Below are 114,764 nucleotides of genomic sequence, written 5' to 3'. Positions count from 1 at the left end.
CTGCGAGAGGTCGATGATCTGGCGGTTCGTCTCCCCACCGGTGGCAACCATCTGGGTGCCGTCTTTCCAGTAGTAGACGTTGTTCTGCGCCGTCGCCGTCTCGTCGACCTTCGGTACGGCCACCATGGCGTACCCGACGCCCGCCACGGCCACCAGGCTGCCGAAGAAGGCGACGCACAGCCCGGCGACGAGCTTCCAGGAGGGCATCCAGCGGCGCCAACCGTCCTTGTCGGCGCGCGGATAGTCGATCAGGCGCTTCTTGCCGGGCACGGGACGCCCACGACCCCGGCCGGTGGGTTCGGCTCCTCTGCGTCGGCCACCCGTGCTTCTCTGTGCCGCGCGTCGGGCCTCGGCACGGCCGCCGTACGACCGCTCCTCGCCTCCCGACCCGTAGAGACCCGACTCGTGCGAGTCGGAAGGAGACCCGGTGGCGCCTCGAGGTGCCGCACGGCGGCCGGAGGACGGGCCGGACTGGCCGCGTCGGGCCGCGGCACGTCCGCCTCCCTGCGGCTGCGGCGGTTTGCGACGGTGCTCGCTCATCGAACGATTACTCCTCGGGCAGGCGCACCCGTGCGCGCCTGGAAACGGCGGCTGGTTTCCTGTCCCCCCGATGTACGGATGCGGTTGGTTGCTCACTCACCCGTACGGCACCGGAGACCTCGACGCCCCCCGGCGTCACGCGAGTCCCGGTGGTCTGCATGGCGCACAGACTACGCACCGTCAAAACCTGCCTAGCCCCGAAGTTCACCACAAATCAGGCAACTTGCCTGTGACGAATCGGTGATGTGATCCCGTTCACCATGCCCCCTCTTGTCGCAACCAGAAGGCCGTTCTATCGTCGTGATGTATCGAGTCGATACATCAGCGCGACATAAGACCGTCAGGAACCCGTCATCACGGGTCGCGGCAGAGGGGAGGCGACGTATGAGCCGGCGTTCCGGCATCCTCGAGTTCGCCGTACTCGGCCTGCTCCGCGAATCTCCGATGCACGGCTATGAGCTGCGCAAACGACTCAACACGTCACTGGGTGTGTTCCGTGCCTTCAGCTACGGGACGCTCTACCCCTGCCTCAAGACGCTGGTCGCGAACGGCTGGTTGATCGAGGAGCCGGGGGACAACCCGGAGGACACCCTCACCGCTCCCCTCACGGGCCGCCGAGCCAAGATCGTCTACCGGTTGACGGCGGAAGGTAAGGAGCACTTCGAGGAACTGCTCTCGCAGACCGGGCCCGACGCGTACGAGGACGAGCACTTCGCGGCTCGCTTCGCATTCTTCGGGCAGACCTCCCGCGATGTGCGCATGCGCGTCCTGGAGGGCCGCCGCAGCCGGCTGGAGGAGCGCCTGGAGAAGATGCGCGCCTCCCTGGCGCGCACGCGCGAGCGCCTCGACGACTACACGCTTGAGCTCCAGCGCCACGGGATGGAGTCCGTGGAGCGCGAAGTGCGCTGGCTGAACGAGCTCATCGAGAGCGAGCGGGCCGGACGGGACCTGAGAGGTTCCGCCTCCGGAGGATCCGCTCAGCAGGACACCACATCTGGAGCGACGGGCGGCCTGCCCCGTCCCGGGAACACCCCCGGGACGGATACGCCCGACGACACCGCCACGTGAGCGCCCACTCAGGGCCTCACTCGTACACACAGGGAGCAACCGGAATGGGTTCGGTTCGCGTAGCCATCGTCGGCGTGGGCAACTGCGCCGCGTCGCTGGTGCAGGGCGTGGAGTACTACAAGGACGCCGACCCGGCGTCCAAGGTCCCGGGCCTGATGCACGTGCAGTTCGGCGACTACCACGTGCGTGACGTCGAGTTCGTCGCCGCGTTCGACGTGGACGCGAAGAAGGTCGGCCTCGACCTCGCGGACGCCATCGGCGCGTCCGAGAACAACACCATCAAGATCTGCGACGTGCCCACCACCGGTGTCACGGTCCAGCGCGGCCACACCCTCGACGGCCTCGGCAAGTACTACCGCGAGACCATCGAGGAGTCCGCCGAGGAGCCGGTCGACGTCGTCCAGGTCCTCAAGGACAAGCAGGTCGACGTCCTCGTCTGCTACCTGCCCGTCGGCTCCGAGGACGCGGCGAAGTTCTACGCCCAGTGCGCCATCGACGCCAAGGTCGCCTTCGTCAACGCGCTCCCGGTCTTCATCGCCGGCACCAAGGAGTGGGCGGACAAGTTCACCGAGGCGGGCGTCCCGATCGTCGGCGACGACATCAAGTCGCAGGTCGGCGCCACCATCACGCACCGCGTCATGGCGAAGCTGTTCGAGGACCGGGGTGTCATCCTGGACCGCACCATGCAGCTGAACGTCGGCGGCAACATGGACTTCAAGAACATGCTCGAGCGCGAGCGCCTGGAATCCAAGAAGATCTCCAAGACGCAGGCCGTCACCTCCCAGATCCCCGACCGGGACCTCGGCGAGAAGAACGTCCACATCGGCCCGTCGGACTACGTGGCGTGGCTCGACGACCGCAAGTGGGCCTACGTCCGCCTCGAGGGCCGCGCCTTCGGTGACGTCCCGCTGAACCTGGAGTACAAGCTCGAGGTCTGGGACTCCCCGAACTCCGCCGGTGTCATCATCGACGCCCTGCGCGCGGCGAAGATCGCCAAGGACCGCGGCATCGGCGGCCCGATCCTGTCGGCCTCCAGCTACTTCATGAAGTCCCCGCCGGTCCAGTACTTCGACGACGAGGCCCGCGAGAACGTCGAGAAGTTCATCAAGGGCGAGGTCGAGCGCTAAAGCCCACCAAGTCGCTCCTGCCAGGGCCGCAGAAGGCTCCCGGGTCACACGCCCCGGGAGCCTTCTCCGTATGTGAGGCTGTGCCCCATGGCCGTCGTCCGTGATCTGCGCGTCCTGCTGCGCTTCGGCAACTTCCGGCGCCTGCTCGCCGTGCGGCTGCTCTCGCAGTGCGCCGACGGCGTCTACCAGGTCGCGCTCGCCACGTACGTCGTCTTCTCACCGGAGAAACAGACCTCGGCCGCGGCGATCGCCTCCGCGATGGCGGTCCTGCTGCTTCCCTACTCCCTGGTCGGTCCCTTCGCAGGCGTCCTGCTGGACCGCTGGCGCCGCCGCCAGGTCCTCGTGCACGGCAACCTGCTGCGCGCGCTGCTGGCATCCGCGACGGCCCTGCTGATGATCAGCGAGGTCCCGGACTGGCTCTTCTACGTCTCCGCGCTGTGTGTCACCGCGGTCAACCGCTTCGTCCTCGCCGGTCTGTCCGCCGCTCTGCCGCGCGTGGTCGACGCCGAGCGCCTGGTGATGGCCAACTCCCTCTCCCCGACCGCCGGAACGCTGGCCGCGACGGCGGGCGGCGGCCTCGCCTTCGTCGTACGGCTCGTGGTGGCGGACTCCGACGCGGCCGTCGTCCTGCTGGGCGCCGCGCTGTACCTGTGCGGGGCGCTCGCATCGCTGCGCATGGCACGCGACCTGCTGGGGCCGGACCCCGCGTTGGTGCAGCCCCGGTTCACGGCAGCGCTCGCCGGGACCGCACGGGACCTGGTGGCGGGCGTACGGCACCTCGCCGAGCCGTCGCGCCGGGGGGCCGCCTGGGCGCTCGGCGCCATGACGCTGATGCGGTTCTGCTACGGCGCCCTGCTGGTCATGCTGCTCATGCTGTGCCGGTACGCCCTGACCTCCGACACCGACGACGGACTCGCCCTGCTGGGGGCGGCGTTGGGCATCTCCGGCGCCGGCTTCTTCGCCGCGGCCGTCGTCACGCCGGGGGCGGTGGGGCGGCTGGGGCCGTTCCGCTGGATCGTCGTGTGCGCGGGAACCGCCGCCGTCCTGGAGCCCGCCCTCGGCCTCCCGTTCGCCACGGCTCCCCTGCTGGTCGCCACGTTCGTCCTGGGTCTGACCACTCAGGGCGCGAAGATCGCCACGGACACGATCGTGCAGTCCTCGGTCGACGACGGCTTCCGCGGCCGGATCTTCTCCGTCTACGACGTGCTCTTCAACGTCGCCTTCGTGGGCGCGGCAGCGGTAGCCGCCCTGATGCTGCCACCGGACGGCCGCTCGGCGGCTCTGGTGGTCACAGTGGCCGTTGTCTACGGTCTGGTTGCTGTGGTTATGGCCCGCTTCGATCTTCAGTAAGTGTCACATAAACGCCACAGAGTGCTCTCGGGAAAGCAAAGTGGCCTGTGGGGGCCGATAGCTTACATGCGTCTTATGTAGCGCCAAGCGCATCCATGTTCTAGGGGGACCCCTCAGTGACTACTCCGCCGCCCGCGGGCCAGAACCCGTACGCCCAGCCGCCCGTGCCCCAGGGGCAGCAGCCGTACGCTCCGTTCCCGAACCAGGGCGCGCCGGTTCCGCCGTCGGCACCGGCCGGGCGTGGCGGCAAGAAGGTGCTGCGCATCCTCGGCATCATCGTCGTCGGCCTCCTCGTGCTTGGCGTGAAGTTCGGCATCGGCTGGTGGGCCGACCGGACCGACGCAGAAACCACCTCGGTGGGCTCGTGCATGCACAACGAGGGCACGGACATCAATCCGGACCTCCAGGAGGTCGACTGCTCGGCGAGCGAGGCCGAGTTCCAGGTCGTCGAGAAGTTCGACGACACGAGCGACGACACCAAGTGTGAGGCCGTCAAGGAGGCGACGATCTCCTACTACCAGGTCGGCGGCGGCCACAACGTCGTCCTCTGCCTGAAGGAAACAAAGTAGCGGTACGGCAGCACCTACACCTGAGGGGCGATGTTTCACGTGAAACATCGCCCCTCGGCGTATCTCCGGGGGGTCGTGTTTCACGTGAAACACGACCCCGTTCCATGGCCTCAGCTCTGCTCGGCCCACCAGTCCTTGAGCGCCGCCACCGCCACGTCGTGCTCCATCGGTCCGTTTTCCAGCCGAAGCTCGAGCAGGTGCTTGTACGCCTTGCCGATGACAGGGCCAGGGCCGACTCCCAGGATCTCCATGATCTGGTTGCCGTCGAGGTCGGGGCGGATCGCGTCCAGCTCCTCCTGCTCCTTCAGCTGGGCGATGCGATCCTCCAGCCCGTCGTACGCACGCGACAGCGCGGCTGCCTTGCGCTTGTTCCGCGTGGTGCAGTCCGAGCGAGTCAGCTTGTGAAGACGGTCGAGCAGCGGTCCCGCGTCCCGCACATAGCGACGGACGGCGGAGTCGGTCCACTCACCGGTGCCGTACCCGTGGAAACGAAGGTGGAGTTCGACCAGGCGAGAGACGTCCTTCACCAGTTCGTTGGAGTACTTCAACGCCGTCATGCGCTTCTTGGTCATCTTCGCGCCGACCACCTCGTGGTGGTGGAACGAGACCCGGCCGTCCTTCTCGAAGCGACGGGTGCGCGGCTTGCCGATGTCGTGCAGCAGCGCGGCCAGACGCAGCGTGAGGTCGGGGCCGTTCTCCTCCAGCGCGATCGCCTGCTCCAGAACGATCAGCGTGTGGTCGTAGACATCCTTGTGCCGGTGGTGCTCATCGCTCTCCAGGCGCAGGGCGGGAAGCTCCGGCAGCACGTACTTGGCGAGCCCTGTGTCCACCAGCAGCGCCAGCCCCTTGCGCGGGTGCGCGGACAGGATCAGCTTGTTCAGCTCGTCCCGGATGCGCTCGGCGGAAACGATCTCCAGGCGGCCGGCCATCTCCGTCATCGCCGTGACGACCTCGGGGGCGACCTCGAAGTCGAGCTGGGCGGCGAAGCGGGCGGCACGCATCATGCGCAGCGGGTCGTCGGAGAAGGACTCCTCGGGCGTGCCCGGGGTGCGCAGCACTCGGGCCGCGAGATCGTCGAGGCCGCCGTGCGGGTCGACGAACTCCTTCTCCGGCAGCGCGACGGCCATCGCGTTCACGGTGAAGTCACGCCGGACGAGGTCCTGCTCGATGGAGTCGCCGTAAGACACCTCGGGCTTGCGGGAGGTCCGGTCGTAGGCCTCGGACCGGTAGGTGGTGACCTCGATCTGGTAGCCGTCCTTCTGCGCGCCGACGGTGCCGAAGGCGATCCCGACCTCCCAGACGGCGTCCGCCCAGGGCCGGACGATCTTCAGGACCTCCTCGGGGTGAGCGTCCGTCGTGAAGTCGAGGTCGTTGCCGAGCCGGCCGAGGAGCGCGTCCCGGACCGAGCCGCCGACCAGGGCGAGCGAGAACCCGGCCTCCTGGAAACGGCGGGCGAGGTCGTCGGCGACAGGTGCGACCCGCAGCAGTTCGCTCACCGCGCGGTGCTGCACCTGGCTCAGGGCACTGAGGTTCTCTTCGTTGGCGTTCGGCACAACAGAAGAGGGTACGTGGCCCGACGGACCGCGGGCGCCTGGATTAGGGCGGGGGACACCTGCCCCGATAGCAGCCCAAGATCAGCGGTCGTGACGTACGCAGGCGCTCCTCTGTATACGTGCACATAGGGGTCGGCCCGGCGGTATCCGCCGATCTTGTGGAGTAGTCCGCGGCACTTACCCTCAGCGCACATCGTTACCATGCGTGGACGCACTTTCCGACGACCACTGACGACGACGAGGGACGGACGAACGCGTGGCCGAGGCGGCAGACTTCCCGGGGATGACTCCCTCACCTGCCCGCCGGTGGCTGCGGCGCACCGGAGCACTGCTCGCGGGGGCGCCTCTGCTGGCCGGTCTGCTCCAGCTGCCCGCCTCCCCGGCGCACGCCGAGGACCAGGCGTCCGCGAAGGAGGCCTCCGGCGCCGGCACGGTGGCCGTCGCCGTGGACTCGCTCACACCGAGCGCCCCCACCGACGGCGACACGCTGACCGTGTCCGGCACGGTGACCAACAACGGCAAGCAAGCGGTCACCGACGCCCACGTCGACCTGCGTGTGGGGGCCGCCCTCACTACCCGCTCGGCGATCGAGACGACCGCCAAGAGGGCCGATGATCTCTCGGGCACCGCCGGGTCCAAGGTGGGCGGCAAGTACGTCGCCAAGTTCGCCGAGCTCACACCGGGCGTCGCCCAGCCCTTCAGCATCTCCGTGCCCGTCGACGAGCTGAATCTCAAGGACGACGGCGTCTACCCCTTGGGCGTCTCACTCTCCGGCGAGACCGCGGCCAAGCCGTGGGAGCGGATGCTGGGCATCCAGCGGACGTTCCTGCCCTGGCACCCCGAAGAGGCGGACACCGCGACGAAGACGACCGTGCTGTGGCCGCTGGTGTCCACCGTCCACATGACGGCGGAGACCGGTTCCAACGAGCAGCAGACGCCGATCTTCCTCAATGACGACCTGGCCGAGGAGATCGGGCCGGGCGGCCGCCTCGACCAGCTCGTGAGCCTGGGCAAGGACCTCGACGTGACCTGGGTCGTCGACCCCGACCTGCTGGCGTCCGTCGACGCCATGGCCGGCCGCTACGACGTCCGCGGCCAAGGCACGAACACCGAGGCCGGCGAGCACCAGGCGGTCGCGAAGCAGTGGCTCGCCGCGCTGCAGTCCGCGGTCGAGGGCAAGGAAGTCGTCGCCCTGCCCTTCGCCGACCCGGACCTCGCCTCCCTCGCCCACAACGGCACCGGTGTCACCGGCTCGCTCAGTCAGCTCGAGGCGGCCACCGACGTCGCCGCCACCACGGTGGAGACGGTGCTCCACGTCACCCCCAGCACCGACTTCGCCTGGCCGGTGGACGGCGCCGTCGACCCGTCGATCGTCAAGGTCGCCACCTCCGCGGGCGCCGACAAGGTGATCGCACGCAGCGACAGCCTGCGGGAGACGGGCAGCCTGTCGTACACGCCGTCCGCCGCTCGCCCCATCGGCGGCGGCACCACGGCGCTGGTCGCTGACGCGAGGCTGTCCACGGCGTTCCAGGGCGATCTGACGAGGGCCTCCACGTCAACGCTCGCCGTGCAGGAGTTCCTGGCGCAGAGCCTGGCGCTGAACCTCCAGACGAGCAAACAGCGCAGCATCGTGGTCGCCCCGCAGCGGATGCCGACCGCCCGCCAGGCCCAGGTGATGGCGGAGGCGGTCACCGCCCTCCAGGGCGGCACCTGGTCGCAGTTCCAGCAGCTCACCGCGACCGCCGCGGCCAAGCCCGACCCCGGCGCCACCACGAAGGTGCCGTCACGGTCGAAGTACCCCTCCTCACTGCGCAAGAAGGAGCTCCCCCGGTCGGCCTTCGAGAACATCGTGGCCACCCAGAGCAAACTCGACAACTTCAAGGTCATCCTCACCGACGAGTCCCGGGTGGTGACCCCCTTCGGGCGGGCCGTCAACCGCGAGATGTCCACCTCGTGGCGGGGCCGGGCCACCCCGGCGAGCGCCTTCCGCCAGGGAGTGCAGGACTACCTCGACACCCTCGCCGATCGGGTCAAGCTGATCCAGAAGTCGGAGACCAAGCTCTCCGGGCGCAGCGCCACGATCCCCGTCACCGTGCAGAACAACCTGGTCCAGGGCGTCGAACACCTGGTCCTGCGGCTCACGTCGACCAATCCGACCCGGCTCGAGATCGGCGGCGAGGCCTACTACGAGCAGCCGATCGCGGTTTCCGGCGGACACAGCACGACCGTGAAGTTCACCACGTCCGCCAACGTCAACGGCCAGACGGCGGTGGTCGCTCAGCTCTACACCGAGGACGGCCGGGAGTACGGTGCACCGGTCACCTTCGACGTGAAGGTCACCGAGATCACGGCCACGGTGATGCTGGTCATCGGCGGCGGTGTCCTGCTGCTGGTGCTGGCCGGCTTCCGCATGTACACCCAGCGCAAGCGCGCCGCGGCCCGCGACGCCGAGGAGGACGCCTCCGAGGAGGCGGGCGAGGCCGACGACACCGCCGCGCCCAGGCAGGACGCGGAGGACCGGCCGACCTCGGAATCCGGTGAACGGTCCCGGGCAGACGACCCGATGCAGCCGAGTGACGGGCCCCCGGACACCGCAGCGGAAAGCACCGACCCTTCCGGGACGGGTGAGAGAGTTGACCGTTGAGGATGTCTGGCCGGTGGGCCCGGGACGATGAGGTGGGGTAACCATGAACGCGCCGTACGACGGTGACGGCGGCCAGGCCGCGGGCAACTCGGGCCACCCAGAGGGCCCGCCGCCCGAGCCCGGCCAGGTGCCGCCGCAGCACCCCGCGGACATGTACCTCCAGGACGCCTACGACCAGGACCCCTACCGGGCGCAGGACCTCACAGCCCAGGACCCGGTCGCCGAGGCGCTGTACGACCGTGCCGCGCACCCCCCGCCGCCCCCGGGCGCCTACCAGCCGCAGCAGCACCTGTACGCCCAGCCGCAGCAGTCCCCGTACGCCCCCGACCCGCGTGTGTGGGCCCAGACGCCGGCGCCCGAGCCGGACGGCCCGAACCAGTACCTGCCGTACGGCGACGACCCCCGCACGACCCAGTTCGTCGGCGTGGACGACCTGGTCACGCACTCCGGCGAGGAGCGGCACGAACCCGACGCCTTCGCCCACCTCTTCCGGGACCAGCAGCAGAGCGGCACACGGCCGGTGGATTCCCCGGCGGTGCCGGGCCCCGCCTCCGCCCCGGGCGACCAGGGACCGGCGCCGCAGTACCAGGCGCCGATGCGCGCGAGCGACCAGACCATGGATCTCGGCGCCGTCCCGGCGGCGAAACCGGCACCGGCCGCGGCCCCCGCCAAGAAGGGCGGGCGGGCCGCAGGACTGCTGAAGTCCAGCGCGGTGATGGCGGCCGGCACGATGGTCTCGCGCCTCACCGGCTTCATCCGCTCCGCGCTGATCGTCTCGGCGCTGGGCGTCGGCCTGCTGGGCGACACCTTCCAGGTCGCCTACCAGCTGCCGACGATGATCTACATCCTCACCGTCGGTGGCGGCCTCAACTCCGTGTTCGTGCCCCAGCTCGTCCGTGCCATGAAGGAGGACGAGGACGGCGGCGAGGCGTACGCCAACCGGCTGCTGACGTTGGTCATGGTGGCGCTCGGCGTGCTCACGGTCGCCGCGATCGCCGCGGCCCCCGTGCTGATCCGCCTCCTGTCCGACTCGGTGGCCAGCGACCCGGCGGCCAACGAGGTCGGCATCACCTTCGTCCGCTACTTCCTGCCCTCCATCTTCTTCATGGGCGTCCACGTCGTGATGGGGCAGATCCTCAACGCGCGCGGCAAGTTCGGCGCGATGATGTGGACGCCGGTCCTGAACAACATCGTCATCATCGTGACGCTGGGCATGTTCATGTGGGTCTACGGCACCGCCGCCGACTCCGGCATGAAGGTCACAACCATCCCGCCGGAGGGCCAGCGGCTCCTCGGCATCGGCGTCCTGCTCGGCCTGGTCGTACAGGCCCTGGCGATGATCCCCTACCTGCGCGAGACGGGCTTCCGGCTGCGGCTGCGCTTCGACTGGAAGGGCCACGGCCTCGGCAAGGCCGTCACGCTCGCCAAGTGGACCTTCCTGTTCGTCCTCGCCAACCAGGCCGGCGCGATCGTCGTCTCCCAGCTGTCCACCGCCGCGGGCAAGGACTCGCCCGTCGACGGCACCGGCTTCGCCGCCTACGCCAACGCCCAGCTGATCTGGGGCCTGCCGCAGGCCATCATCACCGTCTCACTCATGGCGGCCCTGCTGCCCCGCCTCTCCCGCTCGGCGGCCGAGGGGGACGGCGGCGCGGTCCGCGACGACATCTCCCAGGGCCTGCGCACCACGGCCGTCGCCATCGTGCCCATCGCCTTCGGGTTCCTCGCGCTCGGCATCCCGATGTGCACCCTGATCTTCGGCTCCTCCGGCACCAGTGAGGCCACCAACATGGGCTTCATGCTGATGGCCTTCGGCCTCGGCCTGGTCCCCTACTCCGTCCAGTACGTCGTGCTGCGCGCCTTCTACGCCTACGAGGACACCCGCACCCCCTTCTACAACACGGTCATCGTGGCCGCGGTCAACGCCGGAGCCTCGGCGGTCTGCTACTTCGTGCTCGACCCGCGCTGGGCGGTCGTCGGCATGGCCGCCTCCTACGGCCTGGCCTACGCGATCGGCGTGGGCGTCGCCTGGAACCGGCTGCGCAAGCGGCTCGGCGGTGACCTCGACGGCTCCCGCGTCCTGCGGACCTACGCGCGGCTGTGCATCGCCTCCGTGCCGGCCGCCGCCCTCAGCGGAGCGGCCTGCTACGGCATCGGCCACACGCTGGGTCAGGGGGTCCTCGGTTCTCTCGCCGCGCTGCTGGCCGGCGGGGCGGTTCTGCTCGGCATCTTCTACATCGCCGCCCGCCGTATGCGCATCGAGGAACTCAACTCCCTCGTCGGCATGGTCCGCGGACGCCTGGGTCGTTAAGGATCTGTTCGGCGGATCAGGCCGGAGGAAAGGAGCAGCACCTGATGAACGAGGGTGAGCGGGGGTGCGTGCGGGCAGCCGCACCGCGGAGGAGGGCGTCGATGCGGAGCATCGGCACCCCCCACGGCACTGCCGCGGACAGAGGTGCGTGCCGAAAAGCCGCGGCTCCGGCATGATCCGCTGGACAGGCCCTGGCGCGAGGTAGGCGCACAACCATCGTCCGCCGCCGCGTGTCGTGCATAGCGGCGGACTGTGGGCACAATTGGTTTCGGCGTCGGACGGCGCGCTTGAGGTCGGACGGCGCGCAACGGATGGGGAGGCAGGAACGACGGTGGCGGAACGGAGTACGGCTGCCGTCGACGTGGCAGACAACAGCGGTGACGAGCCGCTGACCGCACAGGCGGACCAGTCCACGGCCGACGGGGTGGCCAAGAACCGGGAGCGGGGCACGGACATCGACGAGGCACAGGGGAGTGGCGGGACGGAGCGTCCCGAGAAGGCCTCGGCGCCGGAGCTGCACAGCGGTCACAAGCTCGCCAGACGCTACCGCCTCGAGGACTGTGTCACCCGTCTGGACGGTTTCAGCAGCTGGCGTGCGGTCGACGAGAAACTCCGTCGCGCCGTCGGAGTCCACGTCCTGCCCGCGGATCACGCCCGGGCCCGTTCCGTGCTGGCAGCGGCCCGTTCCTCCGCGCTGCTCGGCGATCCCCGCTTCGTGCAGGTGCTGGACGCCGTCGAGGAGAACGACCTCGTCTACGTCGTCCACGAATGGCTGCCGGACGCCACCGAGCTGACCACGCTCCTGGCCGCCGGGCCGCTGGAGCCGCACGACGCCTACCAGATGGTCAGCCAGATCGCCTCCGCGATGGCTGCCGCCCACCGTGAGGGCCTGGCGCACCTGCGCCTGAACCCCAACGCCGTGCTGCGCACCTCGACGGGCCAGTGGCGCATCCGCGGCCTCGCCGTGAACGCCGCGCTGCGCGGCATCGCCTCCGACACCCCTCAGCGCACCGACACCGAAGCGATCGGCGCCCTGTTGTACGCGGCGCTCACCCAGCGCTGGCCGTACGAGAGCGACGCGTACGGACTGTCCGGGCTGCCCAAGGACGTCGGGCTGATCGCCCCCGACCAGGTGCGTGCCGGCGTCCACCGTGGTCTGTCGGAGCTGGCGATGCGCGCCCTCGCCAACGACGGCGCGACCGCCTCCCGGCACGAGGCCGCCTGCACCACGCCGGAGGAGCTGGTGAAGGCGATCGGTGAAATGCCCCGCATTCGCCCGCCGGAGCCCTCGTTCGCGGCACCGCCGGAGTACCAGCGCACGACCTACCAGCAGGGCACCTACGGCCGCCCCGCCCCGCACCCCGGTGTCACCCAGCCCGTGCCGGCCCCGCCGCCACCGCTGCAGAGCCGTACCGGCAAGGCCCTGAAGTGGGCGGTCTCCGCCCTGCTCATCGCCGCCCTTGGCCTCGGTAGCTGGCAGCTCGCGGACGCCCTGATGGACCAGGGCAAGTCCGATGAGACGCACCAGACACAGACGACGGAGGACAACGAGAAGAGCCCGTCGAAGCCCGCCAGCCTGCCGATCGCCATCGACAGCGCCCGGGACTTCGACCCGTTCGGGGACGGCTCGGAGAAGCCCTCCGACATAGGGATGGCCTACGACAGCAGCACCTCCACGTACTGGGAGACGAACTTCTACCAGGGCGCCAAATTCGGAAACCTGAAGTCGGGTCTGGGCATCATCCTCGACCTCGGCAAGGTCCAGCAGGTCGGCAAGGTGACCGTCACCTTCGTGGGGCAGACGTCCGTCGAACTCCGCGCCGCTTCCAGCGACGCCGGATCGGACCCCACGTCCTTCGACGCCTTCACGAAGGTCGCCGCGGGCTCGGGCACCAGCGTGACGCTCCAGCCGACCCAGTCGGTCAAGACCCGCTACCTCCTGGTATGGCTGACCAAGCTGCCGCTGACCGATGAAGGCACCTACCGTGGCCGGGTGGCAGACATCAAAGTGGTCAGCTGACGAGCAAGGGGGAGGGGGCCGATGGCAGAAGGCACCGCTTACGGCGACGCAAGCGATCAGGACCTCCTCGCCCGCCATGTGAAGGGCGACCCCGAGGCCTTCGGTGAGCTCGTGCGGCGCCACAGGGACCGGCTGTGGGCGGTGGCCCTGCGGGCGCTCGGAGACCGTGAGGAGGCCGCTGACGCGGTCCAGGACGCCCTGGTCTCCGCCTACCGGGCCGCCCACACCTTCCGCGGCCAGTCCGCCGTCACCACGTGGCTGCACCGCATCACCGTGAACGCCTGCCTGGACCGTGCGCGCAAGGCGGCCTCCCGCAAGACCTCTCCGGTCGACGACACCGAGCGCCTGGAACAGCTGCTGGAACCGCACGAGTCGGCCTCGGCCCCCGCGGAGCGCAACGATCTGCACCGCCAGCTCCTGGAGGCACTGGGCACGCTCCCGCCCGACCAACGCGCCGCCCTCGTCCTCGTCGACATGCAGGGCTACCCGGTCGCCGAGGCCGCCCGCATGCTCGACGTTCCGACCGGGACGGTCAAGAGCCGCTGTGCCCGAGGCAGAGCCAAGCTGTTGCCACTGCTCACCCATCTCCAACCGGAAAACGCCAGCGCAGGAGAAGAGGGCGGGCAGGGACGGAACCGGGCGCAGGGGACATCCGTCCCACCCGCAGCGGTACCTCAGGACGAGGGACCGGACGGCGCCGGGACGGGCGATTCAGCTGCTGTGAAGGGCGGAGGTGGGCGAACGTGACCTCGAAGACGGACACGAACGGGCACCCGGACGTCGCGGAGATCTCCGACCTCGCCGAGGGCCTGCTGTCGCCCTCCCGTAGCGCCGATCTCCGACGGCATCTGGACGCGTGCCCGCTCTGTGCGGACGTTCACGCGTCACTGGAGGAGATCCGGGGTCTTCTGGGCGCGCTGCCGGCACCCCCACGCATGCCGGACGACGTCGCCCATCGCATCGACGCCGCCCTTGCCGCAGAGGCCTTCCTGGACTCCGCAGCACCGGAGCCCGCGAGCACGGCGATGGAGGACGCCACAGACTCCCCGCCCGTGGTAGACGTCGATCGTGCGGCGCATGTTTCACGTGAAACATCGGCAGGGACCACCCGACCAGCGGGGCACGCGCGTGCCTCCAGCACCGGTCCGGGCCGAAAGGAGCGCAAGGAACGTAAGCAGGGTGCCCGCCGTACTGTGGTCGCCCTCGGTGCTGCCTTCGCCATCGCCGTTCTGGGGCTCGGCTCGGTACTGGTGTCCTCGCTGATCGATGACGAGGGATCCGGTCCCTCGGCCCACCGGCCGACGACCACAGCCGGCGACACCTTCGCCGCGAGCACCCTCGAGCAGCAGGTCACCGGGCTCCTCACCGAGGCCCAGGGCTCCAAGAGCCCGGACGGCATGGGAGTGCAGAGCGAGCCGGGGAGCAAGGGCCCCATGGTCTTCCAGCAGCCTTCGGTCCCTTCGTGCGTCCAGAAGGGCATCGCCCGGAGCGACGCGGCCCTCGCCACCAGGACGGGCACCTATCAGGGCAAGGACGCTCTCCTCGTCGTCCTGCCCGACACCTCCGACAGCGCCAAGGTCACCGCGTACCTCATGGACGCGACGTGCGTGGAACAGCCATCGGTCGGCACGGCGAAGGTCCTTTTGAAGGACACCTACACGCGCCCCTGACACAGCAGGCTTCGTCTCCGCCCTGCGTGGTATCCCGTACCGTGTCGGCCCTTCCGTGTGCCCGGACACAGCGGGAATGCGCGCCCCTTAGGATCCGTTGGGTGGGGTGAGAGTTCAGAGAGGCTCCCACCGGTCGAACGACGCAGACCAGAGACGAGGAACAAAGCCGTGAGCGACGTCCGTAACGTGATCATCATCGGCTCCGGCCCCGCCGGCTACACGGCGGCGCTGTACACCGCGCGCGCGTCGCTGAAGCCGCTGGTGTTCGAAGGTGCAGTCACCGCGGGCGGTGCGCTGATGAACACCACCGAGGTGGAGAACTTCCCCGGCTTCCAGGACGGCATCATGGGCCCCGAGCTCATGGACAACATGCGCGCCCAGGCCGAGCGGTTCGGTGCCGAGCTCGTTCCCGACGACATCGTCTCCGTCGACCTCTCCGGTGAGATCAAGACCGTCACGGACACCGCCGGTACCGTCCACCAGGCCAAGGCCGTCATCGTCGCCACCGGCTCGCAGCACCGCAAGCTCGGTCTGCCGAACGAGGACGCCCTGTCCGGTCGCGGTGTCTCCTGGTGTGCCACCTGCGACGGCTTCTTCTTCAAGGACCAGGACATCGCCGTGATCGGCGGCGGCGACACCGCGATGGAGGAGGCCACCTTCCTCTCGCGCTTCGCCAAGTCCGTGACGATCGTCCACCGCCGGGACACCCTGCGCGCCTCCAAGGCGATGCAGGAGCGGGCCTTCGCCGACCCGAAGATCAAGTTCATCTGGGACAGCGAGGTCGCCGAGATCCAGGGTGAACAGAAGCTTTCCGGGCTGAAGCTGCGGAACCTCAAGACCGGTGAGCTCTCCGATCTGGCGGTGACCGGTCTGTTCATCGCGATCGGCCACGACCCGCGCACCGAGCTCTTCAAGGGCCAGCTCGACCTGGACGAGGAGGGCTACCTGAAGGTGGCCGCGCCCTCCACCCGGACGAACGTCACCGGTGTCTTCGCCGCCGGCGATGTGGTCGACCACACCTACCGCCAGGCGATCACCGCGGCCGGTACCGGCTGCTCCAGTGCTCTCGACGCCGAGCGTTTCCTCGCCGCCCTCGCGGACGAGGCGCAGGCCGAGCCCGAGAAGACCGCCGTCTGACCCCCTCCCGCCCTTCTGCACACCAGTTAAAGGAGCCCGCCGTGGCCGACCTGAAGAACGTGACCGACGACTCCTTCGAGCAGGACGTCCTCAAGAGCGACAAGCCCGTCCTGGTGGACTTCTGGGCCGCCTGGTGCGGTCCGTGCCGCCAGATCGCGCCGTCCCTCGAGGCGATCGCCAACGAGTACGGCGACAAGATCGAGGTCGTCAAGCTCAACATCGACGAGAACCCGGGTACGGCCGCCAAGTACGGCGTCATGTCGATCCCGACCCTGAACGTCTACCAGAACGGCGAGGTCGCCAAGACCATCGTCGGCGCGAAGCCGAAGGCCGCGATCGTCCGCGACCTCGAGGACTTCATCGCCGAGTGACGTGCCTCTGAGCCATCGCGCCGAAGGCCGATGTTTCACGTGAAACACGAATGGGCCAGCCCGGAAGGGCTGGCCCATTCGTTTGTCTCCGAGCCGTTCACAGCGGTCGCAGCGCCGGCTCCTTCTGCACCGCTCCCAGCAACCGGTCGAGTGCCATCTCCACGTCTTCCTTCCAGGAGAGCGTGGTGCGCAGCTCCAGCCTCAGTCGAGGGTGAGCCGGGTGAGGACGGACGGTCTTGAAGCCCACCGCCAGCAGATGGTCGGCCGGAAGCAGACAAGCAGGCTCCTTCCATCGGGCGTCGCCGAACGCCTCGATCGCCTTGAACCCCCTGCGCAGCAGATCCTTGGCGACTGTCTGCACCATCACCCGACCGAGCCCCTGCCCCTGGTACCCCGGCATGATGAACGCCGTCATCAGCTGCACCGCGTCGGGGGACACGGGGCTCGTCGGAAAGGCCGTCGAGCGAGGCGCATAGGCAGGCGGGGCGTACAGCACGAAGCCGACGGGGACGTCGTCGACGTACACGACCCGGCCGCAGGAACCCCAGTCCAGCAGTACGGCGGAGATCCAGGCTTCTTTCTCGAGGGCGGCTGTGCCTGCCTTTACCGCTGCCTCGCCGCTGACGGGATCGAGTTCCCAGAAGACGCACGAGCGGCAGCGCTGGGGAAGGTCCTTAAGGTTGTCCAGCGTGAGCGGTACGAGCCGACGCCCCATGAAGGCTGATCCTCGCTTCCTTCGCCCGCGGTGTCGCGAGCGGCTGTCAGAGCACTCCGTTCCCTGAGCAGGCTGCCGACGAAGCCTCCGACCGCGCCCAGTCCCAGTCCCGCGCTCACCAATCCGGTCCGGCTCATCGTTCGCATGGCCCCCGCCTCCCCCTCAGAGGTGCTGCCCGGTGGATGCGCCATAACCAACGCATCGTATCCACGATGCGATTCCATCAATACTGCATGAAAGCAAAGAGCGAGCCGTGTCCCGGTACAGACCGGGCACGGCTCGCTCTTGTGGTCGGCGGGACGGGAAGCCCACCCGTTGGACGGGCTCAGTCTTCCGTTCCGTCGGTCTCGCCTTCGACGAGACCCTTCTGAAGAACAGGTCCCTCTCCGGGAGCGAGCGTGTCGAGGATGCGCTCCAGGTCCTCCATGGAGGCGAACTCGACGGTGATCTTTCCCTTCTTCTGCCCCAGGTCGACCTTGACGCGTGTCTCGAACCGGTCCGAGAGCCGGGTGGCGAGGTCGGACAGCGCCGGAGAGACCCGGCCACCGGCGCGAGGCCCCTTGGAGCGCTGAGGGGTCTGCGGCCGCGAGCCCATGAGGGTCACGATCTCCTCGACGGCCCGCACCGAGAGCCCCTCGGCCACGATGCGGTGGGCCAGCCGGTCCTGCTCCTCCGAGTCCTCGACGGAGAGCAGTGCCCGGGCGTGGCCGGCGGAGAGAACCCCCGCCGCGACCCGACGCTGGACCGCCGGCGAGAGCTTCAGCAGACGCAGGGTGTTGGAGACCTGCGGGCGAGACCGACCGATGCGGTCCGCCAGCTGGTCGTGGGTGCAGTTGAAGTCCTTGAGAAGCTGGTCGTAGGCGGCTGCCTCTTCCAGAGGGTTCAGTTGAGCCCGGTGGAGGTTCTCCAGCAGGGCGTCCAGGAGCAGCTTCTCGTCCTCGGTGGCCCGCACGATCGCGGGGATCGCCTCCAGGCCCGCCTCACGGCAGGCCCGCCAGCGCCGCTCGCCCATGATGAGTTCGTAGCGTGCGGGGCCCAGCTGCCGCACCACCACGGGCTGGAGAAGACCGACTTCCTTGATGGAGGTGATCAGCTCGTGCAGCGCGTCCTCGTCGAAGACCTCGCGCGGCTGCCGCGGGTTTGGCGTGATGGCGTCGAGAGGGATCTCGGCGAAGTGAGCGCCCAGGGGAGGCGCGGGCGTCTCCACAGGGCCGCTCGCCGACGTCTCCTCGGTTTCACGTGAAACAGGAAGCGTCGCCACCTTCGCCGCAGCCACTCCGCGGTCGGTCGTCAGCTGCGGAACCGCTGCGGGGGAGGCCGAGGCCGCACCTCCCAACGCGGCCGAAGCCGGCGTCTTCTCGGTCGGGGCAGCAGGGATCAGTGCACCAAGACCACGACCTAGCCCCCTCCGTCGCTCACTCACTGGATCCCCTCCACCATGCTTGGGTTGTTCTGGGCGCCGATATGGGCGTGGGTGGCGTCGTAACTGACGCCCAGGCCCCTCAGCGCGATCTCTCGGGCGGCCTCAAGGTAGGAGAGGGCACCACTCGATCCAGGATCGTAAGTCAGTACCGTCTGCCCATAGCTCGGCGCCTCGGAAATACGGACGGAGCGGGGAATGCTCGTCCGCAGCACCTCGTCACCGAAGTGGGTGCGCACCTCCTCCGCGACCTGAGACGCGAGACGCGTCCGGCCGTCGTACATGGTGAGCAGGATGGTCGACACATGGAGTGCGGGGTTGAGGTGCCCCCGCACCAGGTCGACGTTGCGCAGCAGCTGACCCAGGCCCTCCAGCGCGTAGTACTCACACTGGATCGGGATGAGTACCTCCTGGCCCGCCACCAGTGCGTTGACCGTCAGCAGACCGAGCGAGGGCGGGCAGTCGATGAGGACATAGTCCAGCGGCTGTTCGTACGCCTGGATCGCTCGCTGCAGCCGGCTCTCACGCGCCACCAGCGAGACCAGCTCGATCTCCGCACCGGCGAGATCGATGGTGGCCGGAGCGCAGAAGAGGCCCTCGACGTCGGGTACGGGCTGAACGACTTCCGCGAGCGGACGGCTTTCGACCAACACGTCGTAGATGGACGGCACTTCCGCGTGATGGTCGATCCCCAGAGCGGTGGACGCGTTGCCCTGCGGGTCGAGGTCGACCACCAGGACACGGGCACCATGCAGGGCCAGGGACGCAGCAAGGTTGACGGTCGTCGTCGTCTTGCCCACGCCACCCTTCTGGTTGGCTACCACAATGACACGGGTCTGTTCGGGCCGTGGCAGGCCCTCGCCGGCGCGGCCTAGTGCCTCCACCGCCAGTTGGGCCGCACGACCGATCGGAGTGTCGTCCATCGGGGGCGGTGTTTCACGTGAAACATCCTCCCCCATCGACTCGGTACGGGGACCGGGGACCGGATCGGTCATCGGTCCCGCGATGTTGGCGTCGGACCGCAAGGATTCACTCTCCTCGACTTCAGGCTCGCAATGAACAGAGCCTCCCATGTCTTCGGGGTCGTGAACCAGTGAGCCCTGGTCTTCTGTGGAGAAACCCACCTCTGTGGACAACTCCGGTCCCTTGTCGAGTGACCCGAGAGGCTTGCGGTCACGGGGTTCGGCCGCGGCGCGGCCCCGGCTGATGATGCCGTGTAGCAGTGAGCGACGTTTCACGTGAAACACGATGCACAGCGCCCACGGCCGAACTGTCGCGACACTCCGTCCTGCGTGGGTTTGGCAGCTTGTGTGGAGTACGGCCGCTGTTCAGGCCGACTCAGCGGCGACGGCGGGAACGCCCCGTGCGGGCCGCCTTGGCTCGCTTGGCGGCGAACCGCACACCACCGGGGCTCTCCCCGACTTCGACGCGGACGACCGTGGAGAGAGGGTCGACCACACCTTCGCCCACGTGAAGAATCGACGTGCTCACCGCGCCAAGCTTGCTCAGTGCGGTGGCGGCGCTCTTCAGCTCCTCCTCGGCGGTGTCTCCCTTGAGCGCGAGCATCTCGCCGTAGGGGCGCAGCAGCGGGATGCCCCAGGTGGCCAGGCGGTCCAGCGGCGCCACCGCCCGGGCGGTCACCACATGGACCGGCGGCATCTTGCCCATGACCTCCTCGGCACGGCCTCGGACGACGGTCACGTGGTCCAAACCGAGGAGTTCCACGACCTCGGTGAGGAAGTTGGTGCGTCGCAGGAGGGGCTCGAGGAGGGTGATCTTCAGATCCTCGCGGACGAGCGCGAGGGGAATTCCGGGCAGGCCGGCACCGGAGCCGACGTCGCACACCGTCACGTCCTCGGGTACGGCCTCGGAGAGCACCGCACAGTTCAGGATGTGCCGCTCCCAGAGGCGGGGAACCTCCCGAGGGCCGATGAGCCCGCGCTGCACACCTGCTTCGGCCAGGAGCTCGGCATAGCGGACCGCATCAGCGAAGCGATCACCGAATACCTCGCGTGCCTGCTCGGGCGCAGGGGGGAGCTCCGCTGCCTCCGTCACGGGGACCGTCCTTCCGTACCGCATCGGCGCCTTCGGCGCCGACCACCAGAACTACCAGGCTGACAAAGACCGGCCCCGCCTGCGCAACAGACGGGGCCGGAGGAACGTACGTACCGAATCAGTTGGGGAGCACGACGACGAAGCGCTGCGGCTCCTCGCCCTCGGACTCACTGCGCAGGCCGGCCGCCTTGACCGCGTCGTGGACGACCTTGCGCTCGAAGGGGGTCATCGGCTTGAGCTTCACCGGCTCACCGCTGTTCTTCGCATCGGCCGCGGCCTTGGCGCCCAGCTCGGAGAGCTCGGTGCGCTTCTTGGCGCGGTAGCCGGCGACGTCCAGCATCAGCCGGCTGCGGTCGCCGGTCTCCCGGTGGACGGCCAGACGCGTCAGCTCCTGCAGCGCCTCCAGCACCTCGCCGTCCCGGCCGACCAGCTTCTGCAGGTCGCGGCTGCCCGTGTCGCTGATGATCGACACAGAGGCACGGTCGGCCTCGACGTCCATGTCGATGTCGCCGTCGAGATCGGCGATGTCCAGCAGACCCTCGAGGTAGTCCGCCGCGATCTCGCCCTCCTGCTCCAGGCGGGTCAGGGTGTCTGCACCTTCGGCGGCGGCGGAGGTGGTGCCTTCCGTCACGGGATGGGCTCCTTCTTACTTCTTGGACGGGGACTTGGGGCGCTGCGGGCCGCCCTTGCGCTGCCCGGACTGGGCCTTGCTGCGGGTACCGCTGCCGGACTTCGCCGCCCCGGCGGGCTTGGCGTCCTGCGGAGCGTCGGACTTGGTGAGCGAGGTGGTCTCACCGGCCGCCTTGGGGCCGGTCTGGCGCTGGGACTTGGACTGCCGCTTCGGCTGCTGCCTCTTGGCGGCGGCGGCCGTGATGGGCGTACCGTCCTCGGTCTGGGCGACCGTCGGGACGTCGCTCTTGATCACGGTGCCGTCGGGCTGGGCCGCGAGGCCCGCCTTGCTCAGGCCGTTGATGAACTTGCGCTCGTACTCGTTGCGGTCGCGGCCCTTGGCCACGATGGCCTTGACGATGGCCTTCTCGCCGCGGCCACGGGTCTTGCCGTGGTGCGTGACGCTCTTGTGCAGGCGCTCCAGGTAGGCGGCCTGGGCCTTGGAACCCGGGGTCGGGTTGTTGCGGATGACGTACATCTGCTGGCCCATGGTCCACACGTTGGTGGTCAGCCAGTAGACGAGGACACCGACCGGGAAATTGATGCCGAAGACGGCGAACATGACCGGGAAGATGTACATCAGCATCTTCTGCTGCTGCATGAACGGCGTCTTCACCGTGGTGTCGACGTTCTTCGTCATCAGCTGGCGCTGCGTGTAGAACTGCGACAGCGACATGAGGACGATCATGACCGCGGTGACGATGCGGACGGTCGTGATCGAGGCGTCCAGGGCCGACGCCTCGGAGGCGCTGTCGGTGAACGTCGCAGCGAGCGGGGCACCGAAGATGTGTGCCTTCTGCGCGCTCTCCAGCAGGCTCTGGTTGATGACGCCGACGGTGTCACCGTTCGCGATGCTGTTGAGCACGTGGTACAGGGCGAAGAAGAACGGTGACTGCGCCAGGATGGGAAGGCACGAGGACAGCGGGTTGGTGCCCGTGTCCTTGTACAGCTTCATCATCTCTTCGGACTGACGCTGCCGGTCGTTCTTGTAGCGCTCCTGGATCTTCTTCATCTCCGGCTGGAGCGTCTGCATGGCCCGCGTCGCCTTGATCTGCTTCACGAAGAGCGGGATCAGGCAGATCCGGATCACGATCACCAGGGACACGATGGACAGGCCCCAGGCCCACCCCGTGTCGGGGCCGAAGAGGGCGCCGTACACCGTGTGGAACTGGACGATGACCCAGGAGACGGGTGTGGTGATGAAACTGAAGAGGCTGGCAATCGTGTCCACTAATCATGCTCCTTGGGCATGGGACGGGGTCTCTGCGGCCGGGCTCGAAGGTCGATTCTCTTCGATGGCCGTTTCGGCGGCGGAGGTCCCGCCCTTGCGTGCGCGCCAGGCGTCGCGCAGCATCTCGTGCCACCGTGGTCGCTTGCGCGGCGGGACGTGGTCCACGCCGCCCAGCGACCACGGGTTGCACCGCAGGATGCGCCAGGCGGTGAGGGCTGTTCCCTTGATCGCGCCGTGCCGGTCGATGGCCGTGTAGCCGTAGTGGGAGCACGACGGGTAGTACTTGCACACCGGCCCCAGCAGTGGACTGATCGTCCACTGGTAGAGCTTGATCAGGGCCAGCAGCGGGTACTTCATCGCGCGCCCCCTCCGAGCAGCCGTTGAAGGGCGGCATCAAGGTCTTGGGCCAGCTGTGCGTGGTCGGCGTCGCCCGCACCGGGCAGCGCCCGTACGACTACCAGGCTACCGGGGGGAAACAGGGCGACTCGATCGCGCATCAGGTGACGCAGTCTGCGCTTCACCGTGTTGCGCACGACCGCACCGCCCACGGCCTTGCTCACGACGAAACCCGCACGCGTCGAGGGAGCGCTCTCCCCAGGCGCGTGCGGGTCCGTGGTACCGCTACGAAGATGGACGACGAGAGTCGGGCGTCCGGCCCGACGACCCCGTCGTACCGCGGTCGCGAAGTCCTCGCGCCGCCTCAGCCGGTTCTCGGTGGGCAGCACGACGGCATGACCTGACCGGGATCAGGCGGACAGACGGGCGCGACCCTTGCTACGGCGGGACGCGAGGATCGCGCGGCCGGCACGGGTGCGCATACGCAGCCGGAAGCCGTGGGTCTTCGCGCGACGACGGTTGTTCGGCTGGAAGGTGCGCTTGCTCACTCGGGGGCTCCAGAAATCAATCGGTAGTGGCGGGGTGCCGTCCTGGCTGTCACCGTGCGCCCACGAGTAGCTCGCGTTACGCCCCAGTGCACCGCTTCCCGATCACCTGACGCGATCTGTGCCCATCGGAGGCAGGCGGCAGCAGCCATCGACAACTCGACCTGGTTACGGTACGCGGGGCTGGGCCATCCGGTCAAACCAACGCCCGCTGAGGGACACTATCCACAGGCTGGGGACAACAACTTGAACCGCACCCGCCGCCCTGACTACCGTGGCTGGACTCCGAATCGTTCCCGTGTCCCTGTCCCCACCCGATGTGAAACCGACCCGTCCCACCGTCACACGTTCGTGGGACCTGTGAGAGAGCGTGCCCTGTGGCTGACGTACCTGCCGATCTTGCCGCAGTGTGGCCACGCGTACTGGAGCAACTCCTCGGCGAGGGCCGCGGGCAAGGCGTCGAGGCGAAGGACGAGCACTGGATCCGGCGCTGCCAGCCGTTGGCGCTGGTGGCCGACACCGCCCTGCTCGCCGTACCGAACGAGTTCGCGAAGGGCGTGCTGGAGGGCCGTCTCGCCCCGATCGTCAGCGAGACCCTGAGCCGTGAGTGCGGCCGCCCGATCCGTATCGCGATCACCGTCGACGACTCCGCGGGCGAGCCGTCGGCGCCCCCGGCCCCGCCGCGCTACGAGGAGCCGGAACTCCCGTCCGGCCCGTACGACGGCCAGTACGACAAGCCGTACGACAGCCAGTACGAGGGCTACGGCCGTCACCGCGCCGACCACCTGCAGGCGCCCTCCGGCGACCCGGGCTCCCGCCAGGACCAGCTGCCCACCGCCCGGCCGGCGTACCCCTCGGAGTACCAGCGCCCCGAGCCGGGCGCCTGGCCGCGGCCGGGCCAGGACGAGTACGGCTGGCAGCAGCAGCGCCTCGGCTTCCCCGAGCGCGACCCCTACGCGTCCCCGTCGCAGGACTCCTACGGCGGCCCGCACGGGCAGGACTACCGCCCGCAGCCGATGGACCGACCGGCCTACGACCCGTCGCCGTACGACCAGAAGCGCTCCGACTACGAACCGTCGCGTCCCGACTACGACCAGCGGGACCCCTCCCGGCGCGAGCTGCCCGAACCTCCGTCCGGCGGGCACCCCCACCGTGGCGGCCCGGCCGGTCCCGGTCAGCCCGGCGCCGGCGGGCCCGGATCGCCGGCCTCGCCGTCGGCGGCGAGCGGTCCCGGTGAGCCGACCGCGCGACTGAACCCGAAGTACCTCTTCGACACGTTCGTCATCGGCGCGTCCAACCGCTTCGCGCACGCGGCCGCGGTCGCCGTCGCCGAGGCGCCGGCGAAGGCGTACAACCCCCTCTTCATCTATGGGGAGTCGGGGCTCGGCAAGACGCACCTGCTGCACGCGATCGGGCACTACGCGCGCAGCCTCTATCCGGGTACGCGCGTGCGGTACGTGAGCTCGGAGGAGTTCACGAACGAGTTCATCAACTCCATCCGCGACGGCAAGGGCGACAGCTTCCGCAAGCGGTACCGGGAGATGGACATCCTGCTGGTCGACGACATCCAGTTCCTCGCGGACAAGGAGTCGACGCAGGAGGAGTTCTTCCACACCTTCAACACGCTCCACAACGCCAACAAGCAGATCGTGCTGTCCAGCGACCGGCCGCCCAAGCAGCTGGTGACGCTGGAGGACCGGCTGCGGAACCGTTTCGAGTGGGGACTGATCACCGACGTCCAGCCGCCGGAGCTGGAGACGCGTATCGCGATCCTCCGGAAGAAGGCGGTCCAGGAGCAGCTCAACGCCCCGCCGGAGGTTCTGGAGTTCATCGCCTCGCGGATCTCGCGGAACATCCGTGAGCTGGAGGGCGCCCTGATCCGGGTGACGGCCTTCGCCTCGCTCAATCGGCAGCCGGTCGACCTGGGACTGACGGAGATCGTCCTGAAGGACCTGATCCCCGGCGGCGAGGACTCGGCGCCCGAGATCACGTCGACGGCCATCATGAGTGCGACCGCCGACTACTTCGGGCTCACGGTCGAGGACCTGTGCGGCACCTCGCGCGGCCGCGCCCTGGTCACCGCCCGGCAGATCGCCATGTACCTGTGCCGCGAGCTGACCGACCTGTCGCTGCCGAAGATCGGCGCGCTGTTCGGCGGCCGCGACCACACGACGGTGATGCACGCCGACCGCAAGATCCGCAATCTGATGGCCGAGCGGCGCTCCATCTACAACCAGGTGACCGAGCTGACCAACCGCATCAAGGCCGGCTGACCGCCGCGGTACGCGCGTGACGCTTCGAGGGCGTCCCGGGAGGTGATCCCGGGGCGCCCTTCTCGCGTCAAGGGGCGCCCTCATCCTGCGGAGGGGCGCCCTTCCGGGGTGGCGTCCTTCTTGGGTCGAGTCCGAGCAGGCCGGCTCCCGGAGCCCGCAGAAGCCACGCGTACGCGCCACCGGCCCCCGCGCGGCACCCGGCCGCCGATGTCCGCCCAAGCGTCGAAAGAGCGCGCGCGGGATCGCGGAAAAGCGCATCCGGGCGAGGCGTACCGGCAGCCCGGGGAAGGCGTACTCGGCGGCCGGGCAAGGCGTACTGGCGGCCGGGGAGGTGCGCAGCGGCACCTCCGAGGAGCCCTGTCCGGCGCCGCGCAGGTGTCCGCCCCGCGTCGGCGGCGGAGCCCGCCCGTCATCCGCTGTTCGATTAGCTGCCGCGTTACGGCCACTCTCCACAGATTCGGCGACTTTTTCCCCTCCACAGGCTGGGGACTGTGGAGTTGTCCAGATCGTTTCCACAGGCAACCCTGTTGAAAGACCATCGGACCAGGTCAGCCGGTTGTGGATTCGTGGACGAACGATCTCCACAGACTGTGGACAGCGAGACGATCCACACCCTGTGCACGAAGTTGTCCACGGGCAACCCACAGGGTCCGGCGGGTTGTCCCCAGCGATCGTCGGCTTCTCCACATGCCTGTCCACTGTTCGGCAAGGCGATCCGCCTCCTCACCGTGTCGAGTGAAAGGCGTCACACGAAGCTGCCGGGTTGGGCTGTGGGAAAGACGGGTAAACCTGGGGACGGCGTTGGGGAGAAGTCGGCTCAGCCTGTGCACGGGGTGTGCAGAACTTTCCGTTCTCCACAGAGCGCCCCGGTTGTCCACCGCCTCCGCCCACAGGGCCCGTGGACAAAATCTCGCCTCTGAGCTGCGACAACGCGGTTATCCACGGTATCCACAGGCCCTACTACTACTCCCGACTAGAGAGAGCCCGGAATCCGTTTCGAAGGGGGTCCTGTGCACAACTCGCTCTTCGGCCCCCGGCTGCCCCTCGTCACGACTTGACCCCGAGAGGCACCTACTGTCAGTGCGGTGCGTCAGACTGGACCCCGGTGGTCCTTCCCCTCTCAGGGGCCGACGACACCGAGACAGACGACGAAGGCCAGGCAGGGCGAGAAGCGCCGGCAACAGCAGGAGGCGGCAAGAGTGAAGATCCGGGTGGAACGCGACGTACTCGCGGAGGCAGTTGCCTGGGCGGCGCGCAGCCTCCCGGCCCGTCCGCCGGCGCCTGTCCTCGCCGGCCTCCTGCTGAAGGCCGAGGACGGAGCCCTCAGCCTCTCCAGCTTCGACTACGAGGTCTCCGCGCGCGTGTCGGTGGAGGCCGAGGTCGAGGAGGAGGGCACCGTCCTCGTCTCCGGCCGCCTGCTCGCGGACATCTGCCGCGCCCTCCCCAACCGTCCGGTGGAGATTTCCACAGACGGTGTACGGGCGACGGTGGTCTGCGGCTCGTCCCGCTTCACCCTCCACACCCTGCCTGTGGAGGAGTACCCGTCGCTGCCGCAGATGCCGAACGCCACGGGCACGGTCCCCGGTGAGGTCTTCGCCTCCGCGGCCGCCCAGGTCGCCATCGCCGCCGGCCGTGACGACACGCTGCCCGTCCTGACCGGTGTGCGCATCGAGATCGAGGGCGACACCGTCACGCTGGCCTCCACCGACCGCTACCGCTTCGCGGTCCGCGAGTTCCTGTGGAAGCCGGAGAACCCGGAGGCGTCCGCGGTCGCCCTGGTGCCCGCCAAGACGCTCCTGGACACCGCCAAGGCGCTGACCAGTGGCGACAGCGTCACGCTCGCGCTGTCCGGCTCAGGCTCGGGTGAGGGCCTGATCGGTTTCGAGGGCGCCGGCCGGCGGACGACGACGCGTCTGCTGGAGGGCGACCTCCCGAAGTACCGCACGCTGTTCCCGACCGAGTTCAACAGCATCGCCGTCATCGAGACCGCGCCCTTCGTGGAGGCCGTCAAGCGCGTGGCGCTGGTCGCCGAGCGCAACACTCCGGTGCGGCTCAGCTTCGAGCAGGGCGTGCTCATCCTGGAGGCCGGGTCCAGCGACGACGCACAGGCTGTGGAAAGGGTCGACGCCCAGCTCGAGGGCGACGACATCTCCATCGCCTTCAACCCGACCTTCCTGCTGGACGGCCTGAGCGCCATCGACTCCCCGGTGGCCCAGCTGTCCTTCACGACGTCCACGAAGCCCGCGCTGCTCAGCGGCAAGCCGGCGGTGGACGCCGAGGCGGACGAGGCCTACAAGTACCTGATCATGCCGGTGCGCCTGAGCGGCTGACCGGCCGAGCCGTCGAGGGTTGTCCACAGGCCGTGGAGAAAGTGGCCCGGCCTGTGGGGAAACCCGCAGGTGGGACCGTACGTCTGAGCGCGTATGCCCACAGGTGTGCGTGAGCGTCCGGGTTTAGGCTCGGACATGGGTACGAAGGTGCCCCACATGCCACACAGCGACCTAAGGAACAACTGATGGAGCTCGGTCTCGTCGGCCTCGGCAAGATGGGCGGCAACATGCGCGAGCGGATTCGCCGCGCAGGCCACACCGTCATCGGATACGACCGCAACCCGGACCTCGCCGATGTCCACAGCCTCTCCGAGCTTGTGGGCAAGCTCAGGGGCCCGCGCGTCGTATGGGTGATGGTCCCGGCCGGTGCCCCCACCCAGTCGACCATCGACGAGCTCGCCGAGCTGCTCGAGCCCGGTGACGTCGTCGTGGACGGCGGCAACTCCCGCTGGACGGACGACGAGAAGCACGCCGAGGAGCTGGCGGCCAAGGGCATCGGCTTCGTCGACTGCGGCGTCTCCGGCGGCGTCTGGGGCCTGGAGAACGGCTACGCCCTGATGTACGGCGGCGACGCGGAGAACGTCGCCAAGGTGCAGCCGATCTTCGACGCGCTCAAGCCCGAGGGCGACTTCGGCTCCGTGCACGCCGGCAAGGTCGGCGCGGGCCACTTCGCGAAGATGGTCCACAACGGCATCGAGTACGCCATGATGCAGGCCTACGCCGAGGGCTGGGAGCTCCTGGAGAAGGTCGACTCGGTCACCGACGTGCGCGAGGTGTTCCGCTCCTGGCAGGAGGGCACGGTCATCCGTTCCTGGCTGCTGGACCTCGCGGTCAACGCCCTCGACGAGGACGAGCACCTGGACAAGCTGCGCGGTTACGCACAGGACTCCGGCGAGGGCCGCTGGACGGTGGAAGCCGCCATCGACAACGCGGTACCGCTCCCGGCGATCACCGCGTCCCTGTTCGCGCGGTTCGCCTCCCGTCAGGAGGACTCGCCGCAGATGAAGATGATCGCGGCGCTGCGCAACCAGTTCGGCGGCCACGCGGTCGAGAAGAAGTAGTCCACAGGGCCGCCCGGCGGTCCACAACCCTGGGGGAGGTCGGCGAAACGACCATGCACGTCACGCATCTGTCGCTGGCCGACTTCCGCTCCTACGCCCGGGTCGAAGTCCCGCTCGACCCGGGCGTCACGGCCTTCGTCGGCCCGAACGGGCAGGGCAAGACGAACCTCGTCGAGGCCGTCGGCTACCTCGCCACCCTCGGGAGCCACCGCGTCGCCTCCGACGCGCCCCTCGTGCGCATGGGTGCCGACCGCGCGGTGATCCGGGCGCAGGTCCGCCAGGGCGACCGGCAGCAACTGGTCGAACTGGAGCTGAACCCCGGCAAGGCCAACCGCGCCCGCATCAACAGGTCCTCGCAGGTCAGGCCGCGTGACGTGCTGGGCATCGTACGGACCGTGCTGTTCGCGCCCGAGGACCTCGCCCTGGTGAAGGGCGACCCCGGGGAGCGGCGCCGCTTCCTCGACGAGCTCATCACCGCGCGCTCCCCGCGCATGGCCGGAGTGCGCTCCGACTACGAGCGGGTGCTGAAGCAGCGCAACACCCTGCTGAAGTCGGCCGCGCTGGCCCGTCGCCACGGCGGCCGTTCCATGGATCTGTCCACGCTAGACGTGTGGGACCAGCACCTCGCGCGCGTGGGCGCCGAACTGCTCGCCCAGCGGCTCGACCTGGTGGCGGCGATCCAGCCGCTGGCCGACAAGGCGTACGAACAGCTGGCCCCCGGCGGCGGGCCGGTCGCCCTGGAGTACAAGCCGTCGGCGCCGGGTGAGGCGCACACCCGCGAACACCTCTACGAACAGCTGATGGCCGCGCTCGCCGACGCCCGGAAGCAGGAGATCGAGCGGGGCGTCACCCTCGCGGGCCCGCACCGGGACGATCTGGTCCTCAAACTCGGTGAGCTGCCGGCCAAGGGTTACGCCTCCCACGGCGAGTCCTGGTCCTACGCGCTCGCCCTGCGGCTGGCCTCGTACGACCTGCTGCGCGCCGAGGGCAACGAGCCCGTGCTGATCCTCGACGACGTCTTCGCCGAGCTGGACGCCCGGCGCCGTGAGCGGCTGGCAGAGCTGGTCGCGCCCGGAGAGCAGGTCCTGGTGACGGCCGCGGTCGACGACGACGTACCGCATGTGCTGACGGGTGCGCGGTACGCCGTGTCGGACGGGACGGTGGAACGCGTATGACCGACCAGGAACCCAAGAGGACGACCGAGCCCTCCGGCGTCGACCTCGCGCGCGTGACGCTCCGGGCGGCCCGCGAACAGGCACGCGCGCGGGGAGACGCGGCACAGCAGAAGAAGCAGGCGCGGCGCGGGGGCGGCCTGCGCTCGGGCGCGCGTGCGGACGGCCGCGACCCCATGGCGCTCGGCGCGGCGATCAACCGGCTGCTCACCGAGCGCGGCTGGGAGGCGCCGGCCGCGGTCGGCGGGGTGATGGGCCGCTGGCCGCAGATCGTCGGCGAGGACGTGGCCAAGCACTGCGTGCCGGAGCGGTACGACGAGGACGAGCGCGTCCTGGTCGTGCGCTGCGACTCCACGGCCTGGGCGACCAACCTGCGCCTGCTCGCCCCGACCCTGGTGGCGCGCCTGAACGAGGACCTCGGGCAGGGCAGGGTGCGGCAGATCAAGGTCCAGGGGCCCGGCGGGCCCGCCCGTCGCTACGGCCCCCTGCGCGCTCCGGGCAGCAGGGGTCCCGGCGACACCTATGGGTGACATACGTCACGTCTTCCAGGCCGGAACGGTCCCTTCGTACCGTTCCGGCCCTCCTTTTACGGGGCCACGGGAAGGCGCCTCGAGGGCTCTCGAGAGGTGCCTTGCAGGCCCTCGGGAGGCGTCGTTCGGTGCTTGTCCGGCCGCCGTTCGACGCTTCCTCCGTGCTCGCACGCGGTTGCGAATCCGGAACTGACTCCGCAGTAGCCAAGGGTTGACACCCAGAAGCGCTGAGTGCCTCTGTGAGCCTCTTGGAGCCCCGCTCCGTATATGGGGACCCGGCCGAGACCGGTTGAGGGCGGCACATGCGGACTCAGGTACCGGCAAACCCCCATCACTGTCAGCGCTACCGGTAGACTGGAAGCCAATCCCGCCCCCAACGTGGGGACCGCCCGGGAAAAGCTGAGCAACGCTGATCAAGGCTTACCAACGCAACATGCCGCAGCCGCTCCGGCAACCCGCCGACGAGCTCGGCTCGTGCTGTGCCAGAAAGGGCGCTTCGTGGCCGATTCCGGCAACCCCAACGAGAACATCCCGTCCACCGACGCAGGCGTGACCAGCGAGGCGATCACCTCCAACGGCGAGGTCACCGCCTCGTACGACGCCAGTGCCATCACCGTCCTCGAGGGTCTGGACGCGGTCCGCAAGCGACCCGGTATGTACATCGGTTCCACCGGTGAGCGCGGCCTGCACCACCTCGTGTACGAGGTCGTCGACAACTCCGTCGACGAGGCGCTCGCCGGGCACGCGGACACGATCGAGGTGACGATCCTCGCCGACGGCGGCGTCCGCGTCGTCGACAACGGCCGTGGCATCCCGGTGGGCATCGTCCCGTCCGAGGGCAAGCCGGCCGTCGAGGTCGTGCTGACCGTGCTCCACGCGGGCGGCAAGTTCGGCGGCGGCGGCTACGCGGTCTCCGGTGGTCTGCACGGCGTCGGCGTCTCGGTCGTGAACGCCCTGTCCAGCAAGGTCTCCGTCGAGGTGAAGACCGACGGCCACCGCTGGACGCAGGACTACAAGATGGGCGTCCCGACGGCCCCCCTGGCCAAGCACGAGGCCACGGACGAGACCGGGACCTCGGTCACCTTCTGGGCCGACGGCGACATCTTCGAGACCACCGACTACTCCTTCGAGACGCTGTCGCGGCGCTTCCAGGAGATGGCGTTCCTCAACAAGGGTTTGACGATCAAACTCACCGACGAGCGCGAGTCGGCGAAGGCCGTGACCGGTGCCGACGAGGCCGGTGCGGACGAGAAGGACGAGGTCAAGACCGTCACGTACCACTACGAGGGCGGCATCGTCGACTTCGTGAAGTACCTCAACTCCCGCAAGGGGGACGTGGTGCACCCCTCCGTCATCGACCTGGAGGCCGAGGACAAGGACCGGAGCCTGTCCCTCGAGGTCGCGATGCAGTGGAACGGCGGCTACACCGAGGGTGTCTACTCCTTCGCCAACATCATCCACACGCACGAGGGCGGCACGCACGAAGAGGGCTTCCGCGCCGCGCTGACGAACCTGATCAACAAGTACGCGCGCGACAAGAAGCTGCTGCGGGAGAAGGACGACAACCTCACGGGCGACGACATCCGCGAGGGTCTGACCGCGATCATCTCGGTCAAGCTGAGCGAGCCCCAGTTCGAGGGCCAGACCAAGACCAAGCTGGGCAACACCGAGGCGAAGACCTTCGTCCAGAAGGCGGTCTACGAGCACCTCAACGACTGGCTGGACCGCAACCCGGTCGAGGCCGCGGACATCGTCCGCAAGGGCATCCAGGCGGCCACCGCGCGCGTGGCGGCCCGCAAGGCCCGTGACCTGACGCGCCGTAAGGGTCTGCTGGAGTCGGCGTCCCTGCCGGGCAAGCTCTCCGACTGCCAGTCCAACGACCCCACCAAGTGCGAGATCTTCATCGTCGAGGGTGACTCCGCCGGCGGTTCGGCCAAGTCCGGCCGCAACCCGCAGTACCAGGCGATCCTCCCGATCCGCGGCAAGATCCTCAACGTCGAGAAGGCCAGGATCGACAAGATCCTGCAGAACCAGGAGATCCAGGCGCTGATCTCCGCCTTCGGCACGGGCGTGCACGAGGACTTCGACATCGAGAAGCTCCGCTACCACAAGATCATCCTGATGGCGGACGCCGACGTCGACGGCCAGCACATCAGCACCCTGCTGCTGACCTTCCTGTTCCGCTTCATGCGGCCGCTGGTCGAGGCCGGGCACGTGTACCTCTCCCGCCCCCCGCTGTACAAGATCAAGTGGGGCCGGGACGACATCGAGTACGCCTATTCCGACCGCGAGCGCGACGCGCTGATCGAGATGGGCCGGCAGCGCGGCAAGCGCGTCCGCGAGGACTCGATCCAGCGCTTCAAGGGTCTCGGCGAGATGAACGCCGAGGAGCTGCGCGTGACGACGATGGACCAGGAGCACCGGGTGCTGGGCCAGGTCACCCTCGACGACGCCGCCCAGGCCGACGACCTGTTCTCGGTCCTGATGGGCGAGGACGTAGAGGCCCGCCGCGCGTTCATCCAGCGCAACGCCAAAGACGTCCGCTTCCTCGACATCTGAGTCGGTCTCAGCTGACCGCACCAGGAAGGATCTTCACCAGCAATGGCCGACGAGACCCCGAACATTCCCTCTGGCCCCGTCACCCCCGAAGAGGGCGGCGAGGTCGCGATGCGCGTCGAGCCCGTCGGGCTCGAGACGGAGATGCAGCGCTCGTACCTGGACTACGCGATGTCCGTCATCGTGTCCCGTGCGCTGCCCGACGTCCGTGACGGTCTCAAGCCCGTCCACCGCCGCGTCCTGTACGCCATGTACGACGGCGGTTACCGCCCCGAGCGCGGCTTCTACAAGTGCGCCCGCGTGGTCGGCGACGTCATGGGCAACTACCACCCCCACGGCGACAGTTCGATCTACGACGCGCTCGTCCGCCTCGCCCAGCCGTGGTCGATGCGGATGCCGCTGGTGGACTCCAACGGCAACTTCGGCTCCCCGGGCAACGACCCGGCGGCGGCGATGCGCTACACCGAGTGCAAGCTGGCGCCGCTGTCGATGGAGATGGTCCGTGACATCGACGAGGAGACCGTCGACTTCACGGACAACTACGACGGCCGTTCCCAGGAGCCGACGGTCCTGCCGGCCCGCTTCCCGAACCTGCTGATCAACGGCTCGGCCGGTATCGCGGTCGGCATGGCGACCAACATCCCGCCGCACAACCTGCGCGAGGTCGCCTCCGGCGCCCAGTGGTACCTGGAGAACCCCGAGGCCTCGCACGAGGAGCTGCTCGACGCGCTCATCGAGCGCATCAAGGGCCCGGACTTCCCGACCGGCGCGCTGGTCGTCGGCCGCAAGGGCATCGAGGAGGCGTACCGCACCGGCCGCGGCTCCATCACCATGCGCGCGGTCGTCGAGGTCGAGGAGATCCAGAACCGCCAGTGCCTGGTGGTCACGGAACTGCCCTACCAGGTCAACCCGGACAACCTCGCGCAGAAGATCGCCGACCTGGTGAAGGACGGCAGGATCGGCGGTATCGCGGACGTCCGCGACGAGACGTCGTCCCGTACGGGTCAGCGCCTGGTCATCGTCCTGAAGCGGGACGCGGTCGCCAAGGTCGTCCTCAACAACCTGTACAAGCACACCGACCTGCAGACCAACTTCGGCGCCAACATGCTGGCGCTGGTCGACGGTGTGCCGCGCACGCTGTCCCTGGACGCGTTCATCCGCCACTGGGTGACGCACCAGATCGAGGTCATCGTCCGCCGCACGCGTTTCCGTCTCCGCAAGGCGGAGGAGCGCGCCCACATCCTGCGCGGCCTGCTGAAGGCCCTGGACGCCATCGACGAGGTCATCGCGCTGATCCGGCGCAGTGAGACCGTCGACGTCGCGCGCACGGGCCTGATGGAGCTCCTGGAGATCGACGAGATCCAGGCCAACGCCATCCTCGAGATGCAGCTGCGCCGCCTGGCCGCACTGGAGCGCCAGAAGATCGTCCAGGAGCACGACGAACTCCAGGCGAAGATCAACGAGTACAACGAGATCCTCGCGTCCCCGATCCGCCAGCGCGGCATCGTCAGCGAGGAGCTCGCCGCGCTCGTCGAGAAGTACGGCGACGACCGCAAGACCAAGCTGGTGCCCTACGACGGTGACATGTCCATCGAGGACCTGATCGCCGAGGAGGACATCGTCGTCACCGTCACGCGCGGCGGCTACGTCAAGCGCACCAAGACGGACGACTACCGCGCCCAGAAGCGCGGGGGCAAGGGTGTGCGCGGCACGAAGCTCAAGGAAGACGACATCGTCGACCACTTCTTCGTGTCGACCACGCACCACTGGCTGCTGTTCTTCACCAACAAGGGCCGCGTCTACCGGGCCAAGGCGTACGAACTTCCCGACGCCGGGCGCGACGCGCGGGGCCAGCACGTCGCCAACCTGCTGGCCTTCCAGCCGGACGAGGCGATCGCCGAGATCCTCGCGATCCGCGACTACGAGGCGGCGCCGTACCTCGTCCTGGCCACCAAGGCCGGCTTGGTCAAGAAGACGCCGCTGAAGGATTACGATTCGCCTCGTTCCGGCGGCGTGATCGCGATCAACCTCCGGGAGCGGGAGGACGGTTCCGACGACGAATTGATCGGTGCCGAACTCGTCTCGGCCGACGATGATCTGCTTCTGATCAGCAAGAAGGCACAGTCGATCAGGTTCACCGCCTCCGACGACACTCTGCGCCCGATGGGCCGCGCCACCTCGGGCGTGAAGGGCATGAGTTTCCGCGAGGGCGACGAGCTCCTCTCGATGAATGTTGTTCGACCCGGTACGTTCGTGTTCACTGCCACCGACGGCGGGTACGCGAAGCGGACCGCCGTCGACGAGTACCGCGTCCAGGGTCGCGGCGGCCTCGGCATCAAGGCCGCCAAGATCGTGGAGGACCGTGGTTCTCTCGTCGGCGCGCTGGTGGTCGAGGAGACCGACGAGATCCTCGCCATCACGCTGGGCGGCGGTGTGATTCGTACGCGAGTCAACGAGGTCAGGGAGACGGGCCGTGACACCATGGGCGTCCAACTGATCAACCTGGGCAAGCGCGATGCCGTCGTCGGCATCGCACGTAACGCCGAGGCGGGGCGCGAGGCGGAGGAGGTCGACGGCGACATCGCCGTGGACGACGAGACCGCCGAGGACGCCGCGACCAGCGGCACGGACGAGGGTGAGGCGCCCTCGGCTGAGTAGCACGAGGAGTGAGTCATCGTGAGCGGAGCCACGGGCGCAGGTTCGGTCGGAACGCCGGCCGGAACCTCTGCCGGTCCTTCTACCGGTCCTTCTGCCGGTAAGGAGACGGACGGCGGCGGCCGTGGCTCCGCCGCGCCGGTGGGGGACGCGCGCGCGACCGATGCGCGCGGCGTCGACGGGCGGGCGGTGGACACGCACACCACCCAGCTCAAGGCCGTCAAGGCATCGACGGCCGACTCGTCCTCGCCCGACGGACAGGGATCGAGGGGATCCCAGGGGGGAACCGTGACGGACACCCGAGGCCCGCAGGCCCACCAGGAGGCGTCCCCGTTGCCCGGGGAGCGGCAGCCGCAGCAGCCCACCGGGCCGTACCACCCGCCGCAGGCCTACCAGACGCAGGCTCCGTCCGGCGCGGTACGCCGGCCGCGCACCGGCGCCCGCACCACGCCCCGCGTGCGCAAGGCACGGCTGCGCGTGGCGAAGGCCGACCCGTGGTCGGTGATGAAGGTCAGCTTCCTGCTCTCCATCGCGCTCGGCATCTGCACGATCGTCGCGGCCGCCGTCCTGTGGATGGTCATGGACGCGATGGGCGTCTTCTCGACGGTCGGCGGCACGATCTCGGAGGCGACCGGCTCCAACGAGTCGAACGGCTTCGACCTCCAGTCGTTCCTGTCCCTCCCCCACGTCCTGATGTTCACGTCGATCATCGCGGTCATCGACGTCGTCCTCGCGACGGCCCTCGCGACCCTCGGCGCCTTCATCTACAACCTGTCGGCGGGCTTCGTTGGCGGTATCGAGCTGACGCTGGCCGAGGACGAGTGACCTGCGGCCGAACGCTTCGGGGCGGTCCTCGGACTATCGATTTTGGGACTGCCCCGGTCGTGCGCTAATCTTCAGGAGTCAGCGCGCGGGACACACACCGCAGAGCGCGGCGGGGCTATAGCTCAGTTGGTTAGAGCGCATCCCTGATAAGGATGAGGCCACAGGTTCAAATCCTGTTAGCCCCACCAGCGAGAAGACCCCCAGTCGATACCGGCTGGGGGTCTTCGACGTCTACGGCCGGGGTGTGGCGAGCCCGGGGGCGGCCCGGTGCGCGAGGCGTGGAATCGGATCACCCACCTAATCGGGTGACAAAGCGGATCCGGACATGTCGATGAGGGCAGGCTGCGGACGACTGTCGTTCTTCTGGAGGAAGTTCATGCCTCGTATCGCAGCAACTGCACTGGTGGCCGTCACGATCGTCGGTTGTCTGGCGACACCGGCCGTTGCCGTGCCGGACCCGGTCGCGACCGTCGACTGCGCCGTCCAGGACGTCACGGGTCTCGTGGACCTGGCCCATCCCGGAGTCCCCACCGAAGCTCCCGCCACGGGTTGCCTGGCACCGTGACCTGCCAAGGCGTAGCCCTCGGGCGTGCCACTGGGTCCGGCGGAGCGTGGCGTGGGCATCTGCGAGTCGTTGACGGGTCCGCATCCTGTGATCGCCGGTCTCGTTGATCCGATCATGAAAAGGATGATGACCCTCCTGTCCTTTGTGGTGACTCTCGTCGCTGTGGCCGCGGGCTCAGCCGTCGCGGACGAAACCCACAGGGATTCGCACAACGCCCCGGTGGTCGCGCTCATCAACACCGGGCAGATCGACGATCCGATGGAAGACGTCCTCGAGCACACGCTCAACTTCGGCGACGGATACAAGTGGGACTAGGGGGCCTGGCAGCCCCACGAGCACAGTCCCACGAGCAGGAAGACCCCCGGTCCGGATGGATCGGGGGGCTTCGTGTGTGCGGAGTTCTGTGCGGGCGGCGGGTGCGCGGGAGCGCCTCGACAAGGAGGCTGCGCGCACGGCGCCCGCAGGGGCGCGGGCATGAAAAGGCCCGGTCGCTGGCGACGGGGGATGCACCAGCGACCGGGCTATGGCCAAGGCTAACAAGGCTGGTTGGCCGGGGGGAGGGGACTGCTGGGCTGGTGAGGCGTTGTGACCGGGATCACTTCTCTGTCAGTCGTCGCAGGGAGGCTCGTAGGAGAGGCGGGGGAGGTACTCGTTCCACTTGTCGTGGGTCAGGACGCCCCGGGTGGTCGAGCAGATGTGGCTGATGGCCTCGTCGACGTCGAGGTTCCAGAGCCGGACGGTGTCCGTGCCGCTGGACACCCCGAGCATGTGGCTCTGGGGACTGAAGGACAGGAAGCCGCCGGTCCTGGCGTTGGGGCTCATCGACTGGCCTATGGGGCCCGCGGCCGAGGGATCGGCGACGTTCCACAGGCGGACGCTGTTGTCGTTGCCGCCGCTGGCCAGGGTGCGGCCGTCCTCGCTGAACGTCAGGGACACGACGGCCTCGGTGTGGCCGGTGAGGGGGGAGTCCAGCGAGGTGGCCGCCAAGGGGTCGGTGAGGTTCCAGAGGCGGACCGTGTCGTCGTCGCTGCCGCTGGCCAGGGTGTGGCCGTCGGGGCTGAGCGCGAGGGTGTTGACCGGGCCGTGGTGACCCTTGAGGGGCGTGCCGAGGGGGGTGGCGCGGCGCGGGTCGGTCACCTTCCACAGGCGGATGGTGCCGTCCGCGCTGCCGCTGGCGAGCGTCCGGCCGTCCGGCAGGAAGGTGAGGGCGTTGACGTAGCCCTTGTGGCCCTTGAGGGGGGCGCCGTAGGGGAGCGGGCGGGACGGGTCGGCGATGTTCCAGAGCTGGAGGGTACGGTCGTCGTAGGCGGTGGCGAGGGTGCGGCCGTCTGGGCTGAACGCCAGTGCTTCGGGGCCCATGAACCGGGTGCGCAGGACGATGGGCGGGCCGTGGGAGACCGGCCGGGCCGGGTCGGTGACGTTCCACAGGTGGACCGTACGGCTGCCCGTGAGCACCGCGAGGGTGCGGCCGTCGGGGGAGAACACCAGCGAGCGCTGGCCGCCGTCCCCGGGCATGAACGGATCGTTGAGCAGCACGGGCCGGTCCGGGCGCGACACGTTCCACAGCCGGACGCTGCCGTCGCGCGCGGCGGTGGCGAGCACCCGCCCGTCCGGACGGAACGCCCCGCTCCGGCCGATCATGTCCGACGTCGGGATCGACCACAGGCGGACCTTGCTGTCACCGCTGCCGGTGGCGAGGGTGTTGCCGTCGGGGCTGAAGCCGAGCGCGTACATCTCGCCGCTGCTGCCGGCCAGGGGCTCGCCGACCTGGGACGGGTACGCCGGGTCGCTGACGTTCCACAGGCTCGCCGTGCTGTCGGCGCTGGCCGCGGCGAGCATGGTGCCGTCCGGGTTGAAGGCCACCGACCAGATCGGGGCCGTGTGCCCGGTGAGCGGCGGGCCGAGCTGGCGGGCACGGCGGGGGTCGGACACGTTCCAGAGGCGGATGGTGTCGTCCGCGCCGCCGCTGGCGAGGGTGCGGCCGTCGGGGCTGAAGGCCACGGAGTGCACCAGGTCCGTGTGGCCGGTCAGGGTGCGCAGTGGCTCCGGCCGGCCCGGGGCGGCGACGTTCCACAGCCGGATCGTGTCGTCGTCGCCGCCGGTGGCGAGGGTGCGGCCGTCGGGGCTGAACGCCACCGAGCGGACGGCGGCGGTGTGGCCGGTCAGGGCCCCGAGCGCCCTGGGCCTGCCCGGGGCCGCCATGTCCCACAGGCGGACGGTGCGGTCCTCCCCCGTGGAGGCCAGCGTCCGCCCGTCCGGGCTGAAGGCCAGCAGGTAGATCGTGCCCTTGTGGCCGGTCAGGGGTGTGCCGAGCGGCTTCGGGCGGCCGGGATCCCGTACGTCCCACATCCGGATCGTGCCGTCGTCCCCCGCGCTGGCGAGGGTGCGCCCGTCCGGGCCGAAGACGGCGCTGCTCACCCAACTCGTGTGTCCCGTGAGGGGCTTGCCCAGCGGTTCGGGCCGGCTCGGGTCGCTCACGTCCCACAGTCGTACGGTCCGGTCGTAGCTGGCGGTGGCCAGGAGCCGTCCGTCCGGGCTGAACGAGGTCAGGTAGACGGCGCCGGTGTGGCCGAGGAGCGGGGTGGCCAGCGGCGCGTTGACGATCGAGATCAGCCGGTTGCGCGTGCCCTCGTCGTGCGGCCGCAGACGGTGGGCCACCAGGTCGAGCTGGGCGGACAGCGAGGGGTCGGAGTACTGGACCCGGTCGGCCTCGGCGACGACCTGCTCGAACACGGCGTCGTTGCGCTGCTGCCAGGCGACGACCGCCGCGCCCACGGCCAGGACCGCGAGGACGACCAGGGCCGACACGGCGGCGCGGCCGATCCACACCGTGCGCTTGCGCAGCCGCACCGAAGCGGCCAGGAACTCCACCGCGCTGCGGGTCAGCGCGGTGTTCCCGGCGGACTTCGCCCAGGCCCGGGCCTGCTCCAGACGTGACCCCCGGTACAGCAGCGAGGAGTCGCGGTGCGAGCCCTCCCAGGCCCTGCCGTCCTCCTCCAGGCGCTGGCGCAGCAGGTTGCCGTTGCGGTCCTCGTCGATCCAGTCGCGCAGCCGCGGCCAGGCGTGCAGCAGCGCCTCGTGGGTGATCTCCACCGTCTCCGCGTCGAGCGTCACCAGCCGGGCGCGCACCAGCGCTTCGAGGGACTCCTCGGTCTTGTCCGGGTCCGTCGACTCCGCCGCGAGCTGGCGGCGGGTCCCGCGCCGGCGGGTGGCCTGGGTGTCCTCGCTCAGCCGGACCAGCCGGAGCAGGAGCAGCCGCGCGGCCGTACGTGCCGCCGGGTCGAGGCCGGACCAGGCGCGCTCGGCGGTCGCCGCGACCGCTCCCTGGATGCCGCCGGCCGCCCGGTAGCCGGCCAGCGTCAGCCTGCCGGCCTTCCGTCGCTGCCAGGTGGCGAGCAGGGCGTGGGACAGCAGCGGCAGCACCCCCGCGTCGTGGGCGCCGCGGGGGCCGTCGGCGCTGACCTCGCGGACGATCAGCTCGGCGAGGCCCGGTTCGAGTTCCAGCCCGACGGCCTTGGCGGGGCCGGTGACGGCTTCGCGCAGTTCCGTGGAGGTCAGCGGGCCGAGCACCATGTGCCGGTGCTGCAGCGCGTCGGCCAGCTCGGGGTAGCCGAGGCACTGTTCGTAGAAGTCGGCGCGGATGCCGAGGATGACGAGGACGGGGGCCGGTGCGCCCCTCTCGCCGGGCGTGGAGGCGGCGTGCAGGAGCTGGACGAAGGTGCGCCGGGTCGTCTCGTCGGGGCAGAGGGTGAAGGTCTCCTCGAACTGGTCGACGATGACCACGGGGCGGCCGGAGCAGGCGGAGGCGGTGGGGGGCGCGGAGGAGGAAGAAGGGGGCGCGGAGGAGGCGGAGGACGAAGGGGGCGCGGGGGAAGGGAGCGCGGAGGAGGAAGGGGGCGCGGAGGGCTCGGGGCGGCGCGCCCACGCGGTGAAGGCGTCCCGTACCGCCTGTGCGAAGTGCGGTGTGCCGGGCTCGCTCGCTTCCGGGTCCTGGGTGTGCCGGGCGACGACCTGGGCGAGTTCGGGGACGGAGCACGTCATTTCCGCGAGGGGATCGGCTCCCGGGACGAGTTGGAGGACTTTCCGGCTCCGGCCGTCCTCGTCGCCCGGTGGACCGTTCCGCAGGGCGGGCACCAACCCGGCGCTCAGCAGGGAGGACTTGCCCGCCCCCGAGGCGCCCACCAGCATCACCAGGCCCCCCGTCTCCTCCGCCGCGTGGAGCTGGGCGGCGAGGGCCCCCGTGCTGCGCTCCCGCCCGAAGAACCACCGGGCGTCCTCCTGGCGGTACGACGCGAGGCCCCGGTACGGGCAGACGCCGCCCGGTACGGGCGGGGGATCGCCCGGCGGCTTCTCCTCCTCGGCCCTGTCGGGGCCGTCACCGACCGGGTCCGCGACCGCGCGCTCCCACAGGCGCTGCCACTGGCTCAGGTCGTACAGACCCGTGGACACCGGCACGGGCCGCAAGCGGCGTGCTTCGGGGACGAGGACGTGCAGCACCGCGGCCAGGGCGGTGAACTGGGCGGGTACGTTCCTCGCCCGCCGCCAGTCACTGATCCGCTGGGCGGACACCCGCACGGGCCGCCCTCGTTCGTCCACCCGCTGGAGGCGGGCGACCGCCTCGGACACGCGCTTGAGCGGAGGATTGCCGGCCTCCTTGTACAGCAGCGCGAGACGTTCCGCGAAGGCTGTGCGTGCCCCTGAGCCGGAACTCAAGGTCTCCACCCCTTTACTCCCCCGCAGCTGGCATCCGGTCCGGAAAACCCACTTTATACGGCTGACCTGCGGCGAAGCCGGTGACTGGACACCGGAACCTCCTCCACGAGAGCCAGAACTGGCAGGATTTCATCGCAGTTGCGCATCCACCGGGCGTCGCCCGCACAGGCCACCAGCTCAGCGGTTGGAGACAGCTCATGGCGCCGCAAGTTCCCGGCCAACTTCCGCCGGAGTGTCCAGACGGTCGCGACGCATCCGTCGCATGAGCGTGCAGGGACCCGTGCAGCAGTCCCCCGCCCGGACTGCGGTCGTTCCGCCCACGGGTTCCCGCCTTACCTCGGTCCATGCCGCAACGGCACGGTCCGAAGCCGCCCGCACCGTTCGGCAGCGGTCCGCACGAGGGGAGGGACCGGTGCCGAACGGTGCGGCGTGTGGGAGGGCGGCGCTCTGACGGGCGTACGGTTCCGGCGTCCTGCGCCTGGACGTCCCGGCTGCCGCTCCCCGTGCCTACGTGTTCCGCCCCGGCATCCCGGCTCTGGATATCTGACGAACCGTCAGTTACGGTCCCTCTGCCGCGTCGCTTCAGAAGGGGTGATCGCCATGGAGACCCGTTCCCAGAGCCCGCAACCACCGGGGATGCCCCGCTGGGTGGCGATGTTCCGTGAACCGTCGTCGGGCGCCTGGCGGCTGGGCGCCGAATCGCCCGACCGGTCGCCGGTGCTGTACGCGATCGGTGAGATGGCCCAGGTCATGCGGGCGCGAGGGGACGAGGTGACCGTCGCCCTCTGGGGCCCGCGGGACGGCGCCTGGCATCGCTTCGACGCGTCCGTCACCGTCACCGGCCCGGCGGAACCTCCCCCTCCGGCTTCGCCCGCCGCCCCGGAACCGACCAGACTCGCCGAGCGGATGCACGACCGCCGGCACCAGGTGCTCATGGCCGGCCTGAGCAAGGCCGGCCTCTACGACCTCGCACCGGACGACGTGACGGCCGTCCAGACCCTCGTGGACCGGCTGGACGAGGCCACGCTGCGCAGGGTCGCCCACTGGATGGCCGCCGCCGGCACCGGACGTTAGGCGCCCGGTCCACCGGTACGCGAGGTGATGCGCGGGCCGGTTGGGCGAGCCGCTCGGAGGGCAGGCACGTCCTGACGGCCTGTCGGTTCGCATCCGAGTGGAGGGCACATGAAGATCTCCGTGGACCCCGAGCGCTGCTACGGATCCGGCGACTGCGTCTACCGGGTGCCGTCCGTCTTCACCGAGGTCGACGGGTTCGGAGCGGTCGTTCCGGGGCGCGAGGACGCGGGCGACGATCCCCTGGTGCGGGAGGCGGCCGAGAGGTGCCCCTCCCAGGCCATCGTCATCAGCTAGGGCCGTTCCGCGCGCTCAGGAGCGATGCCACCGGAAGGACGCCAGCGCCCTGGCCCGCGCCTCGACGACGGCCATGCGGGCGTCGCGTTCGGCCGGGTCCAGGTGCGCCGGCTGCCCTGTGGCCTGCCCGTCCCACTTGCGGTAGAGGAGTCCCACCTCAGGCGTGAACCATCCGCGGCTCACCGCGTCGAGTGCGAGCAGCAGCCCGGTGTCCTCCGAGGCGGGCAGCGCCATCCACCCGCCCAGAGCCAGCAGGAGGTCCCTCCGGACGAAGAGCGTCGCCGGGTGCACCTGTGCCAGGAAGTCGTGCGCCTTCCAGTGCTCCAGCACGTCGCCGCGCTCGATCGGCCCGCCCGGCGGGTCCGGGAATCCGACCGTCGACCCGTCCGGCAGGGAGTCCAGGACACTCGACGTGGCCCACCCGATCGTCGGGTCGCCCTCGAGGACGGCCAGGTCGCGGGCCAGGGCCCCGGGGGTGAGCCGGTCGTCCGCGTCCAGGACCTTCACGTACGTGCCGTCGGCGTACGCGAGCGCCATGGTGCGGGCGACTCCCGGACCGCCCCGGCGTCCCTGACGGAAGGTCACGCGCGTGTCGTCGGGGACGTGCGGGGCGACACCGTCCGTCGTGCCGTCCTCCTGGATCACCCAGTGCCACTCCCAGCCGTCGGGCAACTCCTGGGCGCACAGCGACGTGTAGGCCTCCGGCAGGTACGGGGCCGAGGGGGCGTGCACGGCGGTGACGACGTCGATGCGCCTGCTCGCGGCGGCACTCGCCGCATCCACCGTCGCATCCACCTTCGCATCCAGCACGCGTACCGGGTCCGACGCGCTCACCCCGTTCACCACCTCTCCAGGCGGGTGACGAAGAGCAGTTCCGTGCGGTCTGCGGGCATGGTGACGTCGGAGACGTTCACGACGCGGTCGTGGACGTCGCGGTACGTCTTGCGGAGCAGGAGCACCGACACGCCGGCCGGCAGGTCCAGCTCCCGGGCCTCCCCGGGCGTCGGCGGACGGGCGGTGACGCGTTCCTCCACGCGGTCCACCTCGATGCCCACGGTGTAGAGCTGGTTCTGGGTGCCGCCCGGCCACGGCTCCTTCGCCTCGTCCAGCAGGTCCGGGTTCGACGCGACCATGTCGCGGACGAGGTAGGAGGTCACGAGGCTGAGCGGGACCTGCGCGCCCGCGCGGCCGGTCCGGTAGACGCGTTCCAGCAGCAGGGTCCCTTCCGGGACGCCGAACGCGGCCGCGAGGTCCTCGGACGCCGTGATCTCTCGGTACCGGGCGTGGAAGACGAGGTCGTCGGTGTCCAGGCCGGTGTCGCGTTCCGTCGCCCCGGTCTCGGCCCGTTCGTCCCGTGAGGCGCGGGCGCGGTCCTTCTCCCACTGGTGCCGCAGGTTGTCACGGACGGCCGGTGTGCGGGGGCCCCGGACGGCGGTGTCGCGGCCGTGCCCCTCCTCGACCGGGCCTTCCTCGTTCACTTCGTACGCCCTTGCCACTGGTGCTCACCGATTTGTCGTCCGGCACGCCGACACACGCATACGGCCTACGGCATCCGGCCCGCCGGGAGGGCCCCGACCAGCCGGTGACCGCGGCCCAGCCTACGGCTGCCGAGCAGGTCCCGCCCGGCAGGGGCGTACGGAGGTGGACCCCGTGAGCCCTGCTCCGCGCGCGTGCGCTGTGCTGACGTCGGCGCAGGCGCAGGCGTCGGTGCTGCATGCCGGTGTCGGCGTCAGCGGTGGGTGGACGCCTCGCTCGACCCTCGTGTGACGCCCGGCTCGACCGCTCCGCGCACGACGAAGGCCCGGTGGCTCCTGGGGGAGCTGCCGGGCCTGCTTTCGTGCGGGCTGTACAGGCTGTACGCAAGTCGCCGTCGTGTTGCTGGTGCGCGGTGCGCGGTACGCGTGCGCGGTGCGGAATGCGCGGCGCACGGTCGGTTCGGATGCGGGGGCGGAAGGGGCAGGTGATGCGGAGTTGCGGGAGGAGGCACGTGGGGGGCCGGGCCCTCAGCGCTGGAGCGGGATCAGCCTCGTGGATTCCTCCGGGACCGCCTCGGGGTCGCAGGGCCTCGGGAGGAGGTCGGCCGCGTCCACCGGATCCGTTTCCGGGAGGGGGCGGGTGCGGCAGCTGGGGGATTTGCCGTGTGCCTCCGCACGGATGCGCTGTTTCATCGTGGGGGGCAGGGACCGCGCATGGAACCAGGACCAGGGGGACGCCGCCGGCGTGGGCGGGTGAACGGTGTTGCCGCTCTTGTCGCTGTTGCGTGCCGGCTCGGTCTGCGCTACCGCCGTCGAGGCGGTCGTCGTGACGAATCCGAGCGCGGTGCAGAGGGCGAGGAAGGCGGTGATGATGGCGGTCCACAGCTTCATGACCCGGTTCTCGGCCATGTCCCTCACTTTCGGGTTGGGCGATTTGCGCACTTTCCTCATGATGTGTATGGGGGCGGAGAAGTGGTGGACCGACGCTCGTGGCGCGGCGATGTTCGGATGAACACCACTCGGATGGGCGCATAAGGAGAGAAAAGTGCTGGAGAGGGGACTGATGGGGCCGAAATCGCTCTCCGTGGAGAAGTGATCACGCTCCGATCGGAGGGTGTGATCCGCCTCCGCCGCGACGCGTTCCGCACCGCTTCTGCGCCGCCGAGGGCGGAAGTTGAGCGGCCGACGCAGGTCACCGATCGATATCGATCGGTGTGTATAGTCGGGCGCCAGAGGTCCCCTACGTCAAGGAAAGACGAGGTCGCGCGGTGAAGAAGCTTCTCCTGGTCGCACTGGCCGCCATCGGCGGGCTCCTCGTGTACCGCCAGATCCAGGCGGATCGCGCCGAGCAGGATCTGTGGACGGAGGCGACCGACTCCGTGCCCACGGGTTCGTGAGTACAGACACCCGAAACCGAACAGACCCCGGCCGCCCTTCGCGGCCGGGGTCTTGTGTTGCGCCCAGCACCACCCCGGGGTAGGCGCCGCCCCGAGTACACGTCGTCCCGGCGGCATCCAGGAGGTGGGCCCTGACGGAGACCACGCCTGACGGAGACCACGCCTGTCCGAGACCACGCCTGACGGAGACCACGCCTCTCCGAGACCACGCCTGACCGAGACCGCGTAGGACCGTGGCTGACCGGAGGGGGCATTTCGGACGCTCGTACGGAACACGGGGGTGGTGCGCGGACCGACGGGGCAGGATGGCCCACGGTCAGGTCCGGGCAGGACCGGTTGCCGGCGACGACGAGGGGGCGTGCGATGGGCCGGCGTGCGTGGTGGAGGGCCGTCGAGCGCATCACCGTCGAGCGGATCGCCGTCGGGCGGGTCACCGCCGAACGGAGCGCCGTCGCGCTGCAGGGCTGCGAGCGAAAGGGCCGTGAGCCGCAGGGCCTCGAGCGGCGTGGCGCCGCCTGCAGACCCGGCGCGGTCGGGGCCGTCATGCGGGCCGCCGTACGGGTCGTCGCGGTGGCCGCGGTGGTCTGCCTGTCGTCGGCGACGCTTCCGGGCGCCGTCGCCGTGGCCGCCGTTCCCTCCTACGGCTTCGCCGACGACGCCCGGAGCGTCCCGGCCGCGACGGGCACCGGTGACGCCGTACGCCTCGAACCCGGTACGACGTACCGGAGCTCGTACACGGCCGAGGGCAAGGCCTACTACCGCCTGGAACTCGACGCCGTCTCGACCGCGTACGTCTCTGTCACGGCCGTCCCTCGCCCCGACGCCACGCTCGAGAGCGGCGACGGAATCAGGGTCTCGGTGCAGAACGCCGACGGCATCGGGTGCTCCCACGAGTCCGTGACCGTCGGGGCGTCCCGCACTCCCCGTCCGATCACCACCTGGGGCGCCCGTGAGGTCCAGCCCGGCAAGAGGCTGTGCCAGGAGGCCGGCACGTACTACGTCGTCGTCGAGCGCACCGACACCGGCACCGGCGCCGATTCCCGGCAGCCCTGGGAGCTGGAGCTCGTGCCCGTCTCCGAGCCGCCCCTGGAGAAGGCCGGCGCCACGAGCGTGCCCGAGGCGTGGAACTCCGCCACCCCCGCGCCGCCCGTCGCCGAGCCCGTACGCCGGCGGGGCGGTTCCGGCTTCGCCGGGGCGACCGCTCTCGGGCAGGGCGTCTGGCGCGACGACATCAGCCCCGGCCAGACCCTCTTCTACAAGGTGCCCGTCGGCTGGGGCCAGCAGCTCTACGCCACCGCCGACCTGGACAGCGCCGACAAGGACACCGGATTCGTGGTGCCAGCGCTCGACATGACCCTCCACAATCCGGTGCGTGCCGAGGTCGTCGAGACGAGCATCGGTTACGGCGGCAGACAGACGTCGACCTCACTGGCCCCGCTGCCGCCGGTCCGCCACGCCAACCGGTACGCCCCCACCGTCCCGGCCAGGACCCTGCGCTTCGCCGGCTCCTACTACCTCGTGCTGCACCTCTCCGCCCGGGTCGCCGATGGTTTCGGGGACGGGCCCTACGGCCTGAAGCTGCGCGTCCGGGTCGACGGAGCGGCACAACCCGGGCCTGGGTACGCGGGGCGGTCCGTGCCGCGCGGTGTCTTCGGCGCCGACGCCCAGGACCGGCAGGACGCCGGGAGCGGCACCGGAGCGGTCGGTGAGGGCGGCGGCGCGGGCGACGGCACCGCCATGAAGGCACTCGCCGCGGGCGGCATCGGCACCGGCAGCGCGCTGCTGCTGGTGCTCGCCGTGTGGACGGTCACGGCCCGGCGCCGGGCCTGAGCTCAGATCCGGGCCAAGGCCCAGAACCCCACGGCGTAGCAGGCCAGCGCAAGCACCAGGAGCGGGAGCGCGATCTTGGCGGGTGGGCCGGGGCGGTGCGGGGAACGGACGCGACGGTGCCCCCGGCGGGGTGCCTCCGGCCTTGGCCTTCCGGTGGCCGTGTCCGGGAACGACTGCCGCGGTGGAGAGGGCTGCGGTGGAGGCGGCTGCGGTGAGAACGGCTGTGGTGAATAGGGATGCGCGGAAAGCGGCGGCTCGGCGGATGGGGCCGCCTGCGGGTCCTGAGCGGTGTAGGAGGCGGTGGAGGAGTCGGCTCGGTGCTCGTGGGAGCGGAGCGCGTAGGTGGGCTCGTACGGGGAGACGGCTGCGGGGTGGGGCTGCGCAAGGGGTTGCGGAGGGGGCGTGGGAGCCGTCGTGGGGGCGGGAGCGTGGCCGGGCCGGGGCGGTGGCAGGGGGAAACTGCCGGTGTCCGACATGGAAGGGGCGGAGGCGGCCGGCGCGTGGGTCGGGGTCGGCGGCGGGGGCGCCGGCCGTGCGGGCCGACGCGGGTCGCCCGCGACGGGGTCCTGTCCCTGACGCGGCTCGGGACGTGGCGGTGAGGAGGCCTGGCCCGAGCCGGTGTCCGTTCCGGGGCCGGAGAGCCGGGACGCAGAGGCCAGGGACCCCGTGCCGACCGGTCCCGGGACGGAGTCCGTGCCCGGCTCGGCGGGGGACCCCTCGCCGGTGCCCTGCGGCGGGAACGTCCGCTCGGAGGCCTGCGGGGTCGTCGACGAGGTCACGGTGATGCCCGGGGCGCGTTTGAGCGGGCCCGCCGGGCCGAATCCCTCCGGAAGCGGCCCGAGTTGGTCGAAGATTTCGATCTGCTCCTCGTCCGGACCGGGCTCGGGCAGCAGTTCGGCGGCTGCCGCCAGTGCCTTGCGCGCCCCGGTGGCCGTGCGGAAACGGGCCTCCGGGTCCGGCTGCAGCAGCGCGGCCACGACCTGCCACAACGGCTCCGGAATGCCCTGCGGGGCGCCCGGAGTTCCGTGCTCCGCGAAGTACTGGACGAGCGCCTTGGCGTCGGGTTTGGCGCCCTCCAGCAGATACAGCGCGACCAGGCCCACGGCGAACAGATCGGCCGGGAAGTCGGGGTCGGAGCCCATCATCTGCTCGGGGGCGAGGTAACCGGGCGTTCCCACCACCAGGTTGGTCTCGGTCAGGCGTGGTTCGCCCAGCCGCATCGCGATGCCGAAGTCGGACAGCCGCAACCGTGGCCGGGCCGTCCCGGTGGCCTCCAGCAGCACGTTGGCGGGCTTGATGTCCCGGTGCACGACGCCTTCCGCGTGGACCGCGGCGAGCCCGGACAGGAGCTGGTCGAGGAGCGTGCAGACGAACGCGGGAGGCAGGGGGCCGTAGTCGCCCACGAGATGGACCAGCGAACCGCCGGCGACCAGGTCCATGGTGAACAGGACCTTGTCGTCGTCGGCAGCCCAACTGGCGGGGGCGAGGACATGGGGATGATCGATCCGCAGTGCCTGCTCACGGACGAAGCGCAGCAGGGCGTGGGCGTCGCGCTGCTGGAGCACCTTCGCGGCCACATAGCGACGGCGCCGATGGTCCCAGGCACGCCAGACGGCGCCGACGCCTCCACGGCCGATCGGATCGGCGAGTTCGTACCGTCCGGCGAAGACCTCACCCATGGCAGTGCGTCGCTCCTCCCCCTGCGGTTTCCCCCCTGCTACCCCTCGCTACCCCCGTGATGAGCGATACGACCCCCCCATGGCTCCCGAGATGAGCGATACGTCCCCATGCCCCCGTGATGAGAGATACGCCCCCTGCCTGCCGTCGGCCCGGCCGCCGAACCCCCTTCGGTCACCGGGCCGCGGGTTCAGCTCTGGTGGGACTGGTAGTGCGTGACCGCGTCGGAGGTACGGCCGGCGCCGTACACCCGGAGGAACTCTGCCAGTTCCGGGTGGGTCGGGGCGAGGGTGTCGGCGGCGTCGATGATGTCACCGGCGGCCGCCACCGAGCGCAGCAGCGACTGGATCTCGCGGACCACCCGCTTGACCGTGGGTGCCCCCGAACCACTCGTCGTCTGCGTGGTGTTGCTGAGCACCGATCCCCCCTGCGACCTCTTGATCTCGTCCATGCGCTCGGTCGCCTCGGCGGCGCTGACGCTGCCGTCGGCGACCTGGGCGGCCAACTCCTGCAACAGCTGCACCCGCTGCACCACCGCCGGGTTGCCGATCTTCGCCCGCTGGCCGCTCATCAGCTGCGACAGCATCGGCGCCGACAGTCCCAGTACCCCCGCGAGACGAGCCTGGTTGAGACCAAGATCGTCGATCAGCTTACGAAAGAGCGCCCCCAGCGGCTCCCCGTACCAGTTCCGCTGCAGTTCCCGCGCTCTCGCGGTGGCTTCCTGCTGTGCGGCGTCCATGTGCGTCTCCCCATCGCTTCCCCAGAAAACCGCGGTTCGCTGTAGCGAACCACGCGGAGCATCTTACGGAGAGTGGTCATCCGCGGGGACCCCCAATCTTTTTGCGAGATCCGGGGGGTGACCCGGTACTCTGGTCTGCGGCGCCCGCCGGTATGAGGTTCCTCCGGCCGGACGCTTCTTTCGAGGGGCCTTAGCTCAGTTGGTAGAGCGCTGTCTTTGCATGGCAGATGTCAGGGGTTCGACTCCCCTAGGCTCCACACAGCGGAAACACCCCTCCGACCTCGGGAAACGAGGTCGGAGGGGTGTTTCACGTGAAACGGCGCCGCGGTCATCCCGCCAGCGCGGCACTCTTTCCTGGTGATGCGGGCGTCAGCTGCGGTCCTCGCGGTTCGAGGCTTCCTCCTCGGCTTCCTTGGCCTGCACCTCGGGGTCGAGGGCGGACATCTCGCCGGTGCCGTCGACGGAGGTCAGACCGCCTCCGGCGGGGACCTCGGTGGCGGCGGGCGGCTCGACCAGCCAGTCAGGGTTGGCCTGCTTGTCCCACCACTTCCAGGCCGCGAAAGCGCCGGCGCCGACGACACCCACCACAGCCAGGGCCTTGGCGAACTTGCCCGCCCTCGCCCGCCGCCGGTGCTTGCGCACCAGCTTCTGGATCTCCTTCGGCGTCACCTGGCCGCGTAGTGCGGCCACCGCGGCGACGCCACGGGCGGCAGCCTCGTCCTTCAAGGGCCCGGCCGTGGCCATCGCCTGCTCGATCTTCGGCCGGGAGTATTCGGCGGCCTGCCGTGCGGCCAGGCGCGTACGGAGCGCCGCCTCGTGAGCGGCGTAGTCGACCTTCGGCGGGACGTGCGCCCGGGCCTGCTCCAGACGGGGCGCGACATGGGCGACGTACTGGACGCGGGCCTGTCCGGCGGCCTGCGACACCTTGGGCGCGAGCCGTACGCGGGCCTCGTGCGCATAGAGCGCGGCCCTTTCCTTGGCCGTGTCGGCGTAAGGCGCCACCACTTCCGCGGCGTGCAGCACGCTGTCCTTTGCCGAGCCGGTCGCGGCGCGCACGCTGTCGATGCGGGTCACGGGTTCCTCCTCCTCGGTGGCGTACGGTATTTCGACTTTCCACCCTTTTACGGATCATGCCTCCTGGCGGCCGCCGGGGCATGCGCGGACGGGCATACGGGTGCCGAACGTCCCGAGATGTAGTGATCGGATGCAAGAGGGGGTGAATACGGGGCAACAGGAGCTTGTCGTCGACAATGCCACGGATCTGCTCGGCTCGCTTCCGTCCCGGACGACTTGGGCTCCTTTCCGTGCCCGAAGCGATCTCTTCCGGCGCGGGACGACGCCGTCGGACGACGTGCGGCCCCGGGCGTGCGAGGATCGTGGGGTCACAGGAAGACAACGGAAGGCAGATCGTGGCCGAGCAGCTGTACGCCACCCTGAAGACCAACCACGGCGACATCGAGGTCCGGCTCTTCCCGGACCACGCCCCCAAGACGGTCAAGAACTTCGTCGACCTCGCCACCGGCGGGCGCGAGTGGACCAACCCCTCCACCGGCGCCAAGTCCTCGGCGAAGCTCTACGACGGCACGGTCTTCCACCGGGTGATCAGCGGATTCATGATTCAGGGCGGTGACCCGCTGGGCAACGGCACCGGCGGTCCCGGCTACCAGTTCGAGGACGAGTTCCACCCGGATCTGCGCTTCGACAAGCCCTACCTGCTGGCCATGGCCAACGCCGGCCCGGGCACCAACGGCTCGCAGTTCTTCATCACCGTCTCCCCGACGGCATGGCTGAACCGCAAGCACACGATCTTCGGTGAGGTCACCGACGCGGCCAGCCAGAAGGTCGTCGACACCATCGCGTCCACCCAGACCAACCCGCGCACGGACCGCCCGCTCAACGACGTCGTCATCGAGTCGGTCGTCGTCGAGAAGCGCTGACCGACCCGCGAAGCGCCGGCAGGCCCGCGAGGCCCCGGCAGCGCGATAAAACGCCGGCAGGCCGACAGCGTCGGCCGCGGGACGGACGGTTCCCGCGGGAACCAATTGCCCCGCTCGTCCGTATGGATGAGCGGGGCAAAGCCTTGCATACGACGACGTTGGGGGACCCCATGGACAAGGCGCCAGGCAGCCACCAGGACGACACCCACAGCGGCCTGCCCGCCTGCTACCGGCACGCCGACCGCGAGACCGGCGTGCGCTGCACACGTTGCGAGCGCCCCATCTGCCCCGACTGCATGGTCAGCGCCTCCGTCGGCTTCCAGTGCCCGGACTGCGTCCGCAGCGGCTCCGGCACGGGCCACGCGCCGTCGGCGTCCCGGCCGCGCACCCTCGCGGGCGGCACCATGACGGCCGACCCGCGCCTGGTGACCAAGATCCTCATCGGCCTCTGTCTCGCGGCCTTCCTGGTCCAGCTCTCCGTCGGCGACCGCTTCACCGACAGCTTCGACCTGATCGGACGTGCTTACGTCCCGTTGCTCGGAGACATCGAGGGCGTCGCGGAGGGGCAGTGGTACCGGCTGCTGACCTCGATGTTCCTGCACGGCAGCTATATCCACATCCTCTTCAACATGATGAGTCTGTGGTGGCTCGGCGGCCCTCTCGAAGAGGCCCTCGGCCGCGCCCGCTACCTGGCCCTGTACTTCGTCTCCGGTCTCGCGGGCAGCGCCCTGACGTACCTCCTCGCGGCCCCGAACCAGCCCTCGCTCGGCGCCTCCGGAGCCGTCTTCGGTCTCTTCGGCGCCACCGCCGTCCTGATGCGCCGGATGCGCTACGACATGCGGCCGATCATCGCCCTGCTGGTGATCAACCTGATCTTCACCTTCAGCCCGGGGTTCAACATCTCCTGGCAGGCCCACATCGGCGGTCTCGTCGCCGGTGTCGTCATCGGCTACGGCATGGTCCACGCCCCGCGCGAGCGGCGCGCGCTCGTGCAGTTCGGTGCGTGTGCACTGATGCTCGTGGCGGCCTTGGTGATGACCCTCCTGAGGACCGGACAGCTCACCTGAGCGCCTCTGTTTCCACAGAGTGCCCGATCTTGTGCACAGCGTGCGGGAACAGCTGTGCCCCCTGTCCTCGACCCGGCATATGCGCAGGTCAGGCAGGGGGCGAACTGTCTTGTGGAAGCCGGTGTGTCAGTCGTACCGGTGTCAACCCTCGACGGGTTATCCACAGATCGTCTTTCTTTTCCCCAGGCGGGGTGTGGAAATCTGCCGAGGCTGTGGATAACTCAGCGGATACCCCTGGGCAGAGGTGGTCCGGCCGCTACTTCCACTGTGTGGAGACGCCGAAGCCGGCGGCGATGAAGCCGAATCCGACCACGATGTTCCAGTTGCCGAGTTGGTCGATGGGCAGGGACCCGTCGGTCACGTAGAACACGACGATCCAGGCCAGGCCGATGAGGAACATCGCCAGCATCACCGGCGCGACCCAGGCGCGGCTGTTCAGCTTGATCGCGGTCGCCTGCTTCGTCGGCGGCGGCGTGTAGTCGGCCTTCTTGCGGATACGTGACTTCGGCACGAGGGTCTCTCCTGTCGATGCGCTGCGTGGCCGCGCAGGGAACTGGGTCGGGCTCGGGGCAGCGTACAAGGGGACACTGAGTGCTCCCCCGGGCGTCCGTTAGCGTAGTGCTTCCACGGCGCCGAAGGAGATAAGGGTACGTTGAGCAATTCTGCCGACTTCCCCGGGACGGGTTCAACGGGTTCCGCTCCCTCCCGGCGATACCGTTTCCGGCCGGTGCGGGTGCTCACCGTAGGAGTGTTCGCCCTCGCGGGCCTCATTTTCTTCACCAGTTTCAATACCGCCAAGGGCACCAACATCCGTACCGACGCGTCCTTGCTCAAGCTGTCCGACCTGATCCAGGAACGCAGCCGCAAGAACGGGGAACTGGACGAGTCCAACGCGACCCTGCGTGACGACGTGGAGTCGCTGGCCGAAGCCGACGACGGCAGCACGAAGGCCGAGGACGAGAAGCTCGCCCAGCTGGAGAAGGACGCCGGCACCCAGGCGGTCAAGGGCAAGGCGATCACGGTCACGCTGAACGACGCCCCGCCGAACGCCACCGCCAAGCTCCCCGGCTATCCCGAGCCGCAGCCCGACTACCTGGTCATCCACCAGCAGGACCTCCAGGCCGTGGTGAACGCCCTCTGGCAGGGCGGCGCCCGGGGCATCAAGGTCATGGACCAGCGACTGATCTCCACCAGTGCCGTGCGCTGCGTGGGCAACACCCTGATCCTGCAGGGCCGTGTCTACTCCCCGCCGTACAAGATCCAGGCGGTCGGCGACCCGGAGAAGCTCCAGCAGGCGCTCGCGGACTCACCGGCGATCCAGAACTACATGGTGTACGTCAACGTCTACGGGCTCGGCTGGAAAGTCACCGAGGACGGCACGGTGACTCTGCCGGGTTACTCGGGCACAGTGGATCTGCACTACGCGAAGCCAGTGGAGTAGCCGGGTAGCCGGAGAAGCCGCCTTACGGGAGCCGCCGGTGCGCGTGATCGTCCGGACCGTCAGCGAGCTGTGCATCACCGTCGGCACCGTGATCGTGCTCTTCGTCGTCTACGTCCTGTTCTGGACGGGCGTGAAGGCCGACCGCGTGATGGACGACCAGATCGTCCGCCTCCGGGACCAGTGGGCGCAGCAGCCCGCGCCGGCGGCCGGTACAAAGGCGCCCGGCACGTCGCCGGGTGCCGCCGCGGGACCGCCGGCCTCGTACAAGAGCGGTAAGCCCTTCGCGATCATGTACATTCCGCGGCTTGGTTTCACGTGGAACAAGCCCGTGCTGGAAGGAACCGCCACCGGCACATTGAAGAAGGGGCTCGGCCACTACGCGGAAACCGCGCGGCTCGGGGAGACCGGCAACTTCGCCGTCGCCGGACACCGCCGCACCTACGGCGACCCCTTCAAGGACTTTCCCCAGCTCAGGCGGGGTGACGCGGTGGTGCTGACGGACGGGACGACCTGGTTCACCTACCGCATCGACCAAGGGCCCTACAGAACAGTTCCGACGGACGTCGAGGTGATCGACGCCGTGCCACGTAAGTCGGGGTATACGCGTCCCGGACGCTATCTGACGCTGACCACGTGCGAACCCGAGTGGGGGCACAGTCACCGGCTGATCGTCTGGGCGCACCTGGACTCCACACAGCCTGTGGACGCAGGCAAACCGAAGGCTCTCCGCCGTTAGTCTGGTGACGTACGGCGTGAGTCTGGTGCCGTGGTGCGACGGAAGGGACGGCATGTACGGCTGGATCTGGCGGCATCTGCCGGGGAACGCCTTGGTGAAGGCGTTGATCTCGATCGTGCTGGTTGTGGCCGTCGTGTATGTCCTGTTCCAGTACGTCTTCCCGTGGGCCGAACCGCTGCTTCCCTTCAACGATGTGACGGTGGACAACCAGTGAGCGCGCGCATTCTCGTCGTCGACAACTACGACAGCTTCGTCTTCAACCTGGTCCAGTACCTGTACCAGCTGGGCGCCGAGTGCGAGGTCCTGCGCAACGACGAGGTGTCCACCTCCCACGCACAGGACGGCTTCGACGGCGTCCTGCTCTCGCCCGGCCCGGGCACGCCCGAGGAGGCCGGCGTCTGCGTCGACATGGTCCGCCACTGCGCGACGACCGGTGTGCCCGTTTTCGGCGTCTGCCTGGGCATGCAGTCGATGCAGGTGGCGTACGGCGGTGTGGTGGACCGGGCGCCGGAGCTGCTGCACGGCAAGACCTCGCTGGTGGAGCACGAGGGCCAGGGCGTCTTCGCCGGGCTGCCCTCGCCCTTCACGGCGACCCGCTACCACTCCCTCGCGGCCGAGCCGGCGACGGTCCCGGATGAGCTGCGGGTCACGGCCCGCACCCAGGACGGCATCATCATGGGTCTGCGCCACCGTGAACTGCCCGTCGAGGGCGTCCAGTTCCACCCGGAGTCGGTGCTGACCGAGCACGGGCACCGGATGCTGGCCAACTGGCTGGTGGAGTGCGGTGACCAGGGCGCGGTGGCGAGGTCGGCGGGGCTCGCCCCGGTGGTGGGCAGGGCCACGGCGTGACCGCGCTGCGCCCCGAGCGCGAGGACCTCTACGGCGGCACGCCGTACGAGCCTCCCCTCGACGAGGAGACGGTGGCCCTGCGGATACCGCAGCCGCCGGAGTCCGCGTTCGGTGGCGCGTCCATATCCGCTTCTGACGCCCCGACAGCCTCGCCGGCTCCCGGACACCCTGTCGGCGGCCGTGCGGCCCGCAGAAAGGCCGCCAAGCGCCGTCACGGGCGTCGTGGCGGCGCCCCGGAGGCGGCGCAGTCGGTAGAGGCGGGGGCGAGGCCGCTCTCGCGGGTGGAGGCCCGCCGGCAGGCGCGGGCGCGCAAGCCGAGCCCGGCCGTGGTCGCCAGCCGGGCCGTCGGCGAGGTCTTCATCACCACGGGCGTGCTGATGCTGCTCTTCGTCACCTACCAGCTGTGGTGGACGAACGTCCGGGCGCACGCGCAGGCGGACAAGGAGGCGAGCAGCCTCCAGGACGACTGGGCGAACGGCAAACGCAACCCGGGCACTTTCTCGCCGGGACAGGGCTTCGCGATCCTGCACATCCCCAAGCTGGACGTGGTGGTGCCGATCGCCGAGGGCATCAGCAACAAGAAGGTGCTCGACAAGGGCATGGTCGGGCACTACGCCGAGGGCGCGCTGAAGACGGCCATGCCCGACGCGAAGACCGGCAACTTCGGGCTCGCGGGCCACCGCAACACGCACGGCGAGCCGTTCCGGTACATCAACAGGCTCCAGCCCGGCGACGCGATCGTCGTCGAGACCCAAGACGAGTACTACGTCTACAAGATGGCGTCGATGCTGCCGGTGACCTCGCCGAGCAACGTGAGCGTCCTCGAGCCGGTGCCGCCGGACTCCGGATTCACCGGACCCGGCCGGTACATCACCCTGACGACGTGCACACCGGAGTTCACGAGCAAGTACCGGTTGATCGTCTGGGGCAAGATGGTCGAGGAACGGCCGCGCAGCAAGGGCAAGCCGGATGCGCTCGTCGAGTAGGGGCAGATGACCGTGGCAGCGACCACCGACGACACTGAGCACGCAGAGCACGCCGACGCGTCCGCGACGGCGGCCGTGCCGCCGCGCCGCCGGGGCGGCCGGATCGCCCTGGCGGTCAGTGTGTTCGGCGAACTCCTCATCACGGCCGGGCTGGTGCTCGGCCTGTTCGTCGTCTACTCCCTGTGGTGGACGAACGTCCTCGCCGACCGCAAGGCGGACCGGCAGGGCGACAAGGTCCGCGACTCCTGGGCCCAGGAGGACACCGGTCCCGGCGCCCTCGACACCAAGAACGGCATCGGCTTCCTGCACGTGCCCGCCATGAGGAACGGCGAGGTCCTGGTCGAGAAGGGCACCTCGTCGAAGGTCCTCAACGACGGCGTCGCCGGCTACTACACCGACCCCGTCAAGGCCGCGCTCCCCATGACCGGCAAGGACGGCAACTTCTCCCTGGCCGCCCACCGCGACGGCCACGGCGCGAAGTTCCACAACATCCACAAGCTGAAGAAGGGCGACCCGATCGTCTTCGAGACGCGGGACACCTGGTACGTCTACAAGGTGTACGCCGTCCTGCCCGAGACCTCGAAGTACAACGTCGAGGTCCTCGGCGCGGTCCCCAGGGAGTCCGGCAGGAAGAAGGCCGGCAAGTACATCACCCTGACCACCTGCACGCCGGTCTACACGAGCCGCTACCGGTACGTGGTGTGGGGCGAGCTGGACCGCGTGGAGAAGGTGGACGCGGACCGGACCCCGCCGGTGGAACTGCGCTGATCGCGGCGCTCCGCACTGAACCGGGGAATCAGCGCCGAGTCCGGCGCTCGTCTCCGGACCCCGTGCCCGTCGCTGAGGGCGGTGCCCGTCCGGACCTGAACGCGGAACGGGGAACAAGACATCGGGCCCTGCCGGTCGATCTCCGGCAGGGCCCGATGTCCTGTGTCTCAGCGGTGCTGGACGCGGCGGTCAGTCGTCGCCGTCGTTGCCTCCGAAGAAGCCCGTCCCGCCGTTGTTGTTGCCGCCGTTGTTGCCACCGTTGCCGCCGACGGTGACCAGGTTGACCGTCTGGCCCTTGTTCACCGTGCTGCCCTGGCCCGGATCCGAGCTGAAGACGATGGCGTTGTCGTCAGTCGAACCGGTGATGTTGCCGACGTTCAGACCGGCGTCCTGCAGGGCCTTCTTGGCGTCCTTCAGGCTCGCGCCCTGGATGTTCGGAACCTGCGTCTGGGAGCTGCGGCCGACCTTGATCTGGACCTGGGAGCCCTTGTCCACCTGGGAGTTGGCCGACGGCGTGGTCTCGATGACCTTGCCGACCTGGTTCTGGTCCTGGGTGTCGACCTCGACGCAGTTCCCGACGAGGTTGCTGGCCTGCATCTGCGCCTTGGCCTCGTCACAGGTCCTGCCGATGACGTCCGGGACGGTCGCCTTCTCCTCCGCCTTGGCGATGGTGAGGGTGATCTTGGAGCCCTTCTCCACCTCGGTGCCGAGATCGGGGTCCTGGGACAGCACCGTGCCGGGCTCCTGCAGGGAGACCTCTTCCTTCGTCTCGACGACGAACTGGTACTTGTCGCCCTCCAGCGTCGTCTTGGCCTCCTCGAGGCTCTTGCCGGTGACGTTGGGCACGGCCACCTTCGGCGCGCCGGTCGACACCGTGATGTTGATGGTGTCGCCCTTGTTGACATTGGCCTTGGCCGGCGGGTTCTGGTCGCAGACGCTGCCCTTGGGCGTGTTCTCGCAGGGCTTCTCCGTGGGCACCAGCTTCAAGTCCACGTTGGTCGCCATCGTCTGCGCGCGGTCCAGGGTCTGGCCGACGAAGTTCGGTGCCGGGAACGGTTTGTCCGTGCCGCCCCCGCCGCTGAAGGCCCACTTGCCGATGAGGATCGCGCCGACGAGGACCAGCACCGCGGCGACGACCAGCAGGATCGTCGAGGTGTTGGACTTCTTCTGGCGGCGCCGGTCGGGGCGGTCGTCGTAGCCGAAGCCGCCGTCGTCCGGGTTCATCGGCGGCAGCATCGAGGTGGCGCCGGCGTCCGTGGAGCGCAGGGCCGTCGTCGGCTGGTCGTCGGGGTAGCCGCCGTAGCCCACCGAGCCCATCGCCGCCGTGGCCGCGACCGGCTGGCCGTCGAGGCAGGCCTCGATGTCGGCGCGCATCTCGTCCGCGGACTGGTAGCGGTAGTTCGGGTCCTTGACCAGCGCCCTGAGCACGATCGCGTCCATCTCGGGCGTGATCTCGGGGTCGAAGACGCTCGGCGGCTGCGGCTCCTCACGGACGTGCTGGTAGGCCACGGCCACCGGGGAGTCGCCGACGAAGGGCGGCCGCACGGTCAGCAGTTCGTACAGCAGGCAGCCCGTGGAGTACAGGTCGGAGCGGGCGTCGACCTGCTCGCCCTTCGCCTGCTCCGGGGAGAGGTACTGGGCGGTGCCGATGACCGCGGCCGTCTGCGTCATCGTCATGCCGGCGTCGCCCATGGCGCGGGCGATGCCGAAGTCCATCACCTTGACCTGGCCGTTGCGCGTCAGCATGACGTTCGCCGGCTTGATGTCGCGGTGGACGATGCCGTTGCGGTGGGCGTACTCCAGGCCCTGGAGGATGCCGATGGTCATCTCCATGGCCCGCTCCGGCAGCAGCTTGCGGCCGCTGTGCAGGAGCTCACGGAGCGTGGAGCCGTCGACGTACTCCATGACGATGTACGGGATCGACACGTTGTCGATGTAGTCCTCGCCCGTGTCGTAGACCGCGACGATCGCGGGGTGGTTGAGCGAGGCGGCCGACTGGGCCTCCCGGCGGAACCGGGCCTGGAAGGAAGGGTCGCGCGCGAGGTCGGCGCGCAGCGTCTTCACCGCCACCGTGCGGCCCAGGCGCGTGTCATGCGCGAGGTAGACCTCGGCCATGCCACCACGGCCGAGCACGTGGCTCAGCTCGTACCGGCCGCCGAGGCGACGCGGCTCTTCCATAGCTACCTACCAGCCCTCTCCGTCGGTCCCGACCGGCACACGTGTGCGGCCGGAGGCTGCCGTCCGGGCATACCGTACCCGGACGGCGCGTCGTGACCTGGCCAAGCCCGTCACCCGATACAGGACCGGTATCGCAACGTGCACCGATGTGTAGGCGACGTGATCGGGGTCACTTCTTGCTGTCGATGACTGCCTTCATCACGTCCTTCGCGATCGGGGCCGCCAGACCGCCACCGCTGATGTCGTCGCGGTTGGCGGAACCGTCCTCGACGACCACGGCCACGGCGACCGGCGCGCTGCCGTCGGACAGCTTCGCGTAGGAGATGAACCAGGCGTACGGCTTCTCGCTGTTGTTCAGGCCGTGCTGGGCGGTACCGGTCTTGCCGCCGACCGTCACGCCGTCGATCTTCGCCTTGCCGCCGGTGCCCTGGGGGTCGTTGACGACCGTCTCCATCATCTGCTGCAGCTTCTGCGCGGTCTCCGAGGAGACGGCCTGGGACAGCTGCTGCGGCTCGGTGGTCTCGATGGTGTCGAGGTTCGCGGCCTTGAGCTGGTCGACCATGTACGGCTTCATCAGCTTGCCGTCGTTGGCGATCGCGGCGGCGACCATGGCCATCTGCAGCGGGGTGGCCCGGTTGGAGGCCTGGCCGATGCCGTCCATGGCGTTCTGCGGCCTGTTGTCCTCCGGGTAGACGCTCTCCGCGGCGCGGACCGGGGTGTCCAGCTCCTTGTTGTTGTAGCCGAACTTCTCCGCCTGCTCGATCATCTTCTCGTTGCCGACGTTGTCGGCCATCTTCGCGAAGACGGTGTTGCAGGACACCATGAGCGCGTACTTCAGGGTGGCGTTCTCGCACTCACCGTGCTCGTTGGTGAGCGGCGTGGTCGACTGCGGGAGCTGGTACGGGTCCGGCGTCTTGGTGGCCTCGTCGATGCCCGACACCTCGCCGTTCTCCAGCGCGGCCGCCGCGGTGACGACCTTGAACGTCGAGCCGGGCGGGTAGGTCTCGCGCAGCGCCCGGTTCAGCATCGGGTCGTCGGGGTTGTTCTCCTTCTGGACGGCCTTCCAGGCGGCGGCGTCCTTGTCCGACGTCCCGGCGAACTTCGACGGGTCGTAGGACGGCGTGGAGACCAGCGCGAGGATCTTGCCGGTGGACGGCTCGATCGCCGCGACGGCGCCCTTCTTGCCGCCCAGCTTCTCGTACGCGGCCTTCTGCGCGGCGGCGTTGAGGGTGGTGACGACGCTGCCGCCCTCCTTCTTCTTGCCCGTGATCATGTCGAGCGTGTTGCGGAAGAAGAGCCGGTCGTCGTTGCCGGTGAGGATGCCGTCCTCGAGCTTCTCGAGCTGGTTGGCGCCGAAGGCCTGCGAGGAGTAGCCGGTGACCGGCGCCCACATGGCGCCGTTCGTCCAGGTCCGCTTGTACTTGTAGTCGCCGCTGGTCGCCTCGACGGACCCGGTGATGGCCTTGCCGTCGACGATGATGTCGCCGCGCGGGGTGGCGTAACGCGCGATGTTGACACGGCGGTTGTCGTCGTCGGTGGCGAGCTCGTTGGCCTTGGCGTACTGCAGCCAGTTGTCGCGGATGAGCAGGGTGAGGATCAGAAGTCCGCAGAAGATCGCGATCCGGCGAAGGGGCTTGTTCATGACGGGCGGACCACCTGGGTCATCTCGGCGTCGGGGTTGGAGGCGGGGGCCGGGGCGGGGCGGCGGGCGGTGTCGCTGATTCTGATCAGGATGCCGATGAGGGCCCAGTTGGCGATGACGGAGGAACCGCCGTACGCGAGGAACGGCATCGTCATACCGGTGAGCGGGATGAGCCCCATCACACCGCCGGCGACGACGAACACCTGCAGCGCGAAGGCGCCGGACAGGCCGATGGCGAGCAGCTTGCCGAACGGGTCGCGGGCGGCGAGGGCGGTGCGCACGCCGCGCTCCACGATCAGGCCGTACAGCAGCAGCAGCGCCATGACGCCGGCCAGGCCCAGCTCCTCGCCGAAGGTGGCGAGGATGAAGTCGGAGTTGGCGGCGAACCGGATCAGCTCGGAGTGGCCCTGGCCCCAGCCGGTGCCGAGGGTGCCGCCGGAGCCGAACGCCCACAGCGCCTGCATGGCCTGCTCGGAGTGGCCCGCGACGCCCTGCCGGGAGAGCGTGTACTCCTTCATCGGGTCGAGCCAGGCCTGGACGCGCTGCTGGACGTGCGGTTCGAAGCTCGCCACACCGACCGCGCCGGCCGCGGACATCAGCAGACCGAAGACGATCCAGCTGGTCCGCTCGGTGGCGACGTACAGCATGATGACGAACATTCCGAAGAACAGCAGCGAGGTGCCCAGGTCGGTCTCGAAGACCAGGATCAGGATCGAGATGAACCAGACCACCAGGATCGGGCCGAGGTCGCGGCCGCGCGGCAGGTACAGGCCCATGAAGCGGCGGCTGGCGAGCGCGAGCGCGTCCCGCTTCACCATCAGGTAGCCGGCGAAGAAGACCGCCAGCACGATCTTGGCGAACTCACCGGGCTGGATGGAGAAGCTGCCGACCTTGATCCAGATCTTGGCGCCGTAGATGTTCTGGCCGAGGCCCGGCACGAGCGGGAGCAGCAGCAGGAACAGCGCGCCGACCATGGAGATGTAGGTGTAGCGCTGCAGGACGCGGTGGTCCTTGAGGAAGATCAGCACCACGATGAACAGGGCGATGCCCATCGCCGTGTACATCAGCTGCCGCGGCGCGGCCGTCCCGGCCTGCTGGATGGACTGCAGCAGCTTGGACTGGTCCAGCCGCCAGATCGCGACCAGTCCGAGCCCGTTCAGCAGCGTCGCCAGCGGCAGCAGCAGCGGGTCGGCGTACGGCGCGAACTTGCGGACCACGAGGTGGGCGACGCCGGCCAGCAGGCCCAGGCCCAGGCCGTAGGCGAGCAGGCCGGACGGCACCTGCTCGTTGATGGCGAGGCCCACGTTGGCGTAGGCGAACACCGGGATGACGACGGCGAACACCAGGAGCGCGAGCTCGGTGTTGCGTCGGCTCGGGGTGCCGATCGAGCCGATCGTGGACGTGTGGTGCGTCGACGGGTTGGTTGTACTGCTCATCGTGTGACGGGGCCTCTCACGGCTTGCCTACTGCTTACCGCACAGCGAGACGACCTTCTGCTCTTCCTCCGAGAGGGTGGGGCCGGGGCTGGGAGTGGCGGTCGCGGTTGCGGACGGGGACGCGGACACCGAGGGGCTCGGTGTGGCCTTGGACGTGAGGGAGGACGGAGTGGTTCCCGTGATGCCTCCGGCCTCGCCCGTGCCGGTCTTGGAGGTCTTCTGGCTCTGGGCCGTGGCCGTCTCCGCCCGCTTCTTGCACGCGGAGGCCTGCACGGCCAGATCGTCGATCTTCTTCCGGGCGCTGGACAGGCTGCCCGCGGGGATCGTCGCCTCGACCTGCTTCTGCTGGTACTCGGGGAGGTACTTGAGTTCGATCTCGGGGTGGTCCTTCTCCACCTTCGAGAGCGAGACCCAGGCCAGGTCCTGGCTGATGCCGCGGTACAGCGCGAGGTGCTCGCCCTTGGTGCCGACGTAGTACTGCGTCTGCGTCCAGCGCCAACCGCCGTAGAGCCCGCCGCCGATGACGGCGAGCGTGAGGGCGGTGTAGAAGGACCTCTTCAGCCACCTGCGGCCCTTGCGCGGCTTGACGAAGTCGTCGTCGCCGTAGTCGCCGAAGCCGCCGGTGGGGATGAAGCCGGTCACGTCACCGGATCCGGGCGGGCCGAACTCGCCGCCCCCGCCGCTTCCGTGGCCCCGGCGGCCGAGGCCGGCGGCGCGGCCGGCCGGGGTCTGCATGATGCCGTTGTCGTTCAGCTGGTTCTGGTTCTCGGCGACGGCGCCGACCACGACCGGGGTGTCGGACAGCTGCCCGGCGAGGGTGTCCCCGGTGTCCAGGTCGAGGACGTCGGCGACGATCACGGTGATGTTGTCGGGGCCGCCGCCGCGCAGCGCGAGCTGGATCAGCTCCTGCACGGTCTCCTGCGGGCCCTGGTAGCTGGCGAGGGTGTCCTCGAGGGTCTGGTGGGAGACCACGCCGGAGAGACCGTCGGAGCAGATCAGGTAGCGGTCGCCGGCCCGCACCTCACGGATCGACAGGTCGGGCTCGACGTGTTCGCCGCTGCCCAACGCCCGCATGAGCAGGGAGCGTTGGGGGTGGGTGGTGGCCTCTTCCTCGGTGATGCGGCCCTCGTCGACCAGGCGCTGGACCCAGGTGTGGTCCTGCGTGATCTGCGTCAGGACGCCGTCGCGCAGCAGGTACGCGCGCGAGTCGCCGACGTGCACCAGGCCGAGCCGCTGGCCCGTCCACAGCAGGGCGGTCAGCGTCGTCCCCATGCCCTCGAGCTGGGGGTCCTCCTCGACCATGGCGCGCAGCTGGTCGTTGGCGCGCTGGACGGCGGTACCGAGTGAGGTCAGGACGTCGGAGCCGGGCACGTCCTCGTCGAGCGCGACGATGGTGGAGATGGCCTCCGACGAGGCGACCTCACCGGCGGCGGCGCCGCCCATGCCGTCGGCGATGGCGAGCAGGCGCGGACCGGCGTAACCGGAGTCCTCGTTGCCCTCCCGGATCATGCCCCTGTGCGATCCGGCGGCGAAGCGCAGTGACAGACTCATGCGCACCTCGCCCGTCGGCCCCGGGTACAGCCGGTCGTGTCGAGCCACACTGCCCACCCTCCGGTCGGGAGCGCGCCGGGGCCCGGGGTGCCGGCCGCCGTGGCGTGCTCGCTCCGCTCGCGCTCACTCATGATGTAGCACTACTTCCGCAGCTCGATGACGGTCTTGCCGATGCGGATCGGCGCGCCCAGCGGGATCGGTGTGGGGGTCGTCAGCCGCGTTCGGTCGAGGTACGTGCCGTTGGTGGAGCCCAGGTCCTCGACGATCCACTGGCCGTCGCGGTCCGGGTAGATCCTGGCATGGCGGCTGGAGGCGTAGTCGTCGTCCAGCACGATCGTGCTGTCGTGCGCGCGGCCCAGCGTGATCGTCTGGCCCTGCAGCGCGACGGTGGTGCCGGTGAGGGTGCCCTCGGTCACCACCAGCTTGGAGGGGGCGTTACGGCGCTGGCGGCCGCCGCCGGCCTGCTGGCGCTGCTGCGGGGGCGCGGCCTGCCGGGCGGCCTGCTGCGGCCGCCCGCCCTCCCGGCGCGAACCGCGCTGGGTGACGCGCGTACCGAACAGGTCGCTGCGGATGACCTGCACGGCCACGATCACGAACAGCCACAGTACGGCCAGGAAACCCAGCCGCATGACCGTGAGGGTCAGCTCTGACATTGCCCCCGCTTCACCCTTCGGCTTGCCTATAGATAACGGTGGTGCTGCCCACGACGATCCGCGAGCCGTCGCGGAGCGTAGCGCGGGTGGTGTGCTGCCCGTCCACCACGATGCCGTTGGTGGACCCGAGATCCTGGATCGTCGAGGGCGTTCCGGTCCGGATCTCGCAGTGCCGGCGGGAGACGCCGGGGTCGTCGATCCGCACGTCGGCCTCGGTGCTGCGGCCCAGCACGAGCGTCGGGCGGGAGATCTGGTGGCGGGTGCCGTTGATCTCGATCCAGTGGCGGGTACGGGACCCGGGCTGCGGGGCGCCGGCCAGGCCGCCGCCGGCTGCCGCGCCGGGGCGCTGGGCACCCGCGGCGGGCGGGTAGCCGTAGCCGCCGGGACGGGCGCCGGGCGGCGGTGCGGACGGCATGGGGGGCGCGGCCGCGGCGCCGGCGGGCGGGTAGCCGTAGCCGCCGGGGCGCTGGCCGCCGGCCGGTCCGCGCTCGGGCGCCTGCTGGTTGCTGGAGGAGGCGAGCGTACGGCTGCGCACCCGGTAGAGGCCGGTGTCGAGGTCGTCCGCCTTCTCCAGGTTGACCTTGATCGGCCCCATGAAGGTGTAGCGCTGCTGCTTGGCGTAGTCGCGCACCATGCCGGCGAGCTCGTCGCCGAGCTGCCCGGAGTAGGGGCTGAGGCGCTCGTAGTCCGGCGCGCTCAGCTCCACGATGAAGTCGTTGGGCACGACCGTGCGGTCGCGGTTCCAGATCGTCGCGTTGTTGTCGCACTCGCGCTGGAGCGCTCCCGCGATCTCCACGGGCTGGACCTCGGACTTGAAGACCTTGGCGAAGGTGCCGTTGACCAGACCCTCGAGACGCTGCTCGAACTTCTTCAGGACTCCCATGGGGCACCTCCTCCGTCGTGACTTGCGTCCCGCGTCCTGCTGCTTACCTGGTACTGCTTACTGATCGTATCCACGCGCCGGTGAATCGGCTGGTTCCCCCTGTCGGCCCCGTCGACGGGTGTCGACGACCTGCTCCGTACCTGCTTCTGCCCGGATCCCCACCTGGTTCTGCCCAGGATCGGGACCCGCTTTCGGTCAGGATCGTAGAGGCGGCCGAGGACCAGTGTCCCGCACCCGACTGTGGACCTGGCCCGGCTCCCGGGGAGACGGCCCGCATAGGTACGAGGTTGATACGTGAACCGGTCGCCGCCGGGACGTACGGGGGTTCCCGGGCGTCTCTCCGGTCACCCCTGCCCCGGGGGAAAGGGATGTGAACGCACCCTGCCCAGCGTGCTAATGTTCTGCATGTCGGAAGGCGCCGGGCCGAAAAGCCCACAAGCCCGAGGACACACCCAATGCGCGGGTGGCGGAATAGGCAGACGCGCTGGATTCAGGTTCCAGTGCCCGCAAGGGCGTGGGGGTTCAACTCCCCCCTCGCGCACAGCGAAGAACCGACGGAACGGGTCTCTGCAGGTGACGGAAGTCACCACAGGGGCCCGTTTCTCGTTTCCATGATCGTTGTGAGGCATCACACAGTCTGTCAGGCCATACAACAGGCCCCCCACGCGTGAGCTATCTCACGGGCGGGGTCTGTCTTCGTTCTGCCGCAGCGCTGGGGCCGGGTTGATCTATGCCGCTGGAGCCAGGTGGCCGGTCGAGGTTCCAGCTCCTCGGCTCTTTTTTCGGGCGGCGGTGGTGGGTGTGTCGGCGGGGGCGCTCGCCGACGAGACCTTCTGCCATTTGGGGCTGCCGTAGTCCAGGGCTTGCCACTGCTTGGCGTCGGCTTCGGGACTGATGGTGATCGTGCGATCCCGTCTGCGCCCGACGATGAACCCCGCCGGACCCTGCCGACAGTCCCCATGCGCCCTGGTGAGACCAGCCGCCGTGCGGCAACCCGTCACCTGCGTGGCGTCGCTCGTCTCCCCGCGCTCCGTATCTCGCCCCTCATCGGCCCAGCTTCCCGCAGGGACGCACCACATGGCGCCCAGTACGTCGTCGTGGTCCGCCCGGTAGCGGCAAGCCGGCCACTGTCCGTGCGCTTCGCCTTCACTCAGCACGCCCGCTGGTGGACGACCGCCGAGTTGCGGTCGGCCGGAGCGCTGGGTCGAGCCCGCCGAACTGCTCGACTTCATGGACGGCTACTGGGACGGCTGGCCGCCGGACGGAGAAATCTCGCTCGAGTAAGGCCCGGCTCGGTCCTTGTCCCGGACGCCGTAACCGGCAGCGCCCACCATCTCGTACGCCCGAACCCACAGCAGGAGCGCAAGCAGTGACCGTGCACGCCATCGAGGTCGTCGTGCGGCCAGCGGCAGGAAGCTGGCAGACGGGGATTCATTCCGCGCTTGCGACAGAAGCACGTTGGTGGACAACAGCCGAGTTGCGTTCCGCGCACGTGAAGGTTGAGCCACTTCAACTACTCGACTTCATGGACGGGTACTGGGAGGGGAGGCTCCCGGACGGGGAGGTCTCGTTGGACTGAGTAGAGCTGGACTTCCACGGCCCGTCGGGACTCCGCCATGATGCGGGCGAGGTGAGGGCACCGAGGGTTACCGGCCGGTGCTGCCCAGAAGACCGCCCGCGCGCGCCAGTTCCCTGCCGAGGCGAGCGCCGACGAAACACGGTGAAAGCCGTCAGGCTGTCAGTCATTGACCAACCAGCGCCTAGGAACAGTGCCCTGGCCTGCTGAACACCGGGTCGTGACCGATGTGGCTGGGCAGGCTGACCGGACCGACGTGACCTGCGCGTGCGCCGAGGACCCGGGCAGGGCGATGGCACGCAGCAAGGATCCGCAGGCGCGCCCATTGAGCGTGGCGCGTACCACGGCGTAGCCGATCATTCCTCCCAGCTCGTTGGCGAGGACGTCGTTGATGTCACAGGACCGGCCGTTGTTGAAGATCACGTAACACAGCAGCTGTGTGGCTTCGACGCACAGGCTCGCCAGAGCGCTCACCGCGGCCGCGCGCCGCACCCTGTTCACCTGTGAGATCAGCGGGAGCAGCACCCCGAGCGGGAGGAACATGACCACGTTTGGTACGGCAGTCGCGTCGAGGGTGATCAGCGGCATGAAGTTGATCTGACAGCGGGGATGACGACATTCACATGCACGCCGAGCTCCTACGGCGTTCGGCAGCGGATCTCCGATCACCTTCCGTTGGCGCGATGCCTGCGCGGATCCGGCGGAAGGCAGATCTTGGCCGGCACGGCTACGACTTTCGGCAGAGAGAAAGGCACGACCCGCTCGCATACGCTGCATGACATGCGCTTTCGTCACCCAGGGTCCCGCCGTGGCTCCCGCCTCGTCGGCGCCCTGCTGTGGGTGGCCGCGGTCTGCACCGCTCTGGCTGCCATCCTGCTCGACGTGAGGGTCGGCACCTTTCGTCAACCTGACACGGGAACCGCGCTGACGGTCTCGGCTTCGGTGGTGGCCGCCACGCTCCTGGGCGTGCCCGCGCTCGCCGCTCGGGATGCCAGGCCGGGAGCGCTCGCCTGCGCGGGCGGAGTCGCGGCCGCCGCTTCGCTGGCCTGCACCGTGGCGATCCATCTCAGAGCCGGTGGGGCGGGGGCGTCGTCCGCCTACGGTGCCTTCGAAGCCGTCGCGCTTCTGATCGTTCTGGCCGTTACCGTGCGACGGGGCGCCCCGGTGTCCGCAGCCGTGGTCACGGCGGCGCTGTGTGCCGCGATCATCGCGCGTCCCTTGGCGGTACGCGTCCAGGAAGGCAGCGTGATCATGGCGTTCTCCCTGACGCTCGTCGCCGTGACCGTGACAGGGCTGAGTCTGGCCACGCGGCTGGTGGTGGCCGACCGATGGCAACGGGAACATCGGATCCGCCTGGAGCAGAGGATCGCCCTGGCCAGAGAGCTGCACGACTTCGTGGCCCACCATGTGACCGGGATCGTCGTCCAGGCACAGGGCGTCCAGGCGGTCGCCACCAAACGCCCGGACATGGTCGCGCCGGCGCTGCAACGCATCGAGCAGACCGGCGCGGAGGCACTGGTCTCGCTGCGTCGCATGGTCGGCGGGCTGCGCGCCGAGGACATCGACGCTCCGCTGGCCGCACCGGAAGGGATCAGTGGTCTGCGCGACCTGGTCGCCGGCTTCAGTCTGCGCGACGTGTCCGCGCACCTCTCCGAGGCCGGTCCCACCGACACGCTGCCGTCGGACGTGGCCGCCGTCGCCCACCGGGTCACGATGGAATCGCTCACCAACATCCGCAAACACGCCCACGGCTGCCGCCACGTCCACGTCCGCGTGCAGGTGCTGCCGCAGCAAGCCGTCGTTGAGGTCGGCAACGACGGAACGGTGCGCCAGACCTCCTCCCCGGGCTACGGGCTCAAGGGACTGGAGGAACGGGTCACACGGCTCGGAGGAACGCTCCGGGCCGGTGCCACCGCGGACGGAGGCTGGCTGGTCCGCGCCTGCCTGCCGCTCACTCCGGCCGGGACGGACACGCCGTGATCCGTGTACTGATCGCCGACGACCAGGCCATCGTGCGCACCGGCATCGCCATGATCCTTACGGCAGAGAACGACATCGAGGTGGTCGCCGAGGCCGAGGACGGTGTCCAGGCCGTGGAACAGGCCGCACGGCACCGGCCCGACGTCGTCCTGATGGACATCCGCATGCCGCGCCTGGACGGGCTGGACGCCCTGCGTGCGCTGACCCGCCCCACCGCGGACCACACCCCGAAGGTGGTCATGGTCACCACCTTCGACGACGAGGAGTACGTCACCACGGCGCTGCAGTCGGGCGCCTGCGGCTTCATCCTCAAGGACTCCGGCCCGCGGCTGCTGGCTGAGGCGGTGCGAGCCGCGGCAGAGGGAGACTCCCTCATCAGTCCGTCGATCACGGTCCGTCTGCTGCGGCGGTTGATGGCACCCGGTACGCGGCGATCACCGGACACGGTCCTGTCCCTGCGGGAGGTGGACGTGGTCAGGCTCGTGGCCCAGGGACTCACCAACGCCGAGATAGCTCAAGCCCTCTGCATCAGGGTCGGGACGGTCAAGACCCACTTGGGCAACATTCAGAGCAAGCTCGCCGCCCGCAACCGAGTGGAGATCGCCGCTTGGGCCTGGCGGGTGGGCCTGGCCCATCAGGACTGACGCCTGGCCAGCGGATCCGCCGAGGAGCCCGAGGTGGCGGTCACGTCGGGTGACGCGCCAGTGGACGCTGACGACTTGTCACCGCCCTCACACGCTGTCATCAGCAGGCCGGCGCCGAGCGCGGCGGTGACGGCAAGGGCGGTGCGCAGACGACGGTTCATCACGGCTTTCCCCTCAGGGTGACAGGTGCGGCGCACCAGGTGCTCGGTGCCGCGCGTTGACGATCACCATCACGGCCGCTCCTGGCTGCCGGTCCGGTGCTGTCTCGCGTCCATGACGCCGCTGTCACCGGCTGTGACACAGCTCCGGCGGGCCGTGGGGCGAGGCCGGGCCACGTCCGCCGGGAGCGTGAACCGGTCGTCCGTTCGCCCCGACCCCGCCTAGCCCACGACGTCGGGTCGCTCTTCGAGGCCTCACCCGAAGCCGCAGGTGAGTGAAAGCGACTCACGCTCCTGCTCAGCCCGGGCGTCCCGCGGCAAGGTGAGGTGGGCGGCACCCGGATCCACTAGACTTTCTGTCTAGGGATAGAAATAAAATGGAAGCCCGCGCTGAAAGGAGCGTCATGGACCACGTCGCAGCCAGTGCGGAGGCGGACGAGCGTAAGGGCGCCGTCGCCGTCGCCTCGATCGACGCGGACGAGCACCTCATCCGTGAGGCCGAGAAGATCGCCGTCGCGCTGGGCCGTATGTTCCCGAGCCTGTGCGAAGTCGTCCTGCACGACCTGCGGGATCCGGAGCATGCGATCCGGGCGATCGAGAACAACCTTTCGGGCCGCCAGGTCGGTGACTCCGCCACTGAACTGGGCCTGGCCCGCATCGCCGACCCGGAGTACCCCAGCGTCATCCAGAACTACCCCAACCGGTTTCCCGACGGCCGCCCGGTGAAGAGCACGTCCATCGGCATCAAGAACGCCGAGGGCGAGTACATCGCGGCACTCTGCCTGAACCTCGACGTGTCCGTCCTGTCGCCCGTGACGCTCGCGTTGTCGAACCTCGTGAGCACGGACACCGAGCACCGCGAACAGCCCCTGGAGACCCTGCGGGACCGCAACGCGCGCGAGCTGCGCCAAGAGGTGGAGGCACGTGCCGCGGAGCGCGCCGCGACTCCCCGGTCGCTGAGTCGGGAGGACAAGAAGGAACTCGTACGGCAGCTGCAGCGCGACGGCTACTTCGACTCGCGCGATGCCGCGCAGACCATCGCGGACCTGCTCGGCGTGTCCCGGGCGACCGTCTACAACTACGCCAAGTGAAGGGCCGCTCATGACCGCCGCCGGACCGACCGCTCTGTTGCACATCACCGAGGAGCAGACCGCCGCGCTCGTGGATGAGGAGCTGGCCCTCGAAGCGGCCCGTGCCGCCTTCGCCGCGACGGTGGACGGCCCGGTCTTCCCCAGTCTCGCCGTGCACGGCTCCGATCCGCGCAATCGGTTCACCCTCAAGCCGTCCGCATCCCCGACGCACGCCGGGGTGAAGATCGGCACCTACTGGCCGGGCAACCCGGAGCACGGGCTGCCGCGCCACCACTCGACCCTGCTGCTGTTCGACCAGACGATCGGCCGGATCGCGGCCGTCCTGGAGGTCGGCACCGCGAACGCCTACCGGACCGCCGCGGCCGACGCCCTCGCCGTCGACCTGCTGGCCCGCCCCGACGCCGCCACCCTGGCAGTCTTCGGCACCGGTCGCCAGGCCGCCTACGAGGCGCAGGCCGTCAGCCGGGTCCGGCCCATCGGCGAGATCCTGATCGTGGGGCGGGACACGGGGCGTGCCGAGCACCTGGCCAGAACGCTCACCGCACAGGGCCACGACGCCCGGCCCGCCGGTGCGGAAGAAGCCTGTGCGCACGCCGACGTCATCGTCACCGCCACCACCGCTCGCGCCGACACCCCACCCCTGTTCGACGCGGGCTGGGTCCGCCCCGGTACGCACATCTCCTGCATGGGCGCCGACGCCCCCGGCAAGAGGGAGCTCCCACCCGAACTGTTCGGCGGCGCACGTGTCTTCTGCGATCTGCCCGACCAAGCCCGCCGCATGGGCGAAAGCCAGCACGCGCCCGCGGCGACCGTCCTCACCCCGCTCGGCGAGGTCCTCGTCGGACGCACCGCGGGACGCGTCGACGACAGCGACGTCACGGTCTTCGACAGCTCCGGAATCGGTCTGCAGGACCTGTATCTGGGCCTGGCCCTTGTGAAGAAGATGGACATCTCCCTGTGAACATCCCCTTGAACACCACCACCTCCACCGCCGCCCATGACCTGGCCGACCCGGACACCCCGTTCGCCGTCGTGGACGTGGACAAGGCGCGGCGCAACATCGAACGGCTGCGGGCCAGGGCCGACCGGCTCGGGGTCACCCTGCGGCCGCACGTCAAGACGGCCAAGAGCCTCGACGTCGCCGCCCTCATGCACGGCGACACCCCCTGCCCCGTCACCGTCTCCACCCTCGCCGAGGCCGAGGCGTTCGCCGACGGCGGCTACACCGACATCACCTACGCCGTCGGCATCGACCCCCACAAGCTCCCGCGCGTGATCGCCCTGCTGCGCCGCGGTGTGCGCCTGCGCATCCTGCTCGACAGCGTCGAACAGGCCGCGTTCGTCGCCGAGGCGTCCCGCCGGGCCGGCATCGCCGTCCCCGCCCAGATCGAGATCGACTGCGACGGCCACCGCGGCGGCCTCAAGCCCGACGCCCCCACGCTCCCCGAGGTCGGCCGCATCCTGCACGACGCGGGCTGTCTGGACGGCGTACTGACCCACGCCGGCGAGTCCTACTTCGCCTACACCCCCGAGGAACAGCGCCTGGCGGCGAAGAACGAACGCGACACCGCCGTCGCCGCGGCCGAGCGACTGCGCGCGGCCGGCCTGCCGGTGGACACCGTCAGCGTCGGCTCCACCCCTACCGCCCACGCCGCCGAGGACCTCACCGGCGTCACCGAACTGCGCGCAGGGAACTACGTCTTCTTCGACCTGGTCATGGCCGGCCTCGGCGTCTGCCAGGTCGAGGACCTCGCCCTGTCGGTCGTCGTCACCGTCATCGGCCACCGTCCCGTGTACGGGTGGATCGTCACCGACGGCGGCTGGATGGCCATGTCCCGCGACCGCGGCACCGCCGTCCAGGCACAGGACCAGGGCTACGGCCTGGTCACCGACTTGAACGGCGACCTCGTCCCGAACCTGGTCATGACCGCCGCGAGCCAGGAACACGGCACGCTCACCGCCCGCGACGGCGCCGACCTGCCCGACCTGCCCGTCGGCACCCGCCTGCGCATCCTGCCCAACCACGCCTGCGCAACCGCGGCTCAGCATCGCGGCTACCACGTCATCGACGGCACCCGCAGCACCGGCGCCGTGCCCGTGATCGAGGCCTTCTGGCAACGCGTCACCGGCTGGTGAGGACAGCCTGCACGTCCACCCCTGACCACACCCCCACCCCTCTCAGCCAGAACGCCGGCCGAGCGCGTCGGTGATGTCGGTGAGCCACCGGTCCACGGGACCGAGGGTGACCAGGCCACTGCCCGCGCCCGCGAGTTCGCAGGCAGCAGGCAGCAGGCGGGCGTGGAGCTGCTCCAGCGCGACCCGGGCGCCGAGTTCCAGCGCCACCGCCGCCTGCAGGCAGCACAGCGCCTCGTACATCAGGTCCGCCGGCGGCTCCGGCAAGGCGCGCAGCATCGCCTGGGTGTCGGCGCGGCGGCCGGTGCGCAGCAGGACGAAGAGCTCGGCCCAGGGCCGGTACGGCCCCCAGTCCGCCCCCGCGTCGACGTGTTCGGCCGCCTCTGCCGCGGACGTGTTTCCGTCGGCCAGCCGCAGACACAACTGCGCAAGGGACAGCAGGCCGTGCTCCACACCGGGCATTCCGGCGCCGTCGAGCCGTGCGGCAGCGGCCCTGTACGCGGCTTCGGCTTGTGGGATCTGCCCGGAGGCAGCCAGGCGCAGCGCTCGGTACCACTGGGTGAACACGCTCGCCAGCGGCCGTTCGTTGCGCTCGGCCAGATGGTCTGCCGCGGCGGCGTGCTCGTCAGCGGCCGTGAAGTCGCCGAGCGCGCTCTGCGCCTGCATGCGGATCAAATGACCGAGCACCTCGAAGGTCACCAGGCCGTGCCGGGCGGCCAGCGTGACGAGCTCCGCGCCGATCGCGTCGCGGCGCGGCGCGAGACCGGCTCGGGTGCAGGACTGTATGAACGCTCCGTTGAGGGCGAACGCCATCAGTGCGGGATCGTCCAGGCGTCGGGCGATCTCCTCCGCCTCGCGTGCGGCCCGGGGACCACGGGTGGAGCGAGTGCCGCGCATCTCCAGTGCGATCGTGGCCAGCAGTCGGCAGCGCGCCGCCTCGTGTGAGCCGCCGGTCGGCAGAGCGGCCAAAGTGTGCTCGGCGGCCGCGACGATCTGCCGCGCCTTGTGCGGGTCGTCGTTGCGGGTCCAGATGGCGGGGACGTCGTAGGCACCGATCACGCGTGCGGTCAGCTCGGGGTCGCCGAGCTCTTCCGCCGCGGTGATGGCCGCCAGGCGGTGTTCCTGAGCTGCCCGCAGCCCAGCGCCTCCGGTCACCGCGAGATCGCGGATCAGTCCGACCGTCGACTCCAGCCGGGCCCGGGCGCCCGCGGCAACCGTGCGGTCGTAGTCCGCGGCCGCCCGTGTCCACAGCTTCTCCGTCGACGTCATCGGTTCGGCCGGAAGGTCGAGGCGCGGGTCCTGGGCGAGGACGTCCGTTTCCAGGCGGCGCAGCTCCGGGCCCGGGTCCACTCCCAGCTCGTCTGCCAGCATGGCCCGGGCCCGGCGCAGCACCGCGAGCGCATCCGCCTGCCGTCCCGTGCGGTAGAGCGCCAGGGCCAGCAGCCGCCAGGCCTCTTCACGCCAGGGATGCTCGGCCAGATGGGCGTCCAGCTCGGGCACTGCCTCGGCAGCCAGCCCCAGGGCCAGCCGGGCCCGCGCCTGCTGCTCCACTGCTCGCAGCCGCAGCTCGGCCAGGCGGGAGCGCTCGCCGCGGGCCCAGTCCTCCTGCGCGAAGTCGGCGTAGGCCGGACCCCGCCACAACTCCAGCGCCTCCTCCAGCGTTTCCAGCGCCTTCGCGGGGGACAGCTTGGCGGCGGCACCGACGGCCGCCTCGAACCGCCAGGCGTCCACGGCCTCGGGCGCCGCCCGCAGCGCGTAACCGGGTCCTTCCGTGACCAGCAGACGGGCCGGGGTCCGGGCCGGGCGGTCCGGCTCCAGGACACGGCGCAGCGCGGCGACGAAGGTCTGTACGGAACCCACGGCGCCCGGCGCGGGCTCGCCCCACAGGTCCTCCACGAGACGGGCGACGGGAACCACCCGTCGCCGGGCCGTGATCAGCCGTGCGAGCACCGCACGGTGCCGCGGCCCCTTCAGCCCGAGAACGCCACCGGCGGCGTCCCAGGCCACCACCGGCCCCAGCACACCGAAGGTGATCTGCTCCATCCTCACCTCCAGGTCATGCCTCGTCCGCCACGGTGCGTGCTGATCGGTTGCTGATTCGCGCGCGGCAAGCTCGATTGTGCCCGCCGGCCGGCAGGCCTACCGCACCCGATGGAGAGCAGTACACCGTGGCACCGACCATCCCCGGCTTCGACTACCAGCGCATCCAGGTCGCCGACGGCATCGCCCTGAACGCCGCCGTCGGCGGCTGGGGCAGCCCGATCGTCCTCCTGCACGGCTTCCCGCAGACCCACCTGATGTGGCGGCACGTCGCCACCGACCTGGCGGCGGACCACACCGTCATCTGCCCCGACCTGCGCGGCTACGGTGCCAGCGACAAGCCCGCCGACCCCGACGGGACCGCTTACGCCAAGCGCACCATGGCCGCCGACGTCGTCGCCCTGGCCCGAGCCCTCGGCCACGAGCGGTTCGCACTGGCCGGCCACGATCGCGGTGCCCTGGTCGCCTTCCGCGCCGGACTCGACCACCCCGACACCATCACCCACCTAGCCTGCCTGGACGTTCTCCCGACCCTGGACATGTGGCGGGTGATGCGCGGCACGAGTGCCGCCATCGGGTTCCACCTCTACCTGATGGCCCAGCCTCCGCAGTTGCCCGAGCAGATGATCGCGGCCGCCCCGGACGCCTTCTTCGGCCATTTCCTCGACGTCTGGACCCGCAACCCCGAAGCGATTCCCTCCGACCTCCGTGTCGCTTACCTGGACGCCTGCCGCGACGCTGTGCCCTCGATCGTGGCCGACTACCGAGCCTCCGCGCACATCGACGTCGACCACGACCGGGCCGACAGGGACGCCGGTCACCAACTGGACATGCCGGTCACCGTGCTCCAGCAGGACTGGGGCGCCTTCCTCGGCTTCGACGCCCGGGCGCTCTGGTCCGCCTGGGCACCGAAGCTGGCCCACACGACTGTCGACTGCGGCCACTTCATGGCCGAGGAAGCCCCGGAGCTGATCACAGCGGAGCTCCGGAGACTCTTGGCTCGCTGAGCACGTGGACCGACGCCACCGGGGCGTCGGAAGGACCTGGATCCGGCTCTCACGGCTCGGGCATGCCCACGCGACAGGCGATGGCAAGAAATCGACAAGGAACGTCCAAGTCCGTCCCACCAGTGTGAAGCCGCCCTGGGGATGCCCAGGGCAGCCGCAGCAAAACCTGATCCATGGATGAGGACGCCAGCACGATGAGGCGGACCACGGACGCCGCGCCTGGCACGGGTGCCGACGGCATGCCGCGCCACTCCGACGAGGCTCTGATCGACAACTGTGAGGAGTTCATCCGGAGGCCGTATGCCGAGCACGGCACGCCGCTCCTGCGTTTCGCCGCACGCCTGCTCGGTGGCGACTGGCACCGTGCGGAGGACGTCCTCCAGGAGACCGCGATCCGGGCGTGGAGACATGCGTCCGGCCTGAGCACGAAGGCGGAGGAGGCGCGAGCCTGGCTGTACACCGTCGTGAAGAACCTCGTGCTGGATCACCAAACTGGTTGCGGCTGGTGACCAGGGCCATGCAGCCGGAGGCGCCGGGCAGCAACGGACGGAGCTGTTGCTCGTCCCGCGCGTTGTCCAGCACCAGCAGGACGCGGCGCTTCGCCAGCACGGTGCGCAGCAGGGCGGAGCGCGCGCCGGTGCGCGCGGGGACGGCCGTCGGATGCACGCCCAGCGCGGTCAGGAATCCCTGGAGGACGTCCGCGGGCTCCACGATGTCGCCGCTCGGGCCGAAGCCCCGGAGGTCGGCGAAAAGCTGCCCGTCGAGGAAGAGTTCGGTGACCTCGTGGGCGAAATGGAGGGCGACGGTCGTCTTGCCGACGCCGGGCACTCCGCCGATGACCGCGACGGAGGGCGCGACGCTCTGCCCGTCGGGCTTCGGCAACAGCGCGTGCAGGGCGTCCAGTTCGGCCTGTCGTCCGGTGAAGGACGCCGGAGCGGCGGGCAGTGGTGCGGGGCTCAGGACGGCACCGCCCGTCGGGGTCACGGCCGGGGACCTGTCGCGCGGGCTGCGCGGTGTCGGCACCGGGGCGCCCGCGGCCGAATCCGCCCGCGGCTGCGGACGGGTGTCCTCGGACCCGGGCGCGCGCAGTTCGGGGGGTGGGGAGACGTCGTCGTATCCGGCGGTGACGATGGACCGCGAGGCATGTCTGATGAAGGGGAGGTCGTGGCGCAGGATCGCCTCCTGCAGGGCGCCGGCCCACGGGCTCGGCCGGAGGCCGAGGTCCTCGGAGAGGCGCTTGCGGAGTTGCTCGAACCGCGCCAGGGCCTCGGCGTGGCGACCCGTGAGGTACAGGGCGCACAACAGCAGACTCCACGCCCCCTCCCTGAGCGGGTGCCGCTCGGTGAGCGCCTCAGCCGCGCTGACGGCCTGCTGCACGTCGCCGCCGTGGAGCAGGGTGCAGATGCGCAGTTCCTCCGCGGTGATGCGGGTCTCGTCGAGCTGGGCGGCCTGCCGCGCGGCGAACAGGTAGTCCCGCGCGTCCTGCAGCGCTGTTCCCCGCCACAGCGACAGCGCGTACTCGACCTCCCTGCGCGCCTCCTGTATACGGCCGTCGGCCAGTGAGCGGCCGGCCCGGGCCACCCCGTGCTCGAAACGGACGGTGTCACGTGCTTCGGCCGGTATCCGCAGCGCGTACCCGTTGGACTCACGGACCAGCAGACCGGCCTTGCCGTGACGCGGTCGCCCCGGTTCGAGAACGGTGCGCAGTCTGCTGATGTCGGCCTGCAGGGACACCACCGCCCGGGGGGACGGACGGCCAGCCCACAGGTCCTCGCACAGGCGGTCGGTGGAGACGACCCGGCCCTCCTCCAGGAGCAGACGTAGGAGGAGCGCCCGGCGCTTGGGCGGCCCGAGATCGAGCACGGCCCCTGCCCGCCGGACCAGCACCGGACCGAGCAGGCCGCACCACAGGCCCGCGGCGGCGCCGGGTGTCTCACTGTCTGTTGCGCGTCTCACGTCTGTGTCCTGGTCGCGTGTCGGTGACCGTCCTCATGGCGGGCCGATACGGCGCTCTCACCGATCACCGGTGTGCCCGGTCTGGCGCTGTTCGGGCTGTCCTGCACGATCTACGGGCAAAGGGAGGGGTAGGTTCGGCCCCGCTGTGGAGAACGTGAGGAGAGGTGTCCCGAGCGTGAACTGGAGGGCGGCGATGCCCGTGGTTCCGGGGTCCTCTTGATGAGGGAGCCGTTACCTCCCTGGGCGCCGACCGTGGTGGCGGCGGTCAAGGGGTCGGCTCCGTGGCGCTGCGGGTGCGGCAGCGCTCAGCTCATGGGCGTGAAGTGCCCGGATACGCCCTCGGGACGGTTCGCCGGAGGGCTGGGGATGTGGCGAGATCGTGCCGGCCTCCGAGATCGGTGACCGGAGGCTGTCAGAGGGGCACGTCGGTGTGGTCATCCGGTCACCGGGTGGCCGGTTCGAGGACTCCTGTCACGAGTCGGCGCGCGTACGAGGTGTCGAGTCCGTCGGGGCGGAAGAGGATGCGGTACATCAGGGGGGCGACGACGGCGTCGATGACCGTTTCGACGTCGGGCGTGTCCTCCCCGCGTTCGGCCGCGCGGCTGAGGATGACGTCGATCTGCTCGGCCGCGTAGGCGGAGCACTGGCCGGCGTTGCTGCCGTCCGGGTCGCCGAGCAGGGCGTCGCGGATGTAGGCGCGGCCGGTGGGGGAGGCCATCTCGTCGAGGAACTGCTCGGCCCAGGCCGTCAGGTCGGACGACAGGGTCCCGTGGTCCCTGGGCGCGGTGTCGGGCCGCAGCCGTTCGACCGCCACGTCCGACAACAGCTCCTGCAGGTCCCCCCAGCGGCGGTAGATCGTCGACGGCGTCACGCCCGCACGCTGGGCGACCAGCGGCACCGTCAGGGCGTCCCGGCCCAGCTCCGACGCGAGTTCGCGTACGGCGGCGTGCACCGCTGCCTGGACCCGGGCGCTGCGCCCACCGGGGCGCACCATCTGCCTGCTCATGGACACCATCTTAAAGCAAAATCATTGCTTCTAAGAAGTCGCGCCCGCATCGGCCCCTTGGTGACGGCCGCGAGAACACGGCTGTCTGCCGCGGAACGCGGAGCGGTGACAGCGGCGACGGGGACGGTCCGCGCCCGCACCAAGGGGTCCGGCGGCGGCGATCCCGCCGTCGGTTCATCGCCCGACGGGTGCAGGCGGAGCCGGCACCGTCTCGGTGGCCGATCGGGCGAGCGCGGTTCCCGGCAGGGCGAAGCCGCGTACGAGATCGGACAGAGCCGAGGAGCGCAGGATCAGGCAGCCGAGCACGCCCCCGAGGGTGTTGGCGATCAGGTCGTCGACATCCGCGCCACGGCCGTTGCTGAACCACACGTACATGCCCAGCTGAACCAGCTCGATCGTCAGGCTGGTGACCAGCGCGCGCAGGGCGACCCGCTTCACCGGAAGCTCCGCCTTCGCCATCAGCGGGAGCAGCAGACCGAACGGTGCGAACAGCAGCACGTTGAGCACGAAGGTGGGGTCCATGCTGACAAGGCCCGCCAGGGGTATCGGCTGGATCTGGTTGTACCAGGGCGACAGGTTCTGAGATTTGTCGACGATGATCGGAAACATCGTGAAGTGCAGGAAACCCGCAGCGTAGAGGGCCGTCGCGAGCCGGGTCAGCATGGGCTTGCCGTACCAGCCGGGGCGTCTCCTCACGGCACGCACGGCGAGCAGCGCGGCGAATCCGGCGAGGAGGGGAAGCAGCACCTGCACGGACTCGATACGGAAGCTGAGGTTGCCCATGACGTGCTCCTGGTGTGATGGACAGCGGTACACAACGGACGGATTCGACTCTGTCCTGCCGACGCCTGCGTCGGATCGGCCGTAAGACAGATCTTGCGCAGCCGGCTACGACTTTCGGCCGGGTGCCGTCCACCTCCTTCGGCTCCGCCCGGTGGGCTCGCCTGATCGGCGGGCACGGGCTGTCGTCCGCCGAGCGGCTTGAATGCCCGGCGGCCGGTTGCAGGTGGTCGTTGTCACGGGCAGGAAGGCTGGATCACCCGGTGTTGTCTATTGCTGCCGTAGGTGGTCGCGGAGCGTCCGGGCGACTTGTGCCATGAGGGCGTCGGCACCGGGTTGAGTGCCGGCGGGGACGAAGGACTCGGTGAGGACGGCGATGGCGAAGGTCTGGCGGTCGGCGTGCTCGACGACGCCGATCTCGTGGCGGAGGTTGAGCAGGGTGCCTGTTTTCGATGACCACGTCGAGGCGTCGGAGTCGAAGTCGGGTGCCAGGCGGTGGCGCAGCAGGTTGTGGGTCATGAGGGAGCGGACCCTGGCTGCGACGTCCGGGTGGATCGCCGACGGCCGCCACAGCATCTGGAGCAGGTCGGTCCAGGCACGTGCGCTTCCCGTGTTGGCGCGGGTGGTGTCGAGCTGGGGAATGCGGTGTCCGCGGCCGCTGGTGCCGGCGTCGATGGCCAGGGCGTGGGCGAGGTGTGTCTGCGGTGCGTCGAAGCGTTCGGCGGGCGTGTCCGTCAGTTCGCTGATCGTGTGGCGGACGGATATGCCCCGCAGTCCGAGTTCTTCGAGGATGGCGCTGACCTGGTCGGGCGGTGTGAGGGTGAAGAGGGCGTCCGCAGCGGTGCCGTCGCTCAGGCTTGTGCTGAGGTAGAGCAGGTCGTCGACGGCGATCCGGGCGGGGTGGCGGAAGCGGCTCAGCCCGGTGGGGCCGGGGGTGGTCAGGCGACCGGGCTGCACGTCGAGCACCGCCTCACCGTCGAGCTCTCCGCGCCGGATGCGCTCGGCCGTCGCCACGGCCAGGGGCACTTTGACCAGGGATGCGGCCGGCAGCTGGGTGTCCGGCTCGATGCCCAGCTCCTCTCCGGTCAGCAGGTCCCGCACGAGTATGTGTCCGTGCAGCCCGCCCTCGTGGAGTTGTTCCTGCATGCGGCGCAGCAGTTCGGCCCTGGTCATGGTGTCGGTTCGTTCTCCGTCGTGCTCTTGGTCTCCGCGCCGAGGCAGCGTGCGATGGCCTCGCCCAGACGTGAGTGCAGGCGTTCGGGGTTGCCGTTGTCCGCCATCGCGACGGTGTAGCCGCGCGTCAGGGTGATGTCGCCGATGGGCCGCCAGCGCAGGGCGAGTTCCCTGGCCTGCGTGGGGGTGCACAGCAGCAGGTCCTGGGAGCACATGACTTCCGCGGCCGCGGACGTGAGGTCGGTAGCGGTCACCAGTTGCGCGGGGCGCAGGCCCACCGCGTCCCGCAGGCGGGTCAGCGGGTCGCGGACATGCGGCACGTCGTCCTCCGGCTGGATCCAGACGCGCCGGGCCGGACCGGTCTGGGCGCGTCCCATCCGCAACGTTTCCATGTACACGCGCCGCGCGGCCGGCTCGTGTGTACCGGCCAGCCCGAGCGGCAGCGACCACATGGCCTGGCTCTCCGGCACGGCCAGCAGGGCGGCGCGCACCTGCCGCGCGTTGAGCAGCTCGGTCCGCTCCGCCGGGGCCGCGCAGCGCACGTCCAGTGTGATGTCCTCCTTGCGCGCGTCCGCCACGAGCCGGGCGAGGGCGGCCGACGTGCAGACGCCGGGCACAGCGAGCCGCCACGGTCTGCGCCGGGCGGTCTCAGCGTCGTGCCGCAACTCGTCGGCGGCCTGAAGCAGCCGTCTGGCCGCGGGCAACACCTCGCGTCCGAAGGGCGTGAGGACAGCCCTGCGAGAGGTCCGCTCGAACAACTCCTCCCCGAGCCACTGTTCGAGCGCGGCGACACGGCGGCTGGCCACCGGCTGCGACATCCGCCCGGCAGCGGCACCGACCGTGAAACTGCCGCACTCGCTCACATGGACGAACGCACGGCAGGCACCCACCAGATCCACGACCCCATCGTATGCCAGAACCGCATGAAACCCGCCAGAAGCGTATTGGACCGCATAGCAGCAGGTGAACAAGGGTGGTCCAAAAGCACCGGCCGACCGTGGGACACAGTCCGGTCGGCGTGCGGTGCATCTGGGACTGCCCGAAGGGCAACGAACGGAGGTCGGAGTTGAAGTTCACCCGTACCCGCAGCGCCGCACTCGGCCTGCTCATGCTCATCCCGCTGGCGGCCTGTGGACACAGCGCCGCCGCCGACGCGCCGGCCGCGCCGATGGCGGCAGCCGTCGATGCCGAGGCGTCCGCCGACGGTGCCTTCGCGCAGCTCGAGCGGACCTTCGACGCGCGTCTCGGGGTGTACGCCGTCGACACGGGGACCGGACGCGAGGTCGCCTACCGTGACCGTGAACGCTTCGCCTACGCCTCCACCTTCAAGGCGCTGGCGGCCGCAGCCGTCCTGCGCACGTACTCGCTGGACGGCCTGGACAAGCTCATCAAGTACTCCCGGAAGGACCTGGTCGACTACTCCCCTGTCACTGAGCGGCACGTCGACACCGGTATGACCGTGCGCGCGCTGTGCGAGGCCGCGCTCCACCACAGCGACAACACGGCGGGCAACCTGCTGCTCGGCATGCTCGGCGGGCCGAAGGGCCTCGACGCCATGCTCGAAGGGATGGGCGACGACGTCACCCGGATGCAGCGGCGCGAGACGCAGCTGAACCAGTGGGCTCCGGGCTCGACGCCGGACACGACCACGCCGCGCGCCTTCGCCGGCGATCTGCGTGCGTTCGTTCTGGGTGACGTACTCGGGAAGGCCGAGCGTACCCAGATGGCGGACTGGCTGAAGGCCAACACCACGGGGGCGAAACTCATCCGGGCCGGGCTTCCCGACGACTGGGTGGTCGGCGACAAGACGGGGGCCGGCGGCACCTTCGGCACCCGCAACGACATCGCCGTGGTATGGCGCCCGAAGGCGGCCCCCATCGTCATCGCGATCATGACGAACCGTCACACGAAGGATGCCGACTACGACAACGCCCTGATCGCCAAGGCGGCGTCCGTGGTGGCGCGGGAACTGTCGTGAACTCCTACGGGACCACCGGCACCGCTGCCGAGCCCGCCCCGTTGCCTTTTTCACGACGACGGAGCGTTCGTCGTCGGCGCGTCGTCCACGGCTGCTCCGTGTCCGGTACTACGGCGACAAGCCGTCGTCCATCTCCGTACGGTCGGCGCCCCACGCGCTGAGCGCGCGAGCGCATGGCGGGCATGACGCCGACGGCGCGGCCGGGGTCGTCCGGCCGCGCCGCCGAGCGGGTGATCGTCCGCGATATCCGAGGGGTCGTCCGGCCGCGTCAGATGCGGCTGAAGCCCGCCCACTCCTTGATCTTGAAGTGGCTGCCCTCGCGCGCCACCTCGGCGGCACCATGTCCGGGGAGGTGTGCCGGCAGGAGGAGGGCGTTGGTGTCAGCGGCCCACTCCAACATGCGTCGTCTGGTGGTGCGCGCCTGCCGCTCGTCCTCCTCGAAGCAACTGTTGAACTCTGGGTGTTCGAGCTGCAGCGGGCTGTGCAGCAGGTCACCGATGAACGCCGCCCTGTCCGTTCCCGACTGCAGCCGGACCACGGACGATCCGGGAGTGTGCCCGGGGGCGAGGTCCAGCGTCAGGCTGGAGTCGATGGTGTGACTGCCGTCCCAGAGCTTCACCAGACCGGCCTCGTGGACGGGCAGCACACTGTCTTCCCAGACGTTCTGGGTGGCCTTCGGGTCCTTGGCGCTGATCGGGGGGAGATCAGGGTTCCAGAAGTCGAACTCCACCTTGGGAATCAGGTATGTGGCGTTGGGGAAGGTGGGCACCCAGTCACGGTCCTCTCGCCGGGTATTCCAGCCGACGTGGTCGTTGTGGAGGTGGGTGTTGACCACGATGTCGACGTCCTGAGGCCGGACACCGGCACGGGACAAACGGCGCAGGAAGCCGGTGTCCATGTACTGCCACACCTCGGCGTAGGGGCGGAATTTCTCGTTTCCGGCTCCCGTGTCGATCAGGATGGTCTTGCCCTCGCTGCGCAGAACCCAGGTCTGGAGCGCAATGGGGACCAAGTCGGTGTCAGGAGTCCAGAAGTCCGGGCTGAGCCAGGAACGGTTCTCCTGCCACAGTTCCTCCGGACTCTCCGGGAACAACTGGCGCGACGTCATCCCCACCGGCCCCCTGTACTCCACCACACGGGTGACGCTGACCTTGCCGAGAGAAATCGTCGACACCTGCATCGTGTCGCGGGAAGTGGCGGCGGAGGCACTCGACTCGCCACCTGTGAAGAGCCGGCCGGCGCCGAGCAGCCCGGCAGCACCGACTCCGACCCCGACGCCCGCGGCCGTTCCCATGAATCCGCGCCGACTCATGGAGCGTGAAGACATTTCCCTGCGCATAATTCCGTACTCCTGTGAAGAATGGATTCCGACGTTTCCGGAAACTGACAGTGCGTTTCCGGGGGATGGACACCGCGGCCATTGCCGCCTCACGAGGGGGCGTCGACCGGAAGGGCCCGGGGCCGCCGCCGCCCGACTCGGGTGTGACCAGCCGACGTGCGGTCGGAAGGTCGGTACTCCGGGAGTCTTGGGCAGCCGAAGCCGTGAGACATCTGTCAGATGACAGCATCGCGTCCTATGACTACGTCGCCGTTCGGCCGGAACCTCCGCCGGCTTTCTCCTTGCGGCTTCCGGCCCTGAGAGCAGCGCAACGGCGCCGCCGCCGGCCCGGCCGGAGCGATTCGGCCGGGCCCGAGCGGCGTTCTCAGGCTGCCGGTGCGAGTGTGGGTGCGGGCTGGGTCTGCTGGTAGGCGTGACCGATCCGCAGGAGGGCGCTCTCGCCGAGGGGACGTCCGAGGAGCTGCATGCCGATGGGCAGGCCCGCCGTGTCGTGGCCGACGGGGACGGACAGGGTCGGCACCCCGGTGATGTTGGCGGGGGACGACAGGCGTACATAGGCGTCGGAGACGCCCTCGACGGTGCCGTCGGCCCAGGTGATCGTCTCCTGGCCGGCCTTCACCGCGGTCGCCGGGACGGTGGGGGCGGCGATCACGTCGACGTCCTGCAGCATGCGCGCCCATTCCTGCCGCATGAGGGTGCGGGAGCGCTGGGCTCGCAGGTAGTCCCCGGCGGGCATGAGTTCGCCGGCCTCGAGGAGGATGCGGACATCGTCCTGGTAGAGCTCGGGAACCGTGCGCAGGGTGCCCTCGTGGTAGGCGGTGGCCTCGGGCACCATCAGGCCCCACTGGGTGGCCTGGATGTACCGGGTCAGGGGGATCTCGACCTCGACGAGCCGTGCGCCGAGGCTCTCGAGGTGGGCGATGGCGCGCCGGACGGCGGCCTCCACCTCCGGGTCGACGTGGTCGAAGTAGTAGTTGCGCGGCACGCCGATCCGCAGGCCCGTCAGGTCCGTGCCCGTGCCCGGCCGGTAGTCGATGGCGGGTGTGGTCAGGGAGGCGGGGTCGCGGGGGTCGTGTCCGGCCAGGGCGGTCAGGACCAGGGCCGCGTCCTCGACCGTGCGGGTGATCGGGCCGACGTGGTCCAGTGACCAGGACAGGGACGTGACGCCGTGGCGGGGGACCAGGCCGTAGGTCGGCTTGAGGCCGACGACCCCGTTGAGCGCGGCGGGCACCCGGATCGATCCGCCGGTGTCGGTGCCCAGGGTGAAGGTCGCGGTGCCCGCGGCGACGGCGACGGCGGACCCGCCGCTGGAGCCGCCGGCGACCCTTTCCCGGTCCCAGGCGTTGTTGGTCTGCGGGGTGGTCAGCCCGTAGGCGAACTCGTGGGTGTGGGTCTTGCCGACCAGGACGGCTCCGGCCGTGGCCAGGCGTGCGGCGACCGTGCTGTCGGCCTGCGCGCGGTGGTCGGCCCTGACCCGGGAGCTGGCCGATGTGGCCGCGCCGGCGACGTCGATCAGGTCCTTCAGGCCCATCGGGATGCCGTGCAGCGGACCGCGATAACGGCCGGCCGCGATGTCGTTCTCGGCTTCGCGCGCGGCCCGGCGGGCGTGCTCGGCCGTGACGGTCACGTAGGCCTGCAGGTGCGGCTCCACCTGTTCGACGCGCTCCAGGACGGAGTCCGCCAGCTCGACGGGGGACAGCCGGCGGGATCGGATCGAGTCGGCGGCTTGGGCCAGGGACAGTTCATACGGCTGCATCGTGCTTCTCCTCTCCCGCGAGGTAGGCGGGGGCGGGCGGGGTGTCCCCGAAGTCCAGCTCCCGCAGGACCGCGACGACGGAGTGGATGTGGTTGGCGACGGCCGCGACCGCGGCGTGGCGGTCGGCAGGCAGCGGCAGCCCGGCACGGGCGGCCCAGCGGGCCGCCTCCGGCGGGGTGAGATCTGCGGCGGACATGGACTTCTCTCCTCGGGGCTGGAGCGGCGGAGCGAACCCCAGCACCAAAAGCTAAGGGTTTGCGTTAGTCGACTGTAGGGCCTACGGTGGCTTAAGGCAAACCGATTGCGTTTAGCGCCAAGGAGCCCCTAGCCCCATGTCCACCGTCATCCCTCGAGCGCCGGCGCCGGGCCAACCGGCAGCCCAGACCGCCGGCCACGCGGCGTCCTTCGTCCTGGACGCCTCGATCCTGGCCGCCCTCCTCGCGGCATCCAGCGCGCCGACCTCCCTCTACCCCCACTACCAGGACGCCTGGAACCTGTCCGCGCTCACCATCACCGTGGTCTTCAGCGCCTACTCCCTGACACTGCTGCTGACCCTGCTCACGACCGGCGCGCTCTCCGACCACCTGGGTCGACGCCCGGTCCTCGTGGGCGCGCTGGTCCTGGAGGCCGCCTCCATGGTCCTGCTGGCCTCCGCGGACGGCGCCGGTGCGCTGATCGCAGCCCGGATCCTGCAGGGAGCCGCCACCGGCGCGGCCACCAGCGCCGCGGGCGCGGCCCTCCTCGACCTGGAGCACCCCCTGCGTCCGGGCCGGTCCGCCCTGACCAACAGCATCGCCCCGGTGGCGGGCATGGCCGTCGGCGTCCTGGCCTCCACGCTCCTCGTCCGCTTCGCCCCCGCCCCCACCGTCACCGTGTACGCCCTGCTGGCGGTCCTCTTCGCCGTCCAGGCGATCGCGGTCACGTTCACCCCGGAGACGGCCCACCGGCACGCCGGCGCCCTGCGCTCCCTTCGCCCTCACCTCGCCGTGCCGGCACCGGCGCGCAGCGCCCTGCTGACGGCAGGCACCGGTGTCGTCGCCATCTGGGCCCTGGGCGGCTTCTACTCCTCCCTCGGGCCGGCGCTCGTGCACCTCGTGGCTCCGGGCGCCCCGCAGACGGCCGGCGGCATGGTCTTCTTCACGCTCACCGCCGCGGCCGCCCTCACCGTGTGGACACTGCGGCGCACGGCACCGCACGCCGCCGCCACCGGCGGAAGCCTGGCCGTCATCCCCGCCGCGGCCTTGACGCTGAGCGGTCTGCACGGCGCCGGCCTGCCCGCCGTCTACGGCGGCGCGGCCCTGGCCGGAATCGCCTTCGGCGCAGTCTCCCAAGGGGCGCTGCGCATGACACTCGCCTCGCTCGACGAGCAGGACCGCGCCGGGACCCTGGCCGCCTACTACGTCCTCAGCTACCTCTCCATGAGCCTGCCCGCCATCGCCGCGGGCGCCGCCACCCAGCACTACGGGCTGCGCACCGCCGCCCACGCCTACGCCCTCGCCGCCGCCCTGCTCGCCGTCGCGGCCCTGGCGGCACTCACCGCGTCACGGCGCAGGGCAGCCCGCGGCGCACACAACGACGTTCCGTAACGAGACTGAAGGAAGCGACCGATCATGAGCACTCCACCGGCCACCGACCAGACCACCATCCCCGCCTGGACCGTGGGGGACATCACCGTCCACCGCATCGACGAGGTGCTCCTGCCGCCCGCCACCGGACCGTGGCTGCTGCCCGGCGCCACCCCGGCCGTCGTCGCCGGGCAGGACTGGCTGCGCCCCCACTTCGCCGACGACGAGGGCATCCTGCACATCGACAGCCACAGCTTCGCGTTCACCCTCGACGGGCTGCGCATCCTGGTGGACACCGGCATCGGCAACGGGAAGGAGCGGGCCAACCCCGCCTGGCACAACCTGAACACCGACTACCTGCAACGCCTCGCCGCCGCCGGATTCCCCCCGGACTCCGTCGACTTGGTGGTCCTCACCCACCTGCACGCCGACCACGTCGGCTGGAACACGCGCGAAGTGAACGGAGAGTGGGTTCCCACCTTCCCCAACGCCCGCTACCTGACCTCCCGCACCGAGCGGGAGTTCTGGGCCGGCTACGACATGGAGGAGGCGCGCAAGCAGATGTTCCGCGACTCCGTGATCCCCATCGAGGAGGCGGGGCTGCTCGACCTCGTCGACGTCCCGGCCGACGGCGTCGAGATCGTCCCGGGCCTGCGCCTGGTCCCCACTCCCGGACACACCCCCGGTCACATCGCCGTGGAGCTGACCAGCCGCGGAGAGACAGCCCTGATCACCGGCGACTGCATCCACCACCCCGTCCAGTTCGCCCACCCCGCCATCGGCGCCTGCGTCGACATCGACCCCGAACGGTCCGAGGACTCGCGCCGCAAGCTGCTCGGCTCGCTCGCCGGCACGGACACCCTCGTCCTGGGCACCCACTTCGCGCCGCCCACCGCCGGCCGCGTCGTCACCCATGGGGGCGCCTACCGGCTCTCGCCCGTCCCTGCCGGCTCCCGCTGACCGGCGACGGTGCGGCCCGTGTCCGGCCGGCACTCCGCAGGGCCGGACCATGTCTGCGGGGCCGAGCAGTGCAGTCAGGCGGAAGCGCCCGGCCGCATGGCCATACGGCCACGCAGCTGAGCGCCGATGTGACTCCGGCGGGGCCGGACCGTGCGGGGTTCGGTCAACGCACCGACCTGATGGGGATGACGGCCAGGGCGCCGATCACGCAGACCGCGGCGGCGGCGCCCAGCAGGAGGTGGTACTCGTGGCCGCCCGCGGTGTTGACCAGCAGCACGCCGAGGGCGGGCGCGACGGACTGCGGTGCGGCGTTGGCGATGTTGAACACCCCGAGGTCCTTGGCGGAGTCCTCCGGATCGGGCAGGACGTCGAGGACGAGGGCGAGGTCCACTCCCGCGTAGACGCCGAAGCCGGCGCAGCCCCAGCGCGCGTGTGGTCGTGGTCGGCTATCCGGACCTGCTCCCGGCGACGGGCGCCGGCTGCGGTTCCTCGGTACCGCTGGCCAAGGGCGATGTGACCTACCTCGACGGCATCACGAGGAAGCTGAACGCCATGCTGGCCGCGGAGGCGGAGAAGAAGGGTGCCGTCTACGCCGACACCTACTCGGCGTTCGTGCGCCACGACATGTGCCAGTCCGCCGAGACCTCGCGGTGGATCAACCCGCTGCTGCCGGTGACGTCCGGTTCGGCCCACCCCAACTGGGTAGGGCACCTGGTCATGGCCAACCGGGTCTACACGGCACTGAAGTAGGTTTAGCCGCCCGCGCAGGCCGGCATCGAGAGCTCCCCCCTCCATTCCGTTCGGCATCCCAGGAAGGTCACGTTTCACCAGGTCAGGGCCAGTGCGAGCATCCCAGCATCCCTCCATCAGCGGATGCCCCGGACGTCTCAGACCTGCGGGGCTTCTTCGTGTTCGAGGCCGCGTGTTCGAGGCCTTGTGTGCGCGGGGCTTGATAGGGGTGAGCCATCTCACGGGCTGCCGGTCCGTGAACGGTGGTCGTCCACAGGCGCGGAGTTGTCCACAGGGGCTGACGCGGGCCGGTCGGCGGGCGGTACGGTCGGCACGAGTTGATGTTCGGCGCGTCGAGCCGATGTGCGGACGATGCGTGACGTGCGGGGGAGGCGGTCGTGGTGACCGAGGGCGCAGCGGGACCGGGCGCGAGCACGGGTGCCGGGGAGGCGGGCGAGGCGACCGGTGCGACGGCGGGGGGACGGCTGCCCCGGGTGCGTGGTTTCGCCGAGTGGCCCGTCGGGGGGTCCCCGAAGGAGGACGGCAAGGCGCTGCGCCGGCGGGTGCCGCGGGCGGCGCATGCGGCGCTCGAGCCGGACGCCTCCCGGCCGGACGCGGTGACGGCGGTCGAGGAGTCGAACCAGGGCCGCCTTCCCGAGCTCACGCCGATACGGGTGGGGCGGATGTCGGCCACCCCGTTCGCCTTCCTGCGTGGCTCGGCGGGCCTCATGGCGTACGACCTCGCCCGCACTCCCCTGACCGGGATCCGCGCCCAGATATGCGGTGACGCGCACGCGGCCAACTTCGGCCTGTACGGCGACGCGCGCGGCGGCCTGGTCATCGACCTGAACGACTTCGACGAGACGGTCCACGGCCCGTGGGAGTGGGACCTCAAGCGGCTCGCCGCCTCGCTGGTGCTCGCGGGCCGGGAGGCCGGCGCCGACGAGGACACCTGCCGCAAGGCGGCGCACGACGCGGCCGGCGCCTACCGCCGCACCATGCGCCTGCTGGCCAGGCTGCCGGTGCTGGACGCATGGAACGCCATCGCCGACGAGGAGTTGGTCTCGCACACCGACGCCCACGATCTGCTGGGCACCCTGGAGCGGGTCTCGGAGAAGGCGCGGGCCAACACCAGCGGCAGGTTCGCGGCGAAGTCGACCGAGCCGACGCCGGACGGCGGGCGCCGCTTCGTGGACGCGCCGCCGGTGCTGCGGCGCGTGCCCGACGCGGAGGCCGCGGCGGTGGCCGTCTCCCTGGAGCAGTACGTGACCACGCTCCCGGAGGACCGCCTGCCCCTGCTCGCCCGGCACGCGGTGCACGACGTCGCCTTCCGCATCGTCGGCACGGGCAGCGTGGGCACGCGGTCGTACGTCGTCCTGCTGCTGGACCACCGGGGCGAGTCGTTGGTGCTGCAGGTGAAGGAGGCGCGGGCGTCGGCCTTGGTGCCGCATCTGCTCACCGCCGGCTTCGAGGCGCCCGAGGCCGGCCACGAGGCCCGCCGGGTGGTCCTCGGCCAGAAGCGGATGCAGGTCGTCAGCGACAACCTGCTCGGCTGGACCACGGTCGACGGCCGTCCGTTCCAGGTCCGCCAGTTCCGCAACCGCAAGGGCAGCGTCGACCCCGCCGCCCTCGCCGCCGACCAGATCGACGACTACGGCCGTATGACCGGCGCGCTCCTGGCCCGTGCCCACTCCCACAGCGCCGACCCCCGTCTCGTCGCCGGTTACTGCGGCAAGAGCGAGGAGCTGGACGAGGCGGTGGCGACGTTCGCGGTCGCCTACGCCGACCGCACGGAGGCGGATCACGCGGAGCTGGTGGCGGCCGTGCGGGCGGGGAGGATCGCGGCGGAGGTGGGGGTGTGAGGCGAGCGCCACGGTGCCTGTCCGCCCGTGGCCTACGCTGGTCGGATGACGACCCCCGAAGCTGAGCAGGCGCGGCCCGAGGAGCGGCTGGAGCAGGCCGTGCGGGCCGCCGAGCAGGCGTTGATCGAGTTCGAGATCGCGGTGGAGACCTTCCGCGTCGAGGTCGAGAACTTCTCGCGGCTCCACCACCAGAAACTCGGTCCGATGTACGCCCGGCTCGACGAGCTGGAGGCGCAGATAGCCGAGGCCCGGGCCGCCCGTACCGGTGATCCGGAGGATCTGCGCAAGGCGTCCGAGGCGCGGGCACGCGTGCTGCCGATGCCCGGGGTCGAGGAGCTGTTCCACGGCTGGATGGACGGGGACGGCCTGTTCCCGGAGGCCGCGGCGATGCTCACGGAACAGCCGGTGCGGCCCCCGGAGCGCGTGCGGCCCAGCGAGGAGGCCCGCAAGCTCTACCGCGAGCTGGCCCGCAAGGCCCACCCCGATCTGGCGCAGGAGGAGGGTGAGCGGGCGCGGCGCGAGGAGTTCATCACCCGGGTCAACGCCGCCTACGCCCGCGGTGACGAGGCTCTGCTGCGGGAGCTGGCCGGGGAGTGGGCGGCCGGTCCTGTGCCCGCGGAGCGGAAGCCGAGCCCCGGCGAGGAGCTGTACGCCCGCCTGGAGTGGCTCGCCGAGCGCAAGGAGCTGCTCGCGCTGGTCGCCCGGGAACTGGAGGAGAGCGCGATCGGCGCGATGCTCCGGCTGGCCCCGGAGGACCCCGACCGCCTTCTGGAGGAGATCGCCGACCAGCTGCTGGCGGAGGTCGCGAAGAGGGAGGCCGAGCTGGCGGAGCTGGTGGGGTAGGTAGGCGTCGGGGCGGCGGGGGGTGCGCGTCCGGGCGCCAGGGATTGTTCGTCGGGCGACGGGGGTGCGTCGGGGCGCCAGGGAAGGCGCGCGGGGCCCTCGGAGATGCGCGTTGTGGGCGGGGAGCCGGAGGCTGTCCGCGGCGCCGGGCTCGTGGGGGTGCCGGCGCTGGCGCGGTTCCGCTGGGACTGGTGGAGTTGCGACAGGCGGTGCAGGGGCTTGGGACGGGCAGGCGTTGGCGCTGGTTCCTTTGGGACCGATGGGGTTGTCGAGAGCGGGATGACTCTGTGGGGCTGGCGGTGCCGGCGCTTCGGTGTGCTTGGGAAGTCGTGACGGCGGGCCCGTCGTGGTGGGGGTGGCGTCCGGTAGCGTCGGGGGCATGAGTTTCGGAGCTGGTGTGCCCACGGTCGGGGTCGGGGACCTCAAGGACGGCGACTTCCTGCTGGACGTCCGCGAGGACGACGAGTGGAAGGCGGGTCATGCCGAAGGGGCACTGCACATCCCCATCAGCGAGTTCGTCGCGCGGTACGGCGAGCTGACCGAGGCGGCTCCGCAGGACGGGCGGATCCATGTGATCTGCCGCTCCGGTGGCCGTTCCGCGCAGGTCACGATGTACCTCGCCCAGCAGGGCATCGACGCCGTGAACGTCGACGGCGGCATGCAGGACTGGGCGACGGCCGGCCGGCCGGTCGTGACCGACGAGGGCAAGCCGGGCTTCGTCCTGTAACGCCGGATCAGCCGAGGGGGTGGGCGGCCAGCAGGTCGCCCAGGGTCTCCTCGTGCGCCGCGGCCGGGCCGAGGGACAGTTCCAGGTGTTTGGCCCAGGCGTGGTAGCGGTGCAGCGGGTAGTCGACGTCGGCGCCGAAGCCGCCGTGCAGATGCTGTGCGGTCTGCACGATCCGCCGGACGCCCTCCGAGGCCCAGATCTTGGCCACGGCGATGTCGCCGGCGGCGGGCAGCGCGCCCTGCGCCCCGGAGGCGATCCGCCAGGCGGCCTGCCACAGGGTGACCTCCATGGCACGCAGGTCGATGTAACGGTCGGCGGCCTGGACGGCGACGGCCTGGAAGCTGGCGATCGGGTGCCCGAACTGTTCCCGTCGGCCGGTGTAGTCGCTGGTCATCCGCAGGACCCGTTCGCCGAGGCCGAGCGCCAGGGCGCAGGTGCCGGTGGCCAGCAGTCCGCGCAGCCACTCCCAGGCGCCGTCGGCGGTGATGACGTCCCGGGCGGGGATCCGTGCCGATTCCAGCCGCAGCTCGCCGAGCCGTTCGCCGGTCGTGGAGATCTGTTCCGCGAGCGCTGTTCCCTCGTGTCCGCGCGGGACGAGGGCGAGGAGGCTCCGGCCGTCCCCGGTGCGTGCGGGGACGAGGACGAAGTCGGCGTCGTACGCCCACGGCACCGCGGTCTGCACTCCGTCCAGCACCCAGGCTCCGCCACTTCCGGCTTCGCCCGGGCGGGCGGCGCCTCTTTCCTCCTGGCGGGCGGTCACGGCGAGTTCGGCCGCGTCGTGGCCGGTGCGGCCGTGCGCGGCGACGGTCAGGACGACCTCGCCGCGGCCGACCCGCGCCAGCAGCGCGGACTTCAACTCCGGTCCACCGTAGGCCTGTACGGCGGCGGCCGCCGCGCTGGCCTCCAGGAGCGGGACCCTGGCCAGCACCTTCGCCGACTCGCGCAGCACCAGGCAGAGGGCCACCGCGTCCAGGCCGGCGCCGTCGTACTCCTCGGCGAGCAACAGGCCCAGCAGGTCCGCGTCGGCGAGTGTGGCCCACAGCGCCCGGTCGAAGTCGTCGGCGACAGGGCCCCTGGTGAGGGCGGGGCTGGGCACGGCGTCGGGTGCGACGCCGGCGAGGACTCCTCGTGCGGCCTCGGCCGCCGCCTGCTGCTCCTCGGTGAAGGTGAAGTCCACGGCTTGTCCTCCCGACGGGTCAGCTGATCCGGTGCCCGCCGGATCTGACGGAGCGTCAAGATAGAACAAGTTCTAGAAGAAGGGAACGGGGGGCGGCGGAACGGGTGGGTGGTGGCCCCCTTCCTCGATGTGCGCCTCGCCGGGTGTCGCGCGGGGGGGCGTGGGATCGGCTCCGGGTTCCACATCGACACTTATCGAACGGATGTTCTGTGCGGGAGTGCCCGTCCGTTGGGTCCGGGGGGAGGGCTGCGCGGAGTCGGTGGGGCTGAGTACCGTTCCGTGCGACGACTGTGCGACGGCCGTGCGATGGCCGTCCGGCTGTGCGCGGTGATGCGCGAGGACGCGGCGATGCGGACGAACGGGCCGCCGCGGCGCGGTACAGCCATCGGAAGACCAACCGGAATCGGGGAACGGGGCGGAATGGACGCGTACGACGGAGGCTCTGACGCTCCGCGGGATACGGAGGCGGAGGCGGTGCGGGAGCCTGCGGCGGGGCGGCTCGCGGACGGGCCGCCGGCGACGGACCACCCGGCCACCGGGCGTACGGGGACCGCGGAGGCGCGGTCCGACCTCTCCGGCGGGACTGCCGAGTCGCGGGCCGCTTTCTCCGGCGGCACCGGTGAGGTGCGCGCCGCCTTCTCCCGTGAGTCCGCCGAGGCGCAGGCCGGCTTCTCCGCCGAGACCTCCGCAGCGCGCGCCGGTTCCTTCCCCGAGGGCGCCGGGGTCGACTCCGGTGTCTCTCCCGACGCGGCCCCTCGTCACCTCGCCGCCCCCGCGCCGCACCCCCGCACCGGTGTCGCCGCGCTCTCCCCCCGTTACCAGGTCGGTGCCGCCCTGGCGCTCGCGGTCGTCGCGGTGGTCGTCTGTGTGCACGTCGGCATGGTGTTCCTGCACGTCGCGCCGTCCAACACGATCACCAAGACGCACGGCGAGGCGATCGACGAGTGGGTCTACCCGGAGTTCGAGCAGAACTGGAAACTGTTCGCGCCGAACCCGCTGCAGCAGAACATCGCCGTCCACGTCCGCGCCGACATCCGCACGGCCGACGGCTCCTCGCGGACCACCGGGTGGTACGACCTGTCCGCGCAGGACGGCCGGAGCATCGACGGCAACCTGGTGCCCAGCCACACCCAGCAGAACGAACTGCGCCGGGCCTGGGACTTCTACTCGGGCTCGCACGACGCCGACAACCGCTCGGTGGGCCCGCGCAGCGCCCTCTCCGAGGAGTATCTGCGCCGTATCGTCGTCCTGCGCCTGGAGCGGGGCGGCGCGGCCGGGAAGGACGGCCGCGTGGAGCGGGTCCAGATACGTACCCGTACGACCAACGTGCCGGCGCCTCCGTGGAGCTCCGACAAGGTCTCGTCCGAGCCGACGTACCGGGTGCTGCCCTGGTGGTCGGTGCCGGCCGCCGACGCCGGGGGAGACGCGCGATGAACCGGATCTCCCTGTCGGTGTCCACCGCGATAGCCCGCGTGACGGAGTCCGCGCTCGCTCCATACCAGAGCGCCGTGGTCCGCATCGGGCTCAGCCTGACGTGGCTGCTGTTCCTTCTGCGTGAGTTTCCCCACCGGGAGGAGCTCTACGGCCCCGACGGCCCCTGGAGCTGGGAGCTGGGCCGGCGGCTGATCGACGGCAACGGCGCCTTCACGGCCCTGATGTGGTCGGACGCGCGCGGCTGGTTCGAGGCCGTCTACCTGCTCGCGGTTCTGGCGAGCCTGTTGCTGCTGCTCGGCTGGCGCACCCGCACGATGTCGGTGCTGTTCATGGTCGGCGTGCTCTCGCTGCAGAACCGCAGCGTCTTCATGGGCGACGGCGGCGACAACGTGCTGCACCTGATGTCCATCTACCTCGTGTTCCTCCGCTGCGGCCAGGTGTGGTCGCTGGACGCACGGCGGGCGCGGCGCGCGGCCGAGGCACGCGCGCGGGGGGAACGGGTCACCGACCGGGTCGGGCCCGTCCTGTGGGGGGTGTCCGGGGCCGCGCTGGTCGCGGCGACCGGGACGGGCCGCCTCGACGGCGACTTGATCGTCCCGGTGATCCTGTGGGCGGCCTGGGCCGCGCAGGGTCTGTGGTGGGCCGTGGGGCGCCTGACGCGGTCCGGCGAGCCCCGGATCCTGCTGGACGTCGTCACCAACATCCTGCACAACGGCGCCCTGCTGGTGATCATGGCGGAGGCCTGTCTGATCTACGCGACGGCCGGCTGGTACAAGATCCAGGGCTCGCGCTGGCAGGACGGCACCGCGGTCTACTACCCGCTGCACCTCGAGTACTTCTCTCCCTGGCCCGCCCTCGGCGACCTGCTTTCCTCCAGCGGCACCATGGTGATGCTCGTGACCTACGGGACGGTCCTCGTCCAGGTCGCTTTCCCGTTCACGCTGTTCAACCGGCGGGTGAAGAACGTCCTGCTCGTGGCCATGATGACCGAGCACGCGGCGATCGCCGTGGTCCTCGGCCTGCCGTTCTTCTCGCTGGCGATGATCGCGGCGGACGCGGTCTTCCTGCCGACGTCGTTCCTGCGCCGGCTGGGCGGATGGACGGCACGCGTGCGTGAGGCGGCGCTGCCGCGGGCTCGCGCCGCCGTTCCGGAGCAGCGGGGCCCGCGCACAGCCGAGGACGCCGAGCCCAGCCGCGTAGGCTTCACGGCATGACCGACCCGCTCGCCCAGTGGCGCCGGCTCGCCGACGCCTCCGTGCTGCTCGACGGCTTCCACGCCCTGAAGCACGCCGTGCGTTTCGGGGCCGAGGTCCCGGTGGCGGTCGCGGTGGACCGGCGGGCCGCGCTCGCCCTGGCCGACGAGCTCGCGCCCGACGTACGGGCGACGCTGGACGCGCTGCTGACGGAGGTGCCGCAGGAGGCGTACGCCTCGCTGGTGCCGCGGCCGCATCCCACCGCCGTGGCCGCGCTGGCCGTACGTCCCCCTCGCGAGGCGCACCTGCGGGCGCTGGCCCGGATGCCGCGCGGCGCGCCCGTCGTGGTCCTCGACGAGCCGCGCAACCTGGGCAACGCGGGAGCCGTGATCCGGCTGGCCGCCGGCTTCGGAGCGACCGGCGTGGTCACCACGGGCACGCTCGACCCCTGGCACCCGACCGTCGTGCGCGGCGGGGCGGGGCTGCACTTCGCGACCGCCGTGGAGCGGCTGACCGTCGGCGAACTGCCGCCCGGTCCGCTCTTCGCGCTCGACCCGGAGGGCGAGGACATCCGGGGTGTGAAGCTCCCGGACGACGCCGTCCTCGCCTTCGGGTCGGAGCGCAGCGGGCTGTCCGCTCCACTGCGCGCGCGTGCCGACCACCTGCTGTCCCTGCCGATGCGCCCCCAGGTCTCCAGCTACAACCTGGCGACCAGTGTGGCGATGACGCTCTACCACTGGAGCGCGGGCGCGCCCGGCGCCCCCTGAGGGGCGCGGGGCCGGGACGACATGCGGCTACCGCCGGTTGGGGGCGGCCGGCCACAACGGCCCGCGGCCGCGCCCTGCACCCGGCCTTCGAGCCCTCAGGCCTCCCGGCGCACCTCGACGACCCGGAAGCGGTTCGCCACGAACGCCCCGTCACACAGCGCGGCGTTCGCCGCCGGGTTGCCGCCCGACCCGTGGAAGTCGGAGAAGGCGGCCGTCTGGTTGACGTAGACCCCGCCGGTGAGGTTGAGGGAGAGCTGGGCGGCCTCCTCCAGGCAGACCTCCTGGACGGCCTGCTCGACCTCCGCGTCGGTCGTGTACGCGCCGACCGTCATGGCGCCCTTCTCACGGATCGTGCGCCGCAGCAGCTCGACGGCGTCCGACGCGGAGTCGACGGCGACGGCGAAGGAGACCGGGCCGAAGCACTCGCTCATGTACGCGGCCTCGTCGTCGGGCTTGGCACCGTCCAGTTTCACGATCACCGGCGTGCGCACGACCGCGCCCGGGAACTCCGGGTTGGCCACCTCGCGGGAGGCGAGCGCCACCTCGCCGAGCCCCGCCGCGGCCTCCAGGCGGGCCTTGACGTCCGGGTTGACGATCGCGCCGAGCAGTGCGTTCGCGCGCGCGTCGTCACCGAGGAGGCCGTCCACCGAGCGGGCGAGGTCGGCGACGACCTCGTCGTAGGTCCGGGGGCCCTCGTCGGTGCTGATGCCCTCCCGGGGGATCAGCAGGTTCTGCGGGGTGGTGCACATCTGGCCGCTGTAGAGCGAAAGCGAGAAGGCAAGGTTGGCCAGCATCCCCTTGTAGTCGGCGGTGGACTCCACGAGGACCGTGTTGACGCCGGCCTTCTCCGTGTACACCTGCGCCTGGCGGGCGTTGGCCTCCAGCCAGTCGCCGAAGGCCGTGGAACCGGTGTAGTCGATGATCCGGATCTCGGGGCGGGTGGCCAGGATCTTGGCGATGCCCTCGCCGGGCCGCTCGGCGGTCAGCGCGACCAGGTCGGGGGCGAAACCGGCCTCGGCGAGCACCTGTCGGGCGACCTGCACGGTGAGCGCCAGCGGCAGCACCGCGCGCGGGTGGGGCTTGACCAGGACCGCGTTGCCCGTGGCCAGGGAGGCGAAGAGGCCCGGGTAGCCGTTCCACGTCGGGAAGGTGTTGCAGCCGATGACCAGGGCGATCCCGCGCGGGACCGGCGTGAAGCTCTTGGTGAGCGCGAGCGGGTCGCGCTTGCCCTGCGGCTTGTTCCACTCGGCCGTGTGCGGCGTGCGGACCTGCTCCGCGTACGCGTACGCCACCGCCTCCAGGCCGCGGTCCTGGGCGTGGGGGCCGCCCGCCTGGAACGCCATCATGAAGGCCTGGCCGGAGGTGTGCATGACCGCGTGAGCGAACTCGTGGGTCCGGTCGCTGATCCGCTTGAGGATCTCCAGGCAGACCACCGCGCGGACCTCCGCGCCCGCGTCCCGCCAGGCGCGCTGCCCGGCCTTCATGGCGGGCAGGAGCGTGTCGATGTCCGCGTGCGGGTAGGTCACGCCCAGTTCGATGCCGTACGGGGAGACCTCGCCGCCGACCCAGTCGTCCGTGCCGGGCTGGTCCAGGTCGAGGCGGGTGCCGAGCAGGGCGTCGAAGGCGGCCTTGCCCGCGGCGGCGTCCAGGCTGCCGTGCTCCCCGTAGGCCTTGGGGTGCTCGGGGTGCGGGGACCAGTACGCGCGGGTGCGGATCGCCTCCAGGGCCTGGTCGAGGGTGGGCCGGTGCTTGGCGATCAGATCGTGGGGGGTGAGTGCGGCGGCCATGCGGGACCAACTCCTCGTCTGGAGAACTCTTCGTCGAGCTCATGACCTGTGCGAAACAAGGACAGGAACAGGCGGTCAGAGTTAGAGTAACCGAACGATCGGTCGGGACAAGGGGGACCGCCGCATCTGTGGAAAACCCCGTGCGGGAGGATCGCGCACATGACAGCACTCGACCTCAGCAGCCCCGTGGCCGTCGTCGGCACCGGCACCATGGGCCAGGGCATCGCCCAGGTCGCGCTGGTCGCGGGCCACCCCGTGCGGCTGTACGACGCCGTCGCCGGACGCGCCCGGGAAGCGGCCGTCGCGATCGGCGCCCGCCTCGACCGGCTCGTCGAGAAGGACCGGCTCACCGCCGCCGAGCGGGACGCCGCGCGCGCCCGCCTCGCCCCCGTCGAGACCCTCGACGGGCTCGCGGACTGCGCGCTGGTGGTGGAGGCCGTCCTGGAGCGGCTGGACGTCAAACAGGAACTGTTCCGGGCGCTGGAGGACGTCGTCGGCGACGACTGTCTGCTCGCCACCAACACCTCCTCCCTGTCGGTGACGGCCATCGGCGGCGCGCTGCGCAACCCGGGCCGCTTCGTCGGCCTGCACTTCTTCAATCCCGCACCGTTGCTGCCGCTCGTCGAGGTCGTCTCCGGCTTCGCCACCGACGTCACCTCGGCCACGCGCGCGTACGAGACCGCCCGCGCCTGGGGCAAGACCCCGGTCGCCTGCGCCGACACCCCCGGCTTCATCGTCAACCGCATCGCGCGGCCCTTCTACGCCGAGGCCTTCGCCGTCTACGAGGCCCAGGGCGCCGACCCGGCCACCATCGACGCCGTCCTGCGGGAGTCCGGCGGCTTCCGGATGGGCGCCTTCGAACTGACCGACCTGATCGGGCAGGACGTCAACGAGTCCGTCACCCACTCCGTGTGGCAGTCCTTCTTCCAGGACGTGCGGTTCACCCCCTCCCTCGCGCAGCGCCGCCTGGTCGAGTCCGGCCGGCTCGGCCGCAAGACCGGTCAGGGCTGGTACGACTACCGCGACGGCGCCGAGCGCGCGGAGCCGCACACGGCGGAGAAGCACCGGCCGCCCGCCTACGTCGTGGCCGAGGGCGACCTGGGCCCGGCCTCCGAGCTGCTGGCGATGATCCGCGAGGCGGGCATCCAGGTCCGCGAGGAGGAAGAGGACCACGGCACCCGCCTGGTGCTGCCGAGCGACGGCCAGCTCGCGCTCGCCGACGGGCAGACCTCCGTCGAGTTCCGCGATGTCGTCTACTTCGATCTCGCCCTGGACTACCGCAAGGCCACCCGTGTCGCCCTGTCCGCCTCCCAGGACACCTCCCCGCAGGCCCTGTCCGAGGCCATCGGCCTGTTCCAGGCGCTCGGCAAGGACGTCAGCGTCATCGGCGACGTCCCCGGCATGATCGTCGCCCGTACGGTCGCGCGGATCGTGGACCTCGCGTACGACGCCGTCGCCAAGGGCGTGGCCACCGAGGAGGACGTCGACACCGCGATGCGCCTGGGTGTGAGCTACCCCCTGGGCCCCTTCGAGTGGAGCCGCAGGCTGGGCCGCAACTGGGCCTGCTCCCTCCTCGACGACCTGCACGAACGCGACCCGTCCGGCCGCTACGCGCCCTCCCTCGCGCTGTACCGGCACTCCTACGCCACCGAGAAGCGGGAGGGCGCCTCGTGACCACCGCCAAGCGCGACACCTACACCCCGGAGACGCTGCTCTCCGTCGCCGTGCAGGTCTTCAACGAGCGCGGCTACGACGGCACCTCCATGGAGCACCTCTCCAAGGCGGCCGGCATCTCCAAGTCGTCGATCTACCACCACGTCACCGGCAAGGAGGAGCTGCTGCGCCGCGCCGTCAGCCGGGCGCTGGACGGTCTCTTCGGCATCCTCGACGAGGAGCCCGCGCGCGTGGGGCACCCCGTCGACCGCCTGGAGCACGTCGTCCGGCGCATGGTCGAGGTGCTGATAGCCGAGCTGCCCTACGTGACGCTGCTGCTGCGCGTGCGCGGCAACACCGACACCGAACGGTGGGCGCTGGAGCGGCGCCGCGACTTCGACCACCGGGTGGCCGCCCTGCTCAAGGCGGCCGCCGCGGACGGCAGCGTGCGCGGCGACGTGGAGGTGCGCCTGGCGACCCGACTGGTCTTCGGAATGATCAACTCGATCGTCGAGTGGTACCGCCCGGACGGCCGGGGGATGGGCGTCCGGGAAGTGGCGGACGCGGTGGTGCGGCTGGTGTTCACCGGGCTGCGCTCGGAGGGGCAGGCGGACACCACCGGCTAGGGCCGGTCCGGCGGGCCAGATCAGGTCGCGAGAAGGCCGACGGCGGCTCCTGAGCCGTCGGCAGGCTCCGGGCCTCATGCCTGTGGCCGGGGCCCCTATGTGGCTTGCCTCCACCTGGCTCGGCCATCCTCATGGGGTTCGGTCCCCTCATGCGGTTCCGACCCCTCATGCGGCTTGAGCCCCTCATGTGGCTCAGCACTCTCATGCGGCTCGGGCCCCGATGTGGCTCGGGCCCGCTTTGGTAAGCCCTCCTCCTATGGCTCAGCCCTCCTCCTATGGCTCAGCCCTCCCCCTATGGCTCAGCCCTCCCCCTATGGCTCAGGCCTCACCCCTGTGGCTCAGCCCCACCCCTGCGGCTCGACCCCACCCCCGTGGCTCCGGCCTCATCCCTGGGGCTCCAGGTCCTCCTCCTCGAACACCAGCAGCGTGCGCGTGCTGAGCACCTCGGGGATCGCCTGGAGCCGGGTGAGGACCAGTTCGCGCAGGGCCCTGTTGTCGGGGGTGTGCACCAGGAGCAGGACGTCGAAATCGCCCCCGACGAGGGCGATGTGCGAGGCGCCCGGCAGCTGTCTGAGCTGCTCGCGCACCGTGCGCCAGGAGTTCTGGACGATCTTCAGGGTGATGTACGCGGACGTGCCGTGGCCCGCGCGTTCGTGGTCGACGCGGGCGCCGAAGCCGCGGATGACGCCGTCGTCGAGGAGCCGGTTGATGCGTGCGTAGGCGTTGGCGCGCGAGACGTGGACCCGCTCGGCGACCGACCGTATCGAGGCGCGGCCGTCCGCCTGGAGCATCCGCAGGATGTCCTGGTCGATGGCGTCGAGCGGGCGGGGCGGTGGCAGCGGGGCCCCGCCGTCCGGGCCGTCGGCCATTTGTTCAGATGCCATGTCCCCCCACCTCTCCGCCGTGGACGTCCTGCGTCCATCTCAGGCTGTGCAGAACCGTTTGTCCACAGCCTGAGGGTGCCTGTAGCCAAAATGTGCCGACGACCGAACAATCGGTAGGTGAGGCGGGTCACAGCCGACACGCCTCCCGTAGCCACTCCCATGAGGAGGTGCCGTCATGACGGTGATGGAGCAGCGGGGCGCGTACCGGCCGACACCGCCGCCCGCCTGGCAGCCCCGTACCGACCCCGCGCCGCTGCTGCCCGACGCCGAACCCCACCGCGTCCTCGGCACCGAGGCGGCCGCGCAGGCCGACCCGGAGCTGCTGCGCCGGCTCTACGCGCAGCTGGTGCGCGGCCGTCGGTACAACACGCAGGCCACCGCCCTCACCAAGCAGGGCCGTCTCGCTGTCTACCCCTCCAGCACCGGTCAGGAGGCCTGCGAGGTCGCCGCAGCGCTGGTCCTCGAGGAGCGGGACTGGCTCTTCCCCAGCTACCGCGACACCCTCGCGGCCGTCGCGCGCGGCGTGGACCCCGTCGAGGCCCTGACCCTGCTGCGCGGTGACTGGCACACCGGCTACGACCCCTACGAGCACCGCGTGGCGCCCCTGTGCACCCCGCTCGCCACCCAGCTCCCGCACGCTGTGGGCCTCGCCCACGCCGCCCGTCTCAAGGGCGACGACGTGGTCGCCCTCGCCATGGTCGGCGACGGCGGCACCAGCGAGGGCGACTTCCACGAGGCGCTGAACTTCGCCGCCGTCTGGCAGGCCCCGGTCGTCTTCCTCGTCCAGAACAACGGCTTCGCCATCTCCGTACCGCTCGCCAAGCAGACCGCGGCGCCCTCCCTGGCCCACAAGGCCGTCGGATACGGCATGCCGGGCCGGCTGGTCGACGGCAACGACGCGGCCGCCGTGCACGAGGTGCTGAGCGACGCCGTACGGCAGGCGCGCGCGGGCGGCGGCCCGACGCTCGTCGAGGCGGTCACCTACCGCATCGACGCCCACACCAACGCCGACGACGCGACCCGCTACCGCGGCGACGCAGAAGTCGAGACGTGGCGCGAGCACGACCCGATCCTGCTGCTGGAACGCGAGCTGACCGCGCGCGGGCTGCTCGACGAGGAGGCGAAGCAGGCCGCGCGGGACGCCGCCGAGACCATGGCCGCGGACCTGCGGGCCCGGATGAACCAGGACCCGTCGCTCGACCCCACGGACCTGTTCGACCACGTGTACGCGGAGACCACTTCCCAACTGCGGGAGCAGCGCGCCCTGCTGCGGGCGGAGCTCGAGGCGGAACAGGAAGGGGCGCACTGATGACCACCGTGGCCGTCAAGCCCGCCACCATGGCGCAGGCCCTCACGCGCGCTCTCCGCGACGCGATGGCCGCCGACCCGTCCGTGCACGTCCTGGGTGAGGACGTCGGCACCCTCGGCGGCGTCTTCCGGGTCACCGACGGACTCGCCAAGGAGTTCGGCGAGGACCGCTGCACGGACACCCCGCTCGCCGAGGCGGGCATCCTCGGCACCGCCGTCGGCATGGCCATGTACGGCCTGCGGCCGGTCGTGGAGATGCAGTTCGACGCCTTCGCCTACCCGGCGTTCGAGCAGCTCATCAGCCATGTCGCCCGCATGCGTAACCGCACCCGGGGCCGCATGCCGCTGCCGATCACCGTCCGCGTGCCCTACGGCGGCGGCATCGGCGGCGTCGAGCACCACAGCGACTCCTCCGAGGCGTACTACATGGCGACTCCGGGGCTCCATGTCGTCACGCCCGCCACCGTCGCCGACGCCTACGGCCTGCTGCGCGCCGCGATCGCCTCCGACGACCCGGTCGTCTTCCTGGAACCCAAGCGTCTGTACTGGTCCAAGGACGCCTGGAACCCGGAGGACCCGCAGACGGTCGACCCGATCGGCCGCGCGGTGGTGCGGCGCCCGGGCCGGAGCGCCACCCTGATCACGTACGGGCCGTCGGTGCCGGTCTGCCTCGAAGCCGCCGAGGCGGCACGCGCCGAGGGCTGGGACCTCGAAGTCGTCGATCTGCGCTCCCTGGTGCCGTTCGACGACGAGACGGTCTGCGCCTCGGTACGGCGGACCGGCCGCGCGGTCGTCGTGCACGAATCGGGCTCCTTCGGAGGTCCGGGCGGGGAGATCGCGGCCCGTGTCACGGAGCGCTGCTTCCACCACCTGGAGGCACCGGTGCTGCGCGTCGCCGGGTTCGACATCCCCTATCCGCCGCCGATGCTGGAGCGGCACCACCTGCCCGGCGTCGACCGCATCCTGGACGCCGTGGCGCGTCTGCAGTGGGAGGCCGAGAGCTGATGGCGCAGGTGCTGGAGTTCAAGCTGCCCGACCTCGGGGAGGGGCTCACCGAGGCGGAGATCGTGCGCTGGCTGGTCCAGGTCGGTGACGTCGTCGCCGTCGACCAGCCGGTCGTCGAGGTGGAGACGGCCAAGGCGATGGTCGAGGTGCCCTGCCCCTACGGCGGTGTGGTCACCGCCCGCTTCGGCGAGGAGGGCGCCGAACTGCCCGTCGGCGCCCCGCTGCTGACGGTCGCGGTCGGCGAGACCGCCTCCGGCTGTGCGTCGGACGACGCGAACACCCAGGGCTCGGGCAACGTGCTGGTGGGGTACGGCACCTCGGACGCGCCCGCCCGGCGCCGCAGGGTGCGTCCCGCGCCCGCGCAGCCGGCACCGGCGGCACGGTCCGAAGCCGTACGGCGGGAGCCCGTCCTGCCGGACGCCGCCGTGCCGGCCTCCGCACGGCCGGGGCCCGCCGTCGCCGCGGCGGCCGACGGGCAGCGGGGCGGCTCCGGCGAGGCCACGGGCCCGGTGGACGGCCCCGTGCCCGTGATCTCCCCGCTCGTCCGCCGGCTCGCCCGGGAGAACGGTCTCGACCTGAGGGAGCTGACCGGTTCCGGGCCCGACGGGCTGATCCTGCGGGCCGACGTCGAGTACGCGCTCCGGGCCGCCGCGCAGGGCCGCCCGGCGGCACCGTCGCCCGAGCCGCCCGCGCGCGTGGCGCCGGCGACGACCGCCCCGGTCCCCGCCGCTTCCGTCCCCGCCACCTCGGCTCCGGCCCCCGGCGGTGTCCGCATCCCCCTCAAGGGCGTTCGCGGTGCCGTCGCCGACAAGCTCTCCCGCAGCCGCCGGGAGATCCCCGACGCGACCTGCTGGGTGGACGCCGACGCGACGGAGCTGATGCGCGCCCGGGCGGCGATGAACACCGCCGGCGGCCCGAAGATCTCCGTCCTCGCGTTGATGGCCCGGATCTGCACCGCTGCCCTGGCTCGCTTCCCGGAGCTGAACTCCACGGTCGACCAGGAGGCGAGGGAGGTCGTCCGGTTCGACCACGTCCACCTCGGGTTCGCCGCGCAGACCGAGCGGGGGCTCGTCGTCCCCGTCGTCCGCGACGCGCACGCCCGGGACGCCGAGGGGCTCACCGCGGAGTTCGCCCGCCTCACCGAGAGCGCCCGGGCGGGGACCCTCACCCCGGGTGAACTGACCGGTGGCACCTTCACGTTGAACAACTACGGCGTGTTCGGCGTCGACGGCTCCACCCCGATCATCAACCACCCCGAGGCGGCCATGCTCGGCGTCGGCCGCATCGTCCCCAAGCCGTGGGTTCATGAGGGCGAACTGGCCGTGCGTCAGGTCGTGCAGCTCTCGCTCACGTTCGACCACCGCGTGTGCGACGGCGGTACGGCGGGCGGCTTCCTGCGTTACGTGGCGGACTGCGTGGAACAGCCGGCGGTGTTGCTGCGCACACTGTGATCCCGGGCCTGCCGCGTTCCCTGAGGTCGGCGGGCCGCGCATACTCGGGGAGTGACCTCGAACGCGCCTCCCGGCGCCCGTGACACAGGCCCGGCTCCCGGCAGCCCGCCGGGCCGGGCCTCCGGCGCGTACGACGCCGTCGTCCTCGCCGGGGGCGGCGCCCGCCGCCTCGGCGGCGCCGACAAGCCCGCCGTGCGGGTGGGCGGGCGCGCGCTGCTCGACCGCGTGCTGGCCGCCTGCGCCGCCGCTCGGACGACCGTCGTCGTCGCCGACCCCCGGCCCACCGTCCGCCCGGTGCGGTGGACGCGTGAGGACCCGCCCGGCGCGGGCCCCCTCGCGGCCCTGGGGGCCGGGCTGCGCCACGCCACAGCCGAGCGCGTCGTCGTCCTCTCCGCCGACCTGCCCTTCCTCGCCGCCGACACCGTGGGGCAGCTGCTGGCGGCCCTGGGCGACAGCGGCACCGAGGGCGCGCTGCTCACCGACGCCGACGGCCGTGACCAGCCGCTCGTCGCCGCGTACCGCACGGCCGCCCTGCGCCGCGAACTGGCGGCGCTCGGCGGGGAGCGGGGCGGCCTCACCGGCCTCCCCCTGCGCCGGCTGACCGCCGGGCTCGACCTCACCCGCGTCCCCGACCCCGTCGCGTCCTTCGACTGCGACACCTGGGACGACATCGCCACCGCCAGGGCACGTATCAGGGAGCATGGCCACGTGTTGGATGAATGGATCACCGCAGTCAAGGATGAGCTCGGCATCGACCTCGATGTCGACATCCGCCTCCTCCTCGACCTCGCCCGCGACGCCGCCCACGGAGTGGACCGGCCTGCGGCCCCACTGACCACCTTCCTGGTCGGCTACGCCGCCGCGCGGGCCCAGGGCGGCCCCGAAGCCGTCGCGGAGGCCGCCCGCAAGGCCGCCGCCCTGGCCGCGCGCTGGGCCGAGGAGCGCACCGACGGCCAGGCCGACGTGGCTCCCGACGCCACGCCCGACACCCGCCCGGACGCCGGATGACCGCCCCGGGCATCCGGGACGGCCAGGACGCCGATGACCTCGATGTCGAGGAGGCGCTCGCCCTCGTGAAGGACGGCAACAGCTCCCCGCGCCCGCCCGGCGACAGCGGCGCCGCGCACGGTGAGGGGCACGGCGACGGGCACCGGTCCCGCGCCTCCCACACCCCCCACGACGGGCGGTCCGGCCATCGGGCGACTCCCTGGGCCGAGGCCCGCGCGATCGCGGGCCGTGCCGCCCGCTCCCTCGCCGCCCGCCGCACCCCCGTCTCGGTGACCCTCGGCGACGCCCTCGGTCTCGTCCTGGCCGCCCCCCTCACCGCCCTCACCGACCTGCCCTCCTTCGACACCTCGGCGATGGACGGCTGGGCGGTCGCCGGCCCCGGTCCCTGGGACGTACGGGACGAGGGCGTCCTGGCCGGGCATGCCGAGCCCACGCCGCTCACCGACGGGGAGGCCGTCCGTATCGCGACCGGCGCCCGCATCCCGCCGGACACCACCGCGGTGCTGCGCAGCGAGCACGGCCGCACCGACGAGAAGGGCCGACTGCATCCCACCCGGGATGTTCAGCACGGCCAGGACATCCGGCCACGCGGCCAGGAGTGCCGTAGCGGTGACCAACTGCTGCCCACCGGAGCGGTGGTCACCCCGGCTGTCCTGGGGCTCGCCGCGGCCGCCGGCTACGACACGCTGGCCGCCGTCCCCAGGCCCCGGGTCGAGGTGCTCGTCCTGGGCGACGAACTGCTCACCGAGGGACGCCCGCACGACGGCCTCATCCGGGACGCACTCGGCCCGATGCTGCCGCCGTGGCTGCGCGCGCTCGGCGCCGAGGTGGTGGCGCTGCGCAGGCTGGGCGACGACGCGGAGGCCCTGCACCAGGCCCTGACGACGTCCGCGGCCGACCTGATCGTCACCACCGGCGGCACGGCCGCGGGCCCCGTCGACCACGTTCACCCCACCCTGCGCCGCATCGGCGCGGAGCTCCTGGTCGACGGCGTCCAGGTGCGCCCCGGCCACCCGATGCTGCTGGCCCGCCTCCGGGACGAACAGCACCTCGTCGGCTTGCCCGGCAACCCCCTCGCTGCCGTTTCCGGCCTGCTGACGCTCGCCGAGCCGCTGCTGCGTACACTCGCCGCCCATCCGGCCCCGGAGCCGTACACACTGCCGCTGAGGGATGCGGCGCACGGGCACCCGTACGACACCCGGCTCATCCCGGTCGTCCTGCGCGGCGACCATGCCGTGCCGCTGCACTACAACGGCCCGGCGATGCTGCGAGGGATCGCGGTGGCCGACGCCCTCGCCGTCGTGCCGCCGGGCGGGACAGCGGCCGGTGAGGAAGCGGAACTGCTCGACCTGCCGTGGGCTACGGCCGGGATCGGGTCCTGTTTCACGTGAAACAGGGCCCTGCGCCATCTGCGTCCGTTTCACGTGAAACATGTCGATGGACCCTCTGGGTCTGTTTCACGTGAAACGTTCGGATAGTGGCCGTGCCCCAGCCTCGGCCACCCCGGTCACGCGTGCTCGTTGGCGGTCGCCCGGCTCACCGTGATGAGACGGTCTCGGGGCTGGAGCTCCGTGAGCCGGGGGTCACCGAAGTTCAGGAGTTCCTTGCCCCGGACGACGGCCACGACGAGGTCCGCGCAGTCGCGTGGCGGCCGTCCGGCCTCTTCCGGGGTGATGGGACGTTCGAGCAGGTCCAGGCCGCTGCCGAGGGTCATCAGATCCTCCAGGGTCCTCGCCACGGTCGGGCTGACCATGGACACCCCGAGCAGTCGGCCGGCGGAGCTGGAACTGGTCACCACGGTGTCCGCGCCGCTCTGCTTGAGCAGCGGTACGTTCTCGTCCTCCCGGGCGGCGGCGACGATCGTGGCGCGCCGGTTGAGCTGGCGGGCGGTGAGGGTGACCAGGGCGGCGGTGTCGTCGCGTTGCGGCGCGACGATCACGCGGGCGGCGTTCTGGGCCTCCGCCCTGAGGAGGGTCTCGGACCGGGTGGCGTCCCCGGTCACCGCCACCAGCCCGTCGTCCCCTGCCGCCAGCGTGGCTTTGCGCTGGGCGTCCACCACGACGATCTGTTCCTTCGCGATGCCCTGCCCGACGAGGGTCTGCACCGCGTGGCGGCCCTTGGTGCCGTAACCGACGACCACGACGTGATCGCGGGTGCGGGTGCGCCAGCGGTGGACCCGCACCTGCTGACGGGTGCGCTCGGTGAGCACTTCCAGGGTCGTGCCGACCAGGATGATCAGGAACAGCACGCGCATCGGGGTGATGACGAGGATGTTGATGAGCCGGGCCGCGTCGCTGACGGGCGTGATGTCGCCGTAGCCGGTGGTGGAGAGGGTGACCGTGGCGTAGTAGGCGGCGTCGAGGAGATCGACGGAGCCGTCGGAGTTGTCGTTGTAGCCGTCATGGTCGAGGTAGACGATGAGGGTCGTGAGAGCCAGCACCAACAGGGCCAGAGCGAGGCGTCGCAGCACCTGCTGGAGCGGAGGGAGGCCGCTCTGCAGTGGCATCGTGATGGAGCGGCCGGCCTCGGCGTCGTCGCGGGCCTCGGCGCGCGAGTGGTACCAGAGCGACTTGAGGAGGGAGAGTCGTCGCGTCCCGGTCGGCTGTCGTTCGTCGTCTCGCATTGTGTGCCCCCTGCGGTGGTCATCCGATCGGTGGGCACCATGGTTCCTGGCGGGTCGTACCCGTCAGCATGCAACACCCCGTCCGCACCGAGGTTCAGCCCAGTATCCCGGAGGTCCCCTTGCGCGACCACACTGTCGTCGTCGGCTTCGGCACGAAGGGGCGGGCCGCGATCCGCACCGCCTGTGCCTCGGGGCTGCGGAAGGAGCAGGTCGTCGTCATCGACCCTGGTGCCAAGATGATCGCCGCGGCCACGGCCGAGGGCTACGAGGGCGTGGTCGGCGACGCGACGCGCAGTGACGTGCTGCGGCGGGCCGAGGTGCAGCGGGCCGGAAAGATCATCATCGCGACGGAACGCGACGACACCTCCGTCCTCGTCACCCTGACCGCCCGCCAGCTCAACCCCCGCGTGAAGATCGTGGCCGCCGTGCGGGAGGAGGAGAACGCGCCGTTGCTGCGGCAGTCCGGCGCCGACGAGGTCATCACCAGTGCCGGCGCGGCCGGGCGGCTCCTCGGCCTGTCTGTGCTCAGCCCCGCGGCCGGCCGGGTCATGGAGGACCTCATGCACCAGGGCAGCGGCGTGGACCTCGTCGAACGCCCGGTCACCAAGGCCGAGTCGGGGCGCACCCCGCGGGAGACGGATGACCTGGTGGTGAGCGTCCTGCGCGGCCACCGGGTGCTCGCCTACGACGATCCGGCGATCGGCGTCCTGGAGTTGACGGACCGTGTGGTCACCATCGTCCGGGTGCCGCCGGAGCCGCCGACGGCACCCCGCTTCTGAACCGGGCCGTGCCCTACTTGCGGTTGTACAGCCGCATCGTCACCGGCCCGAAGACCAGCACGAACAGGCCCGCCCACCCCAGCGACCAGGCGATCTCGGCGGTCGGCCAGTCGCCCGCCATCAGCCCGCGCACCGCGGACGACAGATGGGTCACCGGGCTGTTGTTGACGAACGCCTGGAGCCAGCCGGGCATGGTCTTCGGGTCGACGAACACGTTGGACAGGAAGGTCAGCGGGAAGATCACCATCATGCTGACGCCCATCACGGACTTCTCGGTGCGCAGCAGCAGACCGAACATCGTCCAGATCCAGGAGAACGCGAAGGAGAAGACGACCAGCAGGGCGATCCCGGCGACGACGCCGCCGACCCCGCCGTCCGGGCGGTAGCCGAGGATCATGCCGACGGTGAGCATCACCACGGAGGCGATGGTGTAGCGCAGGGCGTCGCCGAGGAGGTAGCCGACCATCGTCGACGGCCGCCAGATCGGCAGCGAGCGGAACCGGTCGAACACGCCCTTCTCGATGTCCGTGTTCACCGAGACGCCCGTGTACATGGTGATCATCACGACCGACATCACGAGGATGCCCGGCAGCAGAAACTGGATGTACTCCTCCGGCGATCCGGCCAGGGCGCCGCCGAAGAGGTACGTGTACATCAGCACCATCATGATCGGGAAGGCGGTGACGTCGAAGAGCTGCTCCGGCACGTGCTTGATCTTCAGGACGGCCCGCCAGCCGAAGGTGAGGGAGGCCGACCAGGCGCTCGGGCGCGGCGGGCGCTCCTTGGCGACGAGGAGTGCGGCGAGGGAGTCGGCGCTGACCGGGGCGAGGTCCTGGGCTTCGTTGGTCGTCGCGGTGCTCATGCCGCCACCTCGTCCTTCGGGTCGGTGTTCGCGTCGTCGGCCGTGGTGCGCGTGTCGTGTCCGGTGAGGGCGAGGAAGACCTCGTCGAGGCTGGGCTGGCCCAGCGAGAAGTTGTCGACGGTGATCCCCGCCCGGGCGAGCTCGGAGAGGGCCCGCGCGGCCTGCTCGGCGGCCGTGCCGCTTGCCGCGACGCCCAGCCGGGCCGTCAGGGCCACCGGGTCGGGTTCGGGCTGCACGGACGCGCCCAGCACCCGCCGCAGCACCTCCGCCGCCTCGGACCGCTGCGCCGCCTCGCGCAGCCGCAGATGGACGGACCCGGCGCCCACGGACGCCTTCAGCTCGCCCTTCGTGCCCTCGGCGATCACCCTGCCGCGGTCGATGACGGCGATCCGGGAGGCCAGCTGGTCGGCCTCGTCCAGGTACTGCGTGGTCAGCAGCACGGTGGTGCCCTGCGCGACGACCGCCCGCACGATGTCCCACACGTGGTTGCGGCTGCGCGGGTCGAGACCGGTGGTCGGTTCGTCCAGGAAGAGCAGGTCGGGCGTGCTGAGGATGGACGCGGCGATGTCGATGCGGCGCCGCATGCCGCCCGAGTAGTGCTTGACCTGCTTCCCGGCCGCGTCGGTGAGTCCGAACGCCTCCAGCAGCTGCGCCGACCGCTGTCGGGCGGCCTTCTTGCCGTGCCCGAGGAGCCGGCCCAGCAGCACCAGGTTCTCGGTGCCGGTGAGGTCCTCGTCCACCGACGCGTACTGCCCGGTGAGGCTGACCCGGCCGCGCACCTCGTCGGCCTCGCGGACGACGTCGTGGCCGAAGACGTGGGCCTCGCCGCCGTCGGGCCGCAGGAGGGTGGCGAGCATCTTGACCGTGGTGGTCTTGCCGGCGCCGTTGGGTCCGAGGACGCCGTAGACCGTGCCGGCGGGCACGGCGAGGTCGACGCCGTCCACGGCCCTGGTCTCGCCGAACGTCTTCACCAGGCCCGCGGTCTCGATGGCCAGGCCGGCGGTGTGCTGGCTCATGGTGGGGTGTCCTTCCGCGCATGTGGGTGACGCAGGGGGAGACCTTCACCGTCGCGCAAACTCATCGGTCGCGCACAGGGTTTTCCGCGGGATCGGTCGAAATGACCGACGCGGGTCCGACCGGAGACGCAGGCGTCGTGGGCGGAGACGCAGGAGTAGCGTCCTCCTCATGCATGCGATCACGATTCCCGAACCTGGTGGTCCCGAGGCGCTGGTGTGGGAGGAGGTCCCCGACCCCGTGCCCGGCGAGGGCGAGGTCCTGGTCGAGGTGGCGGCCGGCGCCGTCAACCGTGCCGACATCCTGCAGCGGCAGGGCTTCTACAACCCGCCCCCGGGCGCGTCGCCCTACCCCGGTCTGGAGTGCTCCGGGCGCATCGCCGCGCTCGGCCCGGGCGTCGGCGGCTGGGCCGTCGGTGACGAGGTGTGCGCGCTGCTCGCGGGCGGCGGATACGCGGAGAAGGTCGCCGTCCCGGCCGGGCAGCTGCTGCCCGTCCCCGAGGGCGTCGGCCTCGTACAGGCCGCCGCGCTCCCCGAGGTGACCTGCACGGTGTGGTCGAACGTCTTCATGATCGCCCACCTGCGCCCCGGCGAGACGCTGCTGGTGCACGGCGGCTCCAGCGGCATCGGCACCATGGCGATCCAGCTGGCCAAGGCCGTCGGCGCCAAGGTCGTCGTCACCGCGGGCACCGAGGAGAAGCTGCGGCGGTGCGCCGAGCTGGGCGCGGACGTGCTGATCAACTACCGCGAACAGGACTTCGTCGCCGAGGTCAATAAGGCCACGGACGGGGCCGGGGCCGACGTCATCCTCGACAACATGGGCGCCAAGTACCTGGAGCGCAACGTCCAGAGCCTCGCCGTCAACGGCCGCCTCGCGATCATCGGCATGCAGGGCGGGGTGAAGGGTGAGCTGAACATCGGAGCGCTCCTGAGCAAGCGCGCCGCGATCAGCGCGACCTCGCTCAGGGCGCGCCCCCTCGGCGAGAAGGCGGCGATCGTCGCGGCCGTCCGCGAGCACGTCTGGCCCCTGCTGGCCGCCGGCCACGTCCGCCCCGTCGTCGACCGCGAGATCCCCATGAGCGACGCGGCCGCCGCCCACCGGGTGGTCGAGGAGAGCGGCCACGTCGGCAAGGTGCTGCTCGTCACGCCCTGACCGCATCCCGTCCCGTCCAGGCCCTAGCTTGATCTTTAACCTGGTGCCTCGAACGGCGCCTCGTACTTGATCACTCGGGTTGGTAACTGCCGTACATGCAGGCGGCCTTCGGCTGAC

The 114,764-nt window shown here is 70.5% G+C and carries 99 protein-coding genes, 3 tRNA genes and 2 pseudogenes (1 of these 104 running past the window's edge); 62 read left to right on the top strand and 42 right to left on the bottom strand.

From position 1 onward, the window contains the following. A protein-coding gene (locus tag ACIHAR_RS23065; RefSeq protein WP_365469860.1) for a transglycosylase domain-containing protein crosses the window boundary here: on the bottom strand, window positions 1-540 show its beginning. 2,112 nt of this gene lie to the left of the window's left edge; only the first 540 of its 2,652 coding nucleotides appear in the window; its start codon is at window positions 538-540; its stop codon lies beyond the left edge, outside the window. Window positions 541-924: 384 nt separating this feature from the next. On the opposite strand from ACIHAR_RS23065, the gene ACIHAR_RS23060 reads away from it, so the two are divergent. The 4 genes from ACIHAR_RS23060 to ACIHAR_RS23045 all read left to right on the top strand — a co-directional run bounded on the left by ACIHAR_RS23060 (window position 925) and on the right by ACIHAR_RS23045 (window position 4,654). Continuing rightward, window positions 925-1,608, top strand: coding sequence for a helix-turn-helix transcriptional regulator (locus tag ACIHAR_RS23060; RefSeq protein ID WP_365469857.1), 684 nt, complete (start codon window positions 925-927; stop codon window positions 1,606-1,608). A gap of 44 nt (window positions 1,609-1,652) precedes the next feature. Further along, on the top strand, window positions 1,653-2,735 hold the full coding sequence (locus tag ACIHAR_RS23055) for an inositol-3-phosphate synthase (RefSeq protein WP_365469854.1): 1,083 nt from the start codon (window positions 1,653-1,655) through the stop codon (window positions 2,733-2,735). 87 nt (window positions 2,736-2,822) lie between these two features. After that, window positions 2,823-4,085: an MFS transporter gene (locus ACIHAR_RS23050; RefSeq protein WP_365469851.1), complete on the top strand. Its 1,263-nt coding sequence runs from the start codon at window positions 2,823-2,825 to the stop codon at window positions 4,083-4,085. 116 nt (window positions 4,086-4,201) lie between these two features. Continuing rightward, a complete protein-coding gene (locus ACIHAR_RS23045) occupies window positions 4,202-4,654 on the top strand; it encodes a hypothetical protein (RefSeq protein ID WP_365469848.1) in 453 nt (150 codons plus the stop codon). A gap of 110 nt (window positions 4,655-4,764) precedes the next feature. On the opposite strand, the gene ACIHAR_RS23040 is transcribed toward ACIHAR_RS23045, so the two are convergent. Further along, window positions 4,765-6,207: a CCA tRNA nucleotidyltransferase gene (locus ACIHAR_RS23040; protein ID WP_400021433.1), complete on the bottom strand. Its 1,443-nt coding sequence runs from the start codon at window positions 6,205-6,207 to the stop codon at window positions 4,765-4,767. Window positions 6,208-6,463: 256 nt separating this feature from the next. Between ACIHAR_RS23040 and ACIHAR_RS23035 the strand changes: the two genes are divergently transcribed. The 7 genes from ACIHAR_RS23035 to trxA all read left to right on the top strand — a co-directional run bounded on the left by ACIHAR_RS23035 (window position 6,464) and on the right by trxA (window position 16,357). Next, window positions 6,464-8,851, top strand: coding sequence for a DUF6049 family protein (locus ACIHAR_RS23035; RefSeq protein ID WP_365469842.1), 2,388 nt, complete (start codon window positions 6,464-6,466; stop codon window positions 8,849-8,851). 43 nt (window positions 8,852-8,894) lie between these two features. Next, on the top strand, window positions 8,895-11,159 hold the full coding sequence (murJ, locus tag ACIHAR_RS23030; protein ID WP_365469839.1) for a murein biosynthesis integral membrane protein MurJ: 2,265 nt from the start codon (window positions 8,895-8,897) through the stop codon (window positions 11,157-11,159). A 331-nt stretch (window positions 11,160-11,490) separates the two neighbouring features. Then, the gene (locus ACIHAR_RS23025) at window positions 11,491-13,179 is read left to right on the top strand and encodes a protein kinase family protein (protein WP_365469836.1); all 1,689 of its coding nucleotides are present in this window, start codon (window positions 11,491-11,493) and stop codon (window positions 13,177-13,179) included. Between the two features lie 21 nt (window positions 13,180-13,200). After that, window positions 13,201-13,926 carry an RNA polymerase sigma factor SigM gene (gene sigM / locus ACIHAR_RS23020; protein WP_400021429.1) on the top strand — a complete coding sequence of 242 codons (726 nt, stop codon included), beginning with the start codon at window positions 13,201-13,203 and terminating at the stop codon, window positions 13,924-13,926. A 446-nt stretch (window positions 13,927-14,372) separates the two neighbouring features. Continuing rightward, complete coding sequence (locus ACIHAR_RS23015) at window positions 14,373-14,849, top strand: hypothetical protein (RefSeq protein WP_400021427.1); 477 nt, start codon at window positions 14,373-14,375, stop codon at window positions 14,847-14,849. Window positions 14,850-15,017: 168 nt separating this feature from the next. Then, window positions 15,018-15,986 carry a thioredoxin-disulfide reductase gene (gene trxB, locus ACIHAR_RS23010; protein WP_365469827.1) on the top strand — a complete coding sequence of 323 codons (969 nt, stop codon included), beginning with the start codon at window positions 15,018-15,020 and terminating at the stop codon, window positions 15,984-15,986. Window positions 15,987-16,027: 41 nt separating this feature from the next. After that, window positions 16,028-16,357 carry a thioredoxin gene (gene trxA, locus ACIHAR_RS23005; protein WP_189931557.1) on the top strand — a complete coding sequence of 110 codons (330 nt, stop codon included), beginning with the start codon at window positions 16,028-16,030 and terminating at the stop codon, window positions 16,355-16,357. 97 nt (window positions 16,358-16,454) lie between these two features. Here the strand turns inward: trxA and ACIHAR_RS23000 are convergent, their stop codons facing one another. From ACIHAR_RS23000 to rpmH, 9 genes are all read right to left on the bottom strand, one after another. Continuing rightward, window positions 16,455-17,072: a GNAT family N-acetyltransferase gene (locus ACIHAR_RS23000; protein WP_365469824.1), complete on the bottom strand. Its 618-nt coding sequence runs from the start codon at window positions 17,070-17,072 to the stop codon at window positions 16,455-16,457. A 325-nt stretch (window positions 17,073-17,397) separates the two neighbouring features. Continuing rightward, on the bottom strand, window positions 17,398-18,495 hold the full coding sequence (locus tag ACIHAR_RS22995; protein ID WP_400021423.1) for a ParB/RepB/Spo0J family partition protein: 1,098 nt from the start codon (window positions 18,493-18,495) through the stop codon (window positions 17,398-17,400). Beyond that, window positions 18,492-19,565, bottom strand: a complete 1,074-nt coding sequence (locus ACIHAR_RS22990) for a ParA family protein (protein WP_365469881.1) — start codon at window positions 19,563-19,565, stop codon at window positions 18,492-18,494. The genes ACIHAR_RS22995 and ACIHAR_RS22990 overlap by 4 nt, the downstream gene beginning before the upstream one ends. Before the next feature lie 265 nt (window positions 19,566-19,830). Next, on the bottom strand, window positions 19,831-20,547 hold the full coding sequence (gene rsmG, locus ACIHAR_RS22985; protein WP_365469820.1) for a 16S rRNA (guanine(527)-N(7))-methyltransferase RsmG: 717 nt from the start codon (window positions 20,545-20,547) through the stop codon (window positions 19,831-19,833). Window positions 20,548-20,665: 118 nt separating this feature from the next. Next, window positions 20,666-21,178, bottom strand: a complete 513-nt coding sequence (locus tag ACIHAR_RS22980) for a R3H domain-containing nucleic acid-binding protein (protein ID WP_365469817.1) — start codon at window positions 21,176-21,178, stop codon at window positions 20,666-20,668. A 15-nt stretch (window positions 21,179-21,193) separates the two neighbouring features. Further along, on the bottom strand, window positions 21,194-22,447 hold the full coding sequence (gene yidC, locus ACIHAR_RS22975; RefSeq protein WP_365469814.1) for a membrane protein insertase YidC: 1,254 nt from the start codon (window positions 22,445-22,447) through the stop codon (window positions 21,194-21,196). 3 nt (window positions 22,448-22,450) lie between these two features. Then, window positions 22,451-22,804 carry a membrane protein insertion efficiency factor YidD gene (yidD, locus tag ACIHAR_RS22970; RefSeq protein ID WP_365469811.1) on the bottom strand — a complete coding sequence of 118 codons (354 nt, stop codon included), beginning with the start codon at window positions 22,802-22,804 and terminating at the stop codon, window positions 22,451-22,453. Beyond that, the gene (gene rnpA, locus ACIHAR_RS22965; RefSeq protein ID WP_365469808.1) at window positions 22,801-23,172 is read right to left on the bottom strand and encodes a ribonuclease P protein component; all 372 of its coding nucleotides are present in this window, start codon (window positions 23,170-23,172) and stop codon (window positions 22,801-22,803) included. Before rnpA ends, yidD begins: the two co-directional genes overlap by 4 nt. Window positions 23,173-23,193: 21 nt before the next feature. Beyond that, on the bottom strand, window positions 23,194-23,331 hold the full coding sequence (gene rpmH / locus ACIHAR_RS22960) for a 50S ribosomal protein L34 (RefSeq protein ID WP_003956500.1): 138 nt from the start codon (window positions 23,329-23,331) through the stop codon (window positions 23,194-23,196). Window positions 23,332-23,705: 374 nt separating this feature from the next. Between rpmH and dnaA the strand changes: the two genes are divergently transcribed. The 11 genes from dnaA to ACIHAR_RS22905 all read left to right on the top strand — a co-directional run bounded on the left by dnaA (window position 23,706) and on the right by ACIHAR_RS22905 (window position 37,610). Continuing rightward, a complete protein-coding gene (gene dnaA / locus ACIHAR_RS22955) occupies window positions 23,706-25,601 on the top strand; it encodes a chromosomal replication initiator protein DnaA (RefSeq protein ID WP_365469805.1) in 1,896 nt (631 codons plus the stop codon). Between the two features lie 1,199 nt (window positions 25,602-26,800). Next, window positions 26,801-27,931, top strand: coding sequence for a DNA polymerase III subunit beta (gene dnaN / locus ACIHAR_RS22950; RefSeq protein WP_365469802.1), 1,131 nt, complete (start codon window positions 26,801-26,803; stop codon window positions 27,929-27,931). 185 nt (window positions 27,932-28,116) lie between these two features. After that, on the top strand, window positions 28,117-28,992 hold the full coding sequence (gene gnd / locus ACIHAR_RS22945) for a phosphogluconate dehydrogenase (NAD(+)-dependent, decarboxylating) (protein ID WP_360347316.1): 876 nt from the start codon (window positions 28,117-28,119) through the stop codon (window positions 28,990-28,992). A gap of 53 nt (window positions 28,993-29,045) precedes the next feature. Next, a complete protein-coding gene (recF, locus tag ACIHAR_RS22940) occupies window positions 29,046-30,167 on the top strand; it encodes a DNA replication/repair protein RecF (RefSeq protein WP_400021417.1) in 1,122 nt (373 codons plus the stop codon). Further along, window positions 30,164-30,694 (top strand): DUF721 domain-containing protein, encoded by a 531-nt coding sequence (locus tag ACIHAR_RS22935; protein WP_400021415.1) that lies wholly within the window; start codon window positions 30,164-30,166, stop codon window positions 30,692-30,694. The genes recF and ACIHAR_RS22935 overlap by 4 nt, the downstream gene beginning before the upstream one ends. Before the next feature lie 498 nt (window positions 30,695-31,192). Continuing rightward, a complete protein-coding gene (gyrB, locus tag ACIHAR_RS22930) occupies window positions 31,193-33,253 on the top strand; it encodes a DNA topoisomerase (ATP-hydrolyzing) subunit B (protein ID WP_365469793.1) in 2,061 nt (686 codons plus the stop codon). 42 nt (window positions 33,254-33,295) lie between these two features. Next, entirely contained in the window at window positions 33,296-35,908 is a 2,613-nt protein-coding gene (gene gyrA, locus ACIHAR_RS22925; protein ID WP_365469790.1) for a DNA gyrase subunit A, read from the top strand. A gap of 18 nt (window positions 35,909-35,926) precedes the next feature. Further along, the gene (locus ACIHAR_RS22920; RefSeq protein WP_365469788.1) at window positions 35,927-36,730 is read left to right on the top strand and encodes a DUF3566 domain-containing protein; all 804 of its coding nucleotides are present in this window, start codon (window positions 35,927-35,929) and stop codon (window positions 36,728-36,730) included. 111 nt (window positions 36,731-36,841) lie between these two features. After that, window positions 36,842-36,918 (top strand) — tRNA-Ile (locus tag ACIHAR_RS22915). 188 nt (window positions 36,919-37,106) lie between these two features. Further along, complete coding sequence (locus ACIHAR_RS22910; protein WP_365469785.1) at window positions 37,107-37,295, top strand: hypothetical protein; 189 nt, start codon at window positions 37,107-37,109, stop codon at window positions 37,293-37,295. Between the two features lie 123 nt (window positions 37,296-37,418). Next, entirely contained in the window at window positions 37,419-37,610 is a 192-nt protein-coding gene (locus ACIHAR_RS22905) for a hypothetical protein (protein WP_388751425.1), read from the top strand. Window positions 37,611-37,901: 291 nt separating this feature from the next. Here ACIHAR_RS22905 and ACIHAR_RS22900 read toward each other — a convergent pair whose 3' ends face one another. Next, window positions 37,902-42,017: a hypothetical protein gene (locus ACIHAR_RS22900; protein ID WP_400021411.1), complete on the bottom strand. Its 4,116-nt coding sequence runs from the start codon at window positions 42,015-42,017 to the stop codon at window positions 37,902-37,904. A gap of 591 nt (window positions 42,018-42,608) precedes the next feature. On the opposite strand from ACIHAR_RS22900, the gene ACIHAR_RS22895 reads away from it, so the two are divergent. Together ACIHAR_RS22895 and ACIHAR_RS22890 are read left to right on the top strand one after the other, a co-directional pair. After that, window positions 42,609-43,082 carry a hypothetical protein gene (locus ACIHAR_RS22895; RefSeq protein WP_400021409.1) on the top strand — a complete coding sequence of 158 codons (474 nt, stop codon included), beginning with the start codon at window positions 42,609-42,611 and terminating at the stop codon, window positions 43,080-43,082. A 108-nt stretch (window positions 43,083-43,190) separates the two neighbouring features. After that, complete coding sequence (locus ACIHAR_RS22890; protein WP_365462791.1) at window positions 43,191-43,376, top strand: ferredoxin; 186 nt, start codon at window positions 43,191-43,193, stop codon at window positions 43,374-43,376. 15 nt (window positions 43,377-43,391) lie between these two features. On the opposite strand, the gene ACIHAR_RS22885 is transcribed toward ACIHAR_RS22890, so the two are convergent. The 3 genes from ACIHAR_RS22885 to ACIHAR_RS22875 form a co-directional block, all read right to left on the bottom strand. Further along, window positions 43,392-44,159 (bottom strand): glycosyltransferase family 2 protein, encoded by a 768-nt coding sequence (locus ACIHAR_RS22885; protein ID WP_400021540.1) that lies wholly within the window; start codon window positions 44,157-44,159, stop codon window positions 43,392-43,394. A 56-nt stretch (window positions 44,160-44,215) separates the two neighbouring features. Then, window positions 44,216-44,854 (bottom strand): UTRA domain-containing protein, encoded by a 639-nt coding sequence (locus tag ACIHAR_RS22880; RefSeq protein ID WP_400021406.1) that lies wholly within the window; start codon window positions 44,852-44,854, stop codon window positions 44,216-44,218. A 525-nt stretch (window positions 44,855-45,379) separates the two neighbouring features. Continuing rightward, the gene (locus ACIHAR_RS22875) at window positions 45,380-45,760 is read right to left on the bottom strand and encodes a DUF6344 domain-containing protein (RefSeq protein WP_365462797.1); all 381 of its coding nucleotides are present in this window, start codon (window positions 45,758-45,760) and stop codon (window positions 45,380-45,382) included. A 359-nt stretch (window positions 45,761-46,119) separates the two neighbouring features. Here ACIHAR_RS22875 and ACIHAR_RS22870 point away from each other — a divergent pair, with 359 nt between their 5' ends. Together ACIHAR_RS22870 and ACIHAR_RS22865 are read left to right on the top strand one after the other, a co-directional pair. Continuing rightward, entirely contained in the window at window positions 46,120-46,248 is a 129-nt protein-coding gene (locus ACIHAR_RS22870; protein ID WP_003999697.1) for a DLW-39 family protein, read from the top strand. A 363-nt stretch (window positions 46,249-46,611) separates the two neighbouring features. Then, window positions 46,612-48,078, top strand: coding sequence for a hypothetical protein (locus tag ACIHAR_RS22865; RefSeq protein WP_400021403.1), 1,467 nt, complete (start codon window positions 46,612-46,614; stop codon window positions 48,076-48,078). A gap of 2 nt (window positions 48,079-48,080) precedes the next feature. Here the strand turns inward: ACIHAR_RS22865 and ACIHAR_RS22860 are convergent, their stop codons facing one another. After that, window positions 48,081-49,757 carry a protein kinase gene (locus ACIHAR_RS22860; RefSeq protein WP_400021401.1) on the bottom strand — a complete coding sequence of 559 codons (1,677 nt, stop codon included), beginning with the start codon at window positions 49,755-49,757 and terminating at the stop codon, window positions 48,081-48,083. Window positions 49,758-49,945: 188 nt separating this feature from the next. Beyond that, complete coding sequence (locus ACIHAR_RS22855; RefSeq protein ID WP_189931494.1) at window positions 49,946-50,494, bottom strand: DNA-binding protein; 549 nt, start codon at window positions 50,492-50,494, stop codon at window positions 49,946-49,948. Window positions 50,495-50,678: 184 nt separating this feature from the next. Between ACIHAR_RS22855 and ACIHAR_RS22850 the strand changes: the two genes are divergently transcribed. Then, window positions 50,679-50,751, top strand: a tRNA-Ala gene (locus ACIHAR_RS22850). Between the two features lie 112 nt (window positions 50,752-50,863). On the opposite strand, the gene ACIHAR_RS22845 is transcribed toward ACIHAR_RS22850, so the two are convergent. Next, the gene (locus ACIHAR_RS22845) at window positions 50,864-51,568 is read right to left on the bottom strand and encodes a DUF5324 family protein (RefSeq protein WP_400021399.1); all 705 of its coding nucleotides are present in this window, start codon (window positions 51,566-51,568) and stop codon (window positions 50,864-50,866) included. A 335-nt stretch (window positions 51,569-51,903) separates the two neighbouring features. On the opposite strand from ACIHAR_RS22845, the gene ACIHAR_RS22840 reads away from it, so the two are divergent. Together ACIHAR_RS22840 and ACIHAR_RS22835 are read left to right on the top strand one after the other, a co-directional pair. After that, complete coding sequence (locus ACIHAR_RS22840; protein ID WP_365462809.1) at window positions 51,904-52,431, top strand: peptidylprolyl isomerase; 528 nt, start codon at window positions 51,904-51,906, stop codon at window positions 52,429-52,431. A gap of 170 nt (window positions 52,432-52,601) precedes the next feature. Next, a complete protein-coding gene (locus ACIHAR_RS22835) occupies window positions 52,602-53,498 on the top strand; it encodes a rhomboid family intramembrane serine protease (RefSeq protein ID WP_365462812.1) in 897 nt (298 codons plus the stop codon). 256 nt (window positions 53,499-53,754) lie between these two features. On the opposite strand, the gene crgA is transcribed toward ACIHAR_RS22835, so the two are convergent. Continuing rightward, the gene (gene crgA / locus ACIHAR_RS22830; protein ID WP_365462815.1) at window positions 53,755-54,009 is read right to left on the bottom strand and encodes a cell division protein CrgA; all 255 of its coding nucleotides are present in this window, start codon (window positions 54,007-54,009) and stop codon (window positions 53,755-53,757) included. Between the two features lie 141 nt (window positions 54,010-54,150). Between crgA and ACIHAR_RS22825 the strand changes: the two genes are divergently transcribed. The 6 genes from ACIHAR_RS22825 to ACIHAR_RS22800 are packed head-to-tail and all read left to right on the top strand — an operon-like array spanning window position 54,151 to window position 58,278. After that, window positions 54,151-54,939, top strand: coding sequence for a DUF881 domain-containing protein (locus ACIHAR_RS22825; protein ID WP_365462818.1), 789 nt, complete (start codon window positions 54,151-54,153; stop codon window positions 54,937-54,939). Window positions 54,940-54,976: 37 nt separating this feature from the next. After that, complete coding sequence (locus ACIHAR_RS22820) at window positions 54,977-55,675, top strand: class E sortase (protein WP_365462820.1); 699 nt, start codon at window positions 54,977-54,979, stop codon at window positions 55,673-55,675. Window positions 55,676-55,679: 4 nt separating this feature from the next. After that, on the top strand, window positions 55,680-55,889 hold the full coding sequence (locus tag ACIHAR_RS22815; protein WP_365462823.1) for a hypothetical protein: 210 nt from the start codon (window positions 55,680-55,682) through the stop codon (window positions 55,887-55,889). Beyond that, complete coding sequence (locus tag ACIHAR_RS22810) at window positions 55,886-56,524, top strand: aminodeoxychorismate/anthranilate synthase component II (protein ID WP_365462826.1); 639 nt, start codon at window positions 55,886-55,888, stop codon at window positions 56,522-56,524. The genes ACIHAR_RS22815 and ACIHAR_RS22810 overlap by 4 nt, the downstream gene beginning before the upstream one ends. Continuing rightward, window positions 56,521-57,510: a class E sortase gene (locus tag ACIHAR_RS22805; protein WP_400021394.1), complete on the top strand. Its 990-nt coding sequence runs from the start codon at window positions 56,521-56,523 to the stop codon at window positions 57,508-57,510. Before ACIHAR_RS22810 ends, ACIHAR_RS22805 begins: the two co-directional genes overlap by 4 nt. Window positions 57,511-57,516: 6 nt before the next feature. Further along, complete coding sequence (locus ACIHAR_RS22800; RefSeq protein ID WP_400021392.1) at window positions 57,517-58,278, top strand: class E sortase; 762 nt, start codon at window positions 57,517-57,519, stop codon at window positions 58,276-58,278. A 189-nt stretch (window positions 58,279-58,467) separates the two neighbouring features. Here the strand turns inward: ACIHAR_RS22800 and pknB are convergent, their stop codons facing one another. The 6 genes from pknB to ACIHAR_RS22770 form a co-directional block, all read right to left on the bottom strand. Beyond that, complete coding sequence (pknB, locus tag ACIHAR_RS22795; RefSeq protein ID WP_365462835.1) at window positions 58,468-60,456, bottom strand: Stk1 family PASTA domain-containing Ser/Thr kinase; 1,989 nt, start codon at window positions 60,454-60,456, stop codon at window positions 58,468-58,470. A gap of 169 nt (window positions 60,457-60,625) precedes the next feature. Further along, on the bottom strand, window positions 60,626-62,098 hold the full coding sequence (locus tag ACIHAR_RS22790) for a penicillin-binding transpeptidase domain-containing protein (RefSeq protein ID WP_365462838.1): 1,473 nt from the start codon (window positions 62,096-62,098) through the stop codon (window positions 60,626-60,628). Then, window positions 62,095-63,534 (bottom strand): FtsW/RodA/SpoVE family cell cycle protein, encoded by a 1,440-nt coding sequence (locus ACIHAR_RS22785; RefSeq protein ID WP_365462841.1) that lies wholly within the window; start codon window positions 63,532-63,534, stop codon window positions 62,095-62,097. The genes ACIHAR_RS22790 and ACIHAR_RS22785 overlap by 4 nt, the downstream gene beginning before the upstream one ends. Before the next feature lie 27 nt (window positions 63,535-63,561). After that, window positions 63,562-65,085 carry a Stp1/IreP family PP2C-type Ser/Thr phosphatase gene (locus ACIHAR_RS22780; protein WP_400021388.1) on the bottom strand — a complete coding sequence of 508 codons (1,524 nt, stop codon included), beginning with the start codon at window positions 65,083-65,085 and terminating at the stop codon, window positions 63,562-63,564. A gap of 140 nt (window positions 65,086-65,225) precedes the next feature. After that, the gene (locus ACIHAR_RS22775; protein WP_365462847.1) at window positions 65,226-65,738 is read right to left on the bottom strand and encodes an FHA domain-containing protein; all 513 of its coding nucleotides are present in this window, start codon (window positions 65,736-65,738) and stop codon (window positions 65,226-65,228) included. A gap of 10 nt (window positions 65,739-65,748) precedes the next feature. Beyond that, window positions 65,749-66,621 (bottom strand): DUF3662 and FHA domain-containing protein, encoded by an 873-nt coding sequence (locus ACIHAR_RS22770; RefSeq protein WP_365462850.1) that lies wholly within the window; start codon window positions 66,619-66,621, stop codon window positions 65,749-65,751. Window positions 66,622-67,078: 457 nt separating this feature from the next. Here ACIHAR_RS22770 and ACIHAR_RS22765 point away from each other — a divergent pair. After that, window positions 67,079-67,162: transfer RNA gene (locus tag ACIHAR_RS22765), tRNA-Leu, on the top strand. Between the two features lie 1,197 nt (window positions 67,163-68,359). Here ACIHAR_RS22765 and ACIHAR_RS22760 read toward each other — a convergent pair. Continuing rightward, the gene (locus ACIHAR_RS22760) at window positions 68,360-68,785 is read right to left on the bottom strand and encodes a VanZ family protein (RefSeq protein WP_400021385.1); all 426 of its coding nucleotides are present in this window, start codon (window positions 68,783-68,785) and stop codon (window positions 68,360-68,362) included. A 126-nt stretch (window positions 68,786-68,911) separates the two neighbouring features. Between ACIHAR_RS22760 and ACIHAR_RS22755 the strand changes: the two genes are divergently transcribed. The 5 genes from ACIHAR_RS22755 to ACIHAR_RS22735 all read left to right on the top strand — a co-directional run bounded on the left by ACIHAR_RS22755 (window position 68,912) and on the right by ACIHAR_RS22735 (window position 74,206). Continuing rightward, window positions 68,912-70,177, top strand: a complete 1,266-nt coding sequence (locus ACIHAR_RS22755; protein WP_400021383.1) for a sensor histidine kinase — start codon at window positions 68,912-68,914, stop codon at window positions 70,175-70,177. Further along, complete coding sequence (locus ACIHAR_RS22750; RefSeq protein WP_365462859.1) at window positions 70,174-70,821, top strand: response regulator transcription factor; 648 nt, start codon at window positions 70,174-70,176, stop codon at window positions 70,819-70,821. Before ACIHAR_RS22755 ends, ACIHAR_RS22750 begins: the two co-directional genes overlap by 4 nt. Window positions 70,822-71,383: 562 nt before the next feature. After that, a complete protein-coding gene (locus tag ACIHAR_RS22745) occupies window positions 71,384-72,070 on the top strand; it encodes a PAS domain-containing protein (RefSeq protein WP_365462862.1) in 687 nt (228 codons plus the stop codon). 10 nt (window positions 72,071-72,080) lie between these two features. After that, window positions 72,081-73,031 carry an ornithine cyclodeaminase family protein gene (locus ACIHAR_RS22740; RefSeq protein WP_400021380.1) on the top strand — a complete coding sequence of 317 codons (951 nt, stop codon included), beginning with the start codon at window positions 72,081-72,083 and terminating at the stop codon, window positions 73,029-73,031. Beyond that, window positions 73,028-74,206 (top strand): DSD1 family PLP-dependent enzyme, encoded by a 1,179-nt coding sequence (locus tag ACIHAR_RS22735; RefSeq protein ID WP_400021378.1) that lies wholly within the window; start codon window positions 73,028-73,030, stop codon window positions 74,204-74,206. Before ACIHAR_RS22740 ends, ACIHAR_RS22735 begins: the two co-directional genes overlap by 4 nt. A 42-nt stretch (window positions 74,207-74,248) precedes the next feature. Here the strand turns inward: ACIHAR_RS22735 and ACIHAR_RS22730 are convergent, their stop codons facing one another. After that, window positions 74,249-76,246 carry a BTAD domain-containing putative transcriptional regulator gene (locus ACIHAR_RS22730; RefSeq protein ID WP_400021376.1) on the bottom strand — a complete coding sequence of 666 codons (1,998 nt, stop codon included), beginning with the start codon at window positions 76,244-76,246 and terminating at the stop codon, window positions 74,249-74,251. A 125-nt stretch (window positions 76,247-76,371) separates the two neighbouring features. Here ACIHAR_RS22730 and ACIHAR_RS22725 point away from each other — a divergent pair, with 125 nt between their 5' ends. Further along, window positions 76,372-77,250, top strand: coding sequence for an alpha/beta fold hydrolase (locus ACIHAR_RS22725; RefSeq protein ID WP_400021374.1), 879 nt, complete (start codon window positions 76,372-76,374; stop codon window positions 77,248-77,250). Window positions 77,251-77,423: 173 nt separating this feature from the next. Next, the gene (locus ACIHAR_RS22720; RefSeq protein WP_400021372.1) at window positions 77,424-77,759 is read left to right on the top strand and encodes a sigma factor; all 336 of its coding nucleotides are present in this window, start codon (window positions 77,424-77,426) and stop codon (window positions 77,757-77,759) included. Between the two features lie 673 nt (window positions 77,760-78,432). On the opposite strand, the pseudogene ACIHAR_RS22715 reads toward ACIHAR_RS22720, so the two are convergent. The 5 genes and pseudogenes from ACIHAR_RS22715 to ACIHAR_RS22695 form a co-directional block, all read right to left on the bottom strand. After that, window positions 78,433-79,113 (bottom strand): annotated as a pseudogene (locus ACIHAR_RS22715) (BTAD domain-containing putative transcriptional regulator); the annotation flags it as partial. Window positions 79,114-79,648: 535 nt separating this feature from the next. After that, window positions 79,649-80,212 carry a TetR/AcrR family transcriptional regulator gene (locus tag ACIHAR_RS22710; RefSeq protein WP_400021370.1) on the bottom strand — a complete coding sequence of 188 codons (564 nt, stop codon included), beginning with the start codon at window positions 80,210-80,212 and terminating at the stop codon, window positions 79,649-79,651. A 174-nt stretch (window positions 80,213-80,386) separates the two neighbouring features. Then, window positions 80,387-80,995, bottom strand: coding sequence for a VanZ family protein (locus ACIHAR_RS22705; protein ID WP_400021368.1), 609 nt, complete (start codon window positions 80,993-80,995; stop codon window positions 80,387-80,389). A 267-nt stretch (window positions 80,996-81,262) separates the two neighbouring features. Continuing rightward, window positions 81,263-82,165 (bottom strand): serine hydrolase, encoded by a 903-nt coding sequence (locus tag ACIHAR_RS22700; RefSeq protein WP_365462891.1) that lies wholly within the window; start codon window positions 82,163-82,165, stop codon window positions 81,263-81,265. After that, window positions 82,162-83,064 (bottom strand): LysR family transcriptional regulator, encoded by a 903-nt coding sequence (locus tag ACIHAR_RS22695; protein WP_365462894.1) that lies wholly within the window; start codon window positions 83,062-83,064, stop codon window positions 82,162-82,164. Before ACIHAR_RS22695 ends, ACIHAR_RS22700 begins: the two co-directional genes overlap by 4 nt. Before the next feature lie 167 nt (window positions 83,065-83,231). Between ACIHAR_RS22695 and bla the strand changes: the two genes are divergently transcribed. After that, a complete protein-coding gene (bla, locus tag ACIHAR_RS22690) occupies window positions 83,232-84,143 on the top strand; it encodes a class A beta-lactamase (RefSeq protein ID WP_400021365.1) in 912 nt (303 codons plus the stop codon). A 268-nt stretch (window positions 84,144-84,411) separates the two neighbouring features. On the opposite strand, the gene ACIHAR_RS22685 is transcribed toward bla, so the two are convergent. From ACIHAR_RS22685 to ACIHAR_RS22675, 3 genes are all read right to left on the bottom strand, one after another. Further along, window positions 84,412-85,317 (bottom strand): MBL fold metallo-hydrolase, encoded by a 906-nt coding sequence (locus ACIHAR_RS22685; RefSeq protein WP_365463050.1) that lies wholly within the window; start codon window positions 85,315-85,317, stop codon window positions 84,412-84,414. A gap of 529 nt (window positions 85,318-85,846) precedes the next feature. Continuing rightward, complete coding sequence (locus ACIHAR_RS22680) at window positions 85,847-87,238, bottom strand: amidase (protein ID WP_400021363.1); 1,392 nt, start codon at window positions 87,236-87,238, stop codon at window positions 85,847-85,849. Then, the gene (locus tag ACIHAR_RS22675; protein WP_365462903.1) at window positions 87,225-87,434 is read right to left on the bottom strand and encodes a hypothetical protein; all 210 of its coding nucleotides are present in this window, start codon (window positions 87,432-87,434) and stop codon (window positions 87,225-87,227) included. The genes ACIHAR_RS22680 and ACIHAR_RS22675 overlap by 14 nt, the downstream gene beginning before the upstream one ends. 136 nt (window positions 87,435-87,570) lie before the next feature. On the opposite strand from ACIHAR_RS22675, the gene ACIHAR_RS22670 reads away from it, so the two are divergent. Together ACIHAR_RS22670 and ACIHAR_RS22665 are read left to right on the top strand one after the other, a co-directional pair. Then, window positions 87,571-88,824 (top strand): MFS transporter, encoded by a 1,254-nt coding sequence (locus ACIHAR_RS22670; RefSeq protein ID WP_400021361.1) that lies wholly within the window; start codon window positions 87,571-87,573, stop codon window positions 88,822-88,824. Window positions 88,825-88,848: 24 nt separating this feature from the next. After that, window positions 88,849-89,763 (top strand): MBL fold metallo-hydrolase, encoded by a 915-nt coding sequence (locus ACIHAR_RS22665; RefSeq protein ID WP_400021359.1) that lies wholly within the window; start codon window positions 88,849-88,851, stop codon window positions 89,761-89,763. Between the two features lie 163 nt (window positions 89,764-89,926). On the opposite strand, the gene ACIHAR_RS22660 is transcribed toward ACIHAR_RS22665, so the two are convergent. After that, window positions 89,927-90,154 carry a hypothetical protein gene (locus ACIHAR_RS22660; protein WP_400021357.1) on the bottom strand — a complete coding sequence of 76 codons (228 nt, stop codon included), beginning with the start codon at window positions 90,152-90,154 and terminating at the stop codon, window positions 89,927-89,929. A gap of 47 nt (window positions 90,155-90,201) precedes the next feature. Between ACIHAR_RS22660 and ACIHAR_RS22655 the strand changes: the two genes are divergently transcribed. From ACIHAR_RS22655 to ACIHAR_RS22640, 4 genes are all read left to right on the top strand, one after another. Further along, window positions 90,202-90,513 carry a hypothetical protein gene (locus ACIHAR_RS22655; RefSeq protein WP_400021355.1) on the top strand — a complete coding sequence of 104 codons (312 nt, stop codon included), beginning with the start codon at window positions 90,202-90,204 and terminating at the stop codon, window positions 90,511-90,513. Window positions 90,514-90,893: 380 nt separating this feature from the next. Then, window positions 90,894-92,354 carry a DUF2252 domain-containing protein gene (locus ACIHAR_RS22650; protein WP_400021353.1) on the top strand — a complete coding sequence of 487 codons (1,461 nt, stop codon included), beginning with the start codon at window positions 90,894-90,896 and terminating at the stop codon, window positions 92,352-92,354. A 45-nt stretch (window positions 92,355-92,399) separates the two neighbouring features. Then, window positions 92,400-93,197 carry a hypothetical protein gene (locus ACIHAR_RS22645; RefSeq protein ID WP_400021351.1) on the top strand — a complete coding sequence of 266 codons (798 nt, stop codon included), beginning with the start codon at window positions 92,400-92,402 and terminating at the stop codon, window positions 93,195-93,197. Window positions 93,198-93,594: 397 nt separating this feature from the next. Further along, entirely contained in the window at window positions 93,595-93,924 is a 330-nt protein-coding gene (locus ACIHAR_RS22640; RefSeq protein WP_400021538.1) for a rhodanese-like domain-containing protein, read from the top strand. 7 nt (window positions 93,925-93,931) lie between these two features. On the opposite strand, the gene ACIHAR_RS22635 is transcribed toward ACIHAR_RS22640, so the two are convergent. Beyond that, complete coding sequence (locus ACIHAR_RS22635; protein ID WP_400021349.1) at window positions 93,932-95,101, bottom strand: acyl-CoA dehydrogenase family protein; 1,170 nt, start codon at window positions 95,099-95,101, stop codon at window positions 93,932-93,934. Between the two features lie 474 nt (window positions 95,102-95,575). On the opposite strand from ACIHAR_RS22635, the gene ACIHAR_RS22630 reads away from it, so the two are divergent. From ACIHAR_RS22630 to ACIHAR_RS22620, 3 genes are read left to right on the top strand one after another with little or no spacing between them, the layout of a single operon-like run. Further along, window positions 95,576-96,535 carry a DUF5819 family protein gene (locus tag ACIHAR_RS22630; RefSeq protein ID WP_365462940.1) on the top strand — a complete coding sequence of 320 codons (960 nt, stop codon included), beginning with the start codon at window positions 95,576-95,578 and terminating at the stop codon, window positions 96,533-96,535. Beyond that, window positions 96,532-97,749: an HTTM domain-containing protein gene (locus tag ACIHAR_RS22625; protein ID WP_365462943.1), complete on the top strand. Its 1,218-nt coding sequence runs from the start codon at window positions 96,532-96,534 to the stop codon at window positions 97,747-97,749. The genes ACIHAR_RS22630 and ACIHAR_RS22625 overlap by 4 nt, the downstream gene beginning before the upstream one ends. Then, on the top strand, window positions 97,746-98,495 hold the full coding sequence (locus ACIHAR_RS22620) for a TrmH family RNA methyltransferase (RefSeq protein WP_400021346.1): 750 nt from the start codon (window positions 97,746-97,748) through the stop codon (window positions 98,493-98,495). Before ACIHAR_RS22625 ends, ACIHAR_RS22620 begins: the two co-directional genes overlap by 4 nt. A 95-nt stretch (window positions 98,496-98,590) precedes the next feature. Here the strand turns inward: ACIHAR_RS22620 and paaN are convergent, their stop codons facing one another. After that, window positions 98,591-100,282 (bottom strand): phenylacetic acid degradation protein PaaN, encoded by a 1,692-nt coding sequence (paaN, locus tag ACIHAR_RS22615; RefSeq protein ID WP_400021344.1) that lies wholly within the window; start codon window positions 100,280-100,282, stop codon window positions 98,591-98,593. Between the two features lie 159 nt (window positions 100,283-100,441). Here paaN and ACIHAR_RS22610 point away from each other — a divergent pair, with 159 nt between their 5' ends. Beyond that, window positions 100,442-101,956: a 3-hydroxyacyl-CoA dehydrogenase gene (locus tag ACIHAR_RS22610; protein WP_400021342.1), complete on the top strand. Its 1,515-nt coding sequence runs from the start codon at window positions 100,442-100,444 to the stop codon at window positions 101,954-101,956. Next, entirely contained in the window at window positions 101,953-102,561 is a 609-nt protein-coding gene (locus tag ACIHAR_RS22605; protein WP_400021340.1) for a TetR/AcrR family transcriptional regulator, read from the top strand. The genes ACIHAR_RS22610 and ACIHAR_RS22605 overlap by 4 nt, the downstream gene beginning before the upstream one ends. A gap of 383 nt (window positions 102,562-102,944) precedes the next feature. Here ACIHAR_RS22605 and ACIHAR_RS22600 read toward each other — a convergent pair whose 3' ends face one another. After that, window positions 102,945-103,430 carry an Lrp/AsnC family transcriptional regulator gene (locus tag ACIHAR_RS22600; protein ID WP_365463058.1) on the bottom strand — a complete coding sequence of 162 codons (486 nt, stop codon included), beginning with the start codon at window positions 103,428-103,430 and terminating at the stop codon, window positions 102,945-102,947. Between the two features lie 190 nt (window positions 103,431-103,620). Between ACIHAR_RS22600 and pdhA the strand changes: the two genes are divergently transcribed. From pdhA to ACIHAR_RS22575, 5 genes are read left to right on the top strand one after another with little or no spacing between them, the layout of a single operon-like run. Then, entirely contained in the window at window positions 103,621-104,754 is a 1,134-nt protein-coding gene (gene pdhA, locus ACIHAR_RS22595; RefSeq protein ID WP_400021338.1) for a pyruvate dehydrogenase (acetyl-transferring) E1 component subunit alpha, read from the top strand. Then, window positions 104,754-105,758, top strand: coding sequence for an alpha-ketoacid dehydrogenase subunit beta (locus tag ACIHAR_RS22590; protein WP_400021336.1), 1,005 nt, complete (start codon window positions 104,754-104,756; stop codon window positions 105,756-105,758). Before pdhA ends, ACIHAR_RS22590 begins: the two co-directional genes overlap by 1 nt. Further along, on the top strand, window positions 105,758-107,209 hold the full coding sequence (locus tag ACIHAR_RS22585; protein ID WP_400021334.1) for a dihydrolipoamide acetyltransferase family protein: 1,452 nt from the start codon (window positions 105,758-105,760) through the stop codon (window positions 107,207-107,209). The genes ACIHAR_RS22590 and ACIHAR_RS22585 overlap by 1 nt, the downstream gene beginning before the upstream one ends. A 51-nt stretch (window positions 107,210-107,260) precedes the next feature. Beyond that, window positions 107,261-108,217: an NTP transferase domain-containing protein gene (locus ACIHAR_RS22580; protein ID WP_365462967.1), complete on the top strand. Its 957-nt coding sequence runs from the start codon at window positions 107,261-107,263 to the stop codon at window positions 108,215-108,217. Continuing rightward, window positions 108,214-109,608, top strand: coding sequence for a molybdopterin molybdotransferase MoeA (locus tag ACIHAR_RS22575; RefSeq protein ID WP_365462970.1), 1,395 nt, complete (start codon window positions 108,214-108,216; stop codon window positions 109,606-109,608). Before ACIHAR_RS22580 ends, ACIHAR_RS22575 begins: the two co-directional genes overlap by 4 nt. Before the next feature lie 116 nt (window positions 109,609-109,724). On the opposite strand, the gene ACIHAR_RS22570 is transcribed toward ACIHAR_RS22575, so the two are convergent. Continuing rightward, window positions 109,725-110,840 (bottom strand): potassium channel family protein, encoded by a 1,116-nt coding sequence (locus ACIHAR_RS22570; RefSeq protein WP_365462973.1) that lies wholly within the window; start codon window positions 110,838-110,840, stop codon window positions 109,725-109,727. Window positions 110,841-110,959: 119 nt separating this feature from the next. Here ACIHAR_RS22570 and ACIHAR_RS22565 point away from each other — a divergent pair. Beyond that, a pseudogene (locus tag ACIHAR_RS22565) lies at window positions 110,960-111,619 on the top strand (potassium channel family protein); the annotation flags it as partial. Window positions 111,620-111,632: 13 nt separating this feature from the next. Here ACIHAR_RS22565 and ACIHAR_RS22560 read toward each other — a convergent pair. Both ACIHAR_RS22560 and ACIHAR_RS22555 read right to left on the bottom strand, forming a co-directional pair. Continuing rightward, window positions 111,633-112,481, bottom strand: coding sequence for an ABC transporter permease (locus ACIHAR_RS22560; protein WP_365462976.1), 849 nt, complete (start codon window positions 112,479-112,481; stop codon window positions 111,633-111,635). After that, on the bottom strand, window positions 112,478-113,497 hold the full coding sequence (locus ACIHAR_RS22555) for an ATP-binding cassette domain-containing protein (RefSeq protein WP_400021330.1): 1,020 nt from the start codon (window positions 113,495-113,497) through the stop codon (window positions 112,478-112,480). Before ACIHAR_RS22555 ends, ACIHAR_RS22560 begins: the two co-directional genes overlap by 4 nt. Before the next feature lie 169 nt (window positions 113,498-113,666). Here ACIHAR_RS22555 and ACIHAR_RS22550 point away from each other — a divergent pair, with 169 nt between their 5' ends. Next, a complete protein-coding gene (locus ACIHAR_RS22550) occupies window positions 113,667-114,647 on the top strand; it encodes an NAD(P)H-quinone oxidoreductase (protein WP_400021328.1) in 981 nt (326 codons plus the stop codon). The last annotated feature ends 117 nt before the right edge of the window (window positions 114,648-114,764 follow it).

Origin of the sequence: Streptomyces sp. NPDC052016, assembly GCF_044548445.1 — a bacterium.
Taxonomy (GTDB): Bacteria; Actinomycetota; Actinomycetes; order Streptomycetales; family Streptomycetaceae; genus Streptomyces.
Note: the sequence above shows the minus strand (reverse complement) of the source record. Positions and strands in the feature narration are given on the sequence as shown.

Bases quoted from the DNA above. Each gene is read 5' to 3' on its own strand.
- ACIHAR_RS23060 (WP_365469857.1), top strand. From the start codon at position 925: ATGAGCCGGCGTTCCGGCATCCTCGAGTTCGCCGTACTCGGCCTGCTC.
- ACIHAR_RS23055 (WP_365469854.1), top strand. From the start codon at position 1,653: ATGGGTTCGGTTCGCGTAGCCATCGTCGGCGTGGGCAACTGCGCCGCG.
- ACIHAR_RS23050 (WP_365469851.1), top strand. From the start codon at position 2,823: ATGGCCGTCGTCCGTGATCTGCGCGTCCTGCTGCGCTTCGGCAACTTC.
- murJ (WP_365469839.1), top strand. From the start codon at position 8,895: ATGAACGCGCCGTACGACGGTGACGGCGGCCAGGCCGCGGGCAACTCG.
- sigM (WP_400021429.1), top strand. From the start codon at position 13,201: ATGGCAGAAGGCACCGCTTACGGCGACGCAAGCGATCAGGACCTCCTC.
- ACIHAR_RS23000 (WP_365469824.1), bottom strand. From the start codon at position 17,072: ATGGGGCGTCGGCTCGTACCGCTCACGCTGGACAACCTTAAGGACCTT.
- ACIHAR_RS22990 (WP_365469881.1), bottom strand. From the start codon at position 19,565: ATGGGAGGCTCTGTTCATTGCGAGCCTGAAGTCGAGGAGAGTGAATCC.
- yidD (WP_365469811.1), bottom strand. From the start codon at position 22,804: ATGAAGTACCCGCTGCTGGCCCTGATCAAGCTCTACCAGTGGACGATC.
- gnd (WP_360347316.1), top strand. From the start codon at position 28,117: ATGGAGCTCGGTCTCGTCGGCCTCGGCAAGATGGGCGGCAACATGCGC.
- recF (WP_400021417.1), top strand. From the start codon at position 29,046: ATGCACGTCACGCATCTGTCGCTGGCCGACTTCCGCTCCTACGCCCGG.
- ACIHAR_RS22935 (WP_400021415.1), top strand. From the start codon at position 30,164: ATGACCGACCAGGAACCCAAGAGGACGACCGAGCCCTCCGGCGTCGAC.
- gyrA (WP_365469790.1), top strand. From the start codon at position 33,296: ATGGCCGACGAGACCCCGAACATTCCCTCTGGCCCCGTCACCCCCGAA.
- ACIHAR_RS22910 (WP_365469785.1), top strand. From the start codon at position 37,107: ATGCCTCGTATCGCAGCAACTGCACTGGTGGCCGTCACGATCGTCGGT.
- ACIHAR_RS22905 (WP_388751425.1), top strand. From the start codon at position 37,419: ATGATGACCCTCCTGTCCTTTGTGGTGACTCTCGTCGCTGTGGCCGCG.
- ACIHAR_RS22895 (WP_400021409.1), top strand. From the start codon at position 42,609: ATGGAGACCCGTTCCCAGAGCCCGCAACCACCGGGGATGCCCCGCTGG.
- ACIHAR_RS22890 (WP_365462791.1), top strand. From the start codon at position 43,191: ATGAAGATCTCCGTGGACCCCGAGCGCTGCTACGGATCCGGCGACTGC.
- ACIHAR_RS22875 (WP_365462797.1), bottom strand. From the start codon at position 45,760: ATGGCCGAGAACCGGGTCATGAAGCTGTGGACCGCCATCATCACCGCC.
- ACIHAR_RS22865 (WP_400021403.1), top strand. From the start codon at position 46,612: ATGGGCCGGCGTGCGTGGTGGAGGGCCGTCGAGCGCATCACCGTCGAG.
- ACIHAR_RS22860 (WP_400021401.1), bottom strand. From the start codon at position 49,757: ATGGGTGAGGTCTTCGCCGGACGGTACGAACTCGCCGATCCGATCGGC.
- ACIHAR_RS22855 (WP_189931494.1), bottom strand. From the start codon at position 50,494: ATGGACGCCGCACAGCAGGAAGCCACCGCGAGAGCGCGGGAACTGCAG.
- ACIHAR_RS22835 (WP_365462812.1), top strand. From the start codon at position 52,602: ATGGACAAGGCGCCAGGCAGCCACCAGGACGACACCCACAGCGGCCTG.
- ACIHAR_RS22800 (WP_400021392.1), top strand. From the start codon at position 57,517: ATGACCGTGGCAGCGACCACCGACGACACTGAGCACGCAGAGCACGCC.
- pknB (WP_365462835.1), bottom strand. From the start codon at position 60,456: ATGGAAGAGCCGCGTCGCCTCGGCGGCCGGTACGAGCTGAGCCACGTG.
- ACIHAR_RS22790 (WP_365462838.1), bottom strand. From the start codon at position 62,098: ATGAACAAGCCCCTTCGCCGGATCGCGATCTTCTGCGGACTTCTGATC.
- ACIHAR_RS22785 (WP_365462841.1), bottom strand. From the start codon at position 63,534: ATGAGCAGTACAACCAACCCGTCGACGCACCACACGTCCACGATCGGC.
- ACIHAR_RS22780 (WP_400021388.1), bottom strand. From the start codon at position 65,085: ATGAGTCTGTCACTGCGCTTCGCCGCCGGATCGCACAGGGGCATGATC.
- ACIHAR_RS22775 (WP_365462847.1), bottom strand. From the start codon at position 65,738: ATGTCAGAGCTGACCCTCACGGTCATGCGGCTGGGTTTCCTGGCCGTA.
- ACIHAR_RS22770 (WP_365462850.1), bottom strand. From the start codon at position 66,621: ATGGGAGTCCTGAAGAAGTTCGAGCAGCGTCTCGAGGGTCTGGTCAAC.
- ACIHAR_RS22760 (WP_400021385.1), bottom strand. From the start codon at position 68,785: ATGCCGCTGATCACCCTCGACGCGACTGCCGTACCAAACGTGGTCATG.
- ACIHAR_RS22745 (WP_365462862.1), top strand. From the start codon at position 71,384: ATGGACCACGTCGCAGCCAGTGCGGAGGCGGACGAGCGTAAGGGCGCC.
- ACIHAR_RS22740 (WP_400021380.1), top strand. From the start codon at position 72,081: ATGACCGCCGCCGGACCGACCGCTCTGTTGCACATCACCGAGGAGCAG.
- ACIHAR_RS22730 (WP_400021376.1), bottom strand. From the start codon at position 76,246: ATGGAGCAGATCACCTTCGGTGTGCTGGGGCCGGTGGTGGCCTGGGAC.
- ACIHAR_RS22720 (WP_400021372.1), top strand. From the start codon at position 77,424: ATGGATGAGGACGCCAGCACGATGAGGCGGACCACGGACGCCGCGCCT.
- ACIHAR_RS22710 (WP_400021370.1), bottom strand. From the start codon at position 80,212: ATGAGCAGGCAGATGGTGCGCCCCGGTGGGCGCAGCGCCCGGGTCCAG.
- ACIHAR_RS22705 (WP_400021368.1), bottom strand. From the start codon at position 80,995: ATGGGCAACCTCAGCTTCCGTATCGAGTCCGTGCAGGTGCTGCTTCCC.
- ACIHAR_RS22700 (WP_365462891.1), bottom strand. From the start codon at position 82,165: ATGACCAGGGCCGAACTGCTGCGCCGCATGCAGGAACAACTCCACGAG.
- ACIHAR_RS22680 (WP_400021363.1), bottom strand. From the start codon at position 87,238: ATGCAGCCGTATGAACTGTCCCTGGCCCAAGCCGCCGACTCGATCCGA.
- ACIHAR_RS22675 (WP_365462903.1), bottom strand. From the start codon at position 87,434: ATGTCCGCCGCAGATCTCACCCCGCCGGAGGCGGCCCGCTGGGCCGCC.
- ACIHAR_RS22670 (WP_400021361.1), top strand. From the start codon at position 87,571: ATGTCCACCGTCATCCCTCGAGCGCCGGCGCCGGGCCAACCGGCAGCC.
- ACIHAR_RS22665 (WP_400021359.1), top strand. From the start codon at position 88,849: ATGAGCACTCCACCGGCCACCGACCAGACCACCATCCCCGCCTGGACC.
- ACIHAR_RS22645 (WP_400021351.1), top strand. From the start codon at position 92,400: ATGACGACCCCCGAAGCTGAGCAGGCGCGGCCCGAGGAGCGGCTGGAG.
- ACIHAR_RS22625 (WP_365462943.1), top strand. From the start codon at position 96,532: ATGAACCGGATCTCCCTGTCGGTGTCCACCGCGATAGCCCGCGTGACG.
- ACIHAR_RS22620 (WP_400021346.1), top strand. From the start codon at position 97,746: ATGACCGACCCGCTCGCCCAGTGGCGCCGGCTCGCCGACGCCTCCGTG.
- paaN (WP_400021344.1), bottom strand. From the start codon at position 100,282: ATGGCCGCCGCACTCACCCCCCACGATCTGATCGCCAAGCACCGGCCC.
- ACIHAR_RS22610 (WP_400021342.1), top strand. From the start codon at position 100,442: ATGACAGCACTCGACCTCAGCAGCCCCGTGGCCGTCGTCGGCACCGGC.
- ACIHAR_RS22600 (WP_365463058.1), bottom strand. From the start codon at position 103,430: ATGGCCGACGGCCCGGACGGCGGGGCCCCGCTGCCACCGCCCCGCCCG.
- pdhA (WP_400021338.1), top strand. From the start codon at position 103,621: ATGACGGTGATGGAGCAGCGGGGCGCGTACCGGCCGACACCGCCGCCC.
- ACIHAR_RS22590 (WP_400021336.1), top strand. From the start codon at position 104,754: ATGACCACCGTGGCCGTCAAGCCCGCCACCATGGCGCAGGCCCTCACG.
- ACIHAR_RS22585 (WP_400021334.1), top strand. From the start codon at position 105,758: ATGGCGCAGGTGCTGGAGTTCAAGCTGCCCGACCTCGGGGAGGGGCTC.
- ACIHAR_RS22575 (WP_365462970.1), top strand. From the start codon at position 108,214: ATGACCGCCCCGGGCATCCGGGACGGCCAGGACGCCGATGACCTCGAT.
- ACIHAR_RS22570 (WP_365462973.1), bottom strand. From the start codon at position 110,840: ATGCGAGACGACGAACGACAGCCGACCGGGACGCGACGACTCTCCCTC.
- ACIHAR_RS22560 (WP_365462976.1), bottom strand. From the start codon at position 112,481: ATGAGCACCGCGACGACCAACGAAGCCCAGGACCTCGCCCCGGTCAGC.
- ACIHAR_RS22555 (WP_400021330.1), bottom strand. From the start codon at position 113,497: ATGAGCCAGCACACCGCCGGCCTGGCCATCGAGACCGCGGGCCTGGTG.
- ACIHAR_RS22550 (WP_400021328.1), top strand. From the start codon at position 113,667: ATGCATGCGATCACGATTCCCGAACCTGGTGGTCCCGAGGCGCTGGTG.